The 115,343-nt window shown below is 70.8% G+C and carries 97 protein-coding genes (1 of these 97 cut by a window edge); 46 read left to right on the top strand and 51 right to left on the bottom strand.

The features are described from left to right. The 13 genes from ACFO6V_RS14440 to ACFO6V_RS14500 form a co-directional block, all read left to right on the top strand. On the top strand, positions 1-1,807 hold the 3' portion of the coding sequence (locus tag ACFO6V_RS14440; RefSeq protein WP_377136472.1) for a toxin glutamine deamidase domain-containing protein. It extends 995 nt beyond the left edge of the window; the window shows 1,807 of its 2,802 coding nt (coding positions 996-2,802); its start codon lies off the left edge, out of view; the stop codon is at positions 1,805-1,807. Next, positions 1,807-2,409, top strand: coding sequence for a YrhB domain-containing protein (locus ACFO6V_RS14445; protein WP_377136475.1), 603 nt, complete (start codon positions 1,807-1,809; stop codon positions 2,407-2,409). Before ACFO6V_RS14440 ends, ACFO6V_RS14445 begins: the two co-directional genes overlap by 1 nt. A gap of 72 nt (positions 2,410-2,481) precedes the next feature. After that, entirely contained in the window at positions 2,482-2,817 is a 336-nt protein-coding gene (locus tag ACFO6V_RS14450; protein WP_377136477.1) for a hypothetical protein, read from the top strand. A 136-nt stretch (positions 2,818-2,953) separates the two neighbouring features. Next, the gene (locus ACFO6V_RS14455; protein ID WP_377136479.1) at positions 2,954-3,850 is read left to right on the top strand and encodes an FHA domain-containing protein; all 897 of its coding nucleotides are present in this window, start codon (positions 2,954-2,956) and stop codon (positions 3,848-3,850) included. A gap of 36 nt (positions 3,851-3,886) precedes the next feature. Then, positions 3,887-4,099 (top strand): hypothetical protein, encoded by a 213-nt coding sequence (locus tag ACFO6V_RS14460; RefSeq protein ID WP_377136481.1) that lies wholly within the window; start codon positions 3,887-3,889, stop codon positions 4,097-4,099. Next, on the top strand, positions 4,096-5,454 hold the full coding sequence (locus ACFO6V_RS14465) for an EsaB/YukD family protein (RefSeq protein ID WP_377136483.1): 1,359 nt from the start codon (positions 4,096-4,098) through the stop codon (positions 5,452-5,454). The genes ACFO6V_RS14460 and ACFO6V_RS14465 overlap by 4 nt, the downstream gene beginning before the upstream one ends. Continuing rightward, on the top strand, positions 5,454-6,251 hold the full coding sequence (locus tag ACFO6V_RS14470) for a MinD/ParA family ATP-binding protein (protein WP_377136485.1): 798 nt from the start codon (positions 5,454-5,456) through the stop codon (positions 6,249-6,251). Before ACFO6V_RS14465 ends, ACFO6V_RS14470 begins: the two co-directional genes overlap by 1 nt. Beyond that, positions 6,248-10,345: a type VII secretion protein EccCa gene (gene eccCa, locus ACFO6V_RS14475; protein WP_377136487.1), complete on the top strand. Its 4,098-nt coding sequence runs from the start codon at positions 6,248-6,250 to the stop codon at positions 10,343-10,345. Before ACFO6V_RS14470 ends, eccCa begins: the two co-directional genes overlap by 4 nt. Beyond that, a complete protein-coding gene (locus tag ACFO6V_RS14480) occupies positions 10,335-10,523 on the top strand; it encodes a M14 family metallopeptidase (RefSeq protein WP_377136489.1) in 189 nt (62 codons plus the stop codon). The genes eccCa and ACFO6V_RS14480 overlap by 11 nt, the downstream gene beginning before the upstream one ends. Beyond that, positions 10,520-11,155: a hypothetical protein gene (locus ACFO6V_RS14485; protein WP_377136491.1), complete on the top strand. Its 636-nt coding sequence runs from the start codon at positions 10,520-10,522 to the stop codon at positions 11,153-11,155. Before ACFO6V_RS14480 ends, ACFO6V_RS14485 begins: the two co-directional genes overlap by 4 nt. 69 nt (positions 11,156-11,224) lie before the next feature. Next, positions 11,225-11,545, top strand: coding sequence for a metal-sensitive transcriptional regulator (locus ACFO6V_RS14490; protein ID WP_377136493.1), 321 nt, complete (start codon positions 11,225-11,227; stop codon positions 11,543-11,545). Between the two features lie 47 nt (positions 11,546-11,592). Beyond that, positions 11,593-11,901, top strand: a complete 309-nt coding sequence (locus tag ACFO6V_RS14495; protein WP_116673181.1) for a heavy-metal-associated domain-containing protein — start codon at positions 11,593-11,595, stop codon at positions 11,899-11,901. Between the two features lie 19 nt (positions 11,902-11,920). Further along, complete coding sequence (locus ACFO6V_RS14500; protein WP_377136495.1) at positions 11,921-14,335, top strand: heavy metal translocating P-type ATPase; 2,415 nt, start codon at positions 11,921-11,923, stop codon at positions 14,333-14,335. Between the two features lie 13 nt (positions 14,336-14,348). Here ACFO6V_RS14500 and ACFO6V_RS14505 read toward each other — a convergent pair whose 3' ends face one another. The 5 genes from ACFO6V_RS14505 to ACFO6V_RS14525 form a co-directional block, all read right to left on the bottom strand. Further along, positions 14,349-15,158, bottom strand: a complete 810-nt coding sequence (locus ACFO6V_RS14505; protein ID WP_377136497.1) for an ABC transporter permease — start codon at positions 15,156-15,158, stop codon at positions 14,349-14,351. Beyond that, positions 15,155-16,003, bottom strand: a complete 849-nt coding sequence (locus ACFO6V_RS14510) for an ABC transporter ATP-binding protein (protein WP_377136498.1) — start codon at positions 16,001-16,003, stop codon at positions 15,155-15,157. The genes ACFO6V_RS14505 and ACFO6V_RS14510 overlap by 4 nt, the downstream gene beginning before the upstream one ends. Then, positions 16,000-16,302, bottom strand: a complete 303-nt coding sequence (locus ACFO6V_RS14515) for a transcriptional regulator (protein WP_377136499.1) — start codon at positions 16,300-16,302, stop codon at positions 16,000-16,002. Before ACFO6V_RS14515 ends, ACFO6V_RS14510 begins: the two co-directional genes overlap by 4 nt. Next, entirely contained in the window at positions 16,295-16,993 is a 699-nt protein-coding gene (locus ACFO6V_RS14520) for a hypothetical protein (protein WP_377136500.1), read from the bottom strand. Before ACFO6V_RS14520 ends, ACFO6V_RS14515 begins: the two co-directional genes overlap by 8 nt. 93 nt (positions 16,994-17,086) lie before the next feature. Then, the gene (locus ACFO6V_RS14525; protein ID WP_377136501.1) at positions 17,087-17,596 is read right to left on the bottom strand and encodes a hypothetical protein; all 510 of its coding nucleotides are present in this window, start codon (positions 17,594-17,596) and stop codon (positions 17,087-17,089) included. Positions 17,597-18,074: 478 nt separating this feature from the next. Here ACFO6V_RS14525 and ACFO6V_RS14530 point away from each other — a divergent pair, with 478 nt between their 5' ends. The 4 genes from ACFO6V_RS14530 to ACFO6V_RS14545 all read left to right on the top strand — a co-directional run bounded on the left by ACFO6V_RS14530 (position 18,075) and on the right by ACFO6V_RS14545 (position 23,775). Further along, positions 18,075-18,674 (top strand): MBL fold metallo-hydrolase, encoded by a 600-nt coding sequence (locus tag ACFO6V_RS14530; protein ID WP_377136502.1) that lies wholly within the window; start codon positions 18,075-18,077, stop codon positions 18,672-18,674. Between the two features lie 38 nt (positions 18,675-18,712). Further along, positions 18,713-20,197 carry a S10 family peptidase gene (locus ACFO6V_RS14535; protein WP_377136503.1) on the top strand — a complete coding sequence of 495 codons (1,485 nt, stop codon included), beginning with the start codon at positions 18,713-18,715 and terminating at the stop codon, positions 20,195-20,197. A 107-nt stretch (positions 20,198-20,304) separates the two neighbouring features. Further along, a complete protein-coding gene (locus ACFO6V_RS14540) occupies positions 20,305-21,102 on the top strand; it encodes a CPBP family intramembrane glutamic endopeptidase (protein ID WP_377136504.1) in 798 nt (265 codons plus the stop codon). A 129-nt stretch (positions 21,103-21,231) separates the two neighbouring features. Continuing rightward, entirely contained in the window at positions 21,232-23,775 is a 2,544-nt protein-coding gene (locus ACFO6V_RS14545; protein WP_377136505.1) for a flippase-like domain-containing protein, read from the top strand. A 97-nt stretch (positions 23,776-23,872) separates the two neighbouring features. On the opposite strand, the gene ACFO6V_RS14550 is transcribed toward ACFO6V_RS14545, so the two are convergent. Beyond that, positions 23,873-24,154 (bottom strand): HU family DNA-binding protein, encoded by a 282-nt coding sequence (locus ACFO6V_RS14550; RefSeq protein WP_116673175.1) that lies wholly within the window; start codon positions 24,152-24,154, stop codon positions 23,873-23,875. Positions 24,155-24,428: 274 nt separating this feature from the next. Here ACFO6V_RS14550 and ACFO6V_RS14555 point away from each other — a divergent pair, with 274 nt between their 5' ends. Continuing rightward, a complete protein-coding gene (locus ACFO6V_RS14555) occupies positions 24,429-25,889 on the top strand; it encodes an MFS transporter (RefSeq protein ID WP_377136506.1) in 1,461 nt (486 codons plus the stop codon). Between the two features lie 156 nt (positions 25,890-26,045). Then, positions 26,046-28,154: a glycosyl hydrolase family 28-related protein gene (locus tag ACFO6V_RS14560; RefSeq protein ID WP_377136507.1), complete on the top strand. Its 2,109-nt coding sequence runs from the start codon at positions 26,046-26,048 to the stop codon at positions 28,152-28,154. 63 nt (positions 28,155-28,217) lie between these two features. Here the strand turns inward: ACFO6V_RS14560 and ACFO6V_RS14565 are convergent, their stop codons facing one another. Together ACFO6V_RS14565 and ACFO6V_RS14570 are read right to left on the bottom strand one after the other, a co-directional pair. Then, positions 28,218-28,943 (bottom strand): copper resistance CopC family protein, encoded by a 726-nt coding sequence (locus ACFO6V_RS14565; protein WP_377136508.1) that lies wholly within the window; start codon positions 28,941-28,943, stop codon positions 28,218-28,220. Between the two features lie 90 nt (positions 28,944-29,033). Then, complete coding sequence (locus tag ACFO6V_RS14570; protein ID WP_377136509.1) at positions 29,034-31,121, bottom strand: NAD(+) synthase; 2,088 nt, start codon at positions 31,119-31,121, stop codon at positions 29,034-29,036. A 102-nt stretch (positions 31,122-31,223) separates the two neighbouring features. Between ACFO6V_RS14570 and ACFO6V_RS14575 the strand changes: the two genes are divergently transcribed. From ACFO6V_RS14575 to ACFO6V_RS14605, 7 genes are all read left to right on the top strand, one after another. Next, a complete protein-coding gene (locus ACFO6V_RS14575; protein WP_377136510.1) occupies positions 31,224-31,661 on the top strand; it encodes a hypothetical protein in 438 nt (145 codons plus the stop codon). Positions 31,662-31,875: 214 nt separating this feature from the next. Then, the gene (locus ACFO6V_RS14580) at positions 31,876-32,172 is read left to right on the top strand and encodes a DUF4287 domain-containing protein (protein ID WP_377136511.1); all 297 of its coding nucleotides are present in this window, start codon (positions 31,876-31,878) and stop codon (positions 32,170-32,172) included. 74 nt (positions 32,173-32,246) lie between these two features. Next, on the top strand, positions 32,247-33,482 hold the full coding sequence (locus ACFO6V_RS14585; RefSeq protein WP_377136512.1) for an amidohydrolase: 1,236 nt from the start codon (positions 32,247-32,249) through the stop codon (positions 33,480-33,482). A gap of 149 nt (positions 33,483-33,631) precedes the next feature. After that, positions 33,632-34,984, top strand: a complete 1,353-nt coding sequence (locus tag ACFO6V_RS14590; protein WP_377136513.1) for a sensor histidine kinase — start codon at positions 33,632-33,634, stop codon at positions 34,982-34,984. Next, positions 34,981-35,667, top strand: coding sequence for a response regulator (locus ACFO6V_RS14595; protein WP_377136514.1), 687 nt, complete (start codon positions 34,981-34,983; stop codon positions 35,665-35,667). Before ACFO6V_RS14590 ends, ACFO6V_RS14595 begins: the two co-directional genes overlap by 4 nt. Positions 35,668-35,818: 151 nt before the next feature. Then, entirely contained in the window at positions 35,819-36,223 is a 405-nt protein-coding gene (locus ACFO6V_RS14600) for an SHOCT domain-containing protein (protein WP_377136515.1), read from the top strand. Between the two features lie 209 nt (positions 36,224-36,432). Then, entirely contained in the window at positions 36,433-36,900 is a 468-nt protein-coding gene (locus ACFO6V_RS14605) for a hypothetical protein (RefSeq protein WP_377136516.1), read from the top strand. A 104-nt stretch (positions 36,901-37,004) separates the two neighbouring features. Here ACFO6V_RS14605 and ACFO6V_RS14610 read toward each other — a convergent pair whose 3' ends face one another. Both ACFO6V_RS14610 and ACFO6V_RS14615 read right to left on the bottom strand, forming a co-directional pair. Continuing rightward, a complete protein-coding gene (locus ACFO6V_RS14610) occupies positions 37,005-39,140 on the bottom strand; it encodes a penicillin-binding transpeptidase domain-containing protein (RefSeq protein ID WP_377136517.1) in 2,136 nt (711 codons plus the stop codon). Positions 39,141-39,330: 190 nt separating this feature from the next. Next, entirely contained in the window at positions 39,331-39,948 is a 618-nt protein-coding gene (locus ACFO6V_RS14615; protein ID WP_377136518.1) for a hypothetical protein, read from the bottom strand. Between the two features lie 407 nt (positions 39,949-40,355). On the opposite strand from ACFO6V_RS14615, the gene ACFO6V_RS14620 reads away from it, so the two are divergent. The 7 genes from ACFO6V_RS14620 (at position 40,356) to ACFO6V_RS14650 (ending at position 48,478) form a co-directional block, all read left to right on the top strand. Beyond that, on the top strand, positions 40,356-40,571 hold the full coding sequence (locus ACFO6V_RS14620; protein ID WP_377136519.1) for a hypothetical protein: 216 nt from the start codon (positions 40,356-40,358) through the stop codon (positions 40,569-40,571). A gap of 65 nt (positions 40,572-40,636) precedes the next feature. Next, on the top strand, positions 40,637-43,666 hold the full coding sequence (locus ACFO6V_RS14625; RefSeq protein ID WP_377136520.1) for a helix-turn-helix transcriptional regulator: 3,030 nt from the start codon (positions 40,637-40,639) through the stop codon (positions 43,664-43,666). A 90-nt stretch (positions 43,667-43,756) separates the two neighbouring features. Then, entirely contained in the window at positions 43,757-45,955 is a 2,199-nt protein-coding gene (locus ACFO6V_RS14630; protein ID WP_377136521.1) for a SpoIIE family protein phosphatase, read from the top strand. Between the two features lie 83 nt (positions 45,956-46,038). Next, entirely contained in the window at positions 46,039-47,061 is a 1,023-nt protein-coding gene (locus ACFO6V_RS14635; protein WP_377136522.1) for a sigma-70 family RNA polymerase sigma factor, read from the top strand. A gap of 24 nt (positions 47,062-47,085) precedes the next feature. After that, positions 47,086-47,547 (top strand): universal stress protein, encoded by a 462-nt coding sequence (locus tag ACFO6V_RS14640; protein WP_377136523.1) that lies wholly within the window; start codon positions 47,086-47,088, stop codon positions 47,545-47,547. 50 nt (positions 47,548-47,597) lie between these two features. After that, on the top strand, positions 47,598-48,065 hold the full coding sequence (locus ACFO6V_RS14645; RefSeq protein WP_377136524.1) for a fluoride efflux transporter FluC: 468 nt from the start codon (positions 47,598-47,600) through the stop codon (positions 48,063-48,065). 5 nt (positions 48,066-48,070) lie between these two features. Further along, entirely contained in the window at positions 48,071-48,478 is a 408-nt protein-coding gene (locus tag ACFO6V_RS14650) for a fluoride efflux transporter FluC (RefSeq protein WP_377136525.1), read from the top strand. 55 nt (positions 48,479-48,533) lie between these two features. Here the strand turns inward: ACFO6V_RS14650 and ACFO6V_RS14655 are convergent, their stop codons facing one another. Continuing rightward, positions 48,534-48,932, bottom strand: coding sequence for a hypothetical protein (locus ACFO6V_RS14655; protein WP_377136526.1), 399 nt, complete (start codon positions 48,930-48,932; stop codon positions 48,534-48,536). A gap of 138 nt (positions 48,933-49,070) precedes the next feature. On the opposite strand from ACFO6V_RS14655, the gene ACFO6V_RS14660 reads away from it, so the two are divergent. Continuing rightward, positions 49,071-50,003, top strand: coding sequence for a 5'-3' exonuclease (locus ACFO6V_RS14660; RefSeq protein WP_377136527.1), 933 nt, complete (start codon positions 49,071-49,073; stop codon positions 50,001-50,003). 13 nt (positions 50,004-50,016) lie between these two features. Here the strand turns inward: ACFO6V_RS14660 and ACFO6V_RS14665 are convergent, their stop codons facing one another. Together ACFO6V_RS14665 and ACFO6V_RS14670 are read right to left on the bottom strand one after the other, a co-directional pair. Continuing rightward, positions 50,017-50,838 carry a sirohydrochlorin chelatase gene (locus ACFO6V_RS14665; protein WP_377136528.1) on the bottom strand — a complete coding sequence of 274 codons (822 nt, stop codon included), beginning with the start codon at positions 50,836-50,838 and terminating at the stop codon, positions 50,017-50,019. A 189-nt stretch (positions 50,839-51,027) separates the two neighbouring features. Next, the gene (locus tag ACFO6V_RS14670) at positions 51,028-53,754 is read right to left on the bottom strand and encodes a phosphoenolpyruvate carboxylase (protein WP_377136529.1); all 2,727 of its coding nucleotides are present in this window, start codon (positions 53,752-53,754) and stop codon (positions 51,028-51,030) included. A gap of 56 nt (positions 53,755-53,810) precedes the next feature. On the opposite strand from ACFO6V_RS14670, the gene ACFO6V_RS14675 reads away from it, so the two are divergent. Then, complete coding sequence (locus tag ACFO6V_RS14675) at positions 53,811-54,680, top strand: DNA/RNA non-specific endonuclease (protein WP_377136530.1); 870 nt, start codon at positions 53,811-53,813, stop codon at positions 54,678-54,680. Between the two features lie 59 nt (positions 54,681-54,739). On the opposite strand, the gene ACFO6V_RS14680 is transcribed toward ACFO6V_RS14675, so the two are convergent. The 9 genes from ACFO6V_RS14680 to ACFO6V_RS14720 form a co-directional block, all read right to left on the bottom strand. After that, entirely contained in the window at positions 54,740-55,603 is an 864-nt protein-coding gene (locus ACFO6V_RS14680; protein WP_377136531.1) for an NAD-dependent epimerase/dehydratase family protein, read from the bottom strand. Between the two features lie 102 nt (positions 55,604-55,705). Then, on the bottom strand, positions 55,706-56,491 hold the full coding sequence (locus tag ACFO6V_RS14685) for a deoxyribonuclease IV (protein WP_377136532.1): 786 nt from the start codon (positions 56,489-56,491) through the stop codon (positions 55,706-55,708). A 59-nt stretch (positions 56,492-56,550) separates the two neighbouring features. Then, a complete protein-coding gene (locus tag ACFO6V_RS14690; RefSeq protein WP_377136533.1) occupies positions 56,551-58,230 on the bottom strand; it encodes an outer membrane protein assembly factor BamB family protein in 1,680 nt (559 codons plus the stop codon). A gap of 58 nt (positions 58,231-58,288) precedes the next feature. Then, complete coding sequence (locus ACFO6V_RS14695; RefSeq protein WP_377136534.1) at positions 58,289-59,965, bottom strand: outer membrane protein assembly factor BamB family protein; 1,677 nt, start codon at positions 59,963-59,965, stop codon at positions 58,289-58,291. A gap of 54 nt (positions 59,966-60,019) precedes the next feature. After that, a complete protein-coding gene (locus ACFO6V_RS14700; RefSeq protein ID WP_377136535.1) occupies positions 60,020-61,714 on the bottom strand; it encodes an outer membrane protein assembly factor BamB family protein in 1,695 nt (564 codons plus the stop codon). 51 nt (positions 61,715-61,765) lie between these two features. Next, positions 61,766-63,406 (bottom strand): outer membrane protein assembly factor BamB family protein, encoded by a 1,641-nt coding sequence (locus ACFO6V_RS14705; protein WP_377136536.1) that lies wholly within the window; start codon positions 63,404-63,406, stop codon positions 61,766-61,768. A 49-nt stretch (positions 63,407-63,455) separates the two neighbouring features. Continuing rightward, positions 63,456-65,255 carry an outer membrane protein assembly factor BamB family protein gene (locus ACFO6V_RS14710; protein ID WP_377136537.1) on the bottom strand — a complete coding sequence of 600 codons (1,800 nt, stop codon included), beginning with the start codon at positions 65,253-65,255 and terminating at the stop codon, positions 63,456-63,458. Beyond that, entirely contained in the window at positions 65,252-66,451 is a 1,200-nt protein-coding gene (locus ACFO6V_RS14715; RefSeq protein WP_377136538.1) for an ABC transporter permease, read from the bottom strand. Before ACFO6V_RS14715 ends, ACFO6V_RS14710 begins: the two co-directional genes overlap by 4 nt. An 85-nt stretch (positions 66,452-66,536) precedes the next feature. Then, positions 66,537-67,436 (bottom strand): ABC transporter ATP-binding protein, encoded by a 900-nt coding sequence (locus ACFO6V_RS14720; RefSeq protein ID WP_377136539.1) that lies wholly within the window; start codon positions 67,434-67,436, stop codon positions 66,537-66,539. 402 nt (positions 67,437-67,838) lie between these two features. On the opposite strand from ACFO6V_RS14720, the gene ACFO6V_RS14725 reads away from it, so the two are divergent. Next, a complete protein-coding gene (locus tag ACFO6V_RS14725) occupies positions 67,839-68,561 on the top strand; it encodes a hypothetical protein (protein ID WP_377136540.1) in 723 nt (240 codons plus the stop codon). Between the two features lie 207 nt (positions 68,562-68,768). Here the strand turns inward: ACFO6V_RS14725 and ACFO6V_RS14730 are convergent, their stop codons facing one another. From ACFO6V_RS14730 to ACFO6V_RS14740, 3 genes are all read right to left on the bottom strand, one after another. Further along, a complete protein-coding gene (locus ACFO6V_RS14730) occupies positions 68,769-69,503 on the bottom strand; it encodes a response regulator (RefSeq protein WP_377136541.1) in 735 nt (244 codons plus the stop codon). Beyond that, a complete protein-coding gene (locus ACFO6V_RS14735) occupies positions 69,500-71,050 on the bottom strand; it encodes a sensor histidine kinase (protein WP_377136542.1) in 1,551 nt (516 codons plus the stop codon). Before ACFO6V_RS14735 ends, ACFO6V_RS14730 begins: the two co-directional genes overlap by 4 nt. 137 nt (positions 71,051-71,187) lie before the next feature. Continuing rightward, positions 71,188-72,360, bottom strand: a complete 1,173-nt coding sequence (locus tag ACFO6V_RS14740; protein WP_377136543.1) for a right-handed parallel beta-helix repeat-containing protein — start codon at positions 72,358-72,360, stop codon at positions 71,188-71,190. A 231-nt stretch (positions 72,361-72,591) separates the two neighbouring features. Here ACFO6V_RS14740 and ACFO6V_RS14745 point away from each other — a divergent pair, with 231 nt between their 5' ends. Next, positions 72,592-73,440, top strand: coding sequence for a hydrolase (locus tag ACFO6V_RS14745; protein ID WP_377136544.1), 849 nt, complete (start codon positions 72,592-72,594; stop codon positions 73,438-73,440). Positions 73,441-73,578: 138 nt separating this feature from the next. On the opposite strand, the gene ACFO6V_RS14750 is transcribed toward ACFO6V_RS14745, so the two are convergent. Next, the gene (locus tag ACFO6V_RS14750; RefSeq protein ID WP_377136545.1) at positions 73,579-73,815 is read right to left on the bottom strand and encodes a YbdD/YjiX family protein; all 237 of its coding nucleotides are present in this window, start codon (positions 73,813-73,815) and stop codon (positions 73,579-73,581) included. Next, positions 73,812-76,073, bottom strand: a complete 2,262-nt coding sequence (locus tag ACFO6V_RS14755) for a carbon starvation CstA family protein (protein ID WP_377136546.1) — start codon at positions 76,071-76,073, stop codon at positions 73,812-73,814. Before ACFO6V_RS14755 ends, ACFO6V_RS14750 begins: the two co-directional genes overlap by 4 nt. A 190-nt stretch (positions 76,074-76,263) precedes the next feature. Between ACFO6V_RS14755 and ACFO6V_RS14760 the strand changes: the two genes are divergently transcribed. Beyond that, positions 76,264-77,082: a CPBP family glutamic-type intramembrane protease gene (locus ACFO6V_RS14760; protein WP_377136547.1), complete on the top strand. Its 819-nt coding sequence runs from the start codon at positions 76,264-76,266 to the stop codon at positions 77,080-77,082. Between the two features lie 27 nt (positions 77,083-77,109). Here ACFO6V_RS14760 and ACFO6V_RS14765 read toward each other — a convergent pair whose 3' ends face one another. The 3 genes from ACFO6V_RS14765 to ACFO6V_RS14775 form a co-directional block, all read right to left on the bottom strand. Beyond that, positions 77,110-77,883 (bottom strand): DUF305 domain-containing protein, encoded by a 774-nt coding sequence (locus ACFO6V_RS14765; protein WP_377136548.1) that lies wholly within the window; start codon positions 77,881-77,883, stop codon positions 77,110-77,112. 218 nt (positions 77,884-78,101) lie between these two features. Beyond that, positions 78,102-79,412 (bottom strand): LVIVD repeat-containing protein, encoded by a 1,311-nt coding sequence (locus ACFO6V_RS14770; RefSeq protein ID WP_377136549.1) that lies wholly within the window; start codon positions 79,410-79,412, stop codon positions 78,102-78,104. A gap of 311 nt (positions 79,413-79,723) precedes the next feature. Continuing rightward, complete coding sequence (locus ACFO6V_RS14775) at positions 79,724-81,154, bottom strand: LVIVD repeat-containing protein (protein WP_377136550.1); 1,431 nt, start codon at positions 81,152-81,154, stop codon at positions 79,724-79,726. A gap of 215 nt (positions 81,155-81,369) precedes the next feature. Between ACFO6V_RS14775 and ACFO6V_RS14780 the strand changes: the two genes are divergently transcribed. Then, positions 81,370-82,086 (top strand): DUF305 domain-containing protein, encoded by a 717-nt coding sequence (locus ACFO6V_RS14780; protein ID WP_377136620.1) that lies wholly within the window; start codon positions 81,370-81,372, stop codon positions 82,084-82,086. 73 nt (positions 82,087-82,159) lie between these two features. On the opposite strand, the gene ACFO6V_RS14785 is transcribed toward ACFO6V_RS14780, so the two are convergent. The 10 genes from ACFO6V_RS14785 to ACFO6V_RS14830 all read right to left on the bottom strand — a co-directional run bounded on the left by ACFO6V_RS14785 (position 82,160) and on the right by ACFO6V_RS14830 (position 95,684). Beyond that, positions 82,160-84,619: a hypothetical protein gene (locus tag ACFO6V_RS14785; RefSeq protein WP_377136551.1), complete on the bottom strand. Its 2,460-nt coding sequence runs from the start codon at positions 84,617-84,619 to the stop codon at positions 82,160-82,162. Positions 84,620-84,994: 375 nt separating this feature from the next. Continuing rightward, positions 84,995-85,861: a carbohydrate ABC transporter permease gene (locus tag ACFO6V_RS14790; RefSeq protein WP_377136552.1), complete on the bottom strand. Its 867-nt coding sequence runs from the start codon at positions 85,859-85,861 to the stop codon at positions 84,995-84,997. Then, positions 85,858-86,754, bottom strand: a complete 897-nt coding sequence (locus tag ACFO6V_RS14795; protein WP_377136553.1) for a carbohydrate ABC transporter permease — start codon at positions 86,752-86,754, stop codon at positions 85,858-85,860. Before ACFO6V_RS14795 ends, ACFO6V_RS14790 begins: the two co-directional genes overlap by 4 nt. 15 nt (positions 86,755-86,769) lie before the next feature. Then, a complete protein-coding gene (locus ACFO6V_RS14800) occupies positions 86,770-88,173 on the bottom strand; it encodes an ABC transporter substrate-binding protein (RefSeq protein ID WP_377136554.1) in 1,404 nt (467 codons plus the stop codon). 218 nt (positions 88,174-88,391) lie between these two features. Next, positions 88,392-88,841, bottom strand: coding sequence for a 50S ribosomal protein L9 (gene rplI, locus ACFO6V_RS14805; RefSeq protein WP_377136555.1), 450 nt, complete (start codon positions 88,839-88,841; stop codon positions 88,392-88,394). A 17-nt stretch (positions 88,842-88,858) separates the two neighbouring features. Next, the gene (gene rpsR / locus ACFO6V_RS14810) at positions 88,859-89,095 is read right to left on the bottom strand and encodes a 30S ribosomal protein S18 (protein ID WP_116673133.1); all 237 of its coding nucleotides are present in this window, start codon (positions 89,093-89,095) and stop codon (positions 88,859-88,861) included. 79 nt (positions 89,096-89,174) lie between these two features. Continuing rightward, positions 89,175-89,726 carry a single-stranded DNA-binding protein gene (locus ACFO6V_RS14815; protein ID WP_116673132.1) on the bottom strand — a complete coding sequence of 184 codons (552 nt, stop codon included), beginning with the start codon at positions 89,724-89,726 and terminating at the stop codon, positions 89,175-89,177. Between the two features lie 110 nt (positions 89,727-89,836). After that, positions 89,837-90,127 carry a 30S ribosomal protein S6 gene (gene rpsF / locus ACFO6V_RS14820; protein ID WP_207775488.1) on the bottom strand — a complete coding sequence of 97 codons (291 nt, stop codon included), beginning with the start codon at positions 90,125-90,127 and terminating at the stop codon, positions 89,837-89,839. 214 nt (positions 90,128-90,341) lie between these two features. Then, positions 90,342-92,789 (bottom strand): transglycosylase domain-containing protein, encoded by a 2,448-nt coding sequence (locus ACFO6V_RS14825; protein WP_377136556.1) that lies wholly within the window; start codon positions 92,787-92,789, stop codon positions 90,342-90,344. Positions 92,790-93,119: 330 nt separating this feature from the next. Next, a complete protein-coding gene (locus ACFO6V_RS14830; RefSeq protein ID WP_377136557.1) occupies positions 93,120-95,684 on the bottom strand; it encodes a transglycosylase domain-containing protein in 2,565 nt (854 codons plus the stop codon). 339 nt (positions 95,685-96,023) lie between these two features. Between ACFO6V_RS14830 and ACFO6V_RS14835 the strand changes: the two genes are divergently transcribed. Continuing rightward, entirely contained in the window at positions 96,024-96,674 is a 651-nt protein-coding gene (locus ACFO6V_RS14835; protein ID WP_377136558.1) for a PadR family transcriptional regulator, read from the top strand. After that, complete coding sequence (locus ACFO6V_RS14840) at positions 96,671-97,762, top strand: inositol-3-phosphate synthase (protein ID WP_377136559.1); 1,092 nt, start codon at positions 96,671-96,673, stop codon at positions 97,760-97,762. Before ACFO6V_RS14835 ends, ACFO6V_RS14840 begins: the two co-directional genes overlap by 4 nt. Positions 97,763-97,841: 79 nt before the next feature. On the opposite strand, the gene ACFO6V_RS14845 is transcribed toward ACFO6V_RS14840, so the two are convergent. Then, positions 97,842-101,954, bottom strand: a complete 4,113-nt coding sequence (locus ACFO6V_RS14845; RefSeq protein WP_377136560.1) for a carboxypeptidase regulatory-like domain-containing protein — start codon at positions 101,952-101,954, stop codon at positions 97,842-97,844. Between the two features lie 398 nt (positions 101,955-102,352). On the opposite strand from ACFO6V_RS14845, the gene ACFO6V_RS14850 reads away from it, so the two are divergent. Beyond that, complete coding sequence (locus ACFO6V_RS14850) at positions 102,353-103,318, top strand: winged helix-turn-helix domain-containing protein (RefSeq protein ID WP_377136561.1); 966 nt, start codon at positions 102,353-102,355, stop codon at positions 103,316-103,318. A gap of 36 nt (positions 103,319-103,354) precedes the next feature. Here the strand turns inward: ACFO6V_RS14850 and ACFO6V_RS14855 are convergent, their stop codons facing one another. After that, positions 103,355-104,698: an MATE family efflux transporter gene (locus ACFO6V_RS14855; RefSeq protein WP_377136562.1), complete on the bottom strand. Its 1,344-nt coding sequence runs from the start codon at positions 104,696-104,698 to the stop codon at positions 103,355-103,357. A gap of 373 nt (positions 104,699-105,071) precedes the next feature. Here ACFO6V_RS14855 and dnaB point away from each other — a divergent pair, with 373 nt between their 5' ends. Next, a complete protein-coding gene (gene dnaB, locus ACFO6V_RS14860) occupies positions 105,072-106,433 on the top strand; it encodes a replicative DNA helicase (RefSeq protein WP_357456447.1) in 1,362 nt (453 codons plus the stop codon). A 29-nt stretch (positions 106,434-106,462) separates the two neighbouring features. On the opposite strand, the gene ACFO6V_RS14865 is transcribed toward dnaB, so the two are convergent. Continuing rightward, the gene (locus tag ACFO6V_RS14865; protein WP_377136563.1) at positions 106,463-106,696 is read right to left on the bottom strand and encodes a hypothetical protein; all 234 of its coding nucleotides are present in this window, start codon (positions 106,694-106,696) and stop codon (positions 106,463-106,465) included. A gap of 180 nt (positions 106,697-106,876) precedes the next feature. Between ACFO6V_RS14865 and ACFO6V_RS14870 the strand changes: the two genes are divergently transcribed. Further along, on the top strand, positions 106,877-108,043 hold the full coding sequence (locus ACFO6V_RS14870) for an AI-2E family transporter (RefSeq protein ID WP_377136564.1): 1,167 nt from the start codon (positions 106,877-106,879) through the stop codon (positions 108,041-108,043). A 26-nt stretch (positions 108,044-108,069) separates the two neighbouring features. Here ACFO6V_RS14870 and ACFO6V_RS14875 read toward each other — a convergent pair whose 3' ends face one another. The 3 genes from ACFO6V_RS14875 to ACFO6V_RS14885 form a co-directional block, all read right to left on the bottom strand. After that, on the bottom strand, positions 108,070-108,534 hold the full coding sequence (locus ACFO6V_RS14875; protein ID WP_377136565.1) for a GNAT family N-acetyltransferase: 465 nt from the start codon (positions 108,532-108,534) through the stop codon (positions 108,070-108,072). Then, positions 108,531-109,211, bottom strand: a complete 681-nt coding sequence (locus ACFO6V_RS14880; protein WP_377136566.1) for a Type 1 glutamine amidotransferase-like domain-containing protein — start codon at positions 109,209-109,211, stop codon at positions 108,531-108,533. Before ACFO6V_RS14880 ends, ACFO6V_RS14875 begins: the two co-directional genes overlap by 4 nt. A gap of 126 nt (positions 109,212-109,337) precedes the next feature. Beyond that, positions 109,338-109,604, bottom strand: a complete 267-nt coding sequence (locus tag ACFO6V_RS14885) for a hypothetical protein (protein ID WP_377136621.1) — start codon at positions 109,602-109,604, stop codon at positions 109,338-109,340. On the opposite strand from ACFO6V_RS14885, the gene ACFO6V_RS14890 reads away from it, so the two are divergent. Further along, positions 109,486-110,619, top strand: a complete 1,134-nt coding sequence (locus ACFO6V_RS14890; protein ID WP_377136622.1) for a CE1 family esterase — start codon at positions 109,486-109,488, stop codon at positions 110,617-110,619. The genes ACFO6V_RS14885 and ACFO6V_RS14890 overlap by 119 nt on opposite strands. Positions 110,620-110,698: 79 nt before the next feature. Here ACFO6V_RS14890 and ACFO6V_RS14895 read toward each other — a convergent pair whose 3' ends face one another. Next, positions 110,699-111,502 carry a DUF1206 domain-containing protein gene (locus tag ACFO6V_RS14895; protein WP_377136567.1) on the bottom strand — a complete coding sequence of 268 codons (804 nt, stop codon included), beginning with the start codon at positions 111,500-111,502 and terminating at the stop codon, positions 110,699-110,701. Between the two features lie 173 nt (positions 111,503-111,675). Between ACFO6V_RS14895 and ACFO6V_RS14900 the strand changes: the two genes are divergently transcribed. Next, a complete protein-coding gene (locus ACFO6V_RS14900; RefSeq protein WP_377136568.1) occupies positions 111,676-112,044 on the top strand; it encodes a nuclear transport factor 2 family protein in 369 nt (122 codons plus the stop codon). A gap of 28 nt (positions 112,045-112,072) precedes the next feature. Here ACFO6V_RS14900 and ACFO6V_RS14905 read toward each other — a convergent pair whose 3' ends face one another. The 4 genes from ACFO6V_RS14905 to ACFO6V_RS14920 form a co-directional block, all read right to left on the bottom strand. After that, positions 112,073-112,918, bottom strand: coding sequence for an alpha/beta fold hydrolase (locus ACFO6V_RS14905; RefSeq protein WP_377136569.1), 846 nt, complete (start codon positions 112,916-112,918; stop codon positions 112,073-112,075). Positions 112,919-112,956: 38 nt separating this feature from the next. Beyond that, positions 112,957-113,364, bottom strand: coding sequence for a VOC family protein (locus ACFO6V_RS14910; RefSeq protein ID WP_377136570.1), 408 nt, complete (start codon positions 113,362-113,364; stop codon positions 112,957-112,959). A 147-nt stretch (positions 113,365-113,511) separates the two neighbouring features. Beyond that, positions 113,512-114,117 carry a DinB family protein gene (locus ACFO6V_RS14915; protein WP_377136571.1) on the bottom strand — a complete coding sequence of 202 codons (606 nt, stop codon included), beginning with the start codon at positions 114,115-114,117 and terminating at the stop codon, positions 113,512-113,514. Between the two features lie 79 nt (positions 114,118-114,196). Then, entirely contained in the window at positions 114,197-115,312 is a 1,116-nt protein-coding gene (locus ACFO6V_RS14920) for a mannonate dehydratase (RefSeq protein WP_377136623.1), read from the bottom strand. Positions 115,313-115,343: the final 31 nt, after the last annotated feature.

The following is a 115,343-nucleotide window of genomic DNA, read 5'->3' on the forward strand; positions in this document are numbered from 1 at the left end:
CGCCCGGATCCTGGGTAACGCGATGGACCCGATAGCGGTCCTGCGCGGCGGCACGGCGCTGGTGTCCACGACCCGTGCCGCGGGTGTGACGGCAGGTCTGAGCGCAGGGTTGCGCTCTCTGTCGCAGATCGAGGTGCCGGCCGTCACCCAGCTCTCGAACGTGCCCGAGCCCGCGGCAATGAAGGGCAACGACATCCCAGCCCGGATGGAGACGCCGTCGGTCGAGAAATACACGACCGACAACGGTCACCTGAGCTCGGTGAACCATGTCCGCGAACCGGTAACGGTCGGCGCGGCGCAGGGCGGGTACGGACCAGAGGGCTCTTTCGGCACCGGCGGGGACACGGTGATCGACGGTGGGAACGGCCAGCCGTACGGAGGGTTGTCGGACGGGGATGTGTCCGGCGGCCACGTGCCGGACGGCGGTATGGCGGACGGCGGTATGCCCGACGGCGATGCACCAGGCGGCGACCGTCCGGACGAGGACTGGGACGGTGGCGACCGGGACGCAGACGACCCGGACCCCGCCGGTCCCGGTGACGAGCCGGCGACGGGGAGCTCTGATCATGACGAGTCCGGGTCCGGCAGCGACGGAGGGGACCGTTCTGGGCTCGGCGACGACCCGATCGCATGGGAGAACCCCGACGAGGGCGTCTCCCTCACCGAGAGCCAGAAGGCGGCCGCGGACGAGTATCTGGCCACGAGCAGGCAGATCGAGCCGCGGATCACGCAAGACATGCAGGATCTCGCCGCGGAGCATCCTGGCGCCCGGCTCGAGGGCCTCGACTACCGGCTCAAGAGTGAGGACTCGTTCTACCGCAAGCTTGCGACCTCGATCAGCGAGCAGCCCTTCAAGCCCCTGGACGATCTACTCGCCGATATGAAGGACTCCGTCCGGTACACGTACCTCGTTGATCCGAACGACTACGCCCACTCGACGCAGGCTATTATCGACGACCTGAACAACCGAGGTTTCGAGCCGTATAAGAGCCTCAAGAACACATGGCACCAGCCTGGCTACCAGGGGATCAACAGCAACTGGGTAGATCAGTCCGGACGCGTCATAGAGGTCCAGTTCCACACCCCGGACAGCTTCGATGCGAAGATGTCGACACACCCGTTGTACGAGGAGCAACGAGCACCAGACACGACGCCGGAGAGAGCTGAGGAACTCCAGCGTCTCCAGGACGAGATCTTTGACAACGTGCCCCGGCCAGAAGGCGCTTCCGAAATCACGTGGCCGGACCACCACGCCAGCGAAGTATCCTCAGAGAGCGCTCCTGATTTCGACGCAGGTGCGAGGATACGAGACCTGGCAACAACGGTACCGAATGGGTCAGAGACTGCACTGCATGCAGGATCGGCGGATCCGTCAGTGCTGAAGTCGGTGTTTCAGCGTGAGTATGGGAACCTGCTCGAGGTGAATGCCCCTAGATTTGCCCAGGGAGTATCCGGATTTGACCATAACTGCACTCGTTGTGTCGTAGCGGCAGACGCCACTCTGGGGGGCGCGCCGTCATCCGCGATGCCGTCGGACGGCAGCCCGGCGTCGGATGTCTCGACAGCGCTCGGCGGCCGGTGGAGGTCGGTGCGCGGGTACGACTCGATCGTCTCCCGGATGAACGCCATCGGCGATGGCGCACGTGGCGTTGTGCTGATCGACCGGGGCCCTGGGAAGGTCGGGCACGTCTTCAACGTAGTCAACGACAAGAACGGTGTTGTATTTCTCGATAGCCAGTCGGGAACTTTTGCAAAACTCGAGAAATTTCACCAACTATTCTTTCTCAAATCCGAACGGGAGTGGTAATGGTGATCACGAAGGAAGAAGCCCGGCAGGTCGCCGAGCGAGCACTCAGGGAACTCGAGGCCAAGTCGGGAAAGCGGATGGCAATTTTTGACGGCGAGTTCGGAGTCCCAGGCATCGTCGATCACGACGATGTGTGGATCGTGAACTGGAACACGGCAGACTACCTGCAGTCCGGCAACGTGTTCGACCAGTTCCTGGCCGGCCCTATTGCTGTCCCAAAGAATGGTGATGAGTTTGTCGTTCTTGGAACCGCCGGTACAACCGATCAGGAACTTGATCGCTGGCGAGCGCAGCGGTCGCGACCTGCCGCCAAATTCTACTTCTCCTACTATGTACGCCCCGACGGAACCCGCCTCGACACAGGCCTCTTCCGACGCCAACGCGAGGACGACATGACTGGAGACGCGGTCTTCAAGAGTGACGGAAAATGGCATTTCACGATCACGATTGAGAGGTCACTGAAGGGGTTCAATGACACCGACCTGCGGGAGGTCTCAGAAGCCGACGCTCGTCAACTCCTCGAGAAGAACTTCGGTGCACCGGGTTCCGAGCTCTACGCCCCGGTGGTCGTCGATGGCAGTCACGATTCGACGCCCCAATGAACGAACATAGGGACACATATGCCCCGTGAGATCACCATGCTGATGCCACGCATGGTCACCGAGGATGACCTGATGGACAGCCTGCAAGCCGTCGACCCCGCGCTGCGCGTCCGCTGGACCGTCGACGGCGCGATCATCCAGGTCGTCGACAGCGACCAACAGGTCGCTCTGTCCATGGAGCAGCAGTCCGCCCTCGGGTCACCGCACGAGATCTGGCGCCTACTGCCCGGACATCACGTGGCCAGGTCTGTGGCCGACCCTGAACATCGAGTCTCCCCGGACGCCCAGCCCGTGTGGATCCAGGCGTACGCGCCCTGGGACGAAGCCGGAGCGACCGGCGTGCGGGTGTGCCAAGCGCTGACAGACCTGGTCGGCGGTACCTGCGTGTCGCAGGACGGCCGTCGATGAGCACCGCCCGACCTGGGCCCCAGCCACCCCGCTGAGAGATTCGTCCAGAGAATTCGCCCGACGTGCCAGAATCTTTCAAGCCACGACATACCCGGCACATCGGAACCACAGCCGGAACCAGGGGGAAGGCGCCACCGTGACAGGACATGCCGCGATCGGCTCGTGCGGCACCTGCGGTGCGGTGCTCGCGCCGGGTGCGACCCGGTGCGACCGGTGCGAGGCGCCGGCCGTCGGTCCCCGCCCGGTCACGTCCGGCCTGCTGGCGAGCCTCGCCCCGGCGTCGAGCAGCGACCGGACGCTGGCCGTCGCCCTCGACCTCGGACTCGTCGTCCTGGCGGCCGTGCCCGTCGTACTGGGTGCCGTCGGCGTCTGGCCGCCAGCGGTCGCCGTCCCGTTCGGCCTCGTCCTCGTCGCGGGCGTCGCCATGCTGCTGGTGCGGACCTTCCGGCAGAGCGGCGGGACGCCCGGCGCCCTGCTGACCAGGACCCGCTACGTGGACGCACTCGTCGGCACGCCACCCGGACCGGGCCGCTGGCCGGGTGCCGGGGTCGCGTCGGTCCGCCTCGCGCAGCGCCGTCCGACGCCGCCGGCACCCGTCGCGACGTCGGCTCCCCCTGCGGCATCGGCTCCCCTCGCGACGTCGGCGCCCGCCCCGGCAACCCCTGCGACCCCCGCACCAACCGCGCAGACCCGGCCCCAGCACGCCCCCGTCGCAGTCCTGACCGACGGTGCCGAGCGCATAGTGGTGGCGAGCACCGCACTGCTCGGCCGCCGCCCCCGACCCCAACCGAACGAGGAGGTCGGCGCCGTCGTGGAGCTCACCGATCCCACGCGTTCCGTCTCGTCCACCCACGCCCTGCTCAGCTGGGACGGCGCCACGCTGTGGCTCGTGGACCGCGGCTCCACCAACGGCTCCTGGGTGGTGCGAACCGACGGCACGCGGCAGCGCGCCGAGGCCGGCCGCCCCGTCGCCGCTCCTGCGGGCGGCGCCGTACAGCTCGGCAACCGCACGTTCCGCGTGGAGGCATCGTGACCACGACCCAGATCCTGCTCGGAGAGGTGGCCACCCATGGCGCGTGATCCGGACAGACAGCTGCTCGAATCCGTCGAGACCCGTCGCGCACGCCTGATCTCCGCCTTTCTGCACGGGGACCTCGCCGGCCGGCGGAACGTCTCCGACAACGTCAAGCGCTTGGTCGGCAGCATCGTGCTCGCCGCCGTGGCGTGCGCCGGCTGTGCCGGGTACTCGTTCGTGAACAACCTCGGAGGACTGGGCCAGTGAGCCGCTTCACCCGCGTCACGGTGGTGGGCTCCGCCCGCCGCGGCGACATAGTGCTGCCGTCCGACGAGGAGCTGGCGGTACTGCTCCCACAGATCCTCGACCTGGTCGCCGAACCGCCCGGACAGGGAGCAGTCACCCTCGTGCGGCACACCGGGGACCAGCTCGACGTCTCCCGCGACCTCGATGCCCTCGGCCTGCCGGACGGCGAGATCCTCCGGGTCGTCCACACCCAGGACGCACCGCCGCCCGCCGAGATAGCCGACGTCACCGAGGCGGCGACCGACGTGCTCGCCGGTCTGCCCGGCAAGTGGGACGAACGTGCCCGCCGTGCCACCGGGGCCGTCGGCGTCGGCCTGATCGCCGGCGCGGCCGGGCTCGTCCCCGCGTACGACGCCGGGCCGGACAGCGCCGCCGCCGGGATGCTCGGCATCATCGTGCTGGTGCTCCTGGTCCTCAGCGCCACCGCCCCGCGCGCCCGCAGCCGCCGCGAGCGCGGCGCCTGGCTCCGGCTGGCGGCCGGCTCGGCGGCGACGGGCCTGGGCCCGGCCCTCGGCCTCGCGGTCGCCGCGCTCCCGCCCGTGGCGGACCTGGTCGGCCCCGTCCCGGACAGGGCGGCGCTCCAGCTCGCCGGGATCGTCGCGTTCGCCGTCGCTTGCTGCGCGCTGTGGGCCGCCGGCGTCTCCCACCGCAGCCGGGGGATGCTCGCCGGCGCGGGAACCGGCATCGGCCTGGTCCTCCTGGCCTCGGTCCCGGTCAGCTTCGACCTCGGGTCCGACCGGGCCGCGGCCGTCGTCGCAGCGGTCGCCGCGATCCTCCTGGGGGTGCTGCCCGCCGTGGCGCTGAACACGTCGGGCGTGCACCGCCTGGACGATGCCACGCTCGAGGGCGACGCCCCTGACCGGCAGGTGGTGGTCCCCTCGCTGGAGGAGGCCTACCGTGCCCTGACCTGGACGACCGTCGCCACCGGGATCGCGCTCGCCTTCGCCGCGGCGGTCCTGCTCTCCACCCCGACGGGCTGGGCGCGGCTGCTCGGCGTCGCGGTGCTCCTCGTCGCGGCCCTCCGCGTGCGTCCGCTGCCGCTCACCGCCCAGGTCGCGTCCCTGTGGGGCGCGGTGGCGGCCGCGACGGTCATCGGCACCCTGGCCGCTCTGGGTGAGCACCCCACGCTCACCGCCGCCGTCCTCGGTGTCCTGGCCCTGCTCGTGACGTTCATGGTGTCTCGCACGCCGAACGCGCAGCAACGGGCGCGCTGGCGCAGGGCCGGGGACGTGCTGGAGCTGTTCGCGATGCTGGTCGTGGTGCCGGCGGTGCTCGGCGTGTTCGGTGTCTACGAGCTGCTGCTCGGGGTCTTCTGATGGAGTCCGGCACCGCTGAGACGTTCCGTGCCGTCCTGCGCGGCGCCGGCCGGTTCGCCCAGGATGCCGCCGCCTGGGACACCGCCGTGCGCGCGCCGGTGGGCACCAGCCGGCGCATCACGTTCCTGGCGGCCGACGGCGGCACGGGGACCACCACTCTCGCCTCGGCAGTCGCCCTGACCCTCGCGCGGCGGCGCACCGGGCCCGTCCTGGCGCTCGACGCGGCGGGCGGGCCGTCCGCCCTGCGCACGCGCCTGGGGGTCGACGACGCCCCGACCCTGGACGACGTCGCCTACGGCGCCCCCGTCCGATCCCTCGCCGACGCCCGCGAGGCCACGCGCGAGGCCCGGCCCGGCCTGCACCTCGCCGGGGCGTCCGGCTGGCCTGCCCATCTCTCGGTCTGGACCGATGCGGCGGCGGCTGTGGGGCGGTTCTTCGAGGTGGTCGTGACCGACGCCGGACGGCGCACCCCTGACGAGGCCGCTCGGCTCGCCGCCGAGTCGCACGTGACCGCCGTCGTCGCCCGGACCGACGCCGGGGCGTTCGCCGCCGGCCGGACCCTCGCCGACAGCGTCCGGGACGAGCTCCCGCACGCCGCGGTGGTGCTCGTGCTGGTCGGGGTCGCGCCCGTCGAGCCGCCCTTCGTGCACAGCGCGCGGCCCGGGTCGCTGGCGGTGCCGCACGACCACGCCGCGGCACGGTCGCTCGGCACACCCCTGCCGCAGCTCGACGCCCAGACCCGCGCCGCCGTCGCGCAGACGGCCGCGCACCTGCTCACCGAGGCGAGGACTGCATGACACAACGGATCGTGCACCGCCCCGCCCGTACCGTGCGCCCGCTCGCGGCACCGCCGGAGCGCACCCTGGCCACCCCGCCGGCCGTCGGCAGCGGCAACGTCGCCGGGCTGCCCCTGCAGGCGCTCCTGCCGCTGGTCGGCGCGGTGTCGTCGATGACGATGATGCTGGTGCTGCGCAACAACCCGGTGATGGTGCTGGTCGCGCTCGTCGTGCTGGTCGTGGCCCTGGTCGGCGGGCTGGGCACGGCGCTCAGCCAGCGCGGCAACGCCACACGTGCCCGACACGACCAGCGCGAGCGCTACCTGGACCATCTGGAGACGCTGCGCGCCGACCTGCGCACAGCAGAGCATGCGGCCCGTGCCGAGGCGCACACTGTGCACCCGGCCCCGGAAGCGCTGCTCGACGTCGTCCGCGACCCTGCCCGGTTGTGGGAACGGCGGCGCTGGGACCCGGACTTCCTGGAGGTCCGCGTGGGCGTCGGCGACGTGCCGCGTCCCGGTCTGACGATGCCGCTCACGGACAGCCCGGCCGAGCCGCCGGACCCCATGCTGCTCGCCGAGGCGCGGAGCGTCGTGGACCGCCACTCGCGTCTGCGGCACGTCCCCGTGGTGGTCCCGCTGGACAGCGTCGGCGACGTCGCTGTGGTGGGCACGCGCGCGGAGACCCTCGACGTCGTGCACGCGATGCTCGCCCAGGTCGCCGCCCTGCACGCCCCCGACGACGTGCGCGTCGCCCTGGCCGCCCCACCGGACCGGCTGGCCGACTGGCGCGGGGTGGACCTGCTGCCCCACGTCGTGGACGACACGGCCTTCGACGGGCCTGCCGCCGTACGACGTGTCGCGCCCGACCTGGCCGGCCTGCGCCGGCTGCTGACCGCGGACCTGCAGGGCCGCGCCGCGCGCGCCGCGGAGGCACACCGACGGTCGGGGCCCGGGGCGGCCGACCGAGGCCCGCGGCTGATCGTCGTCGTCGACGGGTGGGGCGAGACCGCCCAGCCTTTCGGCACCCCCGACGTCGCACTGGGGCTCGCGGACCTCGGCATCACCGTGATCCATCTCGTCTCCAACCGGCTGCACGAGCCCTCGGAGACCGCACTGCGCATCACTGCGCGTGCGACGGGCTCGCCGGGCAGGTCCGACAGCGACGTCGAGCTCGTCGTCGACGACCTGCGGTACGGCCTGGCGGCCCAGACGCCACCCCCGGTCCGCGCGGCACCGGACGCCCCGAGCGCCGCGGTGCTGCGGGGGATCGCCCACGCCCTCGCCCCGGTGCGGCTCAGCCTGTCGTCCGCCGACGGTTCCCCGTCCGCCGGACGCGCCGCGCGCACGGACGAGCTCCTCGGCGTCGACTCCGTGACACAGCTGGACGTCGCCGCGCTGTGGGGCCCGCGGTCGCCACGGGACTTCCTGCGTGTGCCGATCGGCACGGACGACGAGGGTGCGCCCGTGCTGCTGGACCTCAAGGAGTCCGCTCAGCTCGGCATGGGGCCGCACGGCCTGTGCGTGGGCGCCACCGGTTCCGGCAAGAGCGAGCTGCTGCGCACGCTCGTCGCCTCCCTCGCGGCGTCCCACCCGCCGGAGGACCTGGCGATGATCCTGGTGGACTACAAGGGTGGCGCCGCGTTCGCGCCGTTCGAGGGCCTGCCGCACGTGGCCGGGATCCTGGACAACCTGGCCGACGACGCCGGGCTGACCGAGCGGGCCCGCGCGAGCTTCTCCGGCGAGGTGCTGCGCCGCCAGCAGGTGCTGCGCGACGCCGGGTCGCCGTCGATCACCCACTACCGCGAGATGCGGCGCGAGCGCCCCGACCTGGAACCGCTGCCGCACCTGCTGCTGGTCATCGACGAGTTCGGCGAGCTGCTCACGGCGGAGCCGGAGTTCGTGGACCTGCTGCTCATGATCGGCAGGATCGGTCGGTCCATCGGTGTACACCTGCTGCTGTCGAGCCAGCGGATCGAGGCCGGGCGGCTGCGCGGCCTGGAGACGTACCTGTCGTACCGGATCGGGCTGCGGACCTTCTCGGAGGCGGAGTCGTCGATGGTGCTGGACACCCCCGACGCGTTCCACCTGCCGGCGGTTCCGGGGTTCGGGTATCTCAAGGTCGACACGAGCGTGTACCGGAGGTTCCGCGCGGGGTACGTGTCGGGCCCGGTCGAGGCGGCCGGCTCGGTGCCGGAGCCGGACGACGAGCTGCGCCGTCCGCTCCTGCTGGGGCAGTACAACGACATCCGGCGAGCCAACGGGATCGCTGCCGCCGGGTCGGGCGTCGGCGAGCCGGAGCTGGCCAGGCCGTCGGTCGAGAAGCCGATGGTCGACGTCATCGTCGCGCAGCTCGCCGCCGCGGGCGCCCGGGCGCGGCCGGTGTGGCTCGCCCCGCTGCCCGCCCAGGTCACTCTCGGCAACGTGCTGGGCCGGACGCGCGTACCGACGTCGGACGAGCTGGGGAACGCCGCGGTACGCGGCCGCCCGCTGGCCGTGCCGGTCGGGCTGCTGGACGACCCGGCCCGCCAGCGTCAGGAGACGTGGGAGCTCGACCTGACCCGCGCGGGCGGGCACGTCGTCGCGCTCGGCGCACCGCAGTCCGGTCGGACGACGTTCCTGTGGTCGGTCGCCGTCGGCCTCGCGCTCACGCACACCCCGCAGCAGGTAGCCGTCTACGGGATGGACCTGGCCGGCGGCGGGCTGGCCCGCATCGAGGGGTTCCCGCACGTGGGTGGCGTCGCTACCCGGTCCCGCCGGGACCAGCTGCGGCGGCTCCTCGAGGAGCTGCTCGGCATGCTGGCCACCCGCGAACGGGTGTTCGCCCGGTACCGGATCGACTCGCTGGCGATGCTGCGCGCACGGCACGCCACGGGCGGGATCCCGGAGCTGCCCGCGGCGGACGTGGTGCTCCTGGTGGACGGCGTGGGGCTGCTCCGCCAGGACTTCGAGGAGCTGGAGGAGGGATTCGGCGAGCTCCTGCAGCGCGGCGGCGGGTTCGGCATGCACGTGGTCGTGGCGACGGGGCGCTGGAACGACCTGCGGTCCGCGCAGCAGAACCTGATCGGCACCAAGGTGGAGCTGCGGCTCAACGATCCCGCGGACTCGACGATCGCGCGCAAGCTCAACGGCACGATCCGGGCCGCGCAGGCGGGCCGGGTACTGACCGACGACAAACTGTTCGCGCAGGTGGCGCTCCCGCTGCTGGGGACACCCGGCGGCTCGGAGCAGGCCGGCGCGCCCGTGGGCGACGGCGTGGAGGCGCTGGCGCGGCTCTCCGCCGAGGCGTGGGCGGGCCCGGCCGCACCGCCTATCCGGATGCTGCCCGACGACCTGTCGTCCGACGATCTGCCGGATCCGCTGGACGAGCCCGACCGGCTGCCCTTCGGGCTGCGTCAGGACACCATGGAGCCGGCGCTCCTGGACCTCGAGAACAGGGACCAGCACCTGCTCGTGCTGGGCGACTCGGGCAGCGGCCGGACGACCCTGCTGCGCACCCTGGTCACGGCCCTGACCGACCGGAACACCACTGACGAGCTCACGCTCGCGCTGTACGACATGCGGGGTTCCGTGGCCGACGTCGTCCCCGACGACGAGTACATCGGCGGGCTCGCGACCAACCCCGTCAAGGCTCTCGAGCTGTCGGCGACCGTGGCCGTCGAGCTGGAGAAGCGGACGCAGTCGCTCGGCAGCGCGCCGCGCGGAACGGGGGTCGAAGGCCCCCGCATAGTGGTGGTGGTCGACGACGAGGACATCCTCTCCTCGGGCGGCACCGATCCCCTGCGACCCCTGCTCCGCTACCTGCCCGCGGCGCGCGACCTGCGCCTGCACGTGATCGTCTCCCGCCCCGTCGCCGGTGCGTCCCGTGCGCTGTACGACCCGGTGCTGCAGGCCCTGCGCGACATCGGGGCCAGCGGGTTCGTCATGTCCGGTGAACGGTCGGAGGGGCAGCTGTTCCCGGGCGTCCGCGCCGAGCATCTCCCGCCGGGCCGGGGCGTGTGGGCCCGGCGGGGCGAACGCCCGGTGCTGGTCCAGGTGGGCCGCCCGTGGCTCCCCGCACCCGCCACCGCGCCGCCCGCCACCACGACAACCGATGGGAGCAACCGTGCCTCGTGAGATCGTCATCCTGGCGCCGCGCCCGGACACCGCCCTCAGGTCGCTGCCGAGCTGGACCGAGGCGCACGCGCCCCTGACCGAGGTGGGCGAGCTGGGCAACGCCGTGTGCGAGTCGATCACGCGACACGTCGGCGGTACCTGCGTGGTCCAGGACAACACGTACCGGGACGTCCCGTGACGGCCCGGCCGGACGATCTCGCCGCGCAGCAGTGGCTCGCGGCCGACCTGGGTCCGCGCACCGCGCGAGTCGTCGTCGCGGGCGTGGCGGGCGGCGTGGGCACCACCACGCTCGCCGCGCTCGTCGCCCGGGTCGTCGCACGAGCACGGCCGGGCCGCGTCGCCCTGGTCGACCACACCGGTGGCACGCTGGCCGAGCGCGCGGGCAACCCGCCGGGCGCTTGGGCATGGGCGGCGCCCAGCACGGCTCAGGTCTCGGTCGAGTGCGCCGGAGCCACCGCGCTGCTGCCGGGCGAGACGCCCTCGCGCGCACCGGGCGCCGTGCCGCTCGTGGTGGCGCCGTGGCACCCGGAAGGGCTGCGCCTGGCGCAGCGGGCGGCAGCCGGACTGCCTGGCGCACTCCTGGTCGCGATCGACACGACGTGGCTGCACCGTAGGGCCCGCCAGGTCCCCGACGACCTGGGGCTGCCGTACGACGTCGCGCTCACCGCGCCCGGTGCCGTGCGCGACGACCTCCTCGGCGCCCCGGCCCGTGACGCCGTCCTCGCTGTCGCCGTCGAGGCGCTCGCGCGGGCATATGCCGCCGGCAGCAGGACGGACCGGAGCCCGCTGGTGTCCGGACCGATCAGATAGCGGGGCACGCCGCCGCGGCTCTGGCCAGCACACTTGACTCACTACCCCCATGGGGTATCTGATGGGGTGATGACCGAGGCGATCGAGACCACCCACTCGCATGACGAACCGCACGGCTACGCGTCCGACAAGCCCGCGTACCTCAAGCGGATGCGTCGTATCGAGGGGCAGGTGCGCGGCATCGCGCGCATGATCGACGAGGACGTGTACTGCATCGACGTGCTCACCCAGGTGAGCGCCGTGACGAAGGCCCTGCAGGCGGTAAGCCTCGCTCTGGTCGAGGATCACCTGGGGCACTGCGTGGTGGACGCGGCCAAGACGTCCGACGACGAGGGCGCCGCCAAGGTCAAGGAAGCCGCCGAGGCGATCGCTCGCCTCGTCCGCATGTGAACACCCATCAGCTGCGTGCCGACCAGCCCGCCATCCGAGGAGAAGACATGACCACTGTGACCAAGCTTGCCGTGACCGGAATGACCTGCGGGCACTGCGTGTCCGCCGTGACCAACGAGCTCAAGGGCGTCCCGGACGTCCAGGACGTCAGCGTCGAGCTGCACGCAGGCGACACCTCGCTGGTGCGCGTGATCTCCAAGCTGCCCCTGGCCGAGGCGCCGCTGCGGGACGCGGTGGACGAGGCAGGCTACGACGTGACCGACGTCGAGGTGCTCGAGAACGCGGTAGCCGCCGAGTCGGCGGCACAGGCCCCGGCCCGCCAGGCGAACCGGTCGCTGCCGATCATCTCGTCCTGACCCCACTCCCAGGAGAACTGTGACTGTCGTTGAAGCGCCGCATCTCGTCGGCGAGGTCGAGCTCGCCGTGTCCGGGATGACCTGCGCCTCGTGCGTGGCCCGGGTCGAGCGCAAGCTCAACCGGCTGGACGGGGTCGCCGCCACCGTGAACCTGCCGCTGGAGTCGGCGCACGTCGTGCTATCGGAGGCGGTCACCGACCAGGACCTGGTCGACGCCGTCGAATCGGCGGGGTACGGCGCGCAGGTGACGCGGCGGCGGGCCGCGAACGGGTCGAGCACGTCCAAGGACACGGGGACCGACGGCGAGCCGGGCGCCGGGACCGGCGACGAGCCGGACGCGACCCCGGCCGTCGGCGCCGAGTACCGCGGCGACGACCTGCTCCGCCGGCTGCGCGTCTCGGCGGCGCTGACGGTCCCGGTGCTGCTGCTGTCGATGGTGCCGGCGCTGGCGTTCCCCGGCAGCGAGTGGGCGGTCGCCGCTCTGGCGCTGCCCGTGGTCGCGTGGGGTGCCTGGCCGTTCCACACCGCCGCCGTGCGAGCCGCCCGGCACGCGAGCTCCACCATGGACACGCTCGTGTCCATCGGCGTGCTCGCGGCGACCCTGTGGTCGCTGTGGGTGCTGGTCGCCGACACGTTCCGACCTGCGGGCGACGGTGCAGGCCCCGGCCTGTACTTCGAGGTCGGCGCGGTGGTCACCACGTTCCTCCTGGCCGGACGGTACGCCGAGCACCGGTCGCGGCGCCGCGCCGGGGACGCCCTGCGCGCCCTGCTGAGCCTGGGCGCCAAGGACGCGGAGCGCATCACGCTCGGCCCGGACGGCACACCCTTGCGCCTCGCCGACGGCGGCTGGCGCACCGCTGCCGTGCCCGTCGCCGCCCTGCAGGTCGGGGACGTGTTCGCGGTCCGCCCCGGCGGCACGGTCGCCACGGACGGGACGGTGGTGGAGGGCACGTCCGCCCTCGACACCTCCCTGGTCACCGGCGAACCGGTGCCTGTCGACGTGGCGCCCGGCGACGACGTCGTCGGCGGAACGGTGAGCACCTCGGGACACCTGCTCGTGCGCGCCACCCGCGTGGGCGAGGACACGATGCTGGCGCGTATCGGGCGGCTCGTGGCCCAGGCGCAGACGGGCAAGGCCCCCGTGGCGCGGCTCGCGGACCGCATCTCCGCGGTGTTCGTGCCGGTCGTGCTCGTGCTGGCCGTGCTGACGCTGGTCGGCTGGCTGGCCCTGACAGGCGACGTCGAGGCGGCGTTCACCGCCGCCGTCGCGGTGCTGATCATCGCGTGCCCCTGCGCCCTCGGCCTGGCCACGCCGACGGCGATCCTGGTCGGCACCGGCCGCGGCGCCCAGCTCGGCGTGCTGATCCGTGGGCCGGAGATCCTGGAGAGCACGCGCCGCGTGGACACGGTGGTGCTTGACAAGACTGGCACCGTCACCGAGGGCCGCATGCGGGTGGTCGACGTGTGGGGCGCCGGACGATCCACGGTGGCCGAGCCTGTCGAGGCCGACGCCAACCACCTCACCGACGCCCCGGACGTGCTGCGCTACGCGGCCGCCGTCGAGTCCCTGAGCGAGCACCCCATCGCGCGGGCGATCACGGCCGCGGGACGCTCCGCCGGCGAGCCGGAGACCGGGACGCCGCTCGAGGTCACGGGCTTCATCGCTCACGCGGGCGGCGGTGTCGAGGGCCTCGTCCGGCGCGCGCACTCAGGCCTCGCCCTGGGCGGCGCGCTGAACACCCGCCGCGTCCTCGTGGGCCGCCCCGCCTGGCTCGTCGAGCAGGGGGTGACCGTCCCGGAGGAGGTACGTACCGCCGTCCGGCAGCAGGAGGAGGCGGGGGCCACCGCGGTGGCCGTGGCCTGGAACGGGGCCGCCCGCGGGGTGATCGCGCTGCGCGACCCGGCCAAGCCGACGTCGGCCCGGGCAGTGGCGGAGCTCCAGGAGCTGGGCCTGCGACCGTACCTGCTGACCGGCGACTCGGAGGGCGCCGCCCTCGTCGCGGCGCGGGCCGTCGGCATCCCCGACGAGGACGTCATAGCCCGCGTGCTGCCCGCGGACAAGGCCACGGTGGTGGCCCAGCTGCAGGCCGAGGGCCACACGGTGGCGATGGTGGGCGACGGAGTGAACGACGCCGCCGCGCTCGCCACGGCCGACCTCGGTCTCGCGATGGGTACCGGTACGGACGTCGCGATCGAGGCGAGCGACATCACGCTGGTCCGCGGCGACCTGCGGGCCGCCGCGAGCGCCGTACGCCTGTCCCGGAAGACTCTGCGGGTCATCAAGCAGAACCTGTTCTGGGCGTTCGCGTACAACGTCGCGGCGATCCCGCTGGCGGCGGCGGGCCTGCTCAGCCCGATGATCGCGGGCGGAGCGATGGCGGCGAGCTCGGTGCTGGTGGTGCTGAACTCCCTGCGCCTGCGCCGCGCCGAGTAGGTCGGCCACCGGCTCAGCGGAAGCGGCGGCCCTCGTCGTTGCGGTAGGCGACGATCGCGAGCACGACGAACAGCAGCGTCCACCCGGCCAGGACGGGGAGCGCCAGGGCGTAGGCCTCCGCGCCTGTCGTGGCCTGCACCAGCAGGTCACGGCCGGCGCGGGTGGGCGTGGCCATCGAGATCGCGTCGAGCCAGCCGGGGAACATCTGCGGCGGCAGGAACAGCCCGCCCGCGAAGGCCAGCGGGAACAGGATGATCTGCACGACGGGCAGCGCCGCCTTGGCCGACAGGGCGTACCCGATCGCCATGCCCAGCAGCACGAACGGCACCGACACGGCGAGGATGGTCCCGATGCCGGCGAGCAGCTGCCCGGGTGTCACAGTGGCCGACGTGAACAGCCAGCCGATGATGATCAGCGGCAGCACGCCGAACAGCGAGAAGATCCCGCCGTTCAGCACGCGGGCCACCATCTGCGGCCCGGGCCCGGTGGGCAGCGACCGCAGGAACGGGTAGAACGGCAGCTGCCGGTCCTCGGCCACGCCGAGGCCGTAGGTGAACAGGCTCGCCGAGCAGACCGCGAACAGCGCGAGGCTGGCGACCGCGGTCGTCGCGAACAGGGGGTTGCCCGCGACCGCCGTCTGCGGCACGACGAAGAAGAACATCGACAGCGACGGGAACAGCACGTTCCCGAGCACCGCGATGGGGATCCGGACGGTCTCCAGGAACTGGTACTTCAGGTGCAGCCAGGACAGCTTCAGGAAGGGCTGGGTGTGCCCGCTGCCTGTCCCGCTGCCCGACGTCGTCGTGCTCGCCACCGCGCTCATCGGACCGCTCCTTGTGTCGCCTCGTGGTTGACCAGCTGGCCGAACGCTTCCTCCAGGGACGCGCCCCGGATCTCCAGGTCACGGAACTCCGCGCCGGACGTGACGAGCTCGCGCACGAAGACGTCCGAGTCAGGGACGAGGCGCTCCTGCCGCTCCCCGGCGGCGTCGGTGAACTGCACGCGGCGGGCGCCGACCCGGGAGAGGATCGTGTCGAGGGAGTCGTCGGCGAGCACCTTGCCGTGGTCGATGACGACGACCCGCTCGGCCAGGGCCTGCACCTCCTCCAGGTAGTGCGAGGTGAGCAGCACCGTCCCGCCCTTGGCGTGGTACTCCCGGATGGCGTCCCACAGCGCGGTGCGGCCGGAGACGTCGAGCCCGGTGGTCGGCTCGTCGAGCAGCACGACGCTCGGGCGGCCCACCAGGGACATGGCGACGGCGAGCCGCCGCTTCTGCCCGCCGGACAGCGAGCCGGTCTGGCGCTTGCCCAGGTCGGCGAGCCCGAACTGCTCCAGCAGCTCGTCCGTGGGTACGGGGTCGGGGTAGTGGCCACCGACGAAGTCGACGACCTCGCGCACCCGGAGCGTCGCGGGCAGTCCCGTCTCCTGCGGGGTCAGGCCGAGCACCGTGCGCGCCCGGGCGTCGCGCGGGTCGCGGCCGGCCAGGCGCACCACCCCGGCGTCGGGCCGCCGCTGGCCGCTGACCAGCGACAGCAGCGTGGACTTGCCGGCCCCGTTGGGGCCGAGCATGCCCACCAGCTCGCCGTGCCCCACCTCCAGCGAGACATCGTCGAGGGCGACGACGTCGCCGAAACGCCGCGTCACCCCCCTCACCTCTACCGCACTCATCCCTGTGCTCCCTTCAGAAGGTCCATCAGCGCCGCCTGGTAGTCCGCGAACGCGGTGCGGCCGGTCGGGGTGAGGGCCAGGTAGGTCGCAGGCGTCCTGCCCTCATGGGTCTTGGTGACGCGCACGTATCCGGCGTCCTCCAGCTTGCGCAGGTGGGTCGACAGGTTCCCGGCGGTCATGTCGAGCAGCTTCCGCAGCTTCGGGAAGGCCAGCTCGTCGCCGGGGCCGAGGGCCGCGAGCGAGGCGACCACGCGCAGGCGGGCGGGTGCGTGGATGACGGGGTCGAGCTCCTCAGGCATCCCGCCCACCGCCCTCCGTCCGCACTCCGGTCCCGGGTGATCGACGCCGCGCGCGGATCACCTGCTCCACCGCGACCATGGCCAGGAACCCGCCGCCGCCCGCGGCGGCCATCACGAGGTAGGTGTTGGGCATCCCCGCGAACGCGGCGAGCACCGCCGTGACCAGCATCCAGCCGCCGATGGCGTACATCCGGAGCTCCTCGAAGAGCATGCCGCCCGCGAGGTACAGGAGGCCGACGATCACGCACGCGAAGCCGTTCCCGGCGATCGCCTGGACCTCGAAGGACGCGCCTGCGTCGCCCATGGCGCCCAGCAGCACGCCGTAGGCCACGAACGCGAGGAACCAGGTCCAGCCGTACATCGCGCCGACCCGGGCGCTCGCACCGCGCGTGCCGGACGTCCGGGTGATGCTGTGCACGACGGTGAGTGCCGTCGCGCCGACGATGCACCCGGCGAGCACCCAGCCGGCCCAGGCCGCGGGCACGCCCGTATCGCGGGCCGTGGACCACATGGCCAGGTAGCCGATCAGCCACGCGAGGCCCCAGCCCCCGAACAGCACGCGGCCGTCGGGTTCGGTCGCGTCCCGCGCCACCTCCTGCTGCTGCCGGATCATCCGCAGGATCTCGGCGGGTTCGAGGCCCGCCGCTTCTCCCTGGCCCTCAGGCCTGTCCGACGTCGGGTCGCTCGCCATGGTGGGCTCCTCGCCTCTCAAACTGGTTTGTACTGCAAACCAGTTTGTCAGTGTCGGCGATGAGGCGCAAGGGGTTTAGCGCGAGCCAGCCGATCAGGCGGAGGCAAGCAACGCAAGATCCTCGTTCGGCGCGAGCGCACGGGCGCGCAGGATGTGCGAGGCGGCCGCAAGCAGGCGTGCGTCAGCGTCGTGCGCCTGTATGACGACGCCGAGCTTCTCGGCGAACCAGTCCGACACAGCCGCCCACGAGTAGAGAGACGCTTTGCCGGCGCCGACGGCGGCGGGGAAACCGCCGGGCCCTCGGCGCCCAGCAGCAAGGAGCCTGACGGACTCGTGAGTCCGTCCCGAGCGCTCGGCGATCTGGCCGAGCGTGAGCAGGTCCTCTTCCTCGATCGCGACCGGACGCAAACCGGCTCGGACCGTGTCGTGAACGGCCGACACGATTGCATCCAGCAGTCGGGGAGCCTCCCTGGTCACAGCGATGTACCCATGACCATTCTCGGAACCCGGGGAGCTGTCGTCGAGCCCTGCCTCGAACAGCCTGTCATAGTCGTCGTCCGACAGGTCGCGATCGAGGATCATCGTGAACTCGTACATCGGCATGTCAGCCCTCCTCGTCGTGCAGATGCTTCGTCACGAACCTGACCAGGCGTCGCGCGTGGTTGTCAGCACTCCGAGGCGTTGACCAGATCGCCTCGGTCGCATTGCAGGTCGCACACTCCAGCGCGCCCCAGCGGTGCCCTTTGTGATCGGCAGCACTTCAATGTTGTGCGGCAAGTCTCCAAGCACGGCGTTTATCGCGTTCTTGGGATGGCGACCTGCGCTCACCATCTCGATGAGCCTAGCTTGGCTGTTGGAAATTTCCAACACTCATCGAACATTGCTGACATCCCCCTAGAGCTATAGGTTGTGTATCGGTCAAGGATTGCTACAAGTTGTGATCCGTTGTCGACTATCAACACCGTCCTGTCGCCGAATGGCATCCTTAGGAGCGGTTTGTTGCATATACGCAACGGCACCTGGCAGCAGATTCCAGCCGAGCTACGGCCTTCGCGTCCCGGGCTCCTCCTATGCTTCCGGGATGCGACTCACCGTGGTGGGGTCATCCGGGTCCGTCCCTGGCCCTGACTCGGCCTGCTCGTGCTATCTCGTGGAACAGGACGGTTTCCGGCTCCTGCTCGACCTGGGCACCGGCGCCGTCGGCCCGCTGCAGCGGCATGTCGCACCGGCCGACGTCGGCGCCGTCGTCGTCACGCATGCCCTCGGTGACCACTGGGCCGACCTCGTGGAGCTCGGCTACCTGCGCACGCTGCCCGACGCCGGACCCGCGCCGCCGCTCCCCGTGCACGGGCCGGCGAACCTCAGGCCGGTCGTACGGGAGGAGAACCCGAGCGTGTACGCCTTCACCACCATCTCGCCGGGCGAGCGCCGGGTAGGTCCGTTCGCCCTGCGCTTCGCCGCGGTCGAGCACATCGAGCACAGCCATGCCGGCCGGGTCGACGACGCCCTCTGCTACACGGGCGACACCGCCGCGTGCGCGGCCCTCGACGAGCTCGCCGCGGGCTGCGAGGTCCTGCTCGCGGAAGCGTCCGGAGTATCGGGCCTGCTGCGTGGCGGCCATCTCACCGCGGCGGACACCGGCCGGCTCGCCGCCCGGTCCGGCGCGCGACGCCGGGATTAAGCCTGGAGACCGCCCGTCCCGCGCGATAGGTTCCCGGCGTGACGGATGACGAGAAGAAGACCACCCAGCCCGGCGACACGACGGACACCCCGAAGAAGCCCGAACCCACCGACGACCTCGTCACCACGCGGCACACCCTGCACACCCCGCAGGGCGACCTGGACTACTCCGCCACGACCGGCCGCGTCGTGCTGCGTCAGGAGGTCCACAAGGACGAGAAGTACGACGGCCGCAAGCCCAAGGCCGAGGTCTCGATCACGTACTACACGCTCCAGGACACAGACGTGACGCGCCGCCCCGTGACGTTCGCGTTCAACGGCGGCCCTGGCTCGTCGTCGGTCTGGCTGCACCTGGGGCTGCTCGGCCCGCGCCGGGTCGACTCGGGCGACGTCGGCGACCTGACCCCGCCGCCGTACGGGCTGGTCGACAACCTGGAGACACTGCTGCACGTCTCCGACCTCGTGTTCATCGACCCGGTCTCCACCGGCTACTCGCGGGCGACCGAGGGCGAGCAGGCCAAGCCGTTCCACGGCTTCACGGGCGACCTGGAGTCCGTCGGCGAGATCATCCGCCTGTGGACGAGCCGCAACGACCGGTGGATGAGCCCCAAGTTCCTCATCGGCGAGTCGTACGGCGGCACCCGCGGGGCGGCGCTGGCCGAGTACCTGCAACAGCGCTTCGGGATGTTCTTCAACGGCGTCATGCTGGTCGCTCCGGCGCTGAACCTGGAGGCCCTGTTCGACGGCGAGCACTCCAACCTGCCGCATCCCCTGTTCCTGCCGCTCTACGCCGCGACGGCGCAGTACCACGGCCTCCTCGGCGACCGCACGACGGACGACGTCGTCGCCGAGGCACGGGACTGGGCGGAGACGTACGCCTCGGTCCTGGCCCGCGGAGCGCGCGTGCCCGACGACGAGCGCGCCGCCGCCGTCACGAAGATCGCCTCCCTGACCGGGCTCAGCGAGGACTACGTCGACCGTGCCAACCTCCGGCTCGAGCACACCCGTGTCTATGCGGAGCTGCTGCGCTCGCGCCGCCTGGTCACCGGCCGCCTCGACACCAGGTTCACCGGGCCGGCCGACCACTACATCCACGAGCAGATGCCGTACGACCCGTTCATGTCCGCCACGTCCGGGCCGTACACCGCAGCGCTGCACCACTACCTGCGGGGCGAGCTGGAGTACGAGAACGACGCGATCTACGAGGTGCTGTCCCGCCAGGTGCACCCCTGGTCGTACAAGGAGTTCGAGGGCCAGGCCGTCGACGTCGCCGACAAGCTCGCGACAGCGATGATCATCAACCCGCACCTCCAGGTGCACATCGCCATGGGCCGGTACGACGGCGGCGTCCCGGTCGAGGCCATCGAGTACAGCCTCGACCAGATGGCGATCCCGGCGTCCTACCGCGACCGCATCGAGACCCGGGTGTACCCGGCGGGCCACATGATGTACATCCACCAGGAGTCCCGGGTGGCGCAGGCAGCGGACCTCGCGGACTTCGTCAGGCGCGCCTCGATCCGCTGATCGATGGTCGGCAGAACGTCAGGTGATCGGCATCTCGAGCTGCCGATCACCTGACGTTCTGCCGACCAGCTGACGAACTCCCAGGACCAGCAGCTAGGTTTCCGAACGTGAGCGTCATCGAGCAGCCAGTCTCCAACCGTCGTGTCGCCGCCGAAGTCTGGATCGTGCTCGGGCTCAGCCTGGGCCAGTCGGCGGTCTACGCGCTCGTCAACATCGCGGCCCGCCTCACAGCCGACACGCCGCTCGCCGAGCAGACCGCCACGCTCAACGCGAGCCAGTCCGAACGCCCCTACCTCGACCTCGTCTACCAGCTGCTGAGCATCGGGTTCGCGCTGGTCCCGGTGGCACTGGCGCTGTACCTGCTCAGCGGGCCGGGCCGCAGCGCGGTCCGCAGCCTCGGCCTCGACCGGTCCCGTCCGGCCCGCGACCTCGGCTGGGGCGTCGCCCTGGCCGCGGCGATCGGCATCCCGGGGCTCGCGTTCTACGTCCTCGGGCGCGCGCTCGGCATCACCGTCGAGGTGCAGGCCAGCGCCCTGGACACCCACTGGTGGACCGTCCCGGTGCTCCTCCTCAGCGCGTTCCAGAACGGGCTGCTCGAGGAGGTGATCGCCGTCGGCTATCTCTACGAGCGCACGCGGGAGCTCGGCTGGAACCGCGTGAAGTTCATCGTGGCCAGCTCGCTCCTGCGCGGGTCGTACCACCTGTACCAGGGCATCGGACCGTTCATCGGGAACGTGGTGATGGGCGTCGTCTTCTCGTGGTTCTACACGTCGCCGAGGTTCCAGCCCGACGGACGGCGCCGCGTGATCCCGCTGGTCGTCGCCCATACGCTGCTCGACGTCGTGGCGTTCGTCGGCTACGCCCTCGTGCCCGCGGAGTGGCGCGAGGCCCTGGGGATCCGCTGATCCCGGGCAGGGCAACACGAGGGACTTCGCCGACCTGACCTGACCTGACACCTGACCCGTCCTGGAACGAACAGGTGTCACTACTGCTCCTCCGGTCATGTGCGGCCCAACGCCCTTAGAATCCGAGACATGTCCAACTCGAGCGCCGGCCGCGTTGGCGCCGGTGCCGATCTGTCCGACGCTCCGGGCACCGCCCCGGCCGGGTCTGACCTGGTCGACGTCGTCGACACGCCTGAAGAGCGTGTCCGGCACCCGCGCGCGCTGGTCTGGATGATCGGGTGCGCACTGGGCGTCGCGGGCGTCCTGATCCTGTCGGTGGTCGCGCACGGCACCACGGAGGGCGTCACCGAGGACGTCCGGAGCTTCAACGACCTGCTGGCCGACATCCTGTTCGTCCCGGTAGCGGTGCTGCAGGGGCTGGTCAGCATGTTCGCCCCGGTCGCCGTGATGATCGAGCTGGCGGTGCGCCGCCTCGGCAGGCAGATCATCGAGTCGATAGTCGGCGCCGCCCTCGGCCTGGTGCTGGGCGTCCTGACCACCGTCCTGCTGCACCAGCTCGGCTCGGACGAGCTCGTGCGCGGTATGTCGGTGTGGGAGAGCGGCACCGGCTACGTGCTGGCCATCCCGGAGTACGCGGTCGCCCTGACGGCGATGCTCACGGTCGCGGGACCCGCCACGCGACGCCGGACCGTCCGCATCTCGTGGAACCTGATGTTCGCGGCCCTGCTGATCGTGCTGATCACCGGCCAGGTCTCGCTCCCTGGGGTGCTCGTCGCGCTGCTGCTCGGCCGGCTCGCCGGGTCGTCGGTGCAGTACGTGTCCGGCACGCGCAGCGAGCGCGCGTACGGGCCCGACCTCGTGACCGCCGTGCGCCGCGCCGGCTTCGTGCCGACGTCGCTGGCCCGGGTGCAGGCGCAGCCCGTACAGACCGGCGACGAGGCCACCGCGTCCGCCGGGGCCGGCACGCCGGACGCAACGCCCGACGACCCGGTGGCGCTCGCCCTGAGCCGTGGGGACGGCAACCGCGTGTACGCCCTCTACTGCGACGACGGCGTCCGCCGCGACGTCGTGGTGCTCGACGGCGACCGCCAGGTCGTCGGGCTCATCACGCGCCTGTGGCGGGCCCTGCGCCTGCGCGGCATCGAGGGCCGGGCCGCCATCTCGCTCAAGGCCGTCGCCGAGCGCACGGCCCTCCTGTCCTACGCCGCGACCGCCGCCGGCGTCCGCACCCCCCGGCTCCTGGGGATCGGCGAGTTCGGCGACTCGATAGCGCTCGTCCTCGAGCACGCCTCCCCGGCGCTGTCGCTCCGCGACCTGCCCGACGACGACGTGGACGACGACGTCATCGCCGAGGCCTGGGAGCAGCTCGCCCGGGCCCACGCGGCGGGCCTCACGCACCGCGCGCTGACGCAGGACGTGCTGCTCACGCACCGCGATCCCGACGGCAACCCCCACGTATGGATCACCGGCTGGGAACAGGGCGACATCGCGTCGCCGCCGCTCTCGCGACGCCTCGACCTCGTGCAGATGCTCGCGCTCATCGGGCTGCGGGTAGGTCCCCGGCGCGCCGTCGCGTCGGCGGTCCGCGCGCTGCCCGACGCCGACATCGCCGCCATCGGGCCCCTCATCCAGTCGATAGCCCTCCCGCGGACCACCCGCGAGGAGGTACGGCGGGCCAAGGGCCTCCTGGGCGAGCTGCGGGGCGCCCTGGTGGAGCGCCTGCCCGAGGCGAGCGTGCAGCCGCAGCGCATCTCCCGGTTCAGCGCACGCACCGTGCTCACCACGACGCTGATGATCATCGCGGTCGCCGTGATCGTGACCACCATCAACTTCAACGAGATCGCGGACGCCGTGCGCGGGGCCAACCCGTGGTGGATCGCCGTGGCGTTCGCGCTCGCCGTCCTCACCTGGTTCGGCGCCGGCCTCACGCTCGTCGCGTTCTCGCCGGTCCGCGTGCCGATCGGGCGAGCCACGTGCACCGCCGCGGCAGGCTCGTTCGTCGCTCTGGCGGCCCCCGCCGGCATCGGCCCGGCGGCGCTGAACCTGCGCCTGCTGACGCAGCGGGGAGTGACCATGTCGATGGCCGTGGCCACCGTCGCGCTGGTCCAGGTGTCGCAGTTCGTCGTCACGGTGCTGCTGCTCGTCGCCCTGTCGATCTTCACGGGGTCCGGCGCCCTCGTGGAGCTGCCGTCGCCCGCGGTGCTGATCACCCTGGCGGGCATCGCGGTGGTCGTCGTCGCGACGCTGCTGGTGCCGCCCGTACGGCGGTGGGGCATGGGGTACATCGGACCGAGGCTGCGGCAGGTATGGCCCCGGCTGGCGCAGATGCTGAGCCACCCCGGCCGGCTGGCGCTCGGTGTGGCGGGGAACCTGATCATGACGCTGGGCTACATCATCGCCCTGTGGTGCTGCCTCGCGGCGTTCGGGCAGTCGCTCTCGCTGGTCGACATAGCCCTGGTCAACCTCGTGGGCAACGCGCTCGGCGCGCTCATCCCTACCCCCGGCGGCCTGGGCGGCGTCGAGGGCGCCCTGACGGCCGGTCTGACGGCCGCCGGCGTGCCGGCCACCATCGCGTTCTCCGCGACCATCCTGTACCGCCTGTGCACCTACTGGGGTCGCGTGCCGATGGGCTGGCTGGCGATGAAGTACCTGGAGCGCAAGGGCGACCTCTGAGCGTGACGGCGCCCGGCCGCACCCCGGACATGCGAAGGCCCGACCCCCGTACTGGGAGCCGGGCCTTCGCCTCGCTATAAAAATCAGCGGCGAAGCGTCACTTCGCGACGGCCTTCTTCAGCAGCGAGCCGGCGCTGATCTTGACACCGAAGTTCGCCGGGATCTGGATCTCCTCGCCGGTGCGCGGGTTGCGACCCGTGCGGGCGGCACGCTCGACGCGCTCGGCCGAGAGGAAGCCAGTCACCTTGACGGCCTCGCCCTTGGCGAGCGACTCGATCAGCACCTCCTGGAAGGCGTTGAGCGCGGCCTCGGCCTCGGTCTTGTTGATCTCGGCCTTGCTGGCGATGGCCGAGACGAGCTCGGACTTGTTGAGCGACATGCGGTTCCCTTCTTCGGTCACGTCGTGCGGCGGTACCCGCCCGACGACGAGGCCCCATACTGCCAGCAGATCGGCAGGAATTCGCGGAGAACGGGTACTTCCACGGCGAGTCGTGGGTAACTTTCTGCTCTCAGAGGACGCGAACCTGTGTACGAGCCTGTGGACGACGACGGTGAAGGGCCTCCCGGAGCAGTGTCACCCCGCACTATCCGATGACTTCCGCAACCCATAGCCGTCTACCGTTCCAGTAGTCCCGCGCCAATGAGAGGAAATCGTGGAGAAACCGCCGTACGAGCTCCCAGCCACCGCCGAAGGCGTCGTGAACACCTCCCAGGACGCCTCCGAGGGCACCGTGGAACCCGCTGCTCCGGCCCCTGCGGATGCTCCGCACGCGCGCCGCAACCTGGTCGTGCTCGTGTTCAGCAACCTGCTGGCCGGCGTCGGGGTCGCCTCCGGTGCCGCCGTCGGCGCGCTGCTCGCCGAGAGTCTCGGCGGCACCTCCATGGCCGGCCTCGCGCAGGCCGTCGGCGTACTCGCGGCCGCCGTCGCCTCGATCCCGCTCGCGACGCTCGCCCAGGTGCGCGGACGCCGCTGGGCGCTGTCGCTCGGGTACGCCCTCTCCACGGTGGGTGCGCTGCTCATCGTCACGGCGGCCGTCGTGGGGCAGCTCGTCGTGCTGCTCGTGGGCCTCACGCTCTACGGCGTGGCCAACGCGACCAACCTCCAGTCCCGGTACGCGGCGGCGGACAACGTGGGTTCGAGGACTCGCGCCCGGACGATGTCGGTGGTCCTGTGGTCCACCACCGTCGGCTCCGTCGTGGGGCCCAACCTCGCGGCACCCGGCGCGATGGTGGGCAGCGGGTTCGGCGTACCCGCCCTCGGCGGCCCGTACCTCTTCTCGATCGTCGCGTACCTGCTCGCGGGGCTCGTGCTCGCGGCCCTGTACCGGGACCCGGTGACCAACGCGGCGGTGGGCGGCGCGGTCGCGGCCGCCACCACCGCCGTCGGGCGGCTCGGCAAGCGGGCCGACGGCGCCGCGCGCGCCGAGCCCCGGCGGACCGGGGCCCTCACCGCGCTGCGGTGGGCCTGGGCGCACCCCCGGGCGCGGTTCGCCGTGGTGACCACCGCCGTCGCGCACGGCGTGATGATCATGGTGATGGTCATGACACCTGTGCACATGCAGCACGGCGGGATGTCGCTGCAGCTCGTGGGCATAGTGATCAGCCTGCACGTGCTGGGGATGTTCGCGTTCAGCCCGGTGTTCGGGTGGCTGTCCGACCGCTTCGGCCCGCTGCGGGTCGCCGTCGGCGGGCTGTTGCTGCAGGGTGCGGCGGTGGTCCTCGGCTTCCTGGCCGCGGCGATGGTGCCCGCCGCCGAAGCCGGTTCCGGCGGGCACGCAGGCCACGGCGCCGCCGCCCCGGCGCTCGATACCGAGGTGCTCACGGCGGTAGCGCTGGTGCTGCTCGGGCTCGGTTGGTCGGCGTGCGTCATCGCGTCGTCGGCGGTGCTGGCGTCAGTGGCGGAACCGCACGTCAAGCTGCCGCTGCAGGGTGCCACCGACGCGTTGATGAACTACTTCGGCGCGGGCGCCGCCGCCCTGGCCGGCCCGCTCCTCGCGTGGGGCGGGTTCCAGGCAGTGAATACGGCGGGTGCCATCCTGCTGCTGCCTGCCGTAGTGACGGTGATCCTGGCGGTGCGGCACCGCGACAGTTCGACGCAACCACTTGCACTTTGAGTGCAAGAAATAGATGCATCACCGAAGAAACTCGATAGAAGTGGTTGTCCGGGCCCGTTCCCAGACCTACGCTCGGCATGCGGCAGTGCAGCCGCCCGGCCGTTGGCCGGCGCCAGCCAGCCGGCCATGGGCCGGCCAGACAGAGTCGAGTCGACGATGACACGCCTTGCTCCCCCACCTCTTACCGCCCGGTCCCGACGGTCCCTCGACGCGCGGCTCACCGCGTGGGTGGCCGCCGGCGTCCTCCTGGCGACCGCTGCCACGACGACGACGGCGTCTGCCACGGCGCAGCCCGGACCCGCGGACGGCCCGGTCGCCACCCGCGCCGGGCTCGACCCCGCGCTCGTCGCCGGCCGCGGGGCGGACGTGCCGTTCCTCGAGCAGGAGGCGGAGCAGGCCGTCACCACCGGCACCGTGCTCGCCCCGAGCCGGGACGCCTACACGCTCGCGGCAGAGGCGTCGGGGCGTTCGGCCGTGCAGCTCACCGAGGGTGAGTACGTCGACTTCACCCTGCCCGCCGACGCGGACGCGATCACGGTGCGCTACTCGATCCCGGACGCACCGGAGGGCGGCGGGATCACGTCGCCGCTCGACGTGCGGGTGCTGCGGTCCCACCGCGGCCACCTCACTCCCGCGGGACCTGCCCGTGCGCTGCGGCTGACCTCCGAGTACGCCTGGCTGTACAACGCGTACCCGTTCACCAACGATCCGCAGGCCGACCTCACGCAGCCCGACTGGTGGTACCCGGAGTGCGCCTGCGTGCCGGGCACCACGACGCCCGACTGGCTCGTCAAGCCGTTCCGGCCCAGCCACTTCTACGACGAGCAGCGCCTCCTGCTCGGCCGGACCTACCGGGCGGGCGACGTGGTGCGCCTGTCGGTCCCCCGCGGCGCCACGGCGGACCGCACGACGATCGACCTGCTCGACTCCGAGCTCGTCGGACGGCCGGAGGCCAGACCACGCGGCTCGGTGAGCGTGCTGCGGTTCGGCGCCGACCCGACGGGCCGCCGGGACTCCGGCGTCGCTTTCCAGCGCGCCGTCGACTGGGCGTCGGCCCACGACCGCACCCTGTGGATCCCGGCGGGCACCTTCCAGGTCAACCAGCATGTCGTGGTCGACGACGTGACCGTCAGGGGCGCGGGGAGCTGGCACTCGATAGTCCACGGCCGCGAGGTCGAGCTGGCTGAGCCGGCGCCCGACGGTTCGGTGCACACCGGCGTCGGCTTCTACGGGAAGCACGCCGAGGACGGCGGCTCGGCCGATGTGCACCTGTCCGGCTTCGCGATCGTCGGGGACGTCCGCGAGCGCATCGACACCGACCAGGTCAACGGCATCGGCGGGGCCATGAGCGACTCCACCGTCTCGGACCTGTACATCCACCGCACCAAGGTGGGCCTGTGGTTCGACGGCCCGATGTCGAACACACATGTGTCCGACGTCGTCGTCACCGACCAGATCGGGGACGGCGTGAACTTCCACCGCGGCGTGACCGGCTCGTCCGTGACCAACAGCTTCTTCCGCAACACGGGCGACGATGCACTGGCCATGTGGGCGCAGGTCGACCAGAACAGCGGCAACACGTTCGCCCGCAACACCGTGCAGACGCCAGTGCTGGCGAACGGCATCGCGATCTACGGGGGCCGTGACATCACCGTCGAGGGCAACCTCGTAGCCGATCCGGTGCGCGAGGGTTCCGGGCTCCATGCCGGTGCGCGCTTCGGCGCGGAGCCATTCGAGGGCGCGCTCACGTTCCGTGACAACACGACCGTGCGTGCGGGCGGCCTGGACCTGAACTGGCGGCTCGGCCTCGGCTCGCTCTGGTTCTACGCGCTGGACCGCAGCATCGACGCCGACATCACCGTCACCGGCGACCACTACCTCGACAGCACGTACAACGCCATCATGCTCGTCACGGAGTTCGGCGTGAAGGATACCTACCGGATCGACGGCGTGAAGGTCCGTGACGTCCGGGTCGACGGCGCGGGGACGTCGGTGCTCAGCGCCCGGACGGCCGGGTCGGCGTCGTTCGAGAACGTGGACGCGCGCAACGTCGGCTGGGCCGGGGTGAACAACTGCGGGGCGTTCAACTGGGACTTCGAGAACGGCTCGGAGTTCACGGCCGCCGACCTGGGCGGCAACGACGGGCAGACCAGCACACCCTGGGGTGACGGACCCGCGAACTGGCTGACCCGCTACCTGCCGAACGTCATCAGCTGCAACGACACCCCGCCCGTCGTGGCCCCGCCGGCCCCGTCGCGGTGGTGAGCTCTTGTCACATGTCAGAACCGCAGGTCACTCGAGTGACCTGGGGTTCTGACAGGTCCGCCGTCAGACGCGCGGCTTGCCGTCCGGGTTGTCGTTGCGCTTCTCGGTGGCCGGGTCCTCGGGGTCGTGCTCGTCGGACCCGCGCAGCCGGTCGTTCTCGAGGATCTTGCGCCGCATGATGACCACCAGGCCCAGCACGACGAGCACCGCCGCGACGATCCCGCCGGTCACCGCCAGCCCGCTGGTACCCGCGCCGTTGCCGGCGCCAGCCAGCTCGGACGGCTCGGTCGGCTCGGCCTCGGCGGCCGGTGTCGCGTCCTCGGTCGGCTCGGCCTCCTGGGTCGCCTCGCTGCTCGGGGACGCCGTGGGCTCGGCCGCGGCCTCGACCGTGTAGCTGAACTCGCCGTCGATCGGGTGGCCGTCGGAGGAGACGACGTGCCATGCCACGTCGTACCGGCCGGCGGGCAGGTCGTCGGCGAGCTGCGCGGTCACGACCTTGTCGTCGACCTGGATGTCCTGGCCCTGCGCCGTGACGCCGTCCGGACCGGCCAGGGCGACCTCGATACCCGTGTCGAGCGGCGCCGAGCTGAAGGTGAGCGAGATGCTCGCCGGGTGCTCGTCGAGCGTCGCGCCGTCCTTCGGGTCGGACGACAGGAGCTGGTCGTGAGCGCTCGCCGGACCGGCCACCAGCAGCAGTGCGGCGAAGGTGAGCACGGCCGCGAACACGGTGATCACGCGGACGAGGCGACGGCTACCGGGCCGAGCCAGGGCAACGGAGACAGCAGGCATACGAGGCACCCTACCCGCCCCGGATGTGCGCGGGACCGGTCGTGACGGCACGTCCGCTCGGGGCGCAACGCTCACGCCGAGAGCAGAAGATCAGGCCTCCGGGACGTTCCTCTCCAGCTCCGCCAGCCAGGCCGCCGCCGAAGCGTCCGAGGGCATCCGCCAGTCGCCACGGGGCGACATGGTGCCGCCCGGTGACACCTTCGGGCCGTTCGGCAGGGCCGACCGCTTGAACTGCGAGGCGAAGAACCTGCGCACGAACACGTCCAGCCAGCGCCGGATCGTCGCGAGGTCGTAGGCGGTGCGCCGCGCGGCGGGGAAGCCGGGCGGCCAGTCGCCGTCGTCCACCGCGTGCCACGCGTGCCAGGCCAGGAACGCGATCTTCGACGGGCGGAAGCCGTAGCGCAGCACGTGGAACAGCGTGAAGTCCTGCAGGGCGTACGGACCGACGGTCGCCTCGGTGGACTGCGGCGTCTCGCCCTCCTCCGTGGGGATCAGCTCAGGGGTGATCTCCTGCTCCACGATCTCCGTCAGGACGGCGTTGACCGGGCTGTTCGCGTCCGGGGCGAACTGGCCGCTGTCGACGGTCCAGCGGATCAGGTGCTGGATCAGCGTCTTCGGCACGCCCGCGTTCACGCCGTAGTGCGACATCTGGTCGCCGACGCCGTAGGTGCACCAGCCGAGCGCGAGCTCCGAGAGGTCGCCCGTGCCGAGCACTATGCCGCCGCGGTGGTTCGCGAGCCGGAACAGGTAGTCCGTGCGCAGCCCTGCCTGGACGTTCTCGAACGTGACGTCGTACTGCTTGGCCCCCTCGGAGAACGGGTGGTCCAGGTCCCGCAGCATCTGCTCGGCGGCGGGGCGGATGTCGAGCTCCTGGAACGTCACGCCGAGCGCCTCGCCGAGCCGGATCGCCCGGTCCTTGGTCTCCTTGCCCGTGGCGAAGCCCGGCATCGTGAACGCGTGGATGTCGGTACGCGGCCTGCCGAGCCGGTCCATCGCCTTGGCCGCGACGATCAGCGCGTGCGTGGAGTCGAGTCCGCCGCTGACGCCGATCACGATCTTCGGCTGCCCGATGGCCCGCAGGCGCTGCTCGAGCCCGGTGACCTGGATGTTGTAGGCCTCGTAGCAGTCCAGGGCCAGGCGGTCGGCGTCGTCGGGCACGAAGGGGAAACGGTCGACCTTGCGACGCAGCCCGATGTCGCCCTGCGGCGGCTGGACGCTGAACGCGATCTCCCGGAACCCTCCGTCGCCCCCGTCGGTCGAGCTCGCCGAGACCCCGGGTGTGACCATTCCCAGCCCGCGCCGGTTGTCGTCGAACGTGCCCTGCCGGAGCCGTTCCTGGCGCAGCCGGTCCAGGTCGACGTCGACCACGGTGGCACGGGCGCCGTCGGGGAAGCGCTCGGTCTCGCCGAGCAGGTCCCCTGCCTCGTAGACCATCGTCTGGCCGTCCCACGACAGGTCCGTGCTGGACTCGCCCTGGCCGGCGGCCGTGTAGACGTAGGCGGCGCTGCACCGGTAGCTCCCGCTGCGCACGACCAGCCGGCGGTCCTCGGCGCGCGCCACGGTGACCGGGCTCGCCGACAGGTTCAGCAGCACCGTCGCGCCCGCGAGCGCCGCCAGCGCGCTCGGTGGCACGGGCACCCACATGTCCTCGCAGACCTCGACGTGGATGGCGAGGCCGCGCACGTCGTCGGCCCGGAAGATCAGGTCGGCGCCGATCGGCACCTCCTCGCCGAGCAGGGTGAGGGTGCCGCGGTGCTCGTCGCCGGACGCGAACTGCCGCTTCTCGTAGAACTCGCGGTAGTTCGGCAGGTAGGACTTGGGCGCGACGCCGAGGATCCTGCCCCTGTGCACGACGACGGCGGTGTTCAGCAGGCGGCTGCCGACCAGCAGCGGCGCGCCGACGACGAGCATCGTGCTGAGCTCGAGGCTGGCCTGCCGGATGGCGGCGAGCGCGTCGAGCACCGACTCGAGGAGGACGTCCTGCATGAACAGGTCGTCGATCGCGTAGCCGCTCAGGCAGAGCTCGGGGAACACCGCTACCGCTACGCCGTCGTCGTTCAGCTGCCGTGCCTGGTCCAGGACCATCGCGGCGTTCGCGGCGGGGTCGGCGACGGCGACCGGGATGGTGCAGGCCGCCACCCGGGCGAACCCGTGGGCATAGGCGTTGTAGAAGTCCACGGTTCGAGTCTATGGATGCGGGCGCGAGCTGCCCGACGTCGACGAGGTGCGTCGGGCGCCGACGTCAGTCGATGTCAGAGGCGGCTGGCATGCTCACGGGCCATGGGGATCCTCACCAACTACTTCATCGCCGCCTCCGACGCCGAGGCTGCCGGGTACCTCGAGGGCGGCGTGCACGGACAAGGGCTGCCCGACGGCCATGTGCTCGAGTCCAAGGGCGTCGACCCGTACGTCGCGCTCGGCACGCTCACGACGTTTCTGACTGACCGGACCTCTGCCGGGGTGACGGCCGACAGTGTCACCGTGACCTTCTCCATGGACACGGGCGCCGTCGTCGCACGGGTCCAGCCGAGCCTCCTCGACGCCCTCGCAGGAGCCGACGAGGGTGCGCTGCTCGACGCGGCGGAGGCCGGGTCGCGAACCGAGGAGCTCCGCACCGAGGACCCGGCCCCACTCGCCGCGTTCCTGCACGACCTCGCCAGGCTCGCACGCACCGCGGCCGCGGAGCGAGCCGGGGTCTACTGCTGGGCGTCACCCTGAACCGCCGCCCGAGCATGCTGCGGCGGCCCGGGCCGACGCCGCGCCGGGACCGGATGGCCTGGAGGTCTGAGGCGCGTTCACCTCATGCGATGCCTGGGGCGAACGGACACCTGTCACGCTCTCTCGCTCACCAATGAGTCCCGGCTGCCAGCGGCGTCTGTCCTGGTAGGACGTGGTGCCGACCGGCGCCGACCCCAGTGCGAAAGGACCTCCCATGTCATTTCAGGCCTACCTCGACGCCGTCGAGGCCAAGACCGGGCACACACCCCGTGAGCTCATCAAGCTTGCCGAGGAGCGCGGGTTCGACGCGTCCACCAAGGCGACCCCGATCCTCGAGTGGCTCAAGGAGGACTACGACCTGGGGCGCGGGCACGGCATGGCCATCGTCCACGTCATCACCAAGGGGCCGCGGATCAGCACGAAGCACGTGGGCACCTCGGGCTCGCACAGCGACGAGTCCGACACGCTCTGGCTCGACGGGAAGGCGACCAACCCGGCGACCACGGGCTGACGCCCGGCCGAACGGAGTACCCACCTCCATCTGATGCGTCCGGACACGTCGTTACTCCGGGTAATGATGTACCCATGACAACCCGCTCCAGCATCGCCATCGTCAACGCCCACGTCGTCCCCGTCGCCTCCGCCGTCATCGAGAACGGCACGGTCCTCATCGAGGACGGCGTCATCACCGCCGTCGGATCGGACGTGGCAGTGCCCGAGGGCACCCGGACGATCGACGCCCAGGGCCGGTGGCTCCTGCCCGGGTTCGTCGAGGGGCACGGCCACCTCGGCGTCCACGAGGAGGGGGAGGGCTGGGCCGGCAACGACACGAACGAGATGACCGGCCCTGACGGGTCCGCGTTCCGCGCGCTCGACGCCATCCAGGTGGACGAGGACGGCTTCCGCGACGCGCTCGCCGGTGGCGTGACGACGGCGGTCATCAAGCCGGGCTCGGGCAACCCGATCGGCGGCCAGACCGTCGCGATCAAGACCTGGGGCGGCCGCACCGTGGACGAGCAGGTGATCAGCGACTCCGTGTCGGTCAAGAGCGCGCTCGGCGAGAACCCGAAGCGGGTCTACGGCGACAAGAAGCAGCTTCCGTCCACCCGCCTGGGCGTCGCCAACGTGATCCGCGCGGCCTTCGTCGACGCCCAGAACTACGTCGCCAAGCGAGACGCCGCGGCGGAGGAGGGCAAGCCGTTCGAGCGCGACCTGGGCAAGGAGACGCTGGCGCGCGTGCTCGCGGGCGAGCTCGCCTGGGACCAGCACACGCACCGCGCCGACGACATCGCCACGGCCATCCGGCTCTCGGAGGAGTTCGGCTACCGGCTCGTCATCAACCACGGCACCGAGGGCCACCTCATCGCCGACGTCCTCGCCGAGAAGGACATCCCCGTGATCTACGGCCCGATGTTCGTCTCGCGGTCCAAGGTCGAGGTGCGGCAGCGCGCGAACCGCAACATCGCGGTGATGGCGGCGGCCGGCGTGCGGGTCGCGATCACCACCGACCACCCCGTCATCCCGATCAACTTCCTGGTGCACCAGGCGTCGTTCGCGGCCCGTGACGGGCTGCCGCGGGAGACCGCCCTGGCGGCGATCACGACCAACCCGGCGTCGTTCCTCGGCCTGGACGACCGGGTGGGTGCCATCAAGGAGGGGCTCGACGGCGACGTCGTGCTCTGGTCGGGCGACCCGCTCGACACCGACTCCCGCGCCGAGCACGTCTTCATCACCGGCACCGAGGTCTACACCTGGGACCCGGCCGCCGACGGCGGGCGCGGGGCAGGCCGCGTGGTCGAGCGTTCGGAGCGCTTCGCCTGACCCCTGTCGCCCCCGCTGGTCGGGCCTGTCGAAACCGGGTCTCGACAAGCTCGACCAACGGGAGGGGGGCAAGTTTCGGCACCCGGGTACGACACGCACCGGTACCGCGGTCGGACGCGTCGGGGCCCGCCCGGGCGTAGCGTGCGAGCATGCTGGGCACCACCCGTCCCACGAGCGACCCCCTCCCTGACCCGCACGCCCCCGGACCGTTCGACCGCGCGCGACCACGCGTGTTCGTCGCGGTCGCCGTGGCGTTCGCCACCAACCTGGGTTCGCTCGGCGCCGCCCGCAGCCAGGCCTGGGCGTCGGAACCCGGCCTCGTCGGGTTCCTCCTGCTGCTGGTCGCGCCGGCGGCGCTGCTGTTCCTGCTGCCCCGGCGCCCAGCGCTCGCCGCTGTGCTCTCCGTCGCGGCGACCGTCGCGTTCCTGCTGCTCGGCTACCCGTGGGGACCTGTCTTCCTCGGGCCGGTCGCCGTGCTCGCGGGCATCATGCTCAGCGGCGACGCACGCAGGGCCCGCCTGATCGCGTGGTCGGGCGCCGCGCTGCTCGCCGGGGGCGTGAGCGCCGTCGCCTCGCTCATCGCACCGCGCGTCCAACAGGCCCTGACCGACGAGCCGCGACCTCCGCGCAGCGAGTGGGGCCCCGGTCACGGCCCGGGCTGGAACGCCGACGACGGCGGCTGGTTCCTCAGCCCGGGGTCGCTCATCGCGGCGGCCGCATGGCTGGCCGTCGTGCTGCTCATCGCGAGCGGCGCGCGGGACCGGATCACGCGACGTGTGGCAGCGCGGGCCGCGGCCCGGGCCACCGCCGCGGAACGGGAGCGCACGGCCGTCGCCTCGGAGCGGCTCCGGATCGCGCGGGAGCTGCACGACGTCCTCGCCCACTCCCTGTCCGCCATCAACGTCCAGGCCGGGGTGGGCCTGCACCTGCTCGAGAAGAATCCCGGGCAGGCCAGGGAGGCATTGTCCAACATCCGCGACACCAGCAAGGACGCCCTCGCCGAGGTCCGCACGGTGCTGGGCATAGTCCGCGAGGGCACCTCCCCGCCCGCCCAGGACACGCTGCACGACGACGCCGCCCCGCTCACCCCCACCTGGGATCTCACCGGCCTGCACACCCTGGCGGACCAGGCCAGGGCCGAGGGCCTCGACGTCACCGTCGAGCTCGCCGCCGACGTGAGCGGCCTGCCCGACCACGTCGTCGGCGTCGTGCACCGCGTGGTGCAGGAGTCGCTGACCAACGTGCGCAGGCACGCGCCCTCGGCCCGGCGGGTGACCCTGCGGGTCACCCGGCACGACGGCGTCGAGGTAGTGGTGGCCGACGACGGCGTCCCCGCCGCAGGGCCCGTCGAGCCCGGCTACGGGCTCCTCGGGATGCGCGAACGGGTGGAGGGCGCGGGCGGGACGCTCACCGCCGGGCCCCGTGGGGGCGGCGCGGGGTGGGAGGTCCGTGCCAAACTCCCCCCGCCATCAGACGAGCCCGAGACCGGAGACACCGCATGATCGACGTCCTGCTCGCCGACGACCAGGCACTGGTGCGCGGCGGGTTCCGCGCGCTCATCGACTCCGAGGACGACATGCGCGTCGTCGCGCAGGCGGCCAACGGCGACGCCGCAGTGGCGCTCACCCTCGAGCACCTGCCCCAGGTGGTGCTCATGGACATCCGGATGCCCGGCCTGGACGGCCTGGAGGCGACGCGGCGGATCATCGCCGAGCCACGGGCGGCCGGCGTGCACGTGGTGGTCGTGACGACGTTCGAGCTCGACGAGTACGTCACGGAGGCGATCCGCGCCGGTGCCTCCGGGTTCCTCGTCAAGGACACCGAGCCGGCCGAGCTGGTGCGGGCGGTGCGCGTGGCGGCGTCGGGCAACGCGCTCCTGTCCCCGACGGTGACGCGGCGGCTGCTGGCCAAGGTCGCGGAGGCCACGCGCAACGTGCGGCCGGTGCCCGCGCTCGCGGAGCTCACGCCGCGTGAGCGCGAGGTGCTCGTCGAGGTGGCCGGCGGGCTGGCGAACGACGAGATCGCCGGCAAGCTGTACCTCTCCGAGTCGACCGTGAAGACGCACGTCTCCCGGGTGCTCATGAAGACCCGTTCGCGAGACCGCGCGCAGCTCGTGGTGCTCGCGTACGAGGCGGGCCTCGTACGACCCGGGTGGGCCGGAGGCGCAGCGCAGGGTGGGGGCTGAGGAACGAGGCACCCGCCCGGACGCCGTAGCAGTGCGACGGCACCACAGGAGTAGACGAGCAGGTACGCGGGGCTGACGATCCTGGCCTCGGACGGCGGCAGCCTGGTGCTGTGGCCGGAACGACCGGCCGAACCAGATGCTGGAGGTCGACATGCTCACCGCGACGACGGAGGTCCTCGCCAACGGGCCCCACTACGGCTGGGGCGGACCCGGCCCGTTCTTCTTCATCTTCCCGCTGCTGTGGTTCCTGCTGTTCGCAACGGTGATCTTCCTGATCGCCCGGCGTGCCCGGCGTGGCCCGCGCGGCGGATGGGGCGGTCCGTGGGCGGCGCACGCCGCGGCCGGCACCGACCCGGTGACGCTGCTGGGTACCCGCTTCGCTCGCGGGGAGATCGACGAGGCCGAGTACCGCTCCCGGCTCACCGTGCTCCGCTCGGCGGAGCCGTACCCGACGGCTCCGCCGAGCGCGGCGCCGAACGCCGGACCGACGGCTCGCGACGTGCCTCCCGCGGCTCCCACGCCGCAGGACCAGCCGCCCGCCGACGACAACCGCTGACGAGCCGCCCCGCACGGCCCTCGGCGCCCAGGCACTCCGGTGACCTGGGCGTCGAGTCCGTGCCCGGTAGAGCCGCGCGACGCCTGGTGCCGGGACCCCGCTCGTCACGACGGCAACGATTGGCCTTCTGTTGCGGCGGTGCCGCTAGACTCGCGGGCGAGTGCGACCGAACGCACTTTTCAGACCCGATGACGTGAGGGAAGTAGATCGTGAGCACCAGCAAGAACTGGGCGACGGCCGCACTGGTCTCCTGTGCACTACTGCTGTCCGGATGCGCGGCCCTCGAGAGCATGGCCAGCGACTTCGCACCCTCTGGCGAAGAGGTCACGCCGGTCGTGCCGTCGCCAGTCGCCAAGGCCCCGATCAGCACGGGCAAATACGACCTCGTCGAGTCGTGCAGGGTGTTCTTCGCCGGGCCGATCGTGGGGAACGTCGAGCAGTTCGCGTCCTCCGTCCAGGAGCCGCTCACCGAGGACCTCACCGGCGAATTCAGCACCATCAGCAGAAACCTCGGTGACATCATCGGCGAGGCCGACAGCGTCAGCATCGAGCACCTCGAGGCGGTCCGCGCGCCGTTCGACCAGGCGCTCGACGGCTCCATCGCCCGCCCCAAGGCCGTCGCCACGGCTATCAAGAACTACAAGGACGCATGCAAGGAAGGCGGCTTCAAGGGCTGATCCGAGCGGGCTGATCCGAGCGGGCCGCTGGTCGAGCTCGTCGGTCTCGACCAGCTCGACCAGCGAGCGGACAAGCACTGTCGCTGGGGACGCGAGTCCGCGGGCTAGCTGCCCGTGAGGAACTCGTGCATCACGGGGCCGGCCGTCGTCGAGCCCAGCTCGCCCTCCTCGATGAACACGACGGCCGCCAGGTCGTCCGTCATGGCGAGCATCCAGACGTGGGCCTTGCTGCCGTCACCGAACTGAGCGGTTCCCGTCTTCGCTCCGACGATCCCCGGCACGTCCCGCAGCACCGTGGCGGAGCCTTCCTGCACCACTCCGCCCATCAGGTCGCGCAGGGTGGCCGCCTCCTCAGTGGTCAGATCGCCCGCGGGCGCCTTGTCGGCGGCCTTCCCGCCGGACGGCTCCACCAGCCGCGGCGACACGGTGTGGCCCGCGGAGACGCTCGCCGCGACGGTCGCCATCGCGAGCGGCGTGGCCAGCACCTTGCCCTGGCCGATCATCGACGCAGCGTGCTCCGTGGCCGCCGCCTCCGCCGGGACGTCGCCCATCGCGGCCCCGGCGCCGAAGGCCTTGGCCTCGACGCCCAGGCCGAGCGCCGCCCCGGCGTCGTGCAGCTGCTGCTGCGAGATGTTCTGGTGCTGGGAGATGAAGGCCGTGTTGCACGAGTTGGCGAACACCGTCCGGAACGGCACCGCGTCACCCGTCGCGGACGCGGGGTAGCCGGGGACGTTCTGGAACGTACGGCCCTCGACGTCGATGCTCTCCGTGCAGGGCAGCGGGCTGTCCGGCGTGATCCCCGAACGAAGCATCGCGAGGGACGTCGCGATCTTGAACGTGGAACCCGGCGCGTACTGGCCCAGCGTGGCCGTGCTGTACCCCTCGGAACCCGGGCCCGACGCCGCCGCGAGCACCTCACCGGTCGACGGCTTGATCGCGACGATGGCGCTCGCCAGATCGTCGAGGTCGGCCAGCGCCGCCTCGGCCCGGACCTGCGTGGCGGGGTCGAGCGTGATCGTCAGCGGCTCGCCGTCCTTCTTGTCGATGGTGAACGCCTCGCGACTCTCACCGCCTTCGCCACCCTCGGCGGGCTCGGCGCCCTCGGCGGGCTCGGCGGGCTCGATGGTCACCGCCAGGCCGGGCACGCCGCGAAGCTGCTCGTCGTGTGCGGCCTGCAGACCGGACAGGCCGACCATGTCGCCGGGCTTGATGGTGCCCTTCGACTCCTCGACGATCTCCGCGGTGGCCTCGCCGACCGTACCGAGGAGCGGCCGCGCGAAGTCGCGATCCCGCGCGAGCGACAGCTCGTCGGGGATCCCGACCACGCCGTTGATCGCCATGGCGCCCTCGAAGTCGTACTCCGAGTCGTTGTCGCGGATCGTGATGACGTCGATGAACGCCTTGTCCCCCGCGGCGGCGACCTGCGCGGCGATGCGGTCGGTCGTCGCCTGGTCGAACTTCAGCACCCGCCCGAGCTGCTCGGCGGCCGTCTCCCAGCCCGGACGGGTCTTGTCGATGCCCACGCGGTGCACGGGGGTCATGCCGACGATCGTCTCGCCGGTCGGCGTGACGATGTCGCCGCGCGCCGGTTCGGTGCGCTCGACGGCGAGCCGCTCGCCTGCCTCCAGACCCGGCACCAGGACGCCGGTGCTCCAGCCTGCCTCCCACTGCCCGGCCTCGCCGTCGGTCGCGCCGGGGTAGGTCAGCTGCGCGACGGTCTCGTACTCCCAGGCCTCCTTCGTCGCGACGGGCCAGGACCAGGCGAGCGTCGCGGTGGCGGTAGCGGTGCCGCCGTCGCCCTCCTCGACCGGCGTGACGCTCTTGACCTGCACGGTCCCGGCATCCTCGCCGACGGTGGCCAGGAGCTGCTCGAACACCTGGGCATACTGCTCGTCCGGCGAGGCCGACGTCTCCATGGCGAGCGGGACGCCCGCGGGCTTGCCCTCCTGGAGCGCTGCCGCGAGCTGTTCGGCGGCCGGCTCCGGGTCGGGGATCGGCGGTGCACGGAACAGGAACCACAGACCGACCCCTACCACCAGGAGCAGGACGACGACGGCGCCGATGATCAGCGCCAGCCGGCCCTTGCGGCGGGGAGCCGGTGCGGCCGGCGGCGGGCTGCCGCCCGGCGGGATCTGGGCGTAGCCACCTGGAGGTGGCGGAACCTCTGCGTACCCACCTGGCGGGGGCGGGACCGGCGCATGACCGTCCGCAGGCAGGTGAGGTGAAGGGTATCCGCTCATGCCCAGGAGCCTAAGGGCCCGGCCATGAACCGCACGTGTTATCTCTTGGGAGGAATCGGGCGGGCTTGGGTGAAGGAAATGGGCGGGGCCGCCGAACCCCCTGGATCTGCGGCCCCGCCCTGACGTCACGCGTCGTCGATAGAGAGGCACGGGCCCGCGGCTTGTGACCGCGGCATCAGAGCCCGACAGGTCAGGCCGTCGGTGCCGACTTCACCACCGGGCCCCACGCGAGCGGGTCGAGCGTGCGGGCGTCGTCGTCCGCGTTCCCGGCCCAGCGGCGCGCGTCGGCGATCGTCGCCTCGAGCAGGGCGCGCAGCCGCGCGTCGACGTCGGGCACGAAGGCCTCCGAGATGCCCTGCACCGCTGTGGAGACAACGCTCGGTGCGGCATCGCGGACGAACCGCTTGGGTCGCACGCTGGTGCCCGCGCAGAACCGCTCGGCCCAGGCCGCCGTCTTGGGTACGGCCGCGAGCGCGTCCTTGCTCTCCGGCGCCAGGGTGCCGGGGGGCCGGTCGTCCAGGACGTCGAGCATGCGCTCGGAGCCGAGGATCGCGACGGCCAGCGTCTGCTGCCGGTCGGCGGGCGAGACAGGCAGCGCCGTCTGCGCGGCGCGCAGCGCGATACGCACGTCCCAGCGCGGGTCGGTGCTGGTCAGGCCGATGACCGACGGGATGAGCGGCGCGAGCTGCGGGCGCGAGTGGTCCGCCGTCAGGTCGTTCACCGCACGGGCGAGCATCGCGATCAGCGGATGCGTGCAGGCGGGGTGATCGCTCCACTTCTCGCCTGCGAGGAAGGATGCGAGCTCCATGAAGCACGCGCCCTTCTTTGGGTTGCGGTGCTTTCCACGGCCGAGCATGGGCAAGATGTCGTACGTTCCAGCTTCGGTTCCGGTCACGATTCCACCCCCGAATTGGGTTCGCTGCTTGCTCCAGTGTGCGTCTGGTGTGACGTAGATCGCAATAGAGAGCCCGCGAACTGCCTGAATCTCGTCCGCCGGCGGGGCCCGGTGCGCTTCGCTCCGTGGCACCTCAGACCACCTCAGAGGTACCTCAGCCCCACCTCAGGGGTACCTCAGAGGCACCTCAGCCGACCGTCTGAGGTACCCCGCCCACCAGGACTGCCCGACCGTCCGATCCGCGAGGGCCGGCCTCAGGACGAGTGTCTTCCTCATCAGCCGGACGGGCACACGGCCCGCCGGGGCCATCCGGAGGAATCATGTCGCTGTGGGGACCCGCCATCGAAGCGGAGATCGAGTACCGGCAGGCAGAGGTCAAGAAGGCCTGGGGCCGCCAGGGGACGAGCGGGGCGGACCGCGCCGACCGGGCTGAGCGCCGGACGGAGCGCCGGGCCGACCGCGCCGAGCAGATCAGGGAGGGCATCGCGGGCATGCGCCCGGCCGCGACCACCACCCGTCGCGGCCTGTTCGCGTGATCACGGTGGGAGCCGGGATGCAAAAGACCGGGGGGAGTGTCGGTGAGCGGTGGCACGATGTGCAGGTGCGACGCTCCACGACGATCCCCCTGGTCTCCCGGCAGGAGCAGGTTTCCTCCCTCCTGCTGGCGGTGGGACGCGCCTCGGCGGGCCGTCCCGGCTTCGTGCTCGCGGGCGGTGACGCCGGCGTCGGCAAGACACGCCTGATCACCCACGTCGCCCAGGCGGCGGAGCAGGCAGGGGCGAGCGCCGTGGTGGTCCACTGCGTCGACCTGGGCCAGGTGGGTATCCCGTACCTGCCGTTCACCGAGGCGCTGACCCAGCTGCAGGCCGGTGCCGCAGGGCCCGAGGCCGCGGCACGGGTCACCGAGCTGGTGGCCGAGCGGCCGGCACTGTGGCGGCTCCTGGAGCCCGGCGGGACCGGCGATGCCGACCACGACGAGCGGCTCCAGCTCTTCGAGGGCATCGGGCGCAGCCTCGCCCTCTCCGGTGTGCCCGAGCGTCCGCTCGTGCTGGTGATCGAGGACGCGCACTGGGCCGACGCGTCGACACGCGACGTCCTGCGGTTCCTCGCGGCCCGCGCCCGCTCCGAGAACGTACTGATAGTGGTGACCTACCGGACGGACGACGTCGACAGGCGTCATCCGCTGCGCCCGCTGCTCGCCGAGCTGTCTCGGCTGGAGCACGTCGAACGGATGGACCTGCAGCCCTTCAACGAGGACGAGCTGCGCGAGTTCACCACCGCCCTGGCCGGCCGGCCGCTGGCGCCCGCGGGTTTCGCCGAGGTGCTGGACCGGTCGGAGGGCAACGCATTCTTCGCGGAAGAGCTCCTGGACGCCGGGCCGGACTCGGCAAGCCTGCCCTGGACTCTCACCGAGGTACTACGTACCCGGCTCGAACGGCTGGACCCCGAGGTGCAGCAGGTGCTGCGCATCGCGTCGGTCGCCGGACGCCGCGTGCGGGAGGATCTGCTCCGGGCCGCCGCCGCGCGCTGGGGTGCGCCGGACATCGACGCCGCGCTGCGCGAGGCCGTGACCCAGCAGGTCCTGGTGGTGTGCGACGCGTGCCTGGAGTTCCGGCACGCGCTGCTGGCCGAGGCCCTGTACGCCGACCTGCTCCCGGGCGAACGCTCGGCGGTGCACCGCGCCTACCTCGCGGTGATCGAGCAGGACGGGCCCGACGGCATGCCGATCGGCAGCGCGGCCGAACGCGCCCACCACGCCTTCGAGGGGCACGACCTGCCCGCGGCCCTGAGCGCGTCGCGTGACGCCGCCCTGCGCGCCCGCCGGCTGCTCGCGCCCGAGGAAGAGCTGAAGCACTGGGAGCAGGTGCTGGCGCTGTGGGAGTCGGTCCCGGACGCCGAGGAACGGATCGGCGAGGACCGGGTCTCCGTCGCCCTGTCGGCGGGCGAGGCGGCCGCACGAGCGGGCGACCCGATGCGCGCGGTCAAGCTGACCAGGCGCGCGGTCGAAGGCGTCGACGACCCCGTGCGGCGTGCCGGCCTGCAGCACGTGCTCGTGCACCGCTATGTCGACCTGCCGACCTGGGACGAGACACCGGGTCAGGTCGAGGGGGCGATCACCGACCTGCGGGCCGCTCTGGAGATCCTGCCGAAACGCAGCCCGGAGCGGATCTGGACCAACGCCCTGCTGGCTCGGATCGCGATGATCGTCGACCAGGACGACGACGCCCGCATGCACGCCGCCTGCGCCATCGAGGAGGCGCGCGCCACGGCCCAGCCCGGCGCACTCGCCGCCGCGCTCTCCACGCTCGCCGTGCTCGACGTCGCCGACCCCGACCGGGCGGCGGCACTCCTCGACGAGGCGCGCTCGGCGGCCGTCGAGGCGGGGGACGTGCTCACCGAGATGCGCACCCTCTACAACGCCACGGCCAACCGCTTCTACGCGGGTGAGCTGGACACCGCGGAGCAGCGGGTGCAGCACGCGCTCGCCCGGGCCGAGGAGCTCGGCCTCGCCTGGAGCACACCCACCGTCAACCTGCGGATCCTGCAGGAGGTCATGCTCTACTTCCGCGGCGACCTGACGGCGCGCGCCGCCGACGGCGTGCCCGCCACGTCCAGGCACATCATGGACGCGAGCCGGATGTACGCGGCGGTGGCCCGGGGCGACGACGACGTGCTCGCCCGTGGCGAGGCCCTGCTGGACCACTGGCAGAACGACGGCCAGATCGCGCTGCTCGGCGGTGGCAGCATGGTCGACGCCCTGACCTGGGCGGGCCGGTACGACGACGCGGCGGCCCTGGCCGTACGGATCACCGACCACCTCGGCGAGGTGTGGACGGAGGTGTTCCTCGGCCGGATCTGGTTGTCCGCGCTGGCGATCGCGGCCCTGGCCGACGCGGCAGAGGCCGACCGTTCGGCGGGGCGCGTCGGCGCCCCGGGATCTGCCGCCGCGACGGCCGTGGAGTCCCGCGCTGCCGCTCGGATCGAGAGCGGTGACTCGCTCCTCGCCATCGCACGGGAGACCGCCCAGCGGGGCCGTCCCCGCGGCGGTGTGCTCGGTCCTGAGGGCAGGGCCTGGCTGCAGCGGGCGACCGCGGAGAACGCCCGCCTGCACGCCGTGGTGGGGCACGGCCAGGGACCGGCGGGCGAGGAGAGCGACGGATCGGCGTCGGGCGGGCTGTGGCGGGAGGCCGCCGAGGCATGGCAGGAGACGGTGAACGCCTTCGACTTCGGGTACCGCTACGAGGTGGCGCGGTCGCGCTACCGCTGGGCCGAGGCGCTGCTGGGGACCGGCGAGCGAGAGGCCGCCGAGGTGGAGGCGGCCGAGGCGCTCTCTGAGGCGGAGGACATGGGCGCGAAGCCCTTGGCCGAGGCCGTCCGTGCACTGGCCAGGCGGGCTCGGCTCGACCTGCCGGGTGTCCGTCGTGCCACCGCGTCGACCCTGACGGACCGCGAGGAGGAAGTGCTCGGCCTCGTCGCGCAGGGCCTCTCGAACCGGCAGATCGGCGAACGGCTGTTCATCTCCACCAAGACGGTGAGCGTGCACGTGTCCAACCTGCTCGCCAAGCTCGGCGCCTCAGGACGGGCGGAAGCGGTGAGCCTCGCGCACCAGCGCGGACTGCTCGAAGTATGACCCGAACGCGGCAGGTTACCCGCCCGGCGCAAAAGGGACACATCCGGTACATCTGTCGCGCACGCGCCCTTCTCTCGCAATACTGAGCAGATGCCGACGGACCTCCAGGCGTTGCGAGACCTTGAGCACGTCGGTCTCGGTGCTCCCACTGCTGATGAGGCCTTTGACCGATTCGCCCGCCTGGTTCGGCGTCACCTGAAGGTGCCGGCCGCCGTCGTGTACTTCGTGGTTCCCCAGGGGCAGGTGCTGGCGGGTTCCTCCGGGATGCCGGAACCCATGCAGTCGAACCGCATGCTGCAGTACCCAGGGACGCTCACGAACGTGATCGCCACGCGCGGCGAGCCGGTCGTCTCGTCGGACGCCCGCCTCGACCCGCTCCTGCGCGACAACTACCTCGTCCGCGAGATGGGCCTGGTCGCGGTCGCCGGCTACCCCGTGTTCGACCTGCGCGGCCGCGCCGTCGGCGCCCTGTGCGCCGTGGTGGACGAGCCCCGCGAGTGGTCGGAGGACGACCGCGCCTCCCTCGCCGACCTCGCAGCGGCCTGCACCGCCGAGCTGCGGCTACGCGCCGAGCGGGAACGCGCGCGCCGGATCCAGCAGACGGCGGTCCGCGCCAACCGCCGCAGCCGGTTCCTGCTCTCGCTGAGCGAGGCGTTCGCGAACGCCAACACCATGGACCAGGTCGAAGAGGTGATCGTCGAGGTCAGCACCGCCGGCATCGGCGCGCGATACTGCGCGTTCGCCCTGATGGACGCCGACGGTCGGGGGATCACCTATCGCTCGCTCGTCCACGCGGAGCCGCAGTTCCCGCAGCGGCTGCGGCAGGCGAAGCTGGACGACCAGCGGCCGCTGGCCGAGGCGGCACGCACGGGCCGTCCGTTGTTCTTCCGGTCGGGCGACGATCTCTTCTCGGCCTTCCCGGACCTCAAGGACCTCTGCGACCCGGACATCGGCGCCCGGGCTTTCCTCCCGGTGGTGACCGCCGGCGCCGTGGTCGCCGTCATCGGGCTGGCGTGGGACCGCGACCGCGGGCCGGACAAGGACTCGTACGCCCTCCAGACCGGCCTCGCGCACTACACGGGTCACGCCCTCGAGCGCGCACGGCTCCTGGAAGAACGTCGCGAGTCCGCGAAGACACTGCAGCGGGCGATGCTCAGCCGGCTGCCCGAGGTGCCGCACCTCGACATGGCAGCCACCTACTCCCCCGCCACGCGCTCCGACCAGATCGGCGGCGACTGGTACGACGCCGTGGCGGTGGACGACGACGCGACCATGTTCATGATCGGCGACGTGACCGGCCACGACATGCGCGCCGCGGCGAAGATGGGCCAGCTCAGGTCGCTGCTGCGCGCGTTCGCGTGGAGCCACGACGAGTCGCCGTCGGCCCTGCTGTCGCTGCTGGACAAGGCCAACTCGGGCCTGGGGCTGCTCGCCAGCGGGACGGCGGTGGTCGCCCGTCTGGAGCGGGCCGGCGGCGCCGCCTATCAGCTCACGTGGTCGACCGCCGGCCATCCGCCGCCCCTCGTGCTCAGGCAGGACGGGACGGTGGAGCGCCTCTCGGTGCTGCCGGACATGATGCTCGGCGTCCGGCCGACGGCGAAACGCACCGACCACGTCACGACGCTGCACCCCGGCGACACGCTCCTGCTCTACACGGACGGCCTCGCCGAGCAGCGCGGCACCACGCCGGACCAGTGGCTGAACCGCCTGCAGAAGACGCTCGGCGTGCTGGGCGACACGGCCACCGCGGCGCTCCCCGTGACCCTCGTGCGGCGCCTCGCCTCGGACGACCAGCGGGACGACGTCGCGGTGCTCGCCGTCCGCGTGCGGGCGGCGGCCCCGTCCGGCCCGCCGTCGCTGGGGCGCCCAGCCACCGCGGAGCGCAAGCTCGCCCCGTCACTGAGCGACGTCGGCCCGGCCCGCATCTGGGTCGACGACGTGCTGGAGAGCTGTGCCGTGCCGATGGCGCTGCGCCGGACGGTGATGCTGCTGACGTCCGAGGTGCTGACCAACGCCGTCGACCACGGGCAGGCGCCGTTCACCGCCACCGTCGAGGTGGACATGGAGCGCCTGCGGGTAGGGGTACGGGACTCGTCGACCGCGCAGCCCGAGCTGCGCGACCCGACGGTCACCGAGTTCGGCGGGCGCGGCGTGCAGTTCCTGGAGCGGCTCGCGTCCCGCTGGGGCGTGGACCGGCACGGCGAGCCTGTCGACGGGCCGCATCGGACCGGCCGGCGGGGGAGTCGACGGACCGGCAAGACCGTCTGGTTCGAGCTCGACCTCCACTGACGCCGGGGTGAACTCGGGCCGGTGGCTTCGGTCAGGATCGAATCCACGGGAGCGTGTCAGTGGTCCCGCGTACCGTGTGATCCATGGCACAGACAGCGTCACATCCTAGGCAAAGCACCGGTGAGGACCTGGCTGCGGACGAGCTCTCCGCACAGCTGGAGGTCTACCGCCGCGAGCTCACCGGGTACTGCTATCGGCTGCTGGGCGGCGCGTTCGACGCCGACGACGCCGTACAGGAGACCCTCCTGCGCGCGTGGCGGTCCTACGAGCGGTTCGAGGGCCGGTCCTCGCTGCGCACCTGGTTGTACCGGATCGCCACGAACGTCTGCTTCGACCAGCTGGGTTCGAGCCGGGCCAAGCGCGAGCGGCCCATGGGCCTGGGCGCCGCGGTCGACCCGGTCGAGGAGAGCCTCGTGAACGTACTGCCCGAGTATGCATGGGTCGAACCCGTCCCGACGGAGCACGTGCTCCCCGGCGCGGGTGACCCCGCGGACACGACCATCGCGCGGGAGTCGGTGCGCCTGGCGTTCGTCGCCGCGTTGCAGCACCTGCCGGCCAAGCAGCGCGCGGTACTCATCCTGCGCGAGGTGCTGCGCTGGCCCGCGACGGAGGTCGCCACGCTGCTCGACACCTCGGTGGCGTCCGTGAACAGCGCGCTGCAACGGGCGCGCGCGACGCTCGCCGACAAGGCGCCGGACAGGTCGGGCGCCTCGGAGGCTTCCGCACCGCCGTCGGCGAGCGAGTCCGAGCTGCTGGAGCGGTACGTCGCGGCGTTCGAGCGGTACGACATGCAGGCGCTGGCCAACCTGCTGCGCGAGGACGCTGTCATGAACATGCCGCCGTACGCGATGTGGCTGGAGGGCATCGAGAACATCCAGGCGTGGATGCTCGGCCCGGGCAACGGGTGCGAGGGATCGCGTTTGGTGCCGATCCACGTCAACGGCACGCCGGGGTTCGCGCAGTACCGCCCGGATCCGAAGGGCGGCCACTTCCCGTGGGGCATCGTGGTGCTGGAGAACGACGGTGAGCACATCACCGGCATCACCACCTTCATCGACACGGAGAAGTGGTTTCCCCGATTCGGCCTGCCGAGCCACCTCGAGTAGGCATTTGGCCATACCCTCACAAGGGTGACTGTGCGATCCGTGGTGGTCGGCGTTGACCACAAGAATCCGGACCTGGCTCGGCGGGCAGCGTCGCTCGTCCAGTCCCTGGGTGGGAGCCTGATCGAGCTCGTATGCGTGTGGGTCGACGAGACAGCCGTCTCGGACTCACGGGGATTCACCGTTTCGGTGGATCCGGACATCGCGGTGTCCTCGGATGCGTACGGGGCCGACGTCCTGGCGGGCCTGAACCGGGCGATGGCCGACGTCGGCCTGCCGTGGAGCGCCCTGCGCGGCGCCGGCGACCCTGCCGCCGAGCTGGGGCGGGTGGCCGACCAGGTGGAGGCCGCGATGATCGTCGTCGGTGCTCGGCGTTCCGGCCTGCGCGGCTGGACCACCAACATCGTGGGCGGGACGGTCGCCGGCCGGCTCATCCACAACCAGCCGCGCCCCGTGGTGGTTCTTCCGGGGGCGGCGTCGACGTCGTGAGCGATAGGTTCTTACCTGACCTGTCGAGCGTTCACGAAGGAGCACACCGGGTGACCCGAGCGCCGCACCGCGACTGGCGGTACGTCGGTCTGGTCGCGCTCGGCGGAGCCGCCGGCTCGGTTGCCCGGCACCTGCTGACCTTCTGGTCGGGAATCCTCCTGACTCCGCTGACCATCCTGTTCCCGAGCGCGGGCCATACGATCCTCTTCTTCCCGATCGGGACGCTCGTGGTCAACGTGGTCGGCGCGCTCGCCCTGGGATATCTCCTGGAGGCCCTCGCCCGACGCGGTCGCGAGACCGTGCGACGCCGCAAGATCCGCATCGGGATCGGGACCGGCGTGCTCGGTGGCTTCACCACGTATTCGGCGCTGGCGCTGCAGACGCAGCAGCTGTTCGGCGACGGGCTCGGCTGGATCGCGCTGCTCTACGTGGTGCTCACCCTCGCGGGCGGGACCGCTGCCTGCCTCGGCGGGATCGCGCTGGCCGCACGCTCCGACCGACGACGAGAGCGCAGGTGACATAGATGTTCGAGCTGCTCGTGGTGGCCGCCGGCGGAGGTCTGGGCGCCGCTGCCCGGTTCATGGTCGACGGCGAGATCCGGGCCCGTCACAACGGCGGGTTCCCGTGGGGGACGTTCGTCGTGAACGTGACCGGCTCGTTCCTCATCGGTCTGTTCACGACGCTGGCCTTCACGCTCTCCTACCTCGGGGTGCCGCACGGCACCGTCCGGCTGCTGCAGCTCGCCCTCGTCGTCGGCCTGTGCGGCGGGTACACCACGTTTTCCACAAGCACTGTGGAATCCGTGCGGCTGGCCCAGTCCGGCCGGATGCGGCTCGCGCTGGCGAACTCGCTGGGCACGCTGATGGTCACCGTCACGGCAGCCGGGCTGGGCATGTGGCTGGGCACGGTGTTGAGCGGACCGTACGGCTGACCCGGGCCGCGACGCCGCTCAGATCGTCGTCGGCGGTGCGCCCCGTTCGGCGGCCTTAGACCGGCACCTCGCCGGGGTTCAGAGCACCGAGGAAGAGCTCGGCCAGCAGCGTCCATTCCTTGAGCGGTCGGTCGCCGACGAAACGCGCCGCTTCCTCAGGTGTCCGGTTCACCAGCGCGATGTCGACGACGAACTGGTCGCCGCCCTCTCGCCAGACGACCGCGGCGTTCGTCCGCCGGCTCGATCCGCTGATCCCGGCCCGGAGCTCGTTCTCCGGCTTCTGCACCCGCTCGATCAACGGGTAGTCGCTGGTGTGTTCCCAGCTCGACCACGCGGACCTCAGTGCACGCTCGAGATCCGCCTTCACGGACGTGACTCGCGTCTCGCCGATAGCTGCCATGCCAAGGCCGAGTCCCTCGATCACCTCGGTCACCTGCTGTTCTTTGCTTGCCATGTTCGGACACTACGGGCACACCACACCGGAACCAGCCTTCGGCCGCTATTTCACCCAAATTGTTCCCGTACTGCGCCCTACGGGGCCCCCAGCGCGCTCAACCTACGAGTGTCGGTGTGCCGTGGCAGGCTTCGCTGCATGAGCCTGATGCTCCTCGACACCGCCTCGCTGTACTTCCGCGCCTTCTTCGGCGTCCCCGACTCGCTGCGGGCACCGAGCGGTGCGCCCGTGAACGCCGTCCGTGGCCTGCTCGACACGATCGCCTGGCTCGCCACGACGCACGGTCCCGACCGCATGGTCGCGTGCTGGGACGACGACTGGCGCCCCGCGTTCCGCGTAGACGCGATCCCGAGCTACAAGGCGCACCGCGTGGCGCAGGAGGTGCCCGGCACCACCGGCATCGAGGAGGTGCCGGAGGTACTGCTCGCCCAGGTCCCGATCATCGTGGAGGTGCTCGCCGCGCTCGGCATCGCGCGCGTCGGTGTGCCCGGCTACGAGGCGGACGACGTCATCGGCACCCTGACCACCCGCGCCGTCGAGCAGAACGCCGGACCGGTCGACATCGTCACCGGTGACCGCGACCTGTTCCAGCTGGTCGACGACGCCGCGGGCGTGCGCGTGCTGTACCCGGCGCGCGGCATCCGTGACCCCGACGTGGTGAACGAGAAGCGGCTGGCCGAGCGGTACGGCGTCGCGTCCGGGCAGGCCTATGCGGACATGGCGACGCTCAGGGGCGACCCGAGCGACGGCCTGCCCGGCGTGCCAGGCGTCGGCGAGAAGACGGCGGCCAAGCTGCTCGCCCAATACGGCGACCTGGCCGGGATCCTCGCCGCCCGCGACTCCGGCGACAAGGGCCTGACCACTACGCAGCGCCGTCGCCTGCAGGAGGCCGACGCCTACCTGCAGGTCGCACCCGTCGTCGTGCAGGTCGCACGGGACGCGCCGCTGCCGGTGTTCGATCCGGCGGTACCCAAGGCGCCCGCCGACCCCGAGGCGCTGGCGGCACTGACCGCCACGTGGGGCCTGCAGTCCAGCGTGGGGCGGGTGCGGACGGCGTTCGGCTGGGAGTGAGCCCGCTGACCGGTCAGGAGCCGACGGCGGCGTCGTAGCGGTCCAGTACCACCTGGACCAGGCGGGGGTCCGCCTTCTCGGCTCTGGCCGGACCGGCGACCGGATCGGTCACCACATCGGCGCCCGCCTCCAGCACGCGGTCCAGGAAGTACCCGGGCGCAAGCAGGTAGGACACGACGATCACCCGCGGCGCAGACGTATCCGCGCCGCCGGGGGTTCCGGATGTCGCTGGCGTCGCGTCCGCAGCAGCCCGGGCAGCAGCCCGGGCAGCGGCCACCGCGGCCGGCACGCGCGGCTCCGCCCCCGCTCCGTACGAGGGCGTGACGGGCCGCCCGAGTCGCTGGGCCAACGCGCTCGTGACCTCCTCGACGGCGGTGGCGGCCGCCGCCACCGAGGATCCGGCGGCCGCGAGCACCACGGCGTCGTCCGGTCGGAACGGGCCGTGGGCCGCCTCGGCGGCGGCATACCGGTCGGCGAGGATGTCGACGAGCAGCGGGTGCGGCCCGAGCGGCTCCGCGGCTACCGCCACGCCCGAGCCGGACGCGCTGACCGCGGCGACGGCCTGCGCGATGTCGTGCTGCACGTGGTACCCGGTGGAGAGCAGCAGCGGCACGACGACTGCGGCCGGACCGCCGTCGGAGGCGCCACCGGCAACCGCGTCCCGCACGGCCCCCGCCAGGACGTCACCGACCTCCGGCTGCTGCACGTCCACGAACGCCTCGCGCACGTCGAGCTCGGGCCGCGCGGCTCGAACGCCGTCGAGCAGGGCGCGCACCGCCGCCTGACCCGCCGGATCATCCGTCCCGTGGGACGTCCCGACCAGTACCGCACTCATCGTCTTCTCCCATCGGTCCACCGGATGTTCCCCACAGAGTGCCGCGAGATCGGTCAACTGCACTGCGGCATCCTTGAGTTCGGTCGCTTGCACCGAGATCGGTCGTTCGATGGACCGATCTCGAGGCAACCGACCGAACTCACTGGCCGTTGACGTGCAACGGACCGAACTCAGCGGCGACGCGCGCCGTCACCCCGTGTTCTGCAGGCCCGCCGAGACACCGTTCACGGTGAGCAGCAGCAGGTGCTGCAGCCGGCCCGCGTAGTCGCCGTCGACCGCTGAGCCGCCGTCGGACCCGGTGCGCAGGCCGCGCAGCGCGCGGACCTGCAGCAACGAGAGGGCGTCGACGTACGGCGACCGCAGCTGCACGGCGCGGCCGAGCACCCGTTTGGAGGCCAGCGGCCACTCGTTGCCGCTGATCTTCAGCACCCACTCGCGCGTGAGGCGGAGCTCGTCGAGCACCATCGCGGCGAGGTCGTCGCGCGAACCGAGCGCGAGGTACTGCGCGGCGATCCGCTCGTCGGTCTTGGCGAGCGACATCTCGACGTTGTCGAGCATGGTCGCGAACAGCGGCCACTCGGCGCGCGCCGACTTCAGCAGCTCGACGTCGCCGACCGCTGCGAGCGCGGTACCCAGGCCGTACCAGCCGGCCAGGTTGATGCGGGCCTGCGACCAGGAGAAGACCCAGGGGATCGCGCGCAGGTCGTCGAGCGAGTTGACGGAGAGGCCACGCTTGGCGGGACGCGAACCGATCGGCAGCAGCCCCACCTCCTCGAGCGGCGTGACCTGCGCGAACCATTTCGGGAACCCGTCGGCCTTCACGAGCTCGTGGAACCGCTCGCGGGAGGTCGCGTCGAGCGCCTTGGCGAGCGGGGCGAACTTCGCGGCAGCGCTCTCGTTGACGGCCTCGACCGACGGCGCGGACGCCAGCAGCGTCGCCGCGGCCACCTGCTCGATGTGCCGGGACGCGATGACGGGGTCGCCGTACCGGGCGAGGATGACCTCGCCCTGCTCGGTCAGCTTGAACCGGCCGTCCACCGAGTGCGGCGGCTGGGCCAGCACCGCCCGGTTGGCGGGGCCGCCGCCGCGGCCGAGCGCGCCACCGCGGCCGTGGAACAGCGTGAGCTTGAGGTCGTTGTTGCGGGCCCACTCGGCGATCCGTGACTGGGCGTCGTGCAGCGCGAGCGTCGCCGCCACCGGGCCGACGTCCTTGGACGAGTCCGAGTAGCCGAGCATGACCTCGACGCGCCGCCCGTTCTCGGTCAGCCGCTTCTGCACCGCGGGCAGCGTCAGCATCGAGTCCAGGATCGGCACCGAGTTCTGCAGGTCCGCGAAGGTCTCGAACAGCGGGATCGCGTCGATCACGGGCCCGGCCTCCGGGTCGTCCGCGAAGGCGTACGAGGCCAGCTCGTAGACGGCGGCGAGGTGCTCCGGCGCCTGCGTGAACGACACGATGTAGCGGCGCGCGGCACGCTCGCCGAACCGGCGCTGGATGGCGCCGAGCGCGCGATAGGTGTCGAGCACCTCGCGGGTCTTGTCGCTCAGCGCACCGTTGATCCCCAGCTCGCGGATCTCGGCGAGGGCGGCCGCGTGCACCTGCGAGTGCTGCCGCACCTCGAGCTCCGCCAGGTGGAACCCGAAGGTCTGCACCTGCCAGACCAGGCGCTGCAGGTCCCCGTACGCGGCACGGGCCGCGCCGGCCGCCACCAGGGAGTCCTGCACGATGATCAGGTCCGCCTCGAACTGCTCCGCGTTCGCGTACGCGAGGTCGGCGTCGCGGGTCCGGGTCGCGGAGATCCGCTCCGCGAGCGCCAGCATCACCGCGCGGTGGGGCTCGTTCGGCGAGGCCTCCTGCGCCCGCCGGGCGACCTCCTCGGACATCTGGCGGATCCGCTGCCAGAGCGCGTTGAGGTCCGACGACGGGGCGGTGCCCTCGGCGTCGAGCGTCAGCTTGCGCCCGGTCTCCACGGCCAGCCTCTCCAGCGCTGCCAGCGCGTGGTCCGCGGCGAGGGCCGCGGCCTGCCGGGTGATCTCCGCGGTGACGTTCGGGTTGCCGTCGCGGTCGCCGCCGATCCAGGTCCCGAGCTTCACGAACGGCTTCGCGACGGGGGTGGCGCGACCGGCGTCGTCAGCCAGGAGCCAGTCGTCGAGCCGCCGGTACACGTCGCCGAAGACGTCCACGAGGACGGCGTCGAACACGCCCATCACGGTCTTGACCTCGTCGATCACCGAGGGCTTGCTGGTCCGCACGGGTGCGGTGCGCCACATGGTGTCGATCTCGCCGAGCATGCGCCGTTCGTTCTCGGCGAGCGTCACGCCGCCGGGGCGGCGGGTGTCCCGCTCGCCCAGGAGGTCCGCCAGGCGGCGGATGGTGCCGCTGATCGCCCGACGGCGGGCCTCGGTCGGGTGCGCCGTCAGCACGGGCCGGAACTCGAGCTCGCCGAGCCTGCGCAGCGCCTCGTCCCGCCCGACCTCTTCGGTGAGCCTGGCGAACGCCGCGGGGATGGTGTCCTCGAGGACCGCCGGACCCGTGGTCGTCTCGGCCTCGCGAGAGCGCAGCACGCGGACGCGGTGGTACTCCTCGGCGAGGTTCGCGAGGTGGAAGTAGCAGGTGAACGCGCGAGCGACCTGTTCGGCGCGCTCGACCGAGAACGACGCGACCAGGTCCGCCGCCTCGTCCAGCGCCTGCGGCGACGGGTCGCCGTAGGCGCGGATGGTCAGCTCGCGGAGACGTTCGACGTCGTCCAGCAGATTCTGGCCCCCGTCCTCGCGGAGGATCCTGCCGAGAAGTCCGCCGAGGAGGCGTACATCCTCGCGCAGCGGGTCGGGTACCTCGTGCCGGGCGTTGCCGCGAACGGTCTGAGTTGATTCACTCACGGGTGAGAGCCTAGGACCAGATTGCCATTGCCCGTTCATCGTGTCCGATTGTTGGTCTGGTCATGACCTGCCCGACTCTGGTTGGCTGTCTGTCTGTGACCGGCTATGACGCAGAGTTCCTCGGTTTCACCGTCCCGCTTCCGGTCTCGCCCGACGAGGTACGTGTCCTGCACTACACCCACTTCTCGGTGCTGCTCGATCCGCGGCGCCGGCTTGCCGCGGCCACTGCCTGCATGGTCGACGGCGCGACGCTGCTGGCCCTGCGCCGCAGCGGCCGGTGGCGGCTGGACCGCCGGGTGGCGTCCGGGGAGCAGTCGGGCAGCGAGCTGTACTCGGGCAACCCGCTCGACCGTGGCCACCTGGTCCGCCGGCTCGACCCGGTATGGGGCGACGCCGAGACCGCCGCCCGGGCCAACCACGACACATTCACCTACACGAACGCCGCGCCGCAGGTGAACAGGTTCAACCAGTCGAAGGAGCTGTGGAACGGGCTCGAGGACCATGTGCTCGAGTACGCCGCAGCCCATGACCACCGCCTGGCGGTGCAGACCGGGCCGGTCTTCGCCGCCGACGACCCGCTCTACCGCGGCGTCCGCATCCCGCGCCTGTTCTGGAAGGTGGTGGCGTGGGTGGGGCCCGGCGACGTGCTGCGGGCCACCGGTTTCGTGCTGGACCAGACGCCACAGCTCGACGACGCCCAGCTCCACGCCATCACCGCGCAGGCCCTGGCCCGGGACGACATCCCGCCGCTGGGCCCGTTCCGGACGTACCAGGTGCCGGTGGCCGACGTCGCGGCGCTCACCCGGCTGGGCCTCGGCCCGCTCCCGGGGGCGGACGTGCTGGCGGAGCCGCCCCCGGCACCGTCGGGCACCCGGCCGACGGACATCACCATCCACCGCCTCCCGCGCGCCCGTGCCTGGTCGGAAATCCGAACCCCCGACCAGATCACCCTCCCTGGCCGCTGAGTGCTGGGTATTTGCGCGAAAGAACGGCGGAGAGCAACAAATACCCAGCACTCAGCGGGCTAGATGTGGTCCAGCCAGGTGTGGGTCGGGGCGTAGTTGAGGAGGCGGCGGGCCTTGTCGATGCTCAGCAGGGTCTCCCGGCCCACCAGCGGACGCTTGAGCGGCACGTCGGGGAAGACCTCCGCCGCCAGGTCGGCCGAGCTGCGCCGCATCACGGTGTCCTCGTTGGCGATGACGAACGCCTCGAACCCCGTGAGCTCCGCCTCGAGCGCGCGGCGCACCGCCTGTGCCCCGTCGCGGCCGTCGATGTAGCCCCACAGGTTCCAGCGCCGGGCCTGCGCGTCGTCCTGCCAGGACGGGAAGCCTGCGTAGTCCTCGGGGCGCATCACGTTGGAGAACCTGAGCGCGACCACCTTCAGCTCCGGGTCCCAGCGCGTGAAGTGCTTGGCCATCTCCTCCTCGAGCGACTTGCCGAGCGAGTACGTGGACTGCGGCAGGACGTCGTACTCCTCGTCCACCGGGAGGTACGGCGGCGGCACGTCGAACGGGAGGCCGAGCACGGTCTCGGACGACGCCGTCACCACGTTCCGGATGCCGACGACCTGGGCGGCGCGCAGCACGTTGTACGTGCTGGGCACGTTGTTGCGGAACGTCGCGGCGTTGGTCGCCAGGCCGGGCGCGGGGATCGCGGACAGGTGCACGACGGCGTCAGCGGCCCGTCCCTCGTCCACGCCGGACAGGAGCTCGATCACCTGGCCGAGGTCCGTCAGGTCCGCGACGGTGAAGTCGCCGGGGCTGCCCGGCGGGGGTGCCACCCGATCCGTCGAGACCACGTGGTAGCCCGAGTCCACCAGGTGCTCCACCACGAACTGGCCGAGCTTTCCGCTCGCGCCGGTGACCACTACCCGCTGCGTCGTTGCCATGCGTCCGATCCTGCCAGGTGGTCTCGACAAGCTCGACCAGCGGGGGCAGGTTCGACCGGCGGGGGCTCGACCAGCTCGACCAGCTCGACCAGCGGTGGTGCGTCAGCCCAGGCGCTCGCGCAGCCAGGCGATGTCGGGTGCCATGTCGCCCTTGGTCTCGCAGATGACGGGGGCGCCCGCCGCCGCGACCACCCCGACCAGGAGCTCCTCGGGGATCAGCCCCTTACCGAAGTTGATGTGCCGGTCCGCACCGGACCCTGCGACGTCGCGCGAGTCGTTGGCGTGCACCAGGTCGATGCGGCCGGTGATCGCGCGGATCTGGTCGACGGCCGTCGCGAGGTCGAACCCACCGGCCCAGGCGTGGCAGGTGTCGAGGGTGAACCCGACGTTGTCCCCACCGTTCGCCGTGGTCACAGCCGCCCACAGCTCCTCGATCCGCTCCAGCCGGCGTGCCATGGAGTAGTCGCCGCCCGCAGTGTTCTCGATGAGCACCGGGACGTCGGTCTCCAGGGCGTCGATCGCCTTGCGCCAGTTGTCGAAGCCCTTGGCCGGCTCGTCGTTCGCGGTGACGTGCCCGCCGTGCACGACGACACCCTTGGCGCCGATCGCGGAGGCGCCGTTCATGATCTGCTGCAGCAGCTTGCGGCTCGGGATCCGGATCCGGTTGTTCGTGGACGCCACGTTGATCACGTACGGCGCGTGCACGTACAGGTCCACGCCGGCCGCTGCGGCGTCGGCCCGGAGCGCCTCCGCACCGCCCTCGTACGGGAGGTCCGGGACCTTCCACGCCTGCGGGTCGCTGAGGAACACCTGCACCGTGTCCGCGCCAAGTGCCTTCGCCGCACCGATCGCGTCGGTCAGGTCCACGTGCGCGCCGATCTTCACCATGGCCCCACCATAGGACGGCTCACCGACACGGCGTCGGCCGGCACCATCGGCCGGCACCGTCAGCCCAGCCCGCGCACACTCCCCTGCGTCACCGCGAGCAGCCGGCCACCGACCGCGACCAGGGACGCGTCCTGGACCGGGCCGAGAACGTCCGCGATGGGCACGTCCCAGGCGAGATCGCCCGAGACCGCGTCGAGCGACACGAGATCGAACCTGCCTGTCTCGTTGTGCAGGAGCAGGAGCGCATGACGGCCGTCGGTGAAGGCCTGGAACAGGAACCGGTCGTCGGATTCGCCGTCGGAGCCCGATGCGATGTCCAGGGTCCACCGCCGGTCCCCGGTCGCGACGTCGAGCCCGCGTACCTCCCCGCCCGCGGCCAGGACGACCGCCGTCTCACCCACCTCGGCAGCGAACTGGAAGGCATCTGGTTCCCGGGCGTCCCAGCGGGGCGTCCCGTCGGGTTCGTAGGCGTGTACGCCCGGCGCTTCCTCGTCCCAGCTGAGCAGCAGGCCCGATCCGTCGACCACGTCCGCCTCGACTGCATAGCCCGCGACCGTCTCGAGAACCTCTCCGGCGGCCGTGTAGACGACGGTGTCCGTCGTCGAGTCGTAGCCCGACGCGAGATAGCCACCCGTGCTGAGGCCGATGATGCCGCTGGCTCCGGGTGCCGCCGCTCGTGGCAGCAGCTCTCCGTCCGGCGTGACGGACGCGTTGGCACCGCAGCCGTGCAGGTCGACGAGATCGCCCCCGATGCGCGCGCCGAACGCGTCCGGCTGCAACGGGTCGCCGCCCCCGGGATCGGAGACATCGCCCCATGCACCTGCCTGCCACGGGTTGCACTCCCCGGCGGGGGTCGCCACGAACGGCGCGGTGACGCTCCAGCGCTCCGCACCGGTGACGGCGTCCTCGGCGCGCAGCATGATTTCCCGGCCGGACTCGACGGTTCCCGAGCAGTCGCCGGCCGGCGAGCACACGGCGTCACCCAGGTCCACCGCCGAGATGTCACCGACCCGTCGCGCCCGCAGCACCGTGCCGTCCGGCCCGGGCCTGGCGGCTCCGTACCGGCGCGTGTCCGCGGGATCGAGGGTGCGCGGCCCGGACACCGCGCCGTCCGGCCCGACCACCACGACCTCACGTTCCTCGGGCGCACCCTGGAGGCACACCACGGAAGCGGTGGCGAGGTCCGACCTGCCCGGGTACCCGGTGGGCCCGCAGTCCGGGCGGTCGCCGAGCGGGATCGACCACGCCTCGGCGCCGGACGCCGGCTCCAGCGCGAGCAGCTCCTCGTCCGACACGAACACCAGCAGGTCGCCGAGGACGGCCACCTGGGCACTGCCCGAGTACGCCTCGAACCCGCTGGCGCCGACGGCACCGTCCCACGCCCACTGCTCGGTGAGGGGGGACGACAGGTCCGCCACACCACCGCGCACCTCGCGGATCCGGTCCAGCTGCTCGGCGGTGCGCACACCGTCCAGGGCAAAACTCGTCCCCAGGACTACCGCGAGCACCGCGGCGACCGGCGCCAGCGGGCGCAGCCACCGGGTCGCGCCTGTCGGCACCACCAGGTCGCCGCTCGCGCCGTCGCGTGGCTCCGAGTCGTCGTCAGGACCGCCGTCCGCCGCACCCTCGGGACGCGGGAGGCCGGCACGCGACAGATCGTCCGGCATGCCATCGCTGACCGCGTCGTCGTCGACGAGGTCGAAGACGAACGCGTCACCACCTGCCGGATCGCGTCCCATGCCGCTGAGCGTATGCGGAGCGGCCCGCCGAATCACTCGAAGTACGGCGACCCACTGCTCAGCCGAGCCCGCGGACGCCGTCCGGCGTGACCTCCAGGAGGTTGCCGTCGATCGCCAGCAGCCCGCTGCCGCCGATCTGGCCGGCTCCGTCGAGCACGGCTTCGTCGCCGTGCTGCTTCCAGGCCACCTCGCCGGACACCACGTCGAGCGATACCAGCCCCGCGCTGCCGTACCCGTTCTCGACGACCAGCAGCACGAACTGCCCGTCGGTGAAGCTGCGCGAGACGTAGAGCTCCGCCCCGTACTCGTCGGGGTCCGTGCCCTTCCACGCCCACCGTTCCTCGCCGGACGCGAGGTCCAGCCCGCGCACCGTCCCGCCGCCGGTCATGATCACCGCTGTCCCGGCGACCTGCGCGAGGAAGCTCTGGGCATCGGTGGTCACCTCGGCGTCCCAGCGGGGGGTGCCGTCGGTCTCGTAGGCGACGACCCGGGCTCCCGGCTCCCCGACGCCGAGCAGCGTGTCGGGCCCGGACCCGTCCACGGCACCCGGCTCTGCGGCGTACCCGTCGATCTCGCCGACGACGGTGCCGGCGGCGTCGTAGAGGACGGTCCGCACCGCCTCGCTGTAGGTGTAGCCGCTGTACCCGCCGTTGCGGAGGCTCTCCACGCTGCCGGTACCGGGCTCGATCTCGGTACCGAGCGCCACACCGTCCGAGGTGATGACGGCCTCGACACCGCACCCGTACAGCTGCACCAGCCTGTCGGTGATCCGGGCGCCGAAGCCGCCGGGATCGAGCATGCTGTTCAGGTTCACGGCAGTGCCTGACCCGTTCCAGGAGGTGCCGTACCAGTTGGCGCACTGGTCGGCGGGCGTGGGCCGGAACGGGACCGTCACGCGCCAGCGCTCCTCACCGGTGACGGCGTCCTCGGCCCGGACGGTGAGGTCCTGACCTGCTCGCACCGTCCCTGAGCACTCTCCCAGCTCGGTGCACTTCCCGTCGCCGAGACCGGACGTCGGCACCCGACCGGTCCGCTCGGCGCGCACCACCGTGCCGCCCGGCCCGGGCCGGGGTTCTCCGAACCGGCGGGTGTCCGCGGCGGACAGGACGCGTGGCGCCGAGACCACACCGTCCGGCCCGACCACTGTCACCGCCCGGTCCGCATCCGGGCCGGCCAGGCACACCAGGGCCGACGTCGCGACCTGCCCCCAGCCCGCCGAGCCGGTCGGCCCGCAGTCGGGGTCGGCGCCGAGCGGGACCACCCAGGCCTCGGCGCCCGTCGCAGCGTCGAGCGCGACCAGCTCGGCGCCCGACTCGAACACGAGCACGTCGCCGAGGACCGCCACCTCGACCCCCAGCCCTTCCTCGACCGCCGCCCGGGAGCCGACGTCGCCCTCCCAGGTCCACGTCTCGGTGAGCGGTGCGGACACGTCGACCACACCCCCGTGGACCTCGCGCATCTGCTCCGACCGCGCGGCGTCCCGTACGCCGTCCATCCCGAGACCCGTGCCGAGCACTATCGCCAGGACCGCGGCGACCGGCGCGACGCTGCGGAGCATGCGGCCCGACCCGGCCGAGGGTTCACCGGGCACGGCGCCGTCCCCGTCCGGCTGCTCCCCGTCCGGCTCGTCCCCGGCAGCCGCGGCAGGCGGTGCGAGAGGGCCCGCGGGGTCGGCCGCGCCGTCGTCGACCAGGTCGAAGACGAACGCACCACCCGGCTCCGGATCACGTGCCATGCGGTCGAGCGTATGCCGGTCGGGTCGGTCTCACCCAAGTCTCACCCGAGGCTCTCACCCGAGGCCACGCACGCCGCGTGGGGTGACCTCCAGCAGGTTGCCGTCCACCGCGATCAGGTCACCGATCACGCCCTGCTCGACGGTGTCGCCGTCCGTCAGGTCGAACGTGGTGATCGGGCCGCCGCCTGGCCGGTCCCAGAGCACCGCGCCGGAGGCCGCGTCGAGCGCCACCAGGCCCTGCGTCCCCCCGCCCGCCTCGCGTTCGGTCAGCAGGAGCACGGACTCGCCGTCGGTGAAGGTCTGGACGACGTGGGCGCTCCCGAAGTACCCGCCGTCGTCCGCCGACGCCGGGGCCGAGCCGTCCCAGACCCACCGCTCCGCGCCCGTGGCGAGATCCAGCCCGCGTACGGTCCCGGCTCCGGACGTGACGACCGCGGTGTCCCCCACCTGGGCGAGGAACTCCTGGCCGCCCGACTGCAGGACTATGTCCCAGCGGGGTGTGCCGTCCGGTTCGTAGGCGCGCAGGCGGCGCGCGGGCTCGTCGACCGCGAGCAGCGTCGCCGGCCCTACCTCGTCCGTGGCCGCCGGGCTGAGCGGATAGCCGACGATCTCGCCGACAACGTCGCCGTCGGCCGCGTACAGGCGGGCGCGGGCCACACCCTCGAAGGTCACCCCCGCATACCTGGTGGCGCCCAGCCTGATGACGCCGCCCCTGCCCGGTTCGATCTCCGTACCGAGCACCACCCCGTCCGACGTGACGGAGGCCTCGACGCCACACCCGTTCAGGTCGACAAGGCCCGCGGTGACGCGCGCCCCGAAGGTGTCCGGGGTGAGCTGCCCGCTGAGCACCAGCCGGGTGTCCGAGCCGCCCCAGGACCCGCCGAACGTGCGCGCGCACTGCACGGCGTCCGCCGCCCGGAACGGGACCGTCACCGTCCAGCGTGCGGCGCCGGTCGCCGCGTCCTCGGCGCGAAGCAGCAGGTCACGGCCCGCCTCGACGGTTCCGGAGCATTCGCCGGCCGCCGTGCACGCGGCGTCGCCGAGGTCTATCGCCGAGAGCGGTCCCGCCCGCTTCGCACGCAGCACCGTGCCGTCCGGCCCGACGTGCGGCAGGCCGTACGAGCGCGTGTCGGCGGCGTCGAGGACGCGCGGGGCCGACGTCGCGCCGTCCGGCCCCACCGCGACCACCTCGCGCTCGGTGCCGTTCCCGGTCCGCTGCAGGCACACCAGCGCCTCCGACGCCGGAGCGGCCCGGGCCGGCGAGACCGTCGGACCGCAGTCTGCGTTCGCGCGGAGCCGCACGGTCCAGGCTTCCTGACCTGTGGCCGGGTCCAGCGCGACCAGCCCGTCCTCGGACCTGAAGGCCAGCACCTCGCCGAGCACCACGACGTCGGCGGTGCTGCTCTCGCCGGAGCCCACCGTGCCGGCCCACACCCACGTCTCCTCCAGCGGTGCCGACACGTCGGCGACGCCCCCGGGGATGTCGCGCATCCGCTCGATCCGCGCGTGGTCGCGGATGCCTTCGACGACGAGCCCGGTCCCGAGCACGATCGCCAGGATTGCCGCGACCTGCGCGGCGGCGCGCCGCCTGCGTCCTGGGCTGCCCGACGCCGCGGGGTCGGCCGCCGCGAGCTCCGCATCGGGTGTCGTGCCCGGCCTGACGGAACCCGTCGGCACGTCACCGGCGGCCGCGTCGTCGTCGACCAGGTCGAAGACGAACGCATCACCCTCGTCCGGGTCGCGCGCCATGCGGCCGAGCGTAGCGCCGGGCGCCGCGCGGACCAGCCGGTCCGGCGGAGATCACCCGAGGCCGCGCACGCCCTCCGGGGTGAACTCCACGAGGTGCCCGCCGACGGCGATCGCCGGGCCGGTCAACGGCATGTGCCAGAGCTGCTTGCCGGTGTCCAGGTCGAGGGTCACGAGCAGCCCGTCGGAGGAACCGTCCCGCGACAGGTACTCCAGGGCCACCGTCTCACCGTCGGTCAGGGCGCGGGACCGCATCATCTCGGTCAGGTCGTCGCCGCCCCAGCTCCAGAGCTCCGCGCCGGTGGTCCGCGCCAAGCCCACCACCCGGTTCCCGCGGTTCACCACCACCACGTCCCGCCCCGCGAGCAGCACGCTCTGGCCGTAGCGCTCCGACCAGGCAACGGACCCGTCCTCGCGCACGGCCTCGAACCCCCAGGCGTCGGTGGTCGTCTGGACGAACCACAGGTCGGCCGGCGCATCGGGCGACGTCGCGTCGGTCCGTATCCAGCCGTCCAGGGTGTACAGGGTGTTGCCGGCCTCGTCGACGACCGTCGTACCCAGCCCCTCGCCCTGTACTGCGAAGCGGCCGGAACCGAGCTCGGTGACCCAGGCCGGCGCGGTCAGGCTGGCGTCGCCCACCAGATCGAGCCGTATTCCGTACGCGGACAACGTCGCCGACACGCCGCACCCGTCGACGACCACCGTCTCGGCCCCGGCACTGACGGTGACCACGTCCGGGTCCGTCGCCGACTCCGCGGTCGGCCAGTCGCTCGAGTCGGGCGTCCCCTGGCAGTTCATCGAGTTCATCGGGTCGAACTCGACGGTGCTCGTCCAGCGTTCCGCGCCGGTGCCGGCGTCCTCCGCGGTCACGCGCACGTCCCGGCCGGGGACCAGGTACCCGGACGAGCAGGTGCCCGACACGTCGCACTCCACCTCCCCTGCCGGATCTCCGGTCCGCACCGTCCGCACCGCCGTCCCGTCCGGCCCCGGGAACACGTGCTCGCCCTCGGCCAGCTCAGCGGACCGCGACCTGGTGCTTCCGTCAGGGGCGATGGCCACCACCTCGCGCGCGTCGTCCGCACCGTGCACACAGACCAGCACCTCGGTCGACGTCGACGCGTCGTAACCGGTAGGCCCGCAGGTGGGGCGCTCGCCCAGCGGGACCCGCCAGGCCACCCCGCCCTCCGCCGGATCGATGGCCACGACCTCCTCGAAACCCGGCAGAACCGGCTCGCCGGGCCCCGGCACCGGATCCACCCAGTAGCTCTGCGCATTGGTCGGGGGCACCACGAGCAGCCCGTCCATGATCACCACCTGCTGGTCCATGGACGCGTCCTGGCCCTGTTCGACGGGCGTGTCGAACCGCACCGCCCAGGTCTCCGCCGGCGGGTCCGCGAGAGACTCCACGCCCACCGGCGAGGTGCGCATCAGTTCAGCGCGCCGGTGGTCCCGCACCAGGTCGACCGCGGCGACCGTCACGACGCCGATCGCGACCGCCGCGGTGGTGAGCAGCCAGGTCCGCCGCGGCAGCCGCGAGAGCCCTACCAGCAGCCGGGGCTGGGGCTCCGCGGGGACGTCCGGCACTCCGTCGGCAACGTCCGCGGCACCGTTCGCGTCGTCGTACGCGTCGCCGTCCGACCCGTTCGCCTCGACCAGGTCGAAGACTACGGACTCCTGCTTGGCGGGCCGTGGCATGGCCGGAGCCTACCCGCGTGACCTGCGAGGTCAGCTACCGCATGTGTGGTCAGCCGAGGCCCACCACACCGTGCTGCGTGACCTGCGCCAGATACCCGTCGACACTGATGAGCTGCGTGTACGGGGTCTCCTGCTCGAGCTCCCAGCGCACCGATCCGTCCCGGAGGTCCACGGCGAGCAGCCGCAGCCCGGAGGACTCGCCGCTCGGGTCAGCGCTCACCGGCAGCAGCAGGGTGTCGCCGTCCGTGTAGGCCCCGAAGATCGACGACTCCGCCGCCCACGCCATGTCGCCGAACGAGAGCGTCTTCGGGGCGAGGGTCCACCGGTCAGCGCCCGTGCCGAGGTCGATGGCCCGGACCGTCCCCTGTTCGTCCAGGACGACGGCGGTACCGGACACCTCGGCCAGCAGCGTCGTGGCCCTGAGCCGCGGTGCGGACCAGAGCAGCGCCCCGGGGTCGTCGGCGGAGGTGGACCTGGCCTGCGTGCGCACACCCACCCGCTCCAGCACGAGCCCCGGATCGCGGCCGTCGGTCGCCCAGGGCACGAGGACGTGACCATCCAGGTTGACGGCGGCGCCGTCCGACAGGTGCACCACGTCGTTGGCCATCGCGGCGTCGGCTGCCGCCGTGTCGGGACCGACCCAGGCGCCGTCCGGCAGGGACAGGAACGACGCGGTATCCACGCCGTCGGCGGGCGGGTCCTCGGTGTCCTTCGGGTCGTCGAGCCGGGTGCCGTCGAGCCGGAAGGCCCCCGAGACGCCGCAGCCCTGGACCTCCAGCACGTCACCGTGCAGGTCCCAGCTCAGCGCGCCGGCGACGTCGAGGACCGGGGCGCCGGAATCGTCGTAGGTGATGCAGCTGTCGGGCCGCGGAGCCCCGAACGCCAGGGTGTCGCTCCACCGCTCCTTACCCGTCGCCGCGTCCTCCACGCCGACCGTCAGGTCCGGTCCGACGAAGTCCTTCGGAAGGTGGGGGACGCCCAGCTTGTCGACCACCACCGGACGCTTCTCCGTCGTGCCGCCCGCGATCTCGAACCGGAGGAGACCGCCGCCCGCGACGGGGACGACGTCGGCCCCGGCGTCGAGCTCCCGGCTCTTCGTGGCGCCGTCCGCCTCGATGACCGTGACGCGCTGCTCGCGTTCGCCACCCTCACCGGAGGACGTGACGCAGACGAGCGGGTCGGCCGGCTCCTGGGTCGACGGCTCGCCGACGCCCAGGAGCGCCGACGGACCGCAGCTCAGGTTCTCCTCGAGGTCGACGGTCCACAGCACCTCGCCCGACGCCGGGTCCACACCACGGACCTTCGCGTCACCGGCGATCGCGAGCACGCCCGGCATCTCGACGAGCGTCGAGGCGATCGGGTTCTCGAGGTCTATCGACCACTGCTCGGTGGGCTTCGCCTCCAGGTCCCGCACCCCCGCCGGGGTCGCGAGGAGCGCCTGCTCACGCAGCCGCGCGTCCACCAGCACCCCAGCCGCCACAGCCAGCACGACGACGGACACCGTGCCGCCGACCAGCAGCACCTTGCCGCGCCGGGTGGTGGGCAGCCGCCGCCGGACGGCCGACCCACCACGCCGCACGTTCCGACCGACGGCGGCCCGGGCACTCGCGAGCGCGAGCGCCGCCCGACCGGGCTCGCGTGGAGCGGGCTCGCCGGCTTCGGCGTCCGGCTCCGTCGCGGCGGAGCCGTCGCCGTCGGGGCCCTCGCCGTCCGGGCCCTCGCCGTCCGGTCCGGCAGCCTCCGGGCCGTCGAAGGTACCGGGGACCTCGTCGATGAGCTCGAAGGTCTGCACCTTCGACGGATCGGGCGTCCCGTTCCCGGTGTCGTCCTGCTGAGTGCGTTCGGTCACGCCCCGAGGGTAGTGCCCCGGTCCGCGGTCATGGCCGCCTTCCAGCTGACCCGGCCGCCCGTCTGCATGAGCGCGCCGCGGTAGGCACGCTCGCTGAGGAGCACCGCACCGAGCGTGGCCAGCAGGAGGATGAGGAGCGACACGAGCGGCTCCCACCAGAGCGCGTCGCCGTTGAGCACCCGCACCGGCATGGAGACGATCGACGCGGGCGGGATGTAGGACAGGACGCGCTCCAGCATGCCGTCGGCCGAGAAGGTCACCACGTACACGCCGAGGATCAGCATCATCAGCGGGCTGGTCGTGTACTGGAGGTCCTCGGTCCGCGACGCGAGCGAGCCCGCCACCGCGTACAGGGCAGCCACCGCGACGAACCCGACGGTGAAGAAGACGACGAACCAGATCATCGTGGCCGACATCGCGGGCAGGATCGCGGAGAGATCGGTGAACGAGGCGCCGATGAGCCCCACTCCGGCGAGCAGGAGGTTCTGCGCCAGCGCGATCACCGAGCTGCCGATGATCTTGCCCGCGAGCAGCTGTCGCAGGGGCACGGCGGTGGCGATGATCTCGACCAGCCGGGACTGCTTCTCCTCGATCACGCTGCCCGCGATCATCGAGCCCGACCCGACGGCCCCCATGAAGAACAGGAACGCGAGCACGAACCCGGCCACGAACACGATCTGCGGGTCCACCGGGTTGCCGTCGAGGCGTTCGGTCTCGACGTCGCTGCCGGCCGTGAGCGCGTCGACGGTGGTCCCTGCGGCGTCCGCGCGGCCGGCCATCACCTGGTCGCGCACCGTGGACTCGACCAGCGCGGCCAGGTCGTTGTCGGGCTCCCGCCACCCGGACAGGGTCCAGCCGCCGGCTTCGCCGTCGCCGGAGCTGAGCCAGGCGTCGGCGGACTCGTCCTCGAGCGCCGCCTCTGCCGCCGCGGCGGAGTCCACACGCACCACGTTCAGCTCGATGTCCTGGTCGTCCGAGGCCGCGGTCCCGGCGGCGGACTCCAGCGCGGTCGCCGCGGGCCCGTCCCCTGCGACCACCGCGACGTCGAACGACTCGGTGCGGCCATCCATGTAGGACGTGAAGCCGATCAGCCCGCCGATCATGACGACGTTGACCACGAGGCCGATCAGGAACCCCTTGTTGAGCGCCCGCACCACGATCTCGCGGGTCGCCACCAGCATCCATGCGTTCTTCATGCCATCTCCTCTGCCGCGTGAGCCTGCGGCTCCGCTCCGGGCGCGTTCCTCATACCTCGGCCCCACCCTGCGCTGCGCCTCCGGCTCACGCGGTCACCTCACGGTAGATCTGGGCCAGAGTCGGCCGTACGGGGGAGAACTCCTGGACTGCGCCCCGCTCCAGGGCTGCGGACAGGAGGCGGGTGGCCGCGGCGTCGTCGTCCACCTCGACCAGCGCGGACGTGCCGTCCACGTCCACTGCCAGGACGCCCGGCACGCCGCGGACGAAGCCGGCGTCGCCCGACAGGACCAGCCGGTGCCTGGTCACGCCCTGGGCGCGCAGCCCGTCGGGTGTGCCGTCCGCGAGGAGCCTGCCCCCGCCGAGGATGACGAGCCGCTCGCAGAGTCGCTCCACGAGGTCGAGCTGGTGCGAGCTGAACAGCACGGGCACCCCGCGCCGCGTGTGCTCGCGCAGCAGGTCGACCATGGCGTCGACGGCCCCCGGGTCGAGGCCGCTGAACGGCTCGTCCAGGACGAGTGCCTTGGGCTGCCCCATGATCGCCGCGACGATCTGCACGCGCTGCTGGTTGCCGAGCGACAGCTTCTCCACGTGCTCCTTCGCGCGGTCCGCCAGACCCAGCCGGTCGAGGTGCTCCACCACCTCGCGGCGTGCGACCGGCGCCGCGATGCCCCGCAGTCGCGCCAGGTAGACGAGCTGGTCCAGCACGGGCTGCTTCGGGTAGAGGCCACGTTCCTCGGGCATGTACCCGAACTCGCGGCGGTCGTGCCGGGTGACCGGCTCGTCGCCGAACCGCACCTCACCGCTCGTGATGGCGAGTACTCCCATGATCATCCGCATGGTCGTCGTCTTGCCCGCACCGTTGGCCCCCACGAACCCCGTCAGCAGGCCCGACCTCGCCGTGAAGCTGACGCCGTCCACCGCTCGCCGGGACGCGCCGCCCGACACGAACACGCGGGTCAGGTCCCGCACCTCCAGATCGCTCATGGCAGTCACGCTATGGCCGCGACGAGGAAGGGGGATCCACCGCAAGTCGGAACCGCCTCCGCCTCCCGGCGGGTGCCGTCCGCCGAGGTGGTCGGCAAAGCGGCAGAAGATCGGCATTTCGAGTTGCCGATCTCGTGACATTCTGCCGACCACGGTCTGTGCACCTGCATCCACATACCCATTGACCTGGTATTACACGTACCGGTTGCCGATGGCGTTCTGCCACGTATTGTCCCATCCGGAGCGCCATAAGAACGAGAGTGGCGCTGAATGGTTCGTCAGCCCGTCCACGGAGGAATGAGCATTTCGCTCCGAAGGACGCCTTGCGGTCCGGTACAGAGGGACCGGAGCGTCATGGCAGAGGGCACAACGCAGTATCTGAACCCGCAGGGGGAGCCGAGCGTGCGCAAGCGATTGATCGTCACAGGGACAACCGCAGCCTTCGTGCTGACGGCGGGAATCATGGGTGCCGTAGCCGTGCAGCCGCCAGGACCGGACAAGGACCGGGACACGACGGCCGCACCTGCCGTGCCCGATGCGCTGTACGGCCTGCCGCCGATGATGGTGAAGCGCGAGGCCACCTCCAACCAGGGGGAGAACGGCACGGTCGACGTGCGCGCGCGCCCCGGGGAGAACCGGTTCACGTACACGCCGCCGCCCGCGTCGACGTACGTCCCCCGGCACATGGCCGATTCGCCGCCTGACCAGCCAAGTGGCGGCTTCACGATGGCGCCGCTGCCGGGCATCGACCTCGGCAACGGCTCTCGGCCGACACCCCCCAGCAACCCCTCGGGCCCGCCCACGACGAAGCCGCCGACGCAGTCGCCTACACCGACGCCGACGCCGACTCCCACGCCGACCCCCACGCCGACGCCGACTCCCACCCCGGAGCCCACGCCGACGCCCACCCCGACCCCGGAACCGACGCCGACTCCCACGCCGGAGCCGACCGACCCGCCGTCGGAGGAGCCCACGGACCCGCCGTCGGAGGAGCCGACCCCGGAGCCGACCACCGAGCCGTCCCCGGAGCCGAGCGTCGAGCCGTCGCCGGAGCCCTCGACGGATCCTTCTCCGGACCCGTCGACCGAGCCTTCGCCTGAGCCTTCCACGGAACCGACCGAATAGTCCGGTTTCCCGAAAGCTCACGGACGTCGCACACCTCAGAGAAGTGAGGTCCTTTTCCCCAGGACCTCGCTTCTCTGACCCTTTCCCCGTACCGCCGGGAAAGGGATATATATCCGATTCATCAAAGCCGACGTCGACGATCGGTGACATTCGCACAGCTGTCGCCGATCGATAACATCTGGCCGGACGGCAGTGGCCCGTCCCCGCTCAGACCAGGCCGACCCGATGGGCCAGGACGACCGCCTGCACGCGGTCCCGCACGTGCAGCTTGGCGAGCACGTTCGAGACATGGGTCTTCACCGTCGCCTCGCCGAGGTACAGGGTGGACGCGATCTCCGCGTTCGACAGCCCGGTGCCCACGAGCTCCAGCACCTCGCGCTCGCGCGGCGTGAGGAGAGCGAGGCCGGCCGGGGCCGCCATCTGCCGCCTCGCGGTATGGGTCCCGGCAGGCTCGACCAGCACGTCGAGCTCGGCCGACGAGGTCCGGCCGCCCGACGGTCTCCGCTCGGACGGCGCCTGCCGCTCCCCCGCGACCATCTGCTCGATCACCCGTCGCGTGATCTGCGGTGCGAGCAGCGCATGCCCGGCCGCCACCGTCCGCACGGCCTCGACCAGGTGCTCCGCGTCGGAGTTCTTGAGCAGGAACCCGGACGCTCCCGCCGCCAGCCCGTCGAAGACGTACTCGTCGTGGTCGAACGTCGTCAGGACCAGCACCTTCGCGAGGTCCTCCGCCACGATCCGACGCGTGGCCTCGATACCGTCCATGACGGGCATCTGGACGTCCATCAGCACGATGTCGGGGCGCAGGGCGCGCGTCAGCTCGATCGCCGCAGCGCCGTCGCCCGCCTCGCCGACGACCTCGAAGTCGTCCTCCACCGAGAGGATGAGCGAGAAGCCGGAACGGACCAGCGCCTGGTCGTCGACCAGCAGCACGCGCGTCATCCGACGACCTCCGTCCGGGCCGCCGGCAGGGCTTCGGCCGGAGCCGCCGCCTGTCTCGTGGAAGGTGTGGTGGGAGCCACCGGCACCGCACCGGGGCCCGGAGCGGGCAGCGGCAGCCGCACCCGGACGCGGTATCCGCCCGTCGCCCGTGGGCCGATCTCGACCATCCCCTGATGCGTGGCGACCCGCTCCCGGATACCCAGCAGCCCCAGGCCGGAGCCGGACGTCCCGTGGCGTGGGCGACCATCGTCCAGCACCTCCACCTCGGCGAAGCCGTGCTCGAACTGCTGCCCCGCCTGCGTCTCCGGGCGGCGGACCACGCGCAGCGTGACCGTCGCGGACCGGGCGGTCGAATGCTTGCGCACGTTCGCCATCGCCTCCTGGGCGGTTCGGTAGAGGCTGAGCCCCATCGGGTCAGGGACGTCAGCAGCGGCGCCCGCGGGCTCCTCGACCTGCCGGAACGTGGTGTCCAGGCCGTCGTGGTCCGCGGCGGTCAGGGCCGGGAGGTCGGCCAGGCCCGGTTCGGGCGCTCGGGAGCCTGCGCCGTCCGGCCCTGCCGACGAGCCCGCGCCACCGGCGTCGGGCACCGAACGGAGCGTGCCGACCAGGTTCCGCATCTGCGCGACACCCTCGCGGGACTCACGCTCGATGGTGAGGAGTGCTTCCGCCGCGCGGGCCGGGTCGCGGTCCAGCACCCGCCGGGCGGCGGCCGCCTGGATGCCGATTACGGACACGTGGTGCGCGACGACGTCGTGCAGCTCGCGCGCGATCCGCACCCGCTCGGCGACTATCGCCTGGTCGGTGAGGGCCGCCGCCTGCTTCTCGATGGTGACCGACTGGTCGGTGAGCTGGCGCCGGCGCAGCGCCGCGTTCCACTGCATCTGCCCTGCCACCACCGCGCCGCCGAAGAACGCGATGTTGACGATGAACTGGTAGGCGCTGTTCGCGAGGTACGGATCGATCAGGCCGGGCCAGTCCGCGCGGGTCGGGAACTCCTCGAGGAGCGTCTCGATGCCCTGCTGCACCGCGAACATCCAGATCAGCCACGTGAACATCACCAGGACGCAGGCGCTGACGACCACGAGCATCGCCCGCCGGTCCCGGGCCCAGGCCACCGCCGTGAACAGGGCGACGAAGTACATGACCTGCATCGGCATGAGCACGGTGATCGCCGGGATCGTGAGGCCGATCCCGAGGAAGGACCCGTACACGAGCACCAGCGACACCAGCGGATAGCGGCGGCGCCACGCCAGCGGCATGGTGCTGACCACCCCGAGGAGGTAGACGAGCCACAACGGCTCCGTCACCTCCTCGAAGATGCCCATGCTGCGGCCCAGCTCGATGGAGACCGCCGCGAGCACCGCGAACCCCGCACCCAGCAGCAGGTCCCTGCGGTAGGCCTCACGGCCGGCGGGAACCCGCTCCCAGTCCGAGTCGACGCCGAACCAGTCGAGCAGGCGGGCGACCACGCCGTCGTCGGCGCGGGGCACGTCGGACCGCGGCACGCCAGGATGCCGGGCGTCGGGGGGAGATAGAGCATCGGCCATGCCCCCAGAGTAGGAACTCCAGGGGCATGACCGCTTCCCTCTCAAGACGGAGACAAGGCCGCGAGAACGGGGTTGTGTTCGGAGCGAGCTCCGTAGCGAACACAACCCCGTTCCCACCGTGTGTCCCGCTACAGGGGTCAGCAGACGTTGCGTGTCCCGTTCCCCGTCAGGGTCCATGTCGTGTTCTCGCCGCACGGCGACTCCCGCACCGAGGTGTTGTCGACGCGGAGCGTGATGTGGATGTTCCGGTTGTTGGGGAACTCCGTACGCGCGGCGAGCCGTACCTCGCCGCCTCCGTTGACGGTCCCGCCGGCAATCGTGATGTCCGAGCAGTTCTCGATGAGGATCGAGTTGTTGCCGTTGTTCGCGAGGTCGACGGAGTTGATCCGCGCGCCCCGCGAGTTCGAGACGCAGAACACGCCCCGTCCGCCGCCGCGCGACTTCACGTGGTTCACCGTGATGTTGGGCCCGTTGGCGTTGGCCATGCGGAAGGTGGCGTAGCCGGTGCCTGTGGCCACGTTGTCGCCGTCGACGGTCCCGATGGTGGCGTTGCTCGTGCCCTGGATCAGCAGCGCCGACTCGCCGACGTTCCGCGCGGTGACGGTGCCGATCGTGAGGCCGTTGATGTGCCAGGTCTCGATCGCGTGGCCAGGTACGCCGGAGGCGTAGACCGAGTCCATGCGCACATTCGTGCTGCCCGGCAGGTCGCGCTCGAAGCGGATGCCGATGCCCCGGGTCGTCCGCATGTCGATCTGCCCCAGGTGCAGGCCGTGCACGTCGGCGAAGCGCAGGCCGAAGTACGGAGCCCCGGTGACCTTCAGGTACGGGATGGACACGTCCTCGACCCCCACCGCCTGGATAGCGCCCCGACCCGCGACGTAGCCGGTGTCGAGCGTGCCGCAGACCTCGAACGACGTGTGGCTCGGGAGGTCGATGGCGTTGTTGCCGATCCAGGCGCTGGCCATGACCGACACCTTCTCCTGGCTGGTGCGGCCCGGGGTGAGCGCGCTGATGCCCCGCCGGATCGCGTCGATGTAGCTCGAGCCCTGATAGACCGTCCGGCCGCGATACGCAGTCGTGAACCCGGACGACTGGCTTCCGGTGACGAGCGCGTCGGCGCCGTCGCCGCAGGCAGCAGCGGGTGCCGCGACCGCCGTCATGCCGCTGGCTGCTGTGCCGGCCGCTGTGGCGGCCGCCGTTCCGGTGGGTGCGGCCGCGACCCCCGGCGCGGCGAGCAGGGAGACGACTACCGACAGTGCTGCGACTCCCGCGGCGAGAAGCCGCGGGCGGCGCTGTGACGTTGGTGCCATGGTCACTCCTCCTTGAGAACGACGGCCTACAACGTTGTAGACCCACGTGGTCATGAGCGTATGGATTTCACCCCTCCGGCACCAGGCCCCGCGAAGATCCGAAACGATTCACTTTTCGACACACCGGTACGCCACGCCGTACGACCGACCGGAAACCTTCGCGCCCCACAGGGATTTGCTGGACACGACCACTGCGCGGGCGCATCGTGGCGGAGCGGTTCCACTGCGGTGATGCAGCACCAGCCCGACGAAGGAGACCTGACGATGACGTTCTGGATCTGCCGCACGTGCGGCGTGGAGCACGAGTCCCGGCCCGAGGTGTGCGCCGTCTGCGCGGACGAACGCCAGTGGGTGCCGGCCGACGGGCAGCACTGGACCACGCTGGAGGAGCTCACGGCCGAGGGGCAGAGCATCGCGGTCGAGGAGCTGGAGCCCGACCTGTACGGCCTCACCACCGTGCCCGACGTCGGTATCGGCCCCACCGCGAAGATCGTCCGGACGGCGCGGGGGAACCTCATGTTCGACGTCCCTGGCTATGTGGACGACGCGGCCGTCGCCGCCGTCCGCGGCCTCGGCGGGCTGGCCTATATCGTCGCGAGCCACCCGCACATGTACGGCGTGCAGGTCGAGTGGAGCCGCCGGCTGGGCGGCATCCCGATCCTGGTCAGCGAGGCAGACGCCGACTGGCTCGCCCGGACCGACGACGCCGTCGAGCTGTGGAAGGGCGACCGGGAGATCCTGCCCGGTGTGACGCTGAGCCAGCCGGGCGGGCACTTCCCCGGTTCCTCGGTGGCGCACTGGACGGCGGGCGCGTCAGGGAAGGGTGTGCTGCTGAGCGGCGACACGATCTTCGCCAACCCGGACCGGACCTCGGTCTCGTTCATGCGCAGCTACCCGAACCGGATCCCGCTGTCGGGGCCCGTGGTCCAGCGCGTCGCGCACCATGTGGGGCGGTTCGAGTTCGACAGGCTCTACAACAACTTCCGCGGCGTCATCCCCGTCGACGCGCGGGAGATCGTGCTGCGGTCGGCGGAGCGCCACGCGGCGTGGACCCGCGGCGACTTCGACCACCTGACGTAGGCAACCTGGCAGCCCCCGTCCTCCCGCCGAAGTAGAGCGTGTGTCCGGACACGCGCTCTACCTCGCCAGTGCCCGGTCGCCGAAGTAGAGCGGGTGTCCGGACGCCCGCTCTACTTCGGCGACCCGGTGCGGAGCGGGTCAGCAGCAGCGGGCGGCAGGGGTGGCGTCCTGTTCCGCGTAGCGGTCGCGCCAGAACTCCCGCGCGGTCGGCACGACGGCGTCCGGGTGTACCCGGCGCAGGTGCGCCACGTACCGCGGGTAGTCGCTCTCGCCCAGCACCCCGGTGACGTACCACGCCAGCGCGCGCCAGCCCCGGCGGACGACGGCGAGCACGCCGCCGTCCGCCGTCCGACCCGCTGCCGGGTGCGAGCTCACGCGTGCGTCCCCGTCCGGAGCTTGTCCGGGTTCTCCTCGTAGTAGGCGGTCCACTGGGCCGCCACCTCCCGTTCGGCGTCGGTGGGCACGAGGCCGGACGGCGCGAACGTCGACGACCGCGAGTCCGGCTCCTCACTGGTCGGCAGGCCACCGGCCCGGATCGCCTTGACGCAGACCCACAGCGCCACCAGCGCCACGGTCAGCACGAGCAGCGCGAAGACGATGGACAGCGTGCCCTGCAGGAACGTGTTGCGGATGACGGCGTCCATCGCGGCGGTGTCGGCGGCCGTCCCGAACGACGTCTCGCCCGCCTCCCGCGCCTCGCGGAACGCGTTGTGGTTCGCCCAGAACCCGAGGCTCGGCTCGGGGGAGAAGATCTTCTGGTACGACGCCGTCATGGTCACCGCGAGGTCCCACACGAGCGGGACGGCTGGGATCCACGCCCACTTGAGATAGCCCTTCTTGACCACCACCACCGTGACCAGGGCGAGCGCCATGGCGGCGAGCAGCTGGTTCGCGATGCCGAACAGCGGGAACAGCGAGTTGATACCGCCCAGCGGGTCGGTCACGCCCATGAGCAGGATCGCGCCCCACAGGCCGCACACCACTATCGAGCAGATCCAGGCGCCCACCCGCCAGGACGGGTCGCGGAACTTGCGCAGTGGGCCACCGAGGTTACCGAGCGTGTCGGAGAGCATGAAGCGGGCGACACGCGTACCGGCGTCGACCGTGGTGAGGATGAAGAGCGCCTCGAACATGATCGCGAAGTGGTACCAGAACGCCTGCATGCTGGCACCACCCAGGAACGAGCCGAGGATCTGGGACATGCCGAACGCGAGCGTCGGCGCACCGCCGGTGCGAGAGATGATCGACTCCTCGCCGACGGCGTCGGCTGCGCCCTGGATGTCGGCCGCCGTCGCGGGCGTGCCGCCCAGGCCGAGTCCGTTCACGTAGTCCGCTGCGGCAGCCGGTTCGCCGCCCGTGAGCGAGGCAGGGGCGTTCATCGTGAAGTACAGGTGCTGGTCGATGGAGATGGCGGTGACCAGGGCCATGATCGCCACGAACGACTCGGTGAGCATGCCGCCGTAGCCGATGAGCCGGAGCTGGCTCTCCTTCTCGACCAGCTTGGGGCTCGTGCCGGACGAGATCAGGGCGTGGAACCCGGACAGCGCACCGCACGCGATGGTGATGAACAGGAACGGGAACAGCGATCCGGCGAACGCCGGCCCGTTGCCCTCTATCGCGAAGCTCGACACGGCGGGGGCCTGCACCGCGGGCTGCGCGATGAGCACGCCGATGGCGAGCAGCACGATCGTGCCGACCTTCATGAACGTGGACAGGTAGTCGCGCGGCGCGAGCAGCAGCCACACCGGCAGCACGGACGCGAGGAAGCCGTAGCCCACGATGAGCCAGGCCACCGTGACGGGCTCGAGCGTGAACATCTCGGCGCCCCAGGTGGTCTCGGCCACCCAGCCGCCCGCCACGATCGCGAGGACCAGCAGCACCACGCCGATGACCGAGACCTCGGACACCCGCCCCGGGCGCAGGTACCGCAGGTAGACGCCCATGAAGAGGGCGATCGGGATGGTCATGCCGACGGAGAACACGCCCCACGGCGACTCGGCCAGGGCGTTGACCACCACGAGGGCGAGGACGGCCAGGATGATGATCATGATGACGAACACGCCGATCAGGCCGGCGGCACCGCCGACGCGGCCCATCTCGTCGCGGATCATCTGCCCGAGCGAACGGCCACGGCGTCGCGTGGACAGCCACAGGACGAGGTAGTCCTGGACGCAGCCCGCCAGGACCGCGCCGATGATGATCCAGAGGGTGCCGGGCAGGTAGCCCATCTGCGCGGCGAGCACCGGGCCGACCAGCGGACCCGCGCCGGCGATGGCGGCGAAGTGGTGGCCGAACAGCACCCGGCGGTCCGTGGGCGCGAAGTCCCTGCCGTTCTCGTGCTCCTCGGCAGGGGTGGCGCGGTCGTCGCGCGGGCGCACCACCTTGTACTCGATCAGCCGGGCGTAGAAGCGGTACGCGACGACATACGTGCCGACGGCGGCGACGACGAAGTAGGCGCCGTTGACCGCTTCGCCGCGCACGAACGCGACGAGGGCCCACGCGACCGCCGCGACCAGCCCGATCACCGCGAAGATCAGCTTCTTGCCGGGAGTCATCGGTCTGCGGTCGATGACCGCGACCGGGGGGAGGTCCGGATTGTTCCGAACCAGCTCAACGTGCTCGGGTGAGCGCACGACGGCCTCCTTGCCGGAGTGGCCGGCCCGTCTGGGGGCCGGAACCTGGATGAAATCGTTACTACGCGCTGACTCTAGTTGTCCCGGAACGCGAAGAACCAGACCGGACGTCGACAACCGAGTTGTCAGACGTACCGGTCACGGGGGTGACCTGTACTTCTGACACGTCATCTGTGGGAACCTCGACCCCGTGACCCTCACTCTGCCCGCCCCGCTCGTCGGTCCGGCGCGCCTCACCGCGGCCTTCCTCGTCTCGGCGTCGGCGATCCTGCTCTTCGCCATCCACATCCGGCCGATCGCTTACCTGCCGCTGGTGCTGGGCATAGCGCTGGGCCTGTGGGCCGACCGTGCACTGGGCCGCGACCTGGCGCTGATCGGCGTGGGCATGGGGATCATCTCGATGATCTCGCTGCAGGCGGACCTGTCCGACGCCGGGATGCTGCGCTTCACCCTGGCCCTCGGCGGGTCGGTGCTCGTGCCGTGGGCACTGTCCCGGTTCGTGCTGAAGCAGGACACCATCCAGTTCCCCGTGCTGACCGGGCGCCGCTGGACCCGCGGGCAGTGGGTGTACCTGGCCGCCGTCGTGGCGCTCGGGTACGTGCTGCTGCCGTTCTACTTCCTCGGCTCCGGCGCCTACCTGAACTGGCCGGACCTCGACGGGACGCAGGACATCTGGCGGCTCTTCGTCGGCGTCAACGCCGTCGGCATCTGGGACGAGCTGTTCTTCATCTGCGTGGTGTTCGCGCTGCTGTGCAAGCACTTCCCGATGTGGCAGGCCAACCTGCTGCAGTCGATGATCTTCGTGTCGTTCCTGTGGGAGCTCGGCTACCGCGAGTGGGGCCCGCTGCTCACCGTGCCGTTCGCCCTGGTCCAGGGCTGGATCTTCGCGAAGTTCAAGTCGCTCAGCTACGTCGTGGCGGTGCACCTGCTGTTCGACGCCGTCGTGTTCGCCGTCCTGGTGCACGGCCACCACCCGGAGCTGTTCGACATCTTCGTCACCGCGCCCTGACCTCCGCGCCCTGACCGGCTGGCTCGGTTACGAGCCGGAGCCGTCGTTGGAGCCCGGCCCGCCGATCGCCGCGAGCGCGTCGCGGACCTCCTCCACCTCGACGCGGATGGCGTCGGCCTCGGCCTGCGCCAGCGCGATCGCCTCGGCGTCCTCGCCCCCGGTGATCTCCTGGTCGGCCGGCTGCAGCCCGCCGTAGTGGTGCTCCACGAGCGCGGCGAGCAGAGCGATGTCGAAGTCCTGCGCGTGGAGCGCGGCGATCCCGTTCACCTGCTCGTCGGTGAGCATGCCGTGGCTCCCGCCCTCGTGCGAGTGCGCGGTCGCGCCCGCACGGGGCCCGCTGCCGTCGTCGGGCAGCTCGGTCGTCAGGCCGTCCTCGGCCAGCGCGAGCGCCTCCCGGCCTGCCACCGGCACCGGGATGTCCCGCGCCTCGAGCCACGCGGCGAGGTCCTCGACCCGGCCGGCGGAGGCCTCGCCCACCTCGACCGCGAGGGCGAGCACCTCGTCGTCGGTGGACCGGCCGGGCGCGAGCGCCGTCAGCTGGACCGCCTGCGCGTTGTGCTCGATCGCGACGGCGGCGTAGGTGGCGTCCGCGTCCGAGTAGCCGGCGGCCTTCTGCTTGGCCGGGACCAGCACGCCGAGCCAGAGCAGCAGGGCCAGCACGACGGCGAGCCCGCCGGCGAGCACCGCCCCCATGAGCCGGAGGCGGCGGCGCAGCCCGTACTCCGGCGTCGGCCGCTCCGCGTCAGGCACGCTGCCCGACGGCGGGGTGGTCTCCTCGGTCGTCGAGTCCTGGGGCGTCATGTCCGGGAGGTTCCCATACAAAGCCCTGGTCGCGCCATCACGGAAAACCCTCACACGAGACCCAAACTCCTCCGCCGAGGTAGAACCAGGGCGATGTAGAACTGAGGCGAAGCAGAGCCAGGGCGAGATAGAACTCTGGCGGGCTGTGGTTCTACTTCGCCCGAGTTCTATCTCGCCCTGGTTCGATCTCGCTCTGGTGCTACCTCAGCAGTGTGGGGTCAGTAGCCGTACGACTCCTGCATCTGCGGGTTCAGGCTGTACTGCTTGACCCGCTCGGCCCGACCGTCGATCGAGTCGTCGATGTCGAACGTGTCGAACCCGATGCCGAGGTCGTTCGAGTAGGCGTACCCGTTGTAGTAGTACGTCGACCAGGTGCCGCCGCTGCTCAGGCCCTCACCGCGGTCGAACCACGCGAGCTCGCGCGGGTTGTCCGAGTCGGTGAAGTCGAAGACGGAGACGCCGCCCTGGTACCAGGACTGGACCATGATGTCCTTGCCCTTGACCGGGATCAGCGAGCCGTTGTGCGCGACGCAGTTCTCCGCGGCCGTGTTGATCCGCGGGATCTTGTAGTACGACGCGAACTCCAGCTCCTTCTTGCCGTACCAGGAGCGCTTGATGTCGTAGATGCCGTTGGCGCCCAGCTCCGGCGCGTACTCGTCGGTGCAGGTCGCGAGACCGCCGCCACCGAGCTCGTCGGTGAAGACCACCTTGGTGGCGTCGTTGTTGAACGTGGCCGAGTGCCAGAACGCGAAGTTCACCGTGTCCCGGACCTGGCTGATCACGCGGGGCCGCTCACGGTCCTTGATGTCCATCAGGATGCCGTCGCCCATGCACGCACCGGCCGCCAGGTCGTACTTGGCGTAGGTGGTGATGTCGTGGCAACCGCTCGTCGTCGAGGCCCGGCGGGCGGGGTCACCCTCGTAGCCGCCGTCCGGGAACAGGTTCGGCGTGGCGACCAGCTTGGCCGACGTCGGGTTCTTCAGCGGGATCTTCACGATCGAGACGAAGTCGTGCGGCGGCTGGCAGTCCGGGTACGTCGCGTTCGGCGAGTACGACGACACGTAGGCGTAGAGGTTCCGGCCGTCCTTGGCCGGAGCGAGCGAGTGCGTGTGCGAACCGCACTCCGTCTCGATCGACTTGATGTACTCCGGTGCGAGCGGGTTCGAGATGTCCCAGATCTTGATGCCTTCCCAGGCCGCCTTCTCCGTGGCGGGGAGGGACGTCGAGGCGCACGAGTCGTCGCTGCGCGACGAGTCGGTCGACAGCACCAGCAGGTTCTTGTAGACCGAAACGTCGTTCTGCGAACCCGGGCAGTACACCTGGACGACCTGCTCGGGGTTCTCCTTGTCCGTCAGGTCGTAGACAGTGAAGCCGTCGTAGTTGCCGGCGAACGCGTACTTGCCCTGGAACGCGATGTCCGAGCCCGTGCCCTGCAGCGCACCGTTCTTGGGCTGGTTGCTGAGGTGGGTCATGTTCGAGGACTGCGTCTCGCCCGGCGGCACGTCCGGCTCGGCGACGGATGCCGCCACGGGCCCTGCCAGTGCCACCGTCGCCGCAGCGAAGAACGCTGTCAGGGCGACGCCAGTGGCACCCCGGACGCGAGATCGGGTAAAGGTTGGACGACGCACGGGCGTCACACCTCCTAGGTCGGTTGAGGCAGTGTCGCTCACAGCAACCTCTCAGTACCAGGACTCTTGGTGTTTTTTTACACAGTGGTGACAATTGCCCCAAGCGACGCAAGACTGCCCGACGGCGGACGGGGCACCTTCCGTACGGAAAGCACCCCGCCGCCGTCGGGCAGCTTGGTACGCCGGAGCCGGCGCGCCTCTACGCGGACGCGTCAGCGGCCGAACGACTCCTGCATCTGCGGGTTCAGGGACGGGAGCCGCACCTTCTCGGCCTTCCCGTCGATCGAGTCGGCGATCTCGAAGGTGTCGAAGCCGATGTCGAGGTCGTTCGAGTAGGCGTAGCCGTTGTAGTAGTACGTGGACCACGTACCGCCGTTGCTCACGCCCTCACCCCGGTCGAACCACGCGAGCTCGCGCGGGTTGCGGGAATCGGTGAAGTCGAACACGGAGACGCCGCCCTGGTACCAGGACTGGACCATGATGTCCTTGCCCGGCACCGGGATCAGCGAGCCGTTGTGCGCCACACAGTTCTCGTTCTCCGTGTTGATCCGCGGGATCTTGTAGTACGACTTGAAGACGAGGTCCTTCTCACCGTACGGCTTGCGCTTGATGTCGTAGATACCGTTGGCGCCCAGCTCCGGCGCGTACTCGTCGGTGCAGGTCGCGAGACCGCCACCGCCGAGCTCGTCCGTGAACACGACCTTGGTGGCGTCGTCGTTGAAGGTCGCCGAGTGCCAGAACGCGAAGTTCTCGGTGTCCCGGACGCGGTCGATCACCCGGGGGCGCTCACGGTCCGAGATGTCCATCAGGATGCCGTCGCCCATGCACGCACCGGCCGCCAGGTCGTACTTGGCGTAGGTGGTGATGTCGTGGCAACCGCTGGTCGCCCAGCCCTCGCCGTTGGGGTCGCCCTTGTAGCCGCCGCCCGGGAACAGGTTCGGCGTCGAGACGACACGGGCCGACTCCGGCGAGCTCAGCGGGACCTTCACGATCGAGATCTTGTCGTGGGGCGGCTGGCAGTCCGGGAACGCCTTGGCCGGGAAGTACGAGGAGACGTACACGTACAGGTCCCGCTTGTTCTTGGACGGGGCCAGGGAGTGCGTGTGCGAACCGCAGTCGGTCTCGACGGACTGGACGTACTTCGGCTTCCGCGGGTTGGAGATGTCCCAGACCTTGATGCCTTCCCAGGCCGCCTTCTTGGTCTCGGGGAGCGCCTTCGACTTGCACGAGTCGTCGCTGCGCGACGCGTCCGTCGACAGGATCAGGATGTTCTCGTAGACGGAGATATCGTTCTGGCCGCCCGGGCAGCGGACCTGGACCACCTGCTCGGGGTTCTCCGGATCGGACAGGTCGTAGACGGTGAAGCCGGCGTAGTTGCCCGCGAACGCGTACTTGCCCTGGAACGCGAGGTCCGAGCCCGTGTCCCGCAGGGCGCCGTTCTTGGGCTGGTTGCTCAGGTGCTTGATCTTCGAGGACTCGGTCTTGCCCGGGGGTACGTCCGGGTCTGCCGAGGACGTCGAGGTCGTGCCGGCGACGAACTCCTCCGCCGTGCCGTCGCCGGGCGAGGCCAGGCTCGGTGCCGCGCCGGCGAGCATTGTCGCCGTGAGTGCTGCCGCGAGGGCGACAGCCGCGGCGCCCCGCACATGCGATCGGGTAAGGGTTGGACGACGCAAGGGCGTCACACCTCCTAGGTCGGTATAGGCAGTTTGACCCACAGTGTTCTCCCAGCACCACGAATTTAGGGCCCTCTTTTTACACAGTGGAGACAAATTGCCTGGCAGGATCGTCGCGTGCCGCCAACTGTCGGAGTCCGGAGACCCGGACGCGACGGCACGTACGAGAGGATCGCCCCGTGGAGATGCTGACAGGTACCGCCCGACGGTCGCGCTTCCGCGCGGTCGCTTCCGGCCTCGCCGTCCTGATGCCGCTCACTCTCGGCCTGGCCGGCTGCACCGGGCCGGCCGACGAGCCGGAGCCGGTGTCGACGCCCAGCTCCGTGGTGCTGCAGCCGGGGAAGCCCGGTGAGAAGAACGAGACGATCGCCCCCGAGGACTACAAGGGGTCGCCCGCCCAGGCACAGTTCTCGAAGGGCGACGCCGACTTCCTGAGCGACATGATCGTGCACCACACGCAGGCGATCGAGATGTCCGGGCTGGTTCCGGAGCGGAGCGACTCGGAACAGCTGCAGAAGTTCGCCGCGCGGATCGACGTCGTGCAGGACAGCGAGATCGACCTCATGTCCGGCTGGCTCGAGGAGAACGAGTACACGGTGCCGCTCACCGCGGAGGCCGGCGACGGCTCCGGCCCGCGGACCTCAGGGCACGGGCACGACACCGACGACATGCCCGGGATGCTGACCGACGCGGAGATGGCGGCGCTCGAGAAGGCGTCCGGGACCGAGTTCGACAGGCTGTTCCTCAAGGGCATGATCAAGCATCACGAGGGTGCGCTCACCATGTGCGAGGAGGTCGCCGGGTCGGGCAGCGAGGAGCGGGTCCTCGAGCTGGCGACCAACATCGCGGCCGACCAGATGGCGGAGATCGACCGGATGGCGAACATGCTCTCCGAGCTGTGAGCGGCACCTGACACGAGATCGCCGGGACAGAGCGGTCGGCTCTGCCCCGGCGATCCGTGGTGATCGGTGCTGATCAGGCGCGACGGCGGTTCTGCAGGATCAGACCGGCGATAGCTGCCAGCAGACCGAGCGCCGCAGCGATGATGACGCCGATGCCCACCGCACCCAGCGGCGCATCGCCGACCTTGGTCTGGAGCTCACCGGTGCCGTCGGACAGCTGCGTCGTTCCGGACGCCAGCTCCGTGGTGCCGGTGGCCAGCCTGCCGGAACCGTCAGCGAGCAGCTGCGTCCCGTCGGCGAGGTCGGTGGCCCCGGTCGCCAGCGTCTGCGTGCCGTCGGCGAGGGCGCCTGTGCCGTCGACGAGGGTGCGGGTGCCCTTCCGGGCGTCCTCCAGCCCGTCGCGGACCTTGACCGACCCGTCGGCCAGGCGCTGCGACTTCGCGACCTTCGGGACCACGCGGTCGCGCACCTCGATGATGCCGTCGACAAGCTTGCCTGAGCCGGTGTGCAGCTGACCGACACCCGAGACCAGCTCCCCCGACCCGGTGTGGAGCTTGCCGACACCGGAGACCAGACCCGGTGTCTTCGATGCCAGGTCGGCGTTGCCGCCGGCCACCTGTGTTGCACCCGCGAGCAGCGCAGGCAGACCGCCCTTGAGCTTACCCGTGCCAGCCGCAAGATCGGCGTTACCGACGGCGACCCGCTGGGCGCCAGAGAGCAGCGCAGGCAGACCGCCCTTGAGCTTACCCGTGCCAGCCGCAAGATCGGCGTTACCGACGGCGACCCGCTGGGCACCGGAAAGCAGCGCCGGCAGACCACCCTTGAGCCGGCCCGTACCCGCCGCAAGATCGGCATTACCGACGGCGACCTGGGAGGCGCCCGTGACCAGGGCCGGAGTCTTCTGCGCCAGCTCGGCGTTACCGCCGGCAAGCTGCCCACTGCCCGCGACGAGAGTCGAGCTGCCCTCGTATGCCGAGCCTACGCCGGCCACGTACTTCTCCACGCCCGGCACGAGCTGCCCGAATCCGGCGTGGAGGGAAGCACTGCCGTCCTTGACCTGCTCTGAGCCTGCGGCGAGACGACCTGCCCCGTCCGAGAGGGTGTCGATACCCGAGGCGACCTGCTGGACACCACCAGACACCTGCCCTGCCCCCTTGGCCACGGCCGCCGAACCGTTCGCGACCGCCGATGCCCCTGCGGAGAGAGTCCCGAGCTTGCCACCGAGGTCCGCCGCGCCATCCTTGGCCTGACCAGCCCCCGTCGCGACCTGCCCGGCTCCAGCAGCCAACCCGCCGGCCGATGCCGCGAGCCCTTGGAGCTGCTGCTTGAGAGCGGGGTCGTCAGTTGTCCCGGCAAGTTCCGTCAACTTCGACTGAAGGGCCTGATTCCCGCCCTGAACCTGCTGCGCGCCACCGACGAGATCACCAAGCTTCGCAGCGAGGGTCTCCGCGCCGCCCTGCGCCATGGCGGCGCCGTCCGCTACGGGTGCAGCGCCCGCCGCCACGTTCTTGGCGCCCGCTGCGGTTTCGGCCGCGCCCTGCGCGAGTGTGGGCGCAGCGGCGTCGAGTTGCTGCAGACCGGCGTTGAGCTGGTCGGCTCCGGCGTCCAGCGTCGATGCGCCGGTGGCCAGGTTGCCCGCACCGCCCTGGAGCGAGGAGACCCCGCCCAGGATGGTGCTGTTGCTCGCGGCCAGCTGCGACAGCCCGGTGTTCAGCGTCTGGCTACCGGCGAACACTCGTGAGGAACCATCGGCAAGCTGGGTAGCAGCCGTATCGACCAGGCCGGCTCCCGCAGCGACACCCTGCGATCCGGACGCCAGCAGACGCGCACCCGCGTCGAGCGGAGTCACGCCGTCGCTCACCTTCGCGACACCAGCCTGCAGCTCTCCAGAACCAGCAGCCAACAGACGCGCACCCGCGTCGAGCGGAGTCACGCCGTCGCTCACCTTCGCGACACCGGCCCGCAGCTCTCCAGAACCAGCAGCGAGCTGACGTGCACCCGCATCAAGCGGGCTGACACCCTCGCTGACTGTCGCAACGCCTGCTGCGACCAAGAGGGATCCACCGGCGAGCCGCTCGGCCCCGTCCGCCAGCTCGGGCGCCGCCGCATTCAGCTGACCAAGACCCTCGTTCAGCGTCCTTGACCCGCCGCTCAACTGACCAAGGCCGTCATTCAGCCTCGTCGAGCCGGCAGTCAGCAGCAGCGATGCATCGGCCAGGTCGGACACGTCCTCCGCCGTCTCGGCGGTGCCGTCCGCGATCTTCTTCGACCCGTCGTGCAGCTTGACCACGCCCGCGCGCAGCTCGGCGGCCCCGGCATCAAGCTGCCCGGCACCGTCAGCGAGCTTCTCGACACCCGGCACGACCTCGTCCTGCACGCCGTCGTTGAGCTCTACGGCTCCGGCGCTGAGCTCGTCGACGCCGGAGACCAGACTGGTCTGGACACCGTCGTTCACCTCGCCCGCGCCGTCAGCCAGCTGATCCGCGCCGGACGCGACCTGGCCCTGGAACACGAGCATGAAGGCCGTGGCCACGATCGCGCCGACAAGCAGGAAGGCCAGACCTACCGCTATCAAGATCGTTGGTGCTGGCCCTGGTTGTGCTGGTCGGGATGCGTGCAACTGCGTCATCGGTTCGCCTCTCGCTCCGCGGGCACCGTCGCCCCGCGAAAAAGTTGTCCAACCGGCGCCACCGCCGGGCTCGCCGCCGTTGGCGAGCACGAAGCCCGTCATCTCGGGCGTCTGGGCTGAACGTACCGGCGGTTGACGCTCCGGGGAACGCTCTATTGATCACAACTCAGTAAAACGGGGAAAGATCACCCGCCGACGCCGATCCGGGAAACTCATCAACCAAGCCGCGCGGTCGGACGTGGCTGCGCCCCCGCGGAAACGCCCGCAGCCGTCTTGGCGCTAGCCCTTGTCCGCGCCGGCGGTCAGCCCTTCGGTGAGGGCGCGCTCGGCCACCCCGTACAGGATCACGATCGGCACCGTGAGGAGCACGCTGCCCGCCATGAGCACCGTCTTCGACACCTCCTGGCCGTCGGCGAGCCGCGTCAGCCCGAGCGACACCGTCCACAGGTCCTGCTTCGCGGACAGGAACAGGAGCGCGAACAGGAACTCGTTCCAGGCGATCATGAACGAGTACAGCGCCGTCGACATGATCGTGGGCATCGCCAGCGGCACGGTGATGCGCGTCAGGATCTGGAGGCGTGACGCGCCGTCGATCACTGCCGCCTCGTCTATCGACTCAGGGATGCCGGCGAGATAGTTGCGCAGCATGTGCACGGAGACCGGGACGGTCAGGGCGACGTACGCGATCACCAGCCCCACCAGGGACGATCCCAGACCCAGCACCTGGAAGCCGACGAACACCGGCACCGCGATGATGATCGTCGGGAACAGGTAGACGGCAAGGAACAGCCACGAGACCTGTGAGCGCCCGGCGAACCGCAGGCGCGTCAGCGCGTACGACGCCGGGACCACCAGCACGACGGTCAGCGCAGAGGCCCCGACCGCAACGATCGCGGAGTTGCGCATGAACCGCGCGAACCCGTACCCGCCGTCCTCCTCCGAGGCCAGGACCTCGCGATAGGTCTCGGTGGTGATCCGGTCGAGCGCCGGCAGCACGCGCAACGGGTCGCGCAGCAGGTCGTCTATCCGCACGAAGCTCAGCGAGAGCATGTAGACGAACGGCACCACGGTGGCCACGACGAGTCCCACGATCACTACTACCCGCAGCACGCGCAGCACGCTGGTCTGGACTGTCACCGCGCTCATCGCGCCTCCCTCTGCCTGGCCGTCAGGCGTAGGTAGATCGCCAGCGCGACGCCGAGGAACACGGCCATCACTGCGGCGGTCGCGCTGGCGCCCCCGATGTCGCTCGACCCGGTGAGCTGCTCGAACACCCGCACGGACGCCACCTGAGTGCCGGCCGCACCGCCGGTGAGCAGGTAGACGTCGTCGAACTCGTTGAACGCCATGACCATGCGGAACAGCACCAGTAGGGCGACCGTGGGCAGCAGCTGGGGCAGCACCACGAACCAGAACTTCTGGAGCGGTGTGGCGCCGTCGACCACTGCGGCCTCCTCGATCTCGCGGCTGAGGCCCGTCAGGGCCGCACCGAGGAACATGAACGCGAACGGGAAGTAGCGCCAGATGTCGTAGACGATGACCGTGAGCAGGGCGGTGGGCGCGGACGAGAGGAAGTTGACCGGATGCTCCCAGCCGAGCACCTGGGTGCCGAACGCGTTCACCACGCCGTACTGCGGGTTCAGGGCCACCTGCCACACGAACGTGGTGGCCACGACCGGCGCGACATAGGGGAGCAGCATCACCGCACGCAGCGGCGCCCGGAAACGGAAGCGGTCCCGGAACGCGAGCGCGGCCACCAGACCCACGGTGATCGACCCGGCGGTGGTCGCGACCGAGTACTCGACGGTGGTGAGCAGCGCCTGCCAGAACGCCGGGGCCGTGAGGACGTCGACGTAGTTGTCGAGCGTGAGCTCGTTGAACAGGCCGTTGCGGGCCACGTCCACGTAACGTGCGTCCTGGAAGGACAGCACCACCGTCCACACGATGGGGACGACGATGATCGCGGCCACCACCAGGACCACGGGGACGACGAGCGCGATCCCGTCCCGGTTCTCGGTCCCCCGCAGCTTGGACGTCATCCCGAACCCCGGGTCCTAGTCGCGGGACGCTATGTCGGCTACGGCGTCCTGCATCGTCGTCTGGGCCTCGGCCGCATCGGTGGTGCCTGACCCGAGGTCGGCCGCGGCCTTCGCGAGCGGCAGCTCGCTCGTGATCGGGCCGAGGAGCGCGCCCTGGCCCTGCGGGAGTGCCCAGCGGTCCGCCGACTCGGGGGCCGCCGCGAGCGTGTCGGTCACCTCGGCCGGCCAGACGTCGGAGAATGTCTTCTTGGCGTCGACGCCGATCTCCAGCTCGGACCACGCGTCGGTGTACTCGGTGGGGTTGTCGGCGGTGCCGGTCCGCACGGGCACCTTGCCCTCCGGCGCCATCGCCAGCCAGTCCACGTACGCGTCGGACATCATGTACTCGACGAAGTCGGCGGTCTCAGGGTCCGCGCCATCGGTAATGCCCCACGACACGAGCTCCACGTACCCGGCGGCTTCGCCACCCGCTGACGGACCCTCGACCACGGGGACCACTGCAGTGTTCTCGGCGAGCCAGCCCGGGTCGTCGCCGCACTCGTCGCACGACGGCGTGAACTCCTCCCGCAGCCCGGCCATCTCGTCGAGCAGGAACGACGACCACACGGTCATCGCCGCCTGCCCGGCGAAGTAGGTGGAACGGGAGGACTCGACACCCTGGGTGCCGTCCGGCGAGAAGTCGCCGGCCAGGTCCGCGTAGAGCCCTATCGTCTCGGTGCACTCCGGGCTGTCGAGGGTCGCCGTGCCGGCGTCGTCGACGAGCTCGCAGCCGTTGCCCTGCGCCAGGAACTCCAACGTCTGCTGCGTGAACGGGTCAGCCGCGTCGGTGGCCAGCGTGATGCCGTGCCGACCCTCCGTCGTGAGCTCCTCGGCCGCCGTCCGCAGGTCGTCGTACGTGGCGGGCGGCTCCAGGCCGGCCTCCTCGAAGAGGTCGGTGCGGTAGTAGACCAGCATCGGCCAGGCGTCCGAGGGTACGGCGAGCAGCTCGTCGCCGTCGCTGCTCAGCTCGAGGGCCGACGACGTGAACGTGTCCTTACCGAGCGCCTCGACCACCTCGGCGGCGGCGTCGCGGTCGAGGTAGCCGTCGCGGTCGAAGGCCCGGACCAGCCCGGGGCTGATCGCGTTGACGACGTCCGGCATGTCGTCGCCGGACAGCGCCGCGGCGGACAGGAGCTGCGATACCTGGTCCTCCTCGACCGGCACGAGATCGGTCTCGATTCCGGACTGCTCGGACCAGGCGGCCATCGCCTCCTCCTGGATGGCGAGGCGTTCGGGCTGGGTCTCGACGGTCCAGACGGTGACCATGCCGTCGGACTCGGGGCCGCCGCTACCGCAGGCGGTGAGCGTGAGGGCCATGGTGGCGGCCGTGGTAGCTGCGATCGTCAGGCGGACCGCAGCCGCCCGGTTCTGCCGGAACATGGCATCTCCTCGCCATCGAGTGAGTAGACCTGGCACCCAGGTTTAGCCCATTGGCAAGAAATGTTCAAGGAATTACCGCGAAACGTCGCGCAAGGCGGCGCCGACGCCGCGCACACGAGAGGCCCCGGCTCCCCACAGGGGGAACCGGGGCCTCTCGCGATCAAGCGATCACGCAGTCAGACAGTCACTCGCAGTCAGACACTCAACTGAGCGTCAGCTCAGTCGGCGACGACCTTCACACCGATCTTGGCCGACACCTCAGGGTGCAGGCGGATCGACACGGTGAAGTCACCGGTCGTCTTGATGGACTGACCGATCTCGATCTTGCGCTTGTCGACGGACGGGCCTCCGGCAGCGGAGACCGCACCGGCGATGTCCGCCGTGGTCACCGCACCGAACAGACGGCCACCAGGGCCGGCGTTCGCCGCGACGACGACAGGCTTCGCGGACAGCGAGGCGGCCAGGGCCTTCGCCTCGTCCAGCGATGCGATCTCGCGGCTCTTGCGAGCCTTACGGATCGCGTTGATGTCGGACTCGGCGCCCTTGGTCCAGGGCGTCGCCAGCGAACGCGGGATGAGGAAGTTACGGGCGTACCCGTCCTTCACCTCAACCACGTCGCCGGGCTCACCCAGGCCGGTCACCTCGTGGGTCAGGATCAGCTTTGCCATTGTTCTCGATCCCTTCCTCAGCGAGCCGTCGACGTGTACGGGAGAAGGGCCATCTCGCGGGCGTTCTTCACGGCCTTCGCGATCTGACGCTGCTCCTGCACGGAGACACCAGTGACACGACGCGCACGGATCTTTCCGCGGTCAGAGATGAACTTGCGCAGGAGCGCCGTGTCCTTGTAGTCGATGTTGTGGATCTTCGCCGACTTGAGCGGGTTGATCTTCTTCTTGGGCTTGCGCACCACAGGCTTTGCCATGGTGTTGCTCCTTTGTCAGGTGCTGCTCACCCGGCCTGGCGGGCCGTGCGAGCAAAAAGAATGAACGTGGGGATGTCGATCAGAACGGCGGGTCGTCCGAGAACGAACCACCGGACGACGCCGGGCCTGCCGTGGCCCACGGGTCGTCATTGCTCTGACCGCCACCGGAAGAACTGAATCCTCCACCGGAGCCGCCACCCTGCTGGGCACCGCCACCGTTGAAGCCACCGCCGCCACCGCCACCGAAGCCGCCGCCACCACCGGACCGCTGGGCCCGGGTGACCTTGGCCGTGGCGTAGCGCAGGGACGGACCGATCTCGTCCACCTGCAGCTCGACAACGGTTCGCTTCTCGCCCTCACGGGTGTCGTAGGAGCGCTGGACCAGGCGACCCTGCGCGATGACGCGCGTGCCCTTGGTCAGCGACTCCGCGACGCTCTCCGCGGCCTCACGCCAGATCGAGCAGCGCATGAACAGGGTTTCCCCGTCCTTCCACTCGTTGCTCTGGCGGTCGAAGGTTCGCGGGGTCGACGCCACCGTGAAGTTGGCGACCGCAGCACCTGAAGGGGTGAAGCGCAGCTCAGGGTCCCCGGTAAGGTTCCCGATCACTGTGATGACAGTTTCACCAGCCATGCCAATTCCTCGATTCAGTCGACGTTCCGTACGCGGTATCCGGGTTCGCGGTGAATGCAACCACGAGACACTGACACTCGCGCGGGCGAAGAGGGGTCAGTTCGGACGACTCACTTGTCGCCGGTGCGCAGGATCTTGGTCCGGAGCACGACCTCGTTGAGGCCGAGCTGACGGTCCAGCTCCTTGGCGGTGGCAGACGTCGCGGTGAAGTCGACCACGGCGTAGATGCCCTCGGACTTCTTCTGAATCTCGAAGGCCAGACGGCGGCGCCCCCAGATGTCCACCTTGTCGACGGAGCCACCCTCGGTCGTGATGACCGACAGGTACTTGTCGAGCGACGGGGCAACGGTGCGCTCCTCGACCTCCGGGTCAAGGATCACCATCATTTCGTACTGACGCATGTGTATACCCACCTCCTCTGGTCTCAGCGGTCACGGTCGTTCCGTGACAGGAGGGTTCACAGCAAGGGCCAAGACTACCCGTCATGTGGACGACGGCGGAATCGAACGGCCGAGAGTCCTCTCACACCCGAGATCTCGGCGATCTCGGGGCGGCCGAGGGGCCGCCTCCAGCAGGAGACGGCCCCTCGGTCACGGGGTCACGGGGAGACGAGCGCTAGCCGCCACCTCCGCCACCTCCGCCGCCTCCGCCGCCGCCTCCGCCGCCGCCGTTGCCTCCGCCGCCCGTCGGTTCACCGGTCGGGAAGCCGATGTCGCCCGGCCCGGACGAGACGATCACCTGCACCGGGCTGCCGGCGGGCACCTCTGTACCCTCGGTCGGGTTGACCTGCATGACCACACCCTGCTCGACGTCCTCGGACGCCTGGTACTGGATGGCAGGCCGGAGCCCGGCGTTCCGGAGCTGGTTCCTGGCGTTGTTCTCGTCGCCACCGACCAGGCCGCCCGGCACCCTCGTCATTTCTTGAGCGGGTCCCTTCGAGACCTCGACCCGGATGTTCGTGCCACGGGGAACCTCCTGGCCCTCATGCTGCACCGAGACCACCATCCGGGCGGGCTGATCGCTGTCGACCTCCACCAGCACGGGGCGAAGGCCCAGCTCGGACAGCACCGCCGCGACTCCGTTGTACTGCTGCCCGACGAGCCCGACCGGGACCTCCACCTTGTCGTCCGGCGTCGGCGTCGGCGTCGGCGAGGGCGTCGGCGTCGGGGAGGGGGACGGGAGCGGCGGCACGTACTCCGGGAAGTCCACCACCTCCATGTCCCCGGTGATCTCCTTCATGTAATCGGTCCACGCCCAGACGGGCCAGGTGCCACCGGTCAGGCTGCCGCCCGCCCACTCGCCGAACGGCGTGATCTTGGCCTGCCCCTTGTTGTCCGGTGTCATCTGGTAGAGGCCGACGACCGTCGAGACCTGCGGGATGTAGCCGGCGAACCATGCGGACATGTTGCTGTTGGTGGAGCCGGTCTTGCCGGCGACCGGACGCGGGTTACCGTCCGGGCCGAGGAGCTCCTGCGCGGGCTTGCCCGAACCCTTCTCGACCACCTGCTGCAGCGCGTAGGTGGCCTTGGTCATCACCTCGGGCTCGATGGCCTGCACCCGCTCGTCACGCCACGCGTAGCGGACCTCGTCGCCGTCCTTCACGGAGTTCACCATGTGCGGCGTCGTCCGGGTACCCATCGCGGCGAACGTGGCGTAGGCACCCGCGAGGTCGACGGCGCGCACCGTGGAGGTGCCCAGCACGTTGGACAGCTCGGCGTTCGTGTCCCCCTTGGGAATCCCCGCCCTGATCGCGACGTCCTGTGTCTTCTGCGGTGTGATCTCCACGTTGAGCTGCGCGTAGACAGTGTTCACCGAGTTCGCCGTCGCGTCGATCAGGTCGATGTCGCCGAACGACTCGCCGCCGGGCTCGGTGCCGAAGTTGGTGAGCTCCTTCTCCTTCTCGACACCGTCGACCAGCTCGGTCCAGCCGTCGATCTGCATCGGGCTGTTTCCCGTGTAGTACTCGTTGAGCTCGTGGTCCTCTTCGAGCGCGCCGATCAAGGTGAACGGCTTGAACGTGGAGCCGCCCTGCGCCTTGCCGTCGGTGGCAGCGTTGAACTGCTTCTCCGCATAGTCCGCGCCGCCGTACAGGGCACGGATCGCGCCGTCCTTCGGGTCGATCGACACGATGGAGACGCCGAGCTCCTTCGATGCGGCGCCCTCACCCTCGTACGGGATCGTCCGCGCCGTCTTGACCGCGGCCTTCTGCCAGTTCGGGTTGATGGTGGTGTGGATCTCATAGCCGCCCTTCATGAGATCTTCCTCGGTGATCTCCGAGTTCGCGGCAAGCTCCTTGCGGACCTCTTCGAGCAGATACCCCACCTGGCCGGCACGCGACACCGGCTTGTACTCGATCGGCTCGGGGAACGTGGCCGACTTGCGCTCCTCTTGGGTGATCAGGCCTTGATCAGCCATGTTCTTCAGGACGCGAGCCCACTTCTGCTCGGCGACGGCGCGCGACCCCTCGCCGAAACGCGGGTCCCAGTACGACGGCGACGGGATGATCCCCACCAGCATCGCGGTCTCCGAGACGGTCAGTTCCGCAGCAGGCTTGTCGAAGTACGCCTTCGCCGCAGCCTCGAACCCATAGGCGCCGCGGCCCAGATAGATGCTGTTGACGTAGCCCTCGAGAATCTCGTCCTTCGACTTCTCCCGGTCCACCTTGACGGCCAGGATGATCTCGCGGAACTTGTCCGCGTACGAGGACTGTCCCGGCTCGAAATAGGTGTTCTCCACGTACTGCTGCGTCAGGGTCGACGCGCCCTGCCGGGTACCGCCGGTCACGTTGCTCACGAAGGCGCGGACGATGCCCAGGGGATCGACGCCGAAGTGGTTCCTGAAGTTCTGGTCCTCGGACGCGAGCACAGCCGCGGGTACGTGCGGCGGCAGCTCGTCGAGGGTGCGGATCGTGCGGTCCACCGCGGCGAACGTACCCATCACGCGGTTGTTCACGTAGTAGACGGTGGTGGTCTCCGAACCGATGGCGGCGTTCTCCTCGGGGATCGGGGTGCCGATCCACCCGGCCACGAAAACGCCCACCACGAGCGATATACCGGTCAGCATGGTGCCGACGACAACTCGCCACGACGGGACCCAGGCGCGGATCCCCGTGCGGTACGGCCGCGGGTAGTTCCAGACACCCCGCCGTCGTCGGGGAGTTTGCGGCCAGATCGGAGATGGACTCCTGTTCGCCACGTCTTCCTCGTTCCTCGTATCGGTCCAGTGATCGCACTGGGCCGAGGAAACGATAGAGGATCGATGTTCGCGGCAAGTAGTACAAACGCGGTTTCTCTGTGTACGCACCGTGTTCAAGCGGCGGTATCAACTGCATTTCACCCGGCCCGACGGCGGGCTCGGCCGGCGTCGGCCGAGCCCGTCCCCGCAGGTCGCGAGCTACCCGAAGATCCCGCCTCCGTCGCCACCGGACGGATCATCGGACGGGTCCCCGCCGCCCTCCGGAGGCCCGGTCGAGACGACGAGCGTCACCTCGCTGCCCACCGGCACCTCCTGCCCCTCGCCGGGGTTGACCGAGATCACCCGGCCCTCCGGCACGGTGTCGGACGGCTGCTCCTGGACGACCGGCGTCAGCTCGGCGGCCTGCAGCTGCCCCTCTGCGGAGCCCTGATCCTGGCCCGTCAGGCCGAAGGGCACCGTGGTGGTCTCCTCCTCGGCGGCAGATCCGTTCGAGACCTGGACCTGGATGGTGGTGCGGACCTCGACCTCCTGGCCGGCCTGGGCCACGTCGAGCACGGTGCCGGCCGGCTGGTCGCTGTCCACCCCCACCTGCGCGGGCACGAGATCCAGACCGGCGAGCGCCGAGGCGGCGTTGGGGTACTGCTCGCCGACGAGGTTGTCGGGTACGACGACCATCTCCACCTCCGGCTCCTCCGACTGGGAGGGCGAAGGAGAGGACGACGGCGACGGCGGCGCTACCGGGGCGGGCGGCGTGTACTCCGGGAACTGCTCGATCTCCATGCCCGCGGTCGCCTTGTTCATGTATTCGGTCCACGCCTTGGCGGGCCAGGAGCCACCGGTCATCCACTCGTAGCCGCCGAACGGCTGGACCTGCTCGTAGGTGTTCTTCTCGATGTCGTACTGGTACAGGCCGACCACCGTGGTGAGCTGGGGCACGAAGCCGGCGAACCACGCCGACTCGGTCTGCTGCGACGAGCCGGTCTTGCCCGCCGCCGGGCGGCGGGTCACGCCGTCGGGGCCCACGAGCTTCTGCGCTTCTATGCCGGACCCCTCCTCGACCACCTTCTCCAGCGCGTACGTCGTGGCGGCCATCACGTCGGGCTCGAACTCCTTCTCACGGGTGGTGTCGCCCTTGTCGACGACCTCGTCGCCCCTTCTCACCTCGGTCACCAGGTGCGGCGTGGTGCGGTAACCCTGCGCGGCGATCGTCGAGTAGGCGTGGGCGAGGTCGACGTTGGTGACGTAGTCCGTGCCGAGCACGTTCGCCAGGTTGTTCCTGATGACGCAGCAGTCGTTCGTCTCTGCGTTGTCGTCAGGTCGCGGGATGCCCAGGTCGTAGGCCACCTGAGCCGTCTTGTCCGGCCCGATCTCCTTGTTGAGCTGGCCGTACACCACGTTGACCGACTGCGCCGTCGCGTCCGCGAGGTCGATCCACCCGTACGACTTGTTGTCGAAGTTGCTCAGCGGGACGTCCGGGCCGTCGGTGTCGGTCTTCCAGCCCTCGATGGTCATGCCGTCCGTGCTGTCGTACTTCTTGGTGAGCGGGATGTCCTCCCGCAGCGCACCGATCAGCGTGAACGGCTTGAACGTCGAGGCGCCCTGCGCTCGGAAGGTCGCGGCGTTGGTCGGGTAGTCCGAATAGTTCGGCCCGCCGTACATCGCCTTGATCTCGCCGGTCTGCGGGTCGATCGACGTCAGTGACGCACGAGTGGAGTCGTCCGCGTCCTCGGGCAGCTCCATCGTCTCGTAGGCAGCGGCCTGCATCTTGCGGTCGATCGACGTGTGGATCTCGTAGCCGCGCTTCGTCAGCTGATCCTCGGAGATGCCGGCGCCGCCATCGGAGGTTGGCTGGGCGAGCTCCCTCGCCACCTGCTCCAGCAGGTATGCGGTCCGGCTGTCTCCCGAACCCTGCTTGTACTCCTGGAGCTTCGGGAACTGTGCGCTGTCCCGGTCCTCCTTGGTGATGTAGCCGTTCTCCAGCATCAGGTTCAGGGTTCGGTTCCAACGGATCTCAGCCTGCTTCTGCGCGCCCTCACCCTGCCGGGGATCCCAGTAGGTCGGGTTCGGGACGATGCCCGCGAGGAAGGCCGCCTGGGAGATCGTCATCTCCTTGGCCGAGTGACCGAAATACGCCTTGGACGCCGCCTCGACGCCATAGGCGCCCCTGCCCAGGTAGATCGTGTTGAGATACCCCTCGAGGATCTGGTCCTTCGACTTGTCCCGGTCGACCTTCAGCGCCAGCACCAGCTCGCGGAGCTTGTCGGCGTAGCTCGACTGGCCGGCCACGTAGTAGGTGTTCTCGACGTATTGCTGCGTCAGCGTGGAGGCGCCCTGCCGCGCACCGCCCGTGAAGTTGTTGACCGCCGCGCGGACGATGCCCAGCAGATCGATGCCCGGGTGGCTCTCGAACTTCGAGTCCTCCGACGAGATCACCGCCTGCCCGATGGACGGCGGCAGCTCGGACAGCTTCATGATCGTGCGGTCCTGGGCCGCGAACTTTCCGATGGGCGTGCCGTCGGAGTAGTACACGGTGGTCGTCTGCGACCCGACGTCCGGGTTCTCGGCCGGCACTTCCCACCCGAACCATCCGGCCACGAGGACGCCGGCCACGAGCGACGTGCCCGTCAGGAACGTGCCCACGACGACCCGCCACGACGGGACCCACGCGCGGAGCCCGGTGCGGTAAGGGCGGGGGTAGTTCCAGATTCCCTGCCGCCGTCGGGGAGTGTGCGGCCAGATCGGAGGGGGACTCCAGTTGGACACGTCAGCCTCTTCCTCGGTTCGACTTGCGCCCGTCGCCTGCGGTCGACACTTGCCACGGCGGACAAACCGAAACCATAGGGGATCACCCGCCTGCCCTAATAGCCCGAAACTGGTCACCGGACCCGCACACAGGCACTTCCCCCAGGGTCAGCCCAGTCCGTCTGCCCCTGCTTCACATTTCATCCACTAACGAACTGGTGCCGGCGGGATCGGAGCGGCCGATTGCGCACGACGATCCGCATGCTTATTCTCTCGATGTATCGACTCGATACATCGGGTCGTCGATCGGGAGAAGGATTCGACCGGACGACCAGGGTCGAGCTCGGGAAGGAGGCCGCCGTGCGCAGTCGGTCCGACGTGCTGGAGACCGCCGTCCTCGGCCTGCTCAACGAGTCCCCGCTGCACGGGTACGAGCTCCGTAAGCGCCTCAATCTTGTGCTCGGTTCGTTCCGCGCCTTCTCCTACGGCACGCTCTACCCCGCCCTCAAGGCCCTGGTCACGCGTGGTCTGATCGCGACGACGGAGAACGACCCGCCGCCGGCCCCGCCACGCAGGACTACCAAGCCGGTGATACCCGGCCGCACCACCAAGCCCAAACCCCTCGGCCGACGCCGGGTCGTCTACGAGCTGACCGCCGAGGGCAAGGAGCACCTCCAGACCGTTCTGGCCACCGCCGGCCCCGCGGCCTGGGAGGACGACAACTTCGACGTCCGGTTCGCGCTCTTCGCGCAGACCGACGCCGAGACCCGCCTCCGTGTCCTCGAAGGTCGGCGCACCCGGCTGACCGAACGACTGGAGGCGTACCGCCAGGCTGCGGCGCACCCGCGCTCACGGCTCGACGAATACGCACTCGAGCTCCAGCGGTTCGGGCTCGAGAAGGTCGAGCGCGAAGTGCACTGGCTCGACAGCCTCATCTCCACGGAACGGGGTCGTGCTGCGGCGCCGCCCCGCCCATCGCAGCAAGACCAAACGAAGAAGGAGCGAGGATGACCTCCATCCGCGTGGGCATCGTCGGCGTAGGAAACTGCGCCTCGTCCCTGGTCCAGGGCGTGACCTACTACCGTGACGCCGACCCGGCGAGCACCGTCCCGGGCCTCATGCACGTGCAGTTCGGCGACTACCACGTGTCGGACCTCGAGTTCGTCGCGGCATTCGACGTCGACGCGAAGAAGGTCGGCTTCGACCTGGCCGAGGCCATCAACGCGTCGGAGAACAACACCATCAAGATCGCCGACGTGCCGCCCACGGGCGTGACGGTCCAGCGCGGCCCCACGCTCGACGGCCTCGGCGACTACTACCGCGCCACGATCGACGAGTCCACGAAGGACGCCGTCGACGTCGTGGCCACGCTGCGCGAGGCCGAGGTCGACGTGCTGGTCTGCTACCTGCCGGTGGGTTCTGAGGAGGCCGCCAAGTTCTACGCGCAGTGCGCGATCGACGCCGGCGTCGCCTTCGTGAACGCCCTCCCCGTCTTCATCGCGTCCGACCCCGCGTGGGCCAAGAAGTTCGAGGACGCGGGCGTGCCGATCGTCGGCGACGACATCAAGTCCCAGGTCGGCGCGACGATCACGCACCGCGTGCTGGCCAAGCTGTTCGAGGACCGCGGCGTCGTCCTGGACCGCACCTACCAGCTGAACGTCGGCGGCAACATGGACTTCAAGAACATGCTGCAGCGCGACCGTCTGGAGTCGAAGAAGCTCTCCAAGACGCAGGCCGTGACGTCCAACCTGACGGGCGCCCTCGCCGGCAAGAAGGAGGACCGCAACGTACACATCGGTCCGTCGGACTACGTGGCGTGGCTCGACGACCGCAAGTGGGCGTATGTGCGCCTCGAGGGCCGCGCGTTCGGCGAGGTGCCGCTCAGCCTGGAGTACAAGCTCGAGGTCTGGGACTCCCCGAACTCGGCGGGCATCATCATCGACGCGGTGCGCGCGGCGAAGATCGCGAAGGACCGCGGCGTCGGCGGCCCGATCCTGTCCGCGGCCACCTACTTCATGAAGTCCCCGCCCGTGCAGATGGAGGACACCGCTGGCCGCGCCCAGCTGGAGGCCTTCATCCGCGGCGACATAGAGCGCTGACCCCGTCGCAATCCGCGCAACGTGTCAGACCCCCAGGTCACCGGAGTGACCTGGGGGTCTGACACGTCAGGCGGGTCCGCTACTTGAGCGGGTCCAGCTCGAAGTCGGTCACGACGTTCGTACCCGCCGTCACCTTCGCGGAGCCGACCTGCGGGACGTACCCGTTGGCCGTTGCGATGATCTGCGCGGTGCGCTCCGACTTGTCGAACCAGTACTCGTACTTGCCGTCGGCCCCCGTCACCAGGGTGACCGTCGAGAAGCGGCCGTTGAGCTGGACCACCGAGTCCCCGAGCGACACGACGCCGTCAGGCGTGAAGCCGCCCACGGTGCCGGAGAGCTTGCCCCAGCTCTTCGGCGGGTTGATCTTCATGGACACGTCCACCGACGGGGCGTCGTAGGGCGTCTCGGCGTCGGCCACGATCGAGCCGGTGAACGTACCCGGCTGGGCCACCACACCGTTCAGGGCCGCGGTGATGGTCTTGCTCTGGCCCGGTGCGAGCGTGAACTCGGCAGGGGTCGTCGTCACCCAGTCCATGCTGCCGCCACCGGCGGTGTCACCGGAGACGTTCATGACGATGTGCATGTCGGGCCAGCCGATGGAGTCCGTCGTCGCGGGCTCCGGGAGCGAGCAGTCGGTGGCCGAGAGGTACGACGGCGCGCTCTGCCCCGCACCGTTGGACCCGATGTAGAAGACACCACCGTTCGCCTGCTGGTTGGCCGAGACGATCTCGACGACGAGCGTGGAGCCGGCCGGCACCTCGCCCGCCACGGGCACCGAGATCATCGTCAGGGTCGAGGCCGGGATGGCGACGTCGGCCGTCCCGATCTGCGTCAGGTTGGCGAACGTGAGTGCGCCGTCCAGGGTGTGGAGCTTGACGGTCAGGGTCTGCGCCGTCGCCTGCTCCACCCCGAAGGAGACCTCCGAGACGTCGAAGTCACCGTCGATGCCGAAGTCGCTCAGCGTGAACGTCCGGAAGAAGTGGTTCTCCGTCGTCCCCGCCAGGCCACCGCACGAGGCCGAGCTGAGCTCGGCGATCTCCTGCGACGTCGAGTGGGTGATGGTCGTGGCGTTCGGCGACACCGGGATGGACTCCGGCGTCACGACCTTGCCCGTGGTGCCCTTGCCCGCGGCCTGGAGCCGCGAACCCGAGGTACCGAGCGAACCGCCGGCCTTCGCCGACGGCTTCGTGGACTTGGCGACGGTCGCCTCGCCCTGCGGGTGCTGGATGACGGCAGCGCCCTCAGCGCCCAGGATGTCGAAGCCACCACCGGTGCCGACCAGCTCGACCTCGGCCGGCGCGGTGCCCTCGTTCTTCACCGTGAACCGCTTGGTCGTGGAGCTGCCCAGCGGGAGCGTGGCGCTGATCGAACCGGTGCTGACGGCGAGCTTGCCCGCGGCGAGCGCCGCGTCGAACGTGCCGGTGCCCTCCGGTTCGAGGGTGACGGCGCCCGACTCGGACTCGTAGTCCGGCGCCGTGACCTCGACCGTGTAGTCACCGGGCAGGGCGATGGCCGAGTAGGTGCCGTCCTCGCTCGACGTGGCGGTCCGGGTGACACCCTCGGCGGTCGCCGTGACGGTCGCGCCCTCGACAGGCTCACCCGTGTTGAGGTCGGTGACGGTGCCCTCGAGGAACGCGAGGACCGGCGCCGTGTAGGTGATGTTCAGCCCCGAGGAGATCGCGGCCGTGTTGCTGGAGTACTGCATGCCCACGGTGCCGGTGGCGTTCTCGATACCGATCGACGCCGAGCTGCCCTTGGCGGTATCGGTGTCGGTCACGTCGCCGTAGCCGAAGATCGCGGTGCCGTCGGCGACGAGGGTGACCGAGAAGTTGAGCCGGTCGGAGGCGGGGCTGTACTTGCGCACGTTGCGCCACTCGAGGACGAACGCGTCCTCGCCGTCGACCGTCGTCGTGCCGGTGTAGAGGCCCGACTCAGCGTCGATGAGCAGGTCGTCCCAGAAGGGGTACAGGGCGGCGTTGGGTGCCGCGCTGCTCGGGATGGCACCGTTCGCGTAGCTCGTCGTGGCGGCCAGGAAGTTCAGGTGGCCGTTGGAGGTGACGAAGGCGGTGTCGTAGCTCTCGCCGTAGAAGGGGAAGGCGAAGGGCAGGTCGATCGATGTCTGCGCATCGTCGCCGGTGAGCGAGGACTTGGTGTCGCCCTGCAGGTAGTCACCGGTCGAGGTGGCGCAGGAGTAGCCGAAGTCGTCGGTCACCGCGGTGATCTCGACGGGCACGTCCTTCGCGCCGTCGACCACGACGTCGGCCTCGTAGGTGGAGGCGCAGCCGCCCATCTCCACGGTCAGCGGGTAGGTGCCCTCGGGGACGTCGGCGAAGGCGAAGGTGCCGTCCGCGCCGGTGGTGGTGTCCTCGAAGTGGCTGCCGAGGCTGACCGGCGCGCCCGCGACGGGGTCACCGGAGCCTGCGAAGGTGACCGTGCCCGTCACGGCGTGCGACGGGGCGGCCTCGAGCGTGATCGGCACGTCGACGGTGCCGTCCTCGGTGACGGCCGCGGGGGCCGGCGTCGAGGGCAGGAACCCGAAGGCGGACGCGGACACCGTGTAGTCGCCGGTGGCGACGCGCGCGCTGAAGGTGCCGTCCTCGTCGGTGCTGACGGTGCGGTCCCGCTCGCCGTCGACCGTGACGTCGGCCCCGGCGATCGGGGTGCCGGCGGCGTCGGTCACGGTGCCGTTGACGTAGCCGGTCGCACCGATCGGGGCGGCGTCGATGAGTGCGGCGACGTCGAGCTTGCCCTCGCCCCACACGTTGTTGTCGTCGGCGGTACCACCGCAGGTGGTGTCGTTCGTGTCGACGGCGGACTCGTTGAGGAGAGCCTGCGTGCCCTCGATGTCACCGATGAGGGCGGGGGCCGCGCTCCACAGCAGGGCCACCGCGCCCGCGAGGTGCGGGGCCGCCATGGACGTGCCGTTGAAGGCGGCGTAGCCGTCACCCGGGACCGAGGAGCGCACGTTCACGCCGGGGGCCGAGATGTTGGGCTTGACCAGGCCGTCCTCGCCGGCGCCGCGGGACGAGAAGCCGGCGATGGCGCCGTTCACGTCGAACGCGCCGACCGAGTAGGAGCCCGTGTTGGCGCCGGGGGACGACGTCGTCGTGCAGCCGGGGCCGGAGTTGCCGGCGGACCAGGTGCCGAAGATGCCCGCGGCCTCCCAGGCCGCGGTGGTGTCGGTGTACCAGTCGTCGATGCTGCCCGCGGCGGTCAGGCCCCACGAGTTGTTGACGACGTTGGGCCGCTTCGACGGGTCGGGGTCGCTGCCGTCGGTCTTGGTCGGGGCGACTATCCACTGCCCGGACGAGAGCAGGGCGGCGTCCGAGCAGCTGTCGCAGCCGTTCGTGGCGATCCAGTCGGCGCCGGGAGCGACACCGATCTGGTTGCCGTTGCCGTCGTCGCCGACCATGGTGCCGATGGTGTGCGTGCCGTGGCCGTTGTCGTCGAACGGCAGCTCGGCCGAGCCGGAGGTGTCCTGCCAGTTGTAGTCGTTCACGACCGTGCCGTCGGCCTGCTTGCCGCGGTACTGGTCGGCGAGCGCCGGGTGGTCGTACTGCGCACCGGTGTCGATGTTCGACACGGTGATGCCCTCACCCGTGTAGCCCATCTCCCAGACCTCTGGCGCGTTGATGGCGTCCAGACCCCACTCGACGGCAAGGGTGCCCTTGTCGCTGACGTCGGTCCGCTTGACCGGCTCGACCAGGTTGAGCTGGACCGTCTCGCTGATCCGCTGGACCTCGCCGCTCTTCGCGAGCTTGTCTGCCAGCGCCAGCGTGCCGTCCTGGACGAGGATCCGGTTGCTGATCCAGTAGCTCTCGTAGTCGGCGCCGGCGGCGTCGAGCTGCTTGATCAGGCTCGCCTGGGACGCCTCGGCGGTGCTGGTGAGAGCGTCATAGACCCGCTGCCCCCGCTCGTCCCAGTTCGTGATGCCCCGGGCGTCGGTCAGGTCCGCCTCGTCGGCCATCTCGACCCAGAAGTCGGCGGTCTTGCGCTCCGCCAGCATCTCCCTCGCGAAGTCGGTGAACTTGTCTTCTGGGTCGGCCGCCACGGCCTTCGTGGTTGTCGCCGCTGTGGCCGGGGACGTTCCTGCGAACGCCACCGGGGCGACGCTCAGCGCTGATGTCGCGACGAGCGCGAGAACCGCTGTGGCGGTTGTCGAGCTTCGTGCGAGAGCAGTTCGACGATGCATGAACCCTCCATTACCCGGCGCATCCACGACTCCGGATGCGCTTGGACGGACCACGGTCGTGGGCCATCCCTAACCGTCGTTTGCGCAGGTCAGGGCAACAAGGTCCGTTCACGGTCAGGTGTCGGTCATTTCTCGGTCAAAACACGGTCGGAGGCGGCGCGACCGCCCGTGTCAACGACCCGGGCGGAACTTCACCCGGTTTCGGTGAAAATTCACCCTTTGCGGGTGATCTGTGGCGTAAAAATGCCAACCGGGCGGGAATGTGTCATTTCCGGCACGCAACGCGCAGGTAACGAAAAATTGACCTCATTGGTACGGGCCGAGGACAAACTGGCGCGCGCTGGCCGGTTTCCACCCGGTAAGTACCCGAACGGCTCCATCCACGGAGGGTGACGCACGTGACGCTCGACTTCGCTCCAGGTTCCGCTCCCGGCCTCGTCGTCTGCGTTGGCCTGCCTTCAGACCAGATCATCGAGATCGCCCATCTGCTCCGTGGCCGGGCGACGGTGCTCGCCACACCCGACGCGGAGGGCGCCCGCGCGGTCCTGGGCAACCAGACGGGGACGAGGCACCCCTCCGACGCCGCCCCGCGCGTCCTCGGCGCGCAGCCCGAGCGATACGACAACCCCGGTCCGACGGAGGACCAGACCTACGGCCGGCATCTCCCCGAGCACCCGGCCGACCGCTTCCCCGAGAGCGACAACCTCACCGAGGCCCCGCTGCTCGTCACGGCCGAGCGCAGGTCGACAGCGCTGTCCTCGGCCCTGCCCGCACCGTTGCCCGGTGTGTCCGACGCCGGGGCCGCCGGACGCCGTGGACGGTTCCGGCCGGCGTCGGGCAGCGTGCTGGCACAGCCGGTGCTGCGCGCGACCGGCCCGGCACCGCTCCCGTTGGAACCCGGGTACGCGGCAGCCACCACGGCGGCCCGTGCCGCCGCGCGAGCCGCCGGCTCGGTTTCCGAGCCGGCGTTCGGCAGCGGTACCGGTGCCGGTGCCGTGCGCGACCGGGCCGGCAGCGCTCCCGCCGTCAGCGGACCGATCCCGATGACCGCCCCGCCGACGCTGGAACCACTGGTGGCCGGGCCGCTGCTCGTGGACCTGGCCGGACGGGAGGTCATCGCACTGGGCCGGCGCGTGTATCTGTCGGCGCGGGAGTTCGACCTGCTCGCGACCCTCGCCCTCGAGGCGGGCCGGGTCTGGTCGTTCGCCGAGCTCACGGCACGCGTGTGGCAGCTGCCGTACCTCGGCGACTCCGACCCCGTGACGTCGGCGGTGAAGCGGCTGCGCAAGCGGCTGGCACCGGTCCGTGACGTGGAGGTCGCCTCGGTGCGCGGCGTGGGCTACCGGCTCAGGGTGCGGGTCTAGGAGCCAGGCCCAGGGGCAGGCCGGGGCGCGCGGTCGTCACGCCCCGGTCACCAGCCAGCGGTCACCCCGCGCACGCCATCCGGTAGTGACGGCACGCGCGGCCATGAACACACCCGCGAACGCGAGCCAGAGCCAGGCGAGGCCCCGTGCGCCCTCTGGCCCCCAGGCGGAGACCGCGAGCGCGAACGGGACGTAGACCACGAGCGTCGCCATGCCGGCCCAGGCCAGGTAGCGGCCGTCGCCCGCGCCGATGAGGACGCCGTCCAGCACGAAGACCCAGCCCGCCATCGGCATGAGCACGCCGCAGACGGCGATGCCGAGGGCGATCGCTACGCGTACGTCGGGATCGGGCGAGAACAGTGGCGCGATCCACCAGCCGGTCGCCGCCAGGACCAGGCCGATCACCGCCCCGGCGCCGACGCCCCACTGCAGGCAGCGACGCAGCACGAGCCGCACGTGCCCGACGTCGCCGGCGCCGAGCCCGTGGCCGACCAGGGCCTGCGCCGCGATGGCGAGCGCGTCGAGCGCGAACGCGGCAAGTCCCCACAGCGAGCTCACGACCTGGTGCCCGGCGAGCGCGACGGCACCGAGATCGGTCGCCACGATCACGGTGAGCAGGATCGCGGCGCGCAGGCTGAGGGTGCGGATCACCAGCGGCACACCGGCCCGGGCTCCCGAGAGGATGCCCGCCCGGTGCGGACGCAGGCTCGACCCGCGGGCCCGTGCGCCCCGCACCACGATTACCCCGAGCACCACGGCCATGAGGATCTGGGTGATGGCCGTCCCCAGCCCGGATCCGGCGATCCCCATCCCGGCGCCGTAGACGAGCGCGAAGTTCAGGCCCACGTTGAGCAGCGCGCCGGAGGCTGCGACGACCAGCGGGGTACGCGTGTCGCGCAGGCCGCGGAGGACGCCGGTCGCGGCCTGGACCACGAGCATCCCGGCGAGGCCGGGCGCCGACCAGCGCAGGTAGGTCACGGCGTGCTGCGCGACGTCGCCGTGCGCGCCCAGGGCGGTCACCGTCAGCGGGGCGGCGAGCAGCAGGACAGCGACGAGGACGGCGCCGATCCCGAGCGCGAGCCACATCCCGTCGATGCCGGACTGCAGCGCCTCCCGCTCCTTGCCGGCACCGGTGAGCCGGGCCACCGACGCGGTGGTCGTGTACGCGAGGAAGATGCACAGCCCCACGAGGGTCAGCAGTACGTTGCTCGCGAGCGAGAGACCTGCGAGCTGGGCCGTGCCGAGATGCCCCACCACTGCGCTGTCCACAAGCACGAAGACGGGTTCGGCGACGAGCGCCCCGAGGGCAGGTACCGCGAGGGCGAGGATCTCCCGGTCGATGGACCGCCGAAAGTCCGGAGTGTGGCGCGGCTCGCCCAACTTTCTTTCCTCCACAGGCTGGGGGTTACGTTGATGCAGGTCAGAGGGGATGGTGATGTTTTACACAGGGGTTATCCACAACTGGGGACAGGGTTGTCCACCCACTGTGCACAGCCCTGGGCCACCTTTCCACATGGATGTGCACAGGCTCGTCCACAGGTCTCATTGCGTTCGGGTCCGCAGGGGCTTAGCGTCAGCGGGACCCACCCGCTGGCCAGCCGGGGTGCGGCTGTCACACACGACACAAAGGCGTGTCGGCCCCGAAGTCCCGGGGCGTGTGGGTGGCGAGGAGTAGAACAGGTGTAGGACGTCGGTCGAGCACACGCGCAGCGTGCGCCAAGATGTCATGAGACGTGGAAAGCAGGAGGTGCGGATGTCGGTCGAGGAGCTGGAGTCGAGCTATTCGGGACGGCCGGGCCTCGATCGCACCCCGCCGCAGGACATCGCCGCGGAGATGAGCGTGCTGGGCGGCATGCTCCTGTCCAAGGACGCGATCGCCGACGTGATCGAGCAGATCCGCGGCAACGACTTCTACCGGCCGGCGCACGAGGCGATCTACGACGCGATCATCGACCTCTACGGTCGTGGCGAGCCGGCCGACGCCATCACGGTGCTCGCCGAGCTCCAGCGCCGCGGTGAGCACGCGCGCGTCGGCGGTGCGCCGTACCTGCACGACCTCATGGCCGGCGTACCGACGGCGGCGAACGCGGGCTACTACGCGCGAATCGTCCGCGAGCGCGCGATCATGCGCCGCCTCGTCGAGGCCGGCACACGCATCGTGCAGATGGGTTACGCCACCGACGGCGGCGAGGTCGACGACGTCGTCAACAACGCGCAGGCCGAGGTCTACGCGGTGACCGAGCGTCGGGCGTCGGAGGACTACCTGCCGCTGGCCGACATCATCGGGCCGACCTTCGACGAGATCGACGCCGCCCAGGGCCGTGGCGAGGGACTCACCGGTGTGCCGACGGGGTACTCGGACTTCGACCGCCTGACGAACGGCCTGCACGGCGGCCAGATGATCGTCGTGGCGGCCAGGCCGGCCGTGGGCAAGTCGGTGCTGGGAATCAACGTCGCTTCTCATGCGGCCATCCACCACAACCAGGCAGCCGTCATCTTCTCCCTGGAGATGAGCCGCAACGAGATCGTCATGCGTATGCTCGCGGCCGAGGCCCGGGTCCCGCTGACCAAGATGCGTAGCGGCAACATGGACGACGGCGACTGGCAGAAGCTCGCCGCCACCATGGGCAAGGTGTCGGACGCCCCGCTGTTCATCGACGACTCGCCGAACATGTCGCTGATGGAGATCCGCGCGAAGTGCCGGCGGCTCAAGCAGAAGCACGACCTCAAGCTCGTGGTCATCGACTACCTCCAGCTGATGTCGTCCGGCAAGCGTGTCGAGTCGCGTCAGCAAGAGGTCTCCGAGTTCTCGCGTTCGCTCAAGCTGCTCGCGAAGGAGCTCGAGGTGCCGGTCATCGCCATCTCGCAGCTGAACCGTGGCGCCGAGCAGCGCAGCGACAAGAAGCCGCAGATGTCGGACCTTCGTGAGTCGGGATCGATCGAGCAGGACGCCGACGTCGTGATCCTGCTCCACCGCGAGGACGCCTACGAGAAGGAGTCACCCCGCGCCGGCGAGGCGGACTTCATCATCGCCAAGCACCGTAACGGCCCGACCGACGTGATCACCGTGGCGTTCCAGGGGCACTACCAGCGGTTCGTCGACATGCAGGTGTAGTGCCCAGCCAGACTGGGTGAACCTCGGGGTTACCAGTTGAAGCGCATGTCCGACGCCGAGGGCAGCTGGAACTTGCGCGGATCGCTCGCGACGAAGTCCGCCCGCTCCTCCTTGGGGAACGCGAAGCCCATCACCGACTCGTCGAGCGAGAACGCCACATAGACGATCTGGCCGACGCGGAACATCAGCCGGCCACGTACGTACACCTCATAGGAACGTTCCAGGCTGCTGCCCAGCGGCCGAACGTCGTCGACCTCCGCCATGCGTACCTCCGTTCGTCGTGCCCAGACCACTGACCGTGGTAACCGCACCGAACTCATCGCTCGCTCAAGGATGAATGTGCAGCGTGCGGCGACGCGCGTGCCGCCGCGCGACTTGAGCCTGACCGCAATAGCGTCGGCACATCCGGCACACGCCGGATCTCAGCACAAGGAGGACAGGCGATGGGACTCTTCGGCCGCCGCACACCGCGCTCCGCCCGCCCGAGCGTCGAGCCCCAGCCGCCGGCCGCGGACGCGCCCGCCGAGAGCGGCGCGTCCCGGCTCTGGTCCGACGGCTTCGGCCGTGTCGGCACCCGGTCGTTGCAGATCCTCGCGGTCGTCGCCGTCATCGCCGTCTTCGGGTTCGTGGGCACACGCCTGACCCTCGTCGTCATCCCCGTCCTCATCGCGCTCGTGCTGGCGGCGGCGATCTACCCGCTGGTCTCGCTGCTGCGCCGCCGCGGTCTGCCGTCACTGCTCGCGACGTGGATCGCGCTCCTGGCGCTGGTCGCGTTGCTGACAGGGATCGTGTGGCTCGTCGTGCGGGCCGTCGTGGACCAGTGGGACCAGCTCCAGGCCCAGGCGCTCGACGGCTTCGACTCCCTGCAGACCTACATCCAGGATCTGCCGTTCGAGATCAGCGAGGAGCAGTTCGCGTCGGTGCGCGAGTCCGCCGTCGGCCTGCTGCAGTCGGACACCTTCGGCTCCGGTGCCCTTGCGGGGGTCTCCCAGACCGCCGACTTCGTCGCCGGCTTCTTCATCATGATCGTCGTCCTGTTCTTCTTCCTGAAGGACGGCCCGGTGATGTGGGAGTTCCTGCTGCGGCCCTTCGAGGGCAATCAGTACGAGCGGGGGCAGCGCGTCGGCGCCGCAACGATCCGCACGCTCGGCGGCTACGTGCGCGGGACGGCGATCGTGGCGTTCGTCGACGCCGTCGGTATCGGGATCGGCCTCGCCATCGTCGGGGTCCCGCTCGTCATCCCGCTGTCGGTGCTCGTCTTCCTGCTCGCCTTCATCCCCCTGGTCGGCGCGACGGTGGCCGGCATCCTCGCGGCCCTGGTCACGCTCGTCGCGGTCGGGCCGGTCGAGGCGCTCATCGTCGTAGCGATCGTCGTCGTCGTGAACCAGCTCGAGGGCGACTTCCTCCAGCCGATAGTCATGGGCCGGACCCTGCGCCTGCACCCGCTCGTCATTCTGTTCGCGCTGACTGCGGGCACGGTGCTCGTCGGCATCACCGGCGCCATACTCGCCGTACCGATCGCCGCGTCGATCTGGCGCGCGATCCAGGTGTGGGACGGGCCCGACCTGCCTGCACGGTTCGCGCGGCAGAAGCGCTCCGAGACCGTCTGACCCGCGCAAGCCGACCCACGCAAACCTCAGAGCTCACGGATGTAGCAGAGCATGCGGTAGTCCTCGCCGGGCTGGATGTTGGTGAAGCCGTGTCGCTCGTAGAACCGCCGCGTGTCCACGTCCACCTCGTCGACGTTGATATGGATCTCGCCGCTGTGCCGCGACCGGACGAGGTCGACAGCGGCACTCAGCAGCGCCGTGCCGACGCCGCGGGCGCGCAAGTGCGGCTTGACGTAGAGCTCTTCGAGCTGCGCGAGCGGCCCGTCGTAGTAGGGCGTCGGGCGCAGCGTGAGGAAGGCGAAGCCGGTCGGGTCGTCACGGCTGCCGGAGAGCAGGACGACGACGTCGTCGCGGTCGAGCAGGTTCGTGAAACGGCCGGCGAACTCGTCCGCGCCTGGCCCGTCGAAGGAGAACTCCTCGTTGAACTCCCACAGCAGCCGGCCCACGACCGCGGACTCGGCGGAGGTGGCGCGAAGAACTGGGTCGCTCATCCGGCCAGTGTGCCGCCAAGAAGCTTCCAGTGGCCCTCGGACACGACCTCGACGGACCCGTCGGCCACCACCAGGGCGGTCTCGTCGTCGATCGCGTACGCCGGTCCGTCGATCCCGGCCGCCCACTTCTCGGCGGCGGCCATCGAGTTGTACGGCAGCATCGGGTGGTCGACGTGCGGAAAGATCGAGAAGTCGACGATCCCGAGCGTGGCGTCGTCGCCCGACGGCGGAGTCCACTCGACGAACCACTCCCCGATGCGCGGGGTCATCACCATGCTGCCTGCGCTCATCCCGACATAGACCGTCTCGGTCAGCGACGGCAGAAGGTCCGCGAACCCGGACTCCCGCATCCAGTGGTTCAGATAGAGGGCGTCGCCGCCGGCCACCAGGAGGACGTCCGCGTCCCGGACCTTGGGGACCCACAGCTCCTCGTCGATAGTGGGCAGCGCGGTCAGCTCGAGCACGCCCACCGACTTCCAGCCGAGTCCGGTCATGTTGTCGGACTTTCCAGTGATGAAGTCCCTTGCGTTGAGCCCCGGGCCGACGGCCGGGTGCCCGTACAGCGCGGTGGGGATGCAGAGGGCGTCGCAGTCGGCGACCGGCCGGCCCAGGAGGCCGAGCAGCACGTCGTGGATGCTGGCGTTCCTGACGCCTGCGGAGGTGAGAAGCAGCCGCATGATTCTCCGATTCGGGTGAAGAAGAGCTCGACGACCGGTGGACGGCGCGGCGCTGCGGGAATCATCGCTGCCGCGTACCCGACCCCGGCGCTTGAACCGTTTAACCTCCTTCAACCCGCTCGACCTTTAACGATAAATTCGCCGCACCGTCGGGCTTCGTCCTGCGGATTCCGTCCTCGGCAGCGCGGCTGGGGACCCTGGTGAAGGGAGCGACACCATGCGACACCCCACTCCGTCCCGAGGCTGGCGGGCTCTGCTGGCAGCCTCGGCTGCCCTGCTCGTCCTCGGCGGGCTCAACGCACCCGCCTCCGCTCTCCCGGAAGACGCCGCCCCGGCGTCCGCCACCGCAGGCTGCAGCCAGCCCGCAGGCCTCGGCACCGGCAACCACACCATCACGAGCGGCGGGCAGTCCCGCACGTTCCGCCTCGACGTACCCGCCGGCTACGACCCGAGCCGGCAGTACCGCCTGGTCGTGGGGCTGCACTGGTGGCACGGCACGTCGCAGGACGTGGTGAACCAGGGCTTCTACGGCCTGAAGCCGCTCGCGAGCAACAGCACGATCTTCGTGGCACCGCAGGGCATCGACAACGCCTGGCCCAACACCAACGGCCGGGACGTCACATTCGTGGACGACGTGCTGCGCACCCTCGACTCCGCGTTCTGCATCGACACGGGCCAGCGGTTCGCTACCGGCTTCAGCTACGGCGGCGGCATGAGCAACGCCCTGGCCTGCGCGCGAGCCGACGTGTTCCGCGCGGTGGCGGTCCTCAACGGTGCCCAGCTGTCCGGCTGTGCCGGCGGCACCCAGCCTGTCGCCTACCTCGGCTCCCACGGTGTCACGGACAGCGTCCTGAACATCTCGCAGGGCCGTGCGCTGCGCGACCGCTTCCTGCGGAACAACGGATGCCAGGCGCAGCAGGCACCGGAGCCCGCCGCGGGCAGCGGGACGCACACCAAGACCAGCTACACGTGCCGCGACGGCTACCCGGTCGTGTGGATCGCGAACGACAGCGACCACCAGTGGGACGCCCGGGACCGCGGGCAGTCGCAGTCGCACGTGCCCGGAGAGATCTGGCGGTTCTTCACGTCCCTGACGTCGACGACGCCGACACCCACCGGCGCCTGCACGGCGACGTACCGCACCGTGAACTCCTGGCCCGGCGGCTTCCAGGGCGAGGTGACCGTCCGGGCCGGAGAGGCGCCGACGACGACATGGAGCGTCAGCTGGCGCTCGTCGGGCGAGCGCGTGGACCAGGTGTGGAACGGGACGGCGACGTCGCAGGGCGACCAGGTCGTCGTCCGGAACGCGGCCGAGAACGGACGGCTCGCAGCCGGCGGCACCACGACCTTCGGCCTGCTCGGCAGCGGCACCTCACCGGCGCCGGCCCTGACGTGCACGAGCTCCTGAGAGGGTGAGCCGGCGGCCGTCGGCCCGCCCGTGGGGCGGGTCGCCGGCCATCAAAACCTTGCGCGTTCCGCCCAAGGACTCAGAGCCGCGCGAACCGGGCCCGCGCGAAGGCGTAGAGACCGAACGCACCGATCCCCAGCCCGATCACGAGGAGGAGCGCCGTACCGAACGGCTGCTCGCGCATGGTGCGCAGCGCCTCGTCGAGCCCGCCCGCCCGCGACGCGTCCGTCGTCACCGCGGCAGCCACGATGAGCCCGCCCACGACGCCGAGCGCGATGCCCTTGGCGATGTAGCCCACCTGGCCGAGCCGCACCACCACTGGTCCGACGGAGCCGCTGCCGGTCCCGGCGAGGTCGCGCAGGAACTTCTTCCGCCAGCCCTTGACGACGTGGTACACACCGACGCCGACGATGACAAGGCCCACGATCCCCACCAGCCAGGGGCCGCCCGGCATGGTCAGGACGTCGGCCGTCATGCTCTCCTCGCTGCTGCCACCACCGGAACCCTGTGCGTACCGGGCACTGCTGGCCGCCAGGACTCCGTAGAGCACACCCTTGGCCAGGCTCTTGAGCCGCGCGCCGGCCTGGTTCTCCGCACCCGGCACGCCAAGGGCGGCCGTCGCGAGCTGCCACAGCGCGAGCGCGGCGAAACCCACGGCTACCGCCCAGAGCAGGAACTCACCGCCGGGCGCCTGGGCGATCGCGCTGAAGGCGCCCGACTCGTCCGCCTGACCCGCGGGCTGGCCCAGCGCGAGCTGGACAGCCAGCCAGGCGACCAGCACGTGCAGCACGCCCGAGGCGGCGTAGCCGCAGCGCGCCAGAGCGTGCAAGGCGCCGCTGTTCTGAGCACGCCGAGCAGCGTTGGTCGGTGAGTTCTTGGTCACGCGCACACCTCCATGGGGCCGCGCAGATCGCGACGTGATATACCGTCGCGCATTTCACCGCAACTCGCACGTTGCAGAGACCAGGCAGCGCCACCCCGGCCCTGCTGGACATGGACGAACCATGACAGCGCCGCCCTCGGAAGCCGCCGCGAGGCGTCTGGCATCCTGCGCACATGACTGCACAGGAGATGATGGAACGGCTCGCAGAGGTCATCGACGCGCACCGGTGGGACGATCTCCCGGCGCTGCTCCATCCCGAGTTCTCGTGCCTCTACGTGCACACCGGCGAGACGTTCGACCGGGACTCGTGGGTGCGGATCAACGCGGAGTACCCCGGCTTCCAGGACTTCCGGCTCCTCGACTGCATCGCCGACCAAGAGCGCGCTGTCGGCCGCGCGCACGTCACGGGGACGGCCGACGGCGGGCTGCAGCACTTCGAGGTCGCGACGTTCATCACCGTGCGCGACGACCTCGTCGTCGACATGACCGAGGTGTGGACGGACGTCAACCTCACCCCACCCGCCGGCACCCGACCTCAGTAGGGGCCGGCAGCCTGCTCCGGGCGGGCGGCTAACCGGCCAGGCCCGCCAGCAGCTCCGCCGCCGGGCGCGGCCGGACCAGCCACAGCAGGTGACTGGACTCGAGGGTGTGCACGTCGTACCGGTTGTCCGGGGTGAGCGCGTCGGCCTCGCGGATCATCCGGTCCTGCATCACGACCGGGATGCTCGTGTCGCCGCTGAGCCGCACGTAGGTTCTCGGGATCGTGCCCCAGGTCGCGGCCTGGACCCGGTCTGCCGACGTACCCGCGTCCAGGTTCTCGTCCGGCTGGAACGTGTTGAGGAAGGTGAAGAACTCGTCGTCGGTACCGTCGGCGAGGAACGCCTCCTTGAGACCAGCGAGCGCAGCCGGGTCCGCGGTACGGAAGTTGGCCCGCAGCAGGCCGACGGCGGCCGGGTCGGCTGCCAGTACACCGGCGAGGACTCCGGCGTCGACGGACGCCATCTCGGGTTCGGCGTAGTACTCGCCCACTCCGAGGTCCACCGGGGCCCACGCGGAGACGTACACGATGCGGTCGATCAGGTCCGGACGGGCGTTGCCGACCGCGGTCAGCGTGGCGCCACCCCGGCTGTGACCGACCAGGATCACCGGGCCGTGCTCCTTGGCGCGCTCGAGAGCCGCGATGACCCGAGCCGCGTTGTCGGCGAGGGTGACACCCTTGATGCTGCCGGGCGCGGTCGCCAGGCCCGCGAGGTCCTGCGGTGCCTGGTACGCGGCCGGGTAGGTCGCCGCGAAGCCGTGCCCGGGCAGGTCTACCGCGGCCGAGCGGTGGCCCAGCAGGGCGAGCTCGGCCTGGAGCGGCGCGAACGAGAACGAGTTGGCGAAGGCGCCGTGGACCAGGACGAACGTGGGGGACATGGGGCCAGATGTTACCGAGTCCGGCGCCCTCGTCCGGCCTACCGGCTGAGGGCTGCCTCGAGTCCTCCGCCGTCGGCGAGCCCGATGACGTTGCCCGCGGGATCGGTGAGCCAGGCGCCGTCACCTCCTTCCATGAACCCGCGCACGATGCCCTTCTCGTCCTGCTCGAACCCTTCGTAGCGCTCGAAGACCACACCCTTGGCGATCAGCTCGTCGACCGCCTCGTCGACGTCGTCGACGGTGAGGTGCAGTACCGTGAACGACGCCGGCGTGTGGTTCTCCTTGGCGTACACGAACACCGAGGTACCGCCGTCGAGTTTGATCGCCAGGCCCGCACCCTCGGGGTGGGCCGTCACCCGCAGTCCCAGCGTGTCCGCGTAGAACGCGCGGACCGCATCTATGTCGTTCGCCGAGAAGCTCGGATACACGCTGCGCACAGTGACCATCGCTGTCTCACTCCCTCGTGACCGGCGGTAACCGCACCGCAGGGCGCGCCGCGGGGCGTCAGTCCCTTCCAGAGTCCCACCGTGGGCACCAACCGCAAGGCAGTCGGCGCCCACCGGCCAGACATCACCCTCGGTTCGCCACGCCGGTCACTGGCCGACGCGGCCGTCGATCCGCTCGCGCAGGATGTCGGCGTGCCCGCAGTGCCGCGCGTACTCGACGATCTGCCCTATGAGCGCATCGCGAAGCTGCAGGTCCGCGCCCTCCGGTCCGAAGTCGGAGGCGCCTGCGTTCCACGTCTCGAGGTCGGAGACGCCGTCGAGGTACCGGTCCGTGGCGTCCATCTCGGCGTGCCAGGTCTGCCAGGCGTCCTCGACGACCGCCGGGTCGGCGACTGCGCCGTTCCACTCCGCGTCGCGGTCCTCCTCGGTGCGGTACAGGTCGGGGGCGTCCTCGCCCGCCATCACACGGCGGAGATGCCGCTCCCCATCGGCGAGGTGCCGCACCAGACCGAGCAGAGACATGGTGGACGGCGGGGCCGACCGGCGGGCGATCTGCTCGGCGTCGAGCCCTCCGCACTTCATCTCCAGGGTGAGCCGGTAGTAGCGGAGGTAGTCGAGCAGCAGCCCGCGCTCGTCGGACGGCGTCTCGGTCTCGCGCGGGTCGTCGTCCGGGTCGGCCCACATGTCGGGAAAGACTGTGGACTGCGTCCAGCGCGTCGTCAGGGCTTCTTCGGCCTGCTCCTGTGGCTCCATACGAGCATCGTGGACCCATGCCGGAGCAGACCGCCACGGAAATTCGGCCCCGCGCCGCCGCTTGGCCCCGTGCCGCCGCTCAGGCCTGGTAGCGGAACGCGTCCCACGCGCCGAGCAGGTACTGGATGCCGAGCGCCCGGTCGTAGAGGCCGTACCCGGGACGAGGCTTGTTCGTGGTGTTCTCGTCCCAGAGGTGGCGCCCGTGGTCGGGCCGGATGTAGCCCTGGTAGCCGGACTCCGCGTACGCCTTCATGATCCCGGTGGTGTCGACGCTGCCCTCGACGGCGCGGTGGGCCACCTCGGTGAAGTCGCCGTTGTCGAAGTGCTTGATGTTGCGCACGTGCGAGAAGTGGATGCGGTCCATGAAGGTCCGCACGGCGTCGACGGCGTCGTGCTCCGGGTTGGCGGAGAAGCTGCCCAGGCACAGTGTCAGGCCGTGGTGCGGGCTCGGGTTCAGGTCGAGCACCCGGGCCAGCCCTTCCTTGGTCGAGACCACGCGCGGCCAGCCGAAGACGTCGAACGGCGGGTCGTCGGGGTGCACACCGAGCTTCACGTCCGCCTCCTCGCAGGCGGGGATCACCGCGTCGAGGAAGTACTTGTAGTTCGCGTACATGTCGTCGTGGGTGACGCCCACGTAGGCCTCGTTGAGCTCGTGGAAGCTCGCCAGCCGCTCCGGCTCCCAGCCGGGCAGCGTCAGCCCGTGCGTGTTCGCCTCCATGTCGGCGATGAGGCTCTCGGGCGACATCTTGTCGACCACTGCCTTCTCGTAGTACAGCGCGGTCGAGCCGTCGGGCAGCGGGTGCCACAGGTCGGTGCGCAACCAGTCGAAGACGGGCATGAAGTTGTAGCAGACGACCTTGACGCCGGCGCGGCCGAGCCGCTCGATGGTCGTGACGTAGTTCGCGATCGCCTCGTCGCGACTCATCCCGAGCACGGTCCGGCCGAGCTTGATCGACTCGTGGACGTTGACGGACTCGACCACCTCGGCGTCGAACGTCCGCGTCACGCCCTTGGCGCGGGCCTCGTCCGACAGGCCGGTGATGCGGGCGACCTCCGCGTCGATCTCCGCCTGCTCCCAGACCTCACCGGCCTGCTTGTGGTGCAGGCTCCACACGATGGTCTCCACGCCAGGGATCTGACGCACATGATCCAGGGTCACTGTGTCGTTGCCCTCGCCGTACCAGCGGAAGCCCATCTTCACGGCCGCACTCCTCGTCGTCGCCCTT

This window comes from Promicromonospora alba, from assembly GCF_042654905.1.
GTDB lineage: Bacteria > Actinomycetota > Actinomycetes > Actinomycetales > Cellulomonadaceae > Promicromonospora > Promicromonospora alba.

Excerpts from the sequence above, each read along its gene's own strand:
- ACFO6V_RS14630 (WP_377136521.1), top strand. The coding sequence starts at position 43,757 with ATGCCGACGGACCTCCAGGCGTTGCGAGACCTTGAGCACGTCGGTCTC.
- ACFO6V_RS14650 (WP_377136525.1), top strand. The coding sequence starts at position 48,071 with ATGTTCGAGCTGCTCGTGGTGGCCGCCGGCGGAGGTCTGGGCGCCGCT.
- rpsR (WP_116673133.1), bottom strand. The coding sequence starts at position 89,095 with ATGGCAAAGCCTGTGGTGCGCAAGCCCAAGAAGAAGATCAACCCGCTC.
- ACFO6V_RS14665 (WP_377136528.1), bottom strand. The coding sequence starts at position 50,838 with ATGAGTGCGGTACTGGTCGGGACGTCCCACGGGACGGATGATCCGGCG.
- ACFO6V_RS14840 (WP_377136559.1), top strand. The coding sequence starts at position 96,671 with ATGACCTCCATCCGCGTGGGCATCGTCGGCGTAGGAAACTGCGCCTCG.
- ACFO6V_RS14595 (WP_377136514.1), top strand. The coding sequence starts at position 34,981 with ATGATCGACGTCCTGCTCGCCGACGACCAGGCACTGGTGCGCGGCGGG.
- ACFO6V_RS14740 (WP_377136543.1), bottom strand. The coding sequence starts at position 72,360 with ATGGCACCAACGTCACAGCGCCGCCCGCGGCTTCTCGCCGCGGGAGTC.
- ACFO6V_RS14530 (WP_377136502.1), top strand. The coding sequence starts at position 18,075 with ATGCGACTCACCGTGGTGGGGTCATCCGGGTCCGTCCCTGGCCCTGAC.
- ACFO6V_RS14670 (WP_377136529.1), bottom strand. The coding sequence starts at position 53,754 with ATGAACGGGCAATGGCAATCTGGTCCTAGGCTCTCACCCGTGAGTGAA.
- ACFO6V_RS14690 (WP_377136533.1), bottom strand. The coding sequence starts at position 58,230 with ATGGGACGCGATCCGGCAGGTGGTGACGCGTTCGTCTTCGACCTCGTC.
- ACFO6V_RS14715 (WP_377136538.1), bottom strand. The coding sequence starts at position 66,451 with ATGAAGAACGCATGGATGCTGGTGGCGACCCGCGAGATCGTGGTGCGG.
- ACFO6V_RS14920 (WP_377136623.1), bottom strand. The coding sequence starts at position 115,312 with ATGGGCTTCCGCTGGTACGGCGAGGGCAACGACACAGTGACCCTGGAT.
- ACFO6V_RS14565 (WP_377136508.1), bottom strand. The coding sequence starts at position 28,943 with ATGCCTGCTGTCTCCGTTGCCCTGGCTCGGCCCGGTAGCCGTCGCCTC.
- ACFO6V_RS14585 (WP_377136512.1), top strand. The coding sequence starts at position 32,247 with ATGACAACCCGCTCCAGCATCGCCATCGTCAACGCCCACGTCGTCCCC.
- rplI (WP_377136555.1), bottom strand. The coding sequence starts at position 88,841 with ATGGCAAAGCTGATCCTGACCCACGAGGTGACCGGCCTGGGTGAGCCC.
- ACFO6V_RS14765 (WP_377136548.1), bottom strand. The coding sequence starts at position 77,883 with ATGACGCCCCAGGACTCGACGACCGAGGAGACCACCCCGCCGTCGGGC.
- ACFO6V_RS14795 (WP_377136553.1), bottom strand. The coding sequence starts at position 86,754 with ATGACGTCCAAGCTGCGGGGGACCGAGAACCGGGACGGGATCGCGCTC.
- ACFO6V_RS14470 (WP_377136485.1), top strand. The coding sequence starts at position 5,454 with ATGGAGTCCGGCACCGCTGAGACGTTCCGTGCCGTCCTGCGCGGCGCC.
- ACFO6V_RS14600 (WP_377136515.1), top strand. The coding sequence starts at position 35,819 with ATGCTCACCGCGACGACGGAGGTCCTCGCCAACGGGCCCCACTACGGC.
- ACFO6V_RS14575 (WP_377136510.1), top strand. The coding sequence starts at position 31,224 with ATGGGGATCCTCACCAACTACTTCATCGCCGCCTCCGACGCCGAGGCT.
- ACFO6V_RS14845 (WP_377136560.1), bottom strand. The coding sequence starts at position 101,954 with ATGCATCGTCGAACTGCTCTCGCACGAAGCTCGACAACCGCCACAGCG.
- ACFO6V_RS14720 (WP_377136539.1), bottom strand. The coding sequence starts at position 67,436 with ATGAGCGATCTGGAGGTGCGGGACCTGACCCGCGTGTTCGTGTCGGGC.
- ACFO6V_RS14695 (WP_377136534.1), bottom strand. The coding sequence starts at position 59,965 with ATGGCACGTGATCCGGAGCCGGGTGGTGCGTTCGTCTTCGACCTGGTC.
- ACFO6V_RS14510 (WP_377136498.1), bottom strand. The coding sequence starts at position 16,003 with ATGAGTGCGGTAGAGGTGAGGGGGGTGACGCGGCGTTTCGGCGACGTC.
- ACFO6V_RS14875 (WP_377136565.1), bottom strand. The coding sequence starts at position 108,534 with ATGAGCGACCCAGTTCTTCGCGCCACCTCCGCCGAGTCCGCGGTCGTG.
- ACFO6V_RS14560 (WP_377136507.1), top strand. The coding sequence starts at position 26,046 with ATGACACGCCTTGCTCCCCCACCTCTTACCGCCCGGTCCCGACGGTCC.
- ACFO6V_RS14460 (WP_377136481.1), top strand. The coding sequence starts at position 3,887 with ATGGCGCGTGATCCGGACAGACAGCTGCTCGAATCCGTCGAGACCCGT.
- ACFO6V_RS14450 (WP_377136477.1), top strand. The coding sequence starts at position 2,482 with ATGGACAGCCTGCAAGCCGTCGACCCCGCGCTGCGCGTCCGCTGGACC.
- ACFO6V_RS14545 (WP_377136505.1), top strand. The coding sequence starts at position 21,232 with ATGTCCAACTCGAGCGCCGGCCGCGTTGGCGCCGGTGCCGATCTGTCC.
- dnaB (WP_357456447.1), top strand. The coding sequence starts at position 105,072 with ATGTCGGTCGAGGAGCTGGAGTCGAGCTATTCGGGACGGCCGGGCCTC.
- ACFO6V_RS14735 (WP_377136542.1), bottom strand. The coding sequence starts at position 71,050 with ATGGCCGATGCTCTATCTCCCCCCGACGCCCGGCATCCTGGCGTGCCG.
- ACFO6V_RS14505 (WP_377136497.1), bottom strand. The coding sequence starts at position 15,158 with ATGAGCGCGGTGGCGAGCACGACGACGTCGGGCAGCGGGACAGGCAGC.
- ACFO6V_RS14685 (WP_377136532.1), bottom strand. The coding sequence starts at position 56,491 with ATGGTGAAGATCGGCGCGCACGTGGACCTGACCGACGCGATCGGTGCG.
- ACFO6V_RS14825 (WP_377136556.1), bottom strand. The coding sequence starts at position 92,789 with ATGCTGACCGGTATATCGCTCGTGGTGGGCGTTTTCGTGGCCGGGTGG.
- ACFO6V_RS14495 (WP_116673181.1), top strand. The coding sequence starts at position 11,593 with ATGACCACTGTGACCAAGCTTGCCGTGACCGGAATGACCTGCGGGCAC.
- ACFO6V_RS14865 (WP_377136563.1), bottom strand. The coding sequence starts at position 106,696 with ATGGCGGAGGTCGACGACGTTCGGCCGCTGGGCAGCAGCCTGGAACGT.
- ACFO6V_RS14905 (WP_377136569.1), bottom strand. The coding sequence starts at position 112,918 with ATGTCCCCCACGTTCGTCCTGGTCCACGGCGCCTTCGCCAACTCGTTC.
- ACFO6V_RS14515 (WP_377136499.1), bottom strand. The coding sequence starts at position 16,302 with ATGCCTGAGGAGCTCGACCCCGTCATCCACGCACCCGCCCGCCTGCGC.
- ACFO6V_RS14900 (WP_377136568.1), top strand. The coding sequence starts at position 111,676 with ATGACTGCACAGGAGATGATGGAACGGCTCGCAGAGGTCATCGACGCG.
- ACFO6V_RS14870 (WP_377136564.1), top strand. The coding sequence starts at position 106,877 with ATGGGACTCTTCGGCCGCCGCACACCGCGCTCCGCCCGCCCGAGCGTC.
- ACFO6V_RS14880 (WP_377136566.1), bottom strand. The coding sequence starts at position 109,211 with ATGCGGCTGCTTCTCACCTCCGCAGGCGTCAGGAACGCCAGCATCCAC.
- ACFO6V_RS14745 (WP_377136544.1), top strand. The coding sequence starts at position 72,592 with ATGCAGCACCAGCCCGACGAAGGAGACCTGACGATGACGTTCTGGATC.
- ACFO6V_RS14525 (WP_377136501.1), bottom strand. The coding sequence starts at position 17,596 with ATGCCGATGTACGAGTTCACGATGATCCTCGATCGCGACCTGTCGGAC.
- ACFO6V_RS14490 (WP_377136493.1), top strand. The coding sequence starts at position 11,225 with ATGACCGAGGCGATCGAGACCACCCACTCGCATGACGAACCGCACGGC.
- ACFO6V_RS14445 (WP_377136475.1), top strand. The coding sequence starts at position 1,807 with ATGGTGATCACGAAGGAAGAAGCCCGGCAGGTCGCCGAGCGAGCACTC.
- ACFO6V_RS14910 (WP_377136570.1), bottom strand. The coding sequence starts at position 113,364 with ATGGTCACTGTGCGCAGCGTGTATCCGAGCTTCTCGGCGAACGACATA.
- eccCa (WP_377136487.1), top strand. The coding sequence starts at position 6,248 with ATGACACAACGGATCGTGCACCGCCCCGCCCGTACCGTGCGCCCGCTC.
- ACFO6V_RS14660 (WP_377136527.1), top strand. The coding sequence starts at position 49,071 with ATGAGCCTGATGCTCCTCGACACCGCCTCGCTGTACTTCCGCGCCTTC.
- ACFO6V_RS14885 (WP_377136621.1), bottom strand. The coding sequence starts at position 109,604 with ATGGTGTGGTTGCCGGTGCCGAGGCCTGCGGGCTGGCTGCAGCCTGCG.
- ACFO6V_RS14705 (WP_377136536.1), bottom strand. The coding sequence starts at position 63,406 with ATGCCACGGCCCGCCAAGCAGGAGTCCGTAGTCTTCGACCTGGTCGAG.
- ACFO6V_RS14550 (WP_116673175.1), bottom strand. The coding sequence starts at position 24,154 with ATGTCGCTCAACAAGTCCGAGCTCGTCTCGGCCATCGCCAGCAAGGCC.
- ACFO6V_RS14615 (WP_377136518.1), bottom strand. The coding sequence starts at position 39,948 with ATGGAGCTCGCATCCTTCCTCGCAGGCGAGAAGTGGAGCGATCACCCC.
- ACFO6V_RS14790 (WP_377136552.1), bottom strand. The coding sequence starts at position 85,861 with ATGAGCGCGGTGACAGTCCAGACCAGCGTGCTGCGCGTGCTGCGGGTA.
- ACFO6V_RS14680 (WP_377136531.1), bottom strand. The coding sequence starts at position 55,603 with ATGGCAACGACGCAGCGGGTAGTGGTCACCGGCGCGAGCGGAAAGCTC.
- ACFO6V_RS14620 (WP_377136519.1), top strand. The coding sequence starts at position 40,356 with ATGTCGCTGTGGGGACCCGCCATCGAAGCGGAGATCGAGTACCGGCAG.
- ACFO6V_RS14635 (WP_377136522.1), top strand. The coding sequence starts at position 46,039 with ATGGCACAGACAGCGTCACATCCTAGGCAAAGCACCGGTGAGGACCTG.
- ACFO6V_RS14590 (WP_377136513.1), top strand. The coding sequence starts at position 33,632 with ATGCTGGGCACCACCCGTCCCACGAGCGACCCCCTCCCTGACCCGCAC.
- ACFO6V_RS14780 (WP_377136620.1), top strand. The coding sequence starts at position 81,370 with ATGCTGACAGGTACCGCCCGACGGTCGCGCTTCCGCGCGGTCGCTTCC.
- rpsF (WP_207775488.1), bottom strand. The coding sequence starts at position 90,127 with ATGCGTCAGTACGAAATGATGGTGATCCTTGACCCGGAGGTCGAGGAG.
- ACFO6V_RS14610 (WP_377136517.1), bottom strand. The coding sequence starts at position 39,140 with ATGAGCGGATACCCTTCACCTCACCTGCCTGCGGACGGTCATGCGCCG.
- ACFO6V_RS14815 (WP_116673132.1), bottom strand. The coding sequence starts at position 89,726 with ATGGCTGGTGAAACTGTCATCACAGTGATCGGGAACCTTACCGGGGAC.
- ACFO6V_RS14700 (WP_377136535.1), bottom strand. The coding sequence starts at position 61,714 with ATGGCGCGCGACCCGGACGAGGGTGATGCGTTCGTCTTCGACCTGGTC.
- ACFO6V_RS14800 (WP_377136554.1), bottom strand. The coding sequence starts at position 88,173 with ATGTTCCGGCAGAACCGGGCGGCTGCGGTCCGCCTGACGATCGCAGCT.
- ACFO6V_RS14730 (WP_377136541.1), bottom strand. The coding sequence starts at position 69,503 with ATGACGCGCGTGCTGCTGGTCGACGACCAGGCGCTGGTCCGTTCCGGC.
- ACFO6V_RS14915 (WP_377136571.1), bottom strand. The coding sequence starts at position 114,117 with ATGGAGCCACAGGAGCAGGCCGAAGAAGCCCTGACGACGCGCTGGACG.
- ACFO6V_RS14520 (WP_377136500.1), bottom strand. The coding sequence starts at position 16,993 with ATGGCGAGCGACCCGACGTCGGACAGGCCTGAGGGCCAGGGAGAAGCG.
- ACFO6V_RS14655 (WP_377136526.1), bottom strand. The coding sequence starts at position 48,932 with ATGGCAAGCAAAGAACAGCAGGTGACCGAGGTGATCGAGGGACTCGGC.
- ACFO6V_RS14580 (WP_377136511.1), top strand. The coding sequence starts at position 31,876 with ATGTCATTTCAGGCCTACCTCGACGCCGTCGAGGCCAAGACCGGGCAC.